Genomic DNA, 95,657 nt, shown 5'->3' on the forward strand with positions numbered 1-95,657 from the left:
GCCGGATTCCACCACGCCCCAGGGCGTCACCGCCTTCCTCACCATCCAGGAAGGCTGCGACAAGTTCTGTTCCTTCTGCGTCGTGCCCTATACGCGCGGTGCCGAATATTCGCGCAGCGCCAGCGCCGTGCTGGCGGAGGCGAAGCGCCTGGTGGCCCAGGGCGCGCGGGAAATCGCCCTCCTCGGGCAGAATGTGAATGCCTGGCATGGGGAGGGGCTTTCGGGCGGCATCTGGTCGCTCGACCGGCTGCTGCTGGAACTGGCGGAAATCCCGGGCCTCGCCCGGCTGCGCTACACCACCAGCCATCCGCGCGACATGGACGATGCGCTGATCGCCGCCCATGGCCGCATCCCGCAGCTGATGCCCTTCCTGCACCTGCCGGTGCAATCGGGCTCGGACCGCATGCTCGCCGCCATGAACCGCGGCCACAAGGCGGATCTCTACCGTCGCATCGCCGACAAGCTGCGCGAGGCGCGGCCCGACATCGCGCTCTCCTCCGACTTCATCGCCGGCCATCCCGGCGAGTCCGAGGCGGACCACCAGGCCACCCTGAAGCTGATCCAGGATGTCGGCTTCGCCCTGGCCTATTCCTTCAAATACTCCGCCCGCCCCGGCACCCCGGCGGCGACCGCCGGGCTGCAGGTGGCGGAGGCGGAGAAGGATCGCCGCCTGCAGGAAATCCAGGCCCTGCTGCGGGAACAGCAGGATGCCTTCAACCGTTCCTGCGTGGGGCGCGTCTGCGAGGTCCTGGTCACCGGCGCCGGCCGGCATGAAGGCCAGTTCGCCGGCCGCTCGCCCTGGCTGCAGCCGGTGCATGGGCTTGGTTCGGCGGCCCTGACGGGCCAGATGGTGAAGGCCACCGTCACCGCCGCCCTGCCCAATTCGCTATCCGTCCGCCTCGAGGGGAATGAGGCGCTCGGTCCTCCGTCGCAAACGCCCCGTCAGGAGAAGGCCGCCGCTTGAACACACCCCCCGCCGCGCTCAGCCTCCGCCCCCCGCCGCGCCCCGCGCCACCGCGCGACAACAACACGCAGCGTGTCGTCACCATGCAGTTCGACGACAACCAGCTGCTGCCGCTGCTCTATGGCGAGCACGACCGCAACCTGGCGCGGATGGAAATCCGCCTGGGCGTGCGGCTCGGCAGCCGGGGCAACCGCCTCACCATCACCGGCACGCCGGAGCGTGCCGATGTGGCGGAAGCGGCGCTGATGGCGCTGTGGCGAAGACTGCAGAAGGGGGAGCCGGTGGGCAGCGCGGAGGTGGAGGCGGCGATGCGCATGGCGGAGGGGGTGCAGGACAGCGACCCCCGCCTGCCCCTGCAGGACCTGCCGGCGATCCGCACCCGCAAGGGCGCCATCGCGCCCCGCACCCCGGCCCAGGCCGCCTATATCGACGCGCTGGCGCGCAGCGAGATGGTCTTCGGCGTCGGCCCCGCCGGCACCGGCAAGACCTATCTGGCCGTCGCCCAGGGCGTGGCCCTGCTGCAGGCCGGCCGTGTCGATCGCATCGTGCTGTCCCGCCCCGCGGTGGAAGCCGGCGAGAAGCTGGGCTACCTGCCCGGCGACCTGAAGGAGAAGGTCGATCCCTATCTCCGTCCCCTCTACGACGCGCTGCACGACATGATGCCCGCGGAACAACTGACCCGCCGCATGGCGGCCGGGGAGATCGAGGTGGCGCCGCTCGCCTTCATGCGCGGCCGCACCCTCGCCCATTGCTACGCCATCCTGGACGAGGCCCAGAACACCACCGCGGCGCAAATGAAGATGTTCCTGACCCGGATGGGCGAGGGCAGCCGCATGGTCATCACCGGCGACCCCACCCAGGTGGACCTGCCGCCCGGCCAGCGGTCGGGCCTCGCCGAGGCGCTCTCGATCCTGGGAGGGGTGGAGGGCATCACCGTGGCGAGATTTGCCGAGGAGGATGTGGTAAGGCATCCCCTCGTGGCGCGGATCGTCGCCGCCTATGGGCGCATGGACCAGGCGGCGCGCGCGCGTGGATGAGTTGTTCGGCGAAGGCGGCCCCCCCAAGGGCCGCCGGCGCCGGGGGCAGTTGGAGAGCGATGGAACCGTTAAGTAGACGTCCCGACCCGGGCGCAAATGCCGGGGCCGGGATGCCGGGCGGGATTGCGGGCATTACCGTGGTCCTTGCCACCCAGGGATGGCGCGCCGCCGTGCACCGGCCGGAGGCGCTGGCCCGCCGTGCCGTGGCCGCGGCGCTGCGGGAGGCCGGTGCCGAAGGCGCCGTCACCGTGCTGCTGACCGATGATGCGGAGGTCAAGCGCCTCAACACCGGTCACCGCGACAAGGCCAAGCCGACCAATGTGCTGTCCTTTCCAGGCGGCATGCCGGGGCATCTGGGCGATATCGCCCTCGCCCTCGGCGTGGTGCGGCGCGAGGCGCGGGAGGCGGGGCGCCGCCCGGCCGATCACCTCGCGCATCTGGTGGCGCATGGCGCGCTGCACCTCGTGGGGCACGACCATCTGGAAGCCGGCGAGGCACGCCGCATGGAACAGGCGGAGGCGCGCGTGATGCGCCGCCTCGGCCGCCCCAACCCCTGGAAGGAGGGCCGGGGACGGCCAGCGACATGAGCGGCAACGGAGACCACGGCAGCCAGGCTTCCCCGATCGAGCGGCGCAACAGCCTGCTCTGGCGGATCCAGGGCCTGCTGCGCCGCCGCACCGCGGATACCGTCCGCGACCAGGTGGAGGAGCTGCTGGAGGGCCGGCAGGAGGAAGGCGCGCCGGACGACCCGGACCGCATCGGCGGCGGGCTCGACCTGAACGAGCGCGCCCTGCTCGGCAATGTTCTGCGCCTGCGGGACAAGGCCGCCTATGACGTGATGGTGCCGCGCGCCGATATCCTGGCCATGCCGGAGGACCTGACGCTGGACCAGGCCATCCGCCTGATCCAGCGCGAGGGCCATAGCCGCTTCCCGGTCTATCGCGAGAACCTCGATGACATCGTCGGCATGGTCCATATCAAGGATGTCTTCGCCGCGGTGGGGCGCGACCCCGAGAGCTTCTCGCTGAAGGCGATCCTGCGCCGGCCCTTGTTCGTCGTGCCGACCATCCCGGTGCTGGACATGCTGCTGCAGATGCGCGCGGCGCGGATCCACATGGCGCTGGTGGTGGACGAGTACGGCGGCATCGACGGGCTGGTGACCATCGAGGACCTGGTCGAGACCATCGTCGGCGATATCTCCGACGAACACGACGAGGTGGCGCCGGCCACGATCCAGGACCGCCCGGACGGCACGGTGGAGCTGGACGCCCGCACCACCGTCGAGGCCTTTGAACAAAAGTTCGGCGCGGTGCTGACGGAGGAGGAGCGCAGCGCGGATATCGACACGGTGGGCGGCCTGATTTTTACGCTCGCCGGCCGGGTCCCCGCGCGGGGCGAGCTGATCTCGCATCCTTCGGGCCTGGAATTCCGCGTGCTGGATGCCGACCCGCGCCGCATCCGCCGCCTGCGCGTGCGGCGGCCCGGTGCCGCGGGAGAGCCCGCGCGCCAGGCGGCGGAGTAGCGGGGCCCGGTCCTTCCCTCAGATAAGCCCTCTCCCCCTGACAGGGGGAGAGGGCCTCCGCACTCAATCCCCCGCGGCGACGCGGGCGGCCATCAGGTCGTTGACCGCCATCGGCGGCACCACCTTCTGGATGCGCGCGAAGGTCGCCAGCGCCTGACCGACCACCTGGTCCATGTTGTAGTAGCGATAGGTCGCCAGCCGCCCGACGAACCACGTATCCCGCTCCGCATCCGCCAGCGCCTCGTAGCGCTTGTACAGCGCCTGGTTCTCCGGCCGGGGGATCGGATAGTAGGGGTCGCCCTCGGCCGCCGGGAATTCATAGGTCACGCTGGTCTTCGGATGCACCTGGCCGGTCAGGTACTTGTATTCGGAGACCCGGGTGAAGGGCGTGGACTCCGCCGGGTGGTTCACCGTGCCGGTCGGCAGCGCCTGCGCCTGGTCCAGCGTCTCATGCTGGAAGCGCAGGCTGCGATAGGGCAGGCGCCCGAAGCGATGGCCGAAATACTCATCCACCGGCCCGGTCCAGATCACGCGCCGGAAGCTGAAGCGCTTGCGCGCCTCCGCGAAATCCACCCCGGTGCGGACGGTGATGTTCGGGTGGTTCAGCATCTTCGCGAACATCGCGGTGTAGCCGTCCCGCGGCATCGCCTGGAACCTGTCGGTGAAATAGCGGTCGTCGCGGTTGGTGCGGGTCGGCACCCGCGCGGTGACGGACTTGTCCAGCTCGCTGGGGTCCAGCGCCCATTGCTTGCGCGTGTAGCCGCGGAAGAACAGCTCGTACAATTCCCGGCCGACCTTGCCGACCACGACATCCTCGCTCGAGCGCACCACGTCCACCTGCTCGGCGCGTTCCGCGAACCAGGCTTCCAGCTGGTCCTCGGTCAGGTTCAGCCCGTAGAGCGTATTGATGGTGTCGAGGTTGATCGGCATCGGCACCTGCACCGTCTCGCCGGTGGTGGGGCTCACCACCTCGGCCAGCACGCGGTGCTCATAGGGGCGCCACTCGGTGAACTTCGACAGATGCGCGAAGACCGCCTCGCTATTGGTGTGGAAGATATGCGGGCCGTAGCGGTGGATCATCACCCCGGCGGCATCCAGGTGGTCATAGGCATTGCCGGCGATATGCTCGCGCCGGTCGATCACCAGCACGCGGTCGCCCCGTTCCGCCGCGAGGCGCTCCGCCAGGATGGAACCGGCAAAGCCGGCGCCGACGACGAGCCAATCAAACATGAGCCACCCCCGTTGCCATCGCGGCGGCGGGCACAGTGCCGGCCGCCGGTCGTCCGGACCGGCGGGCGAAGGCCTGTGCCTCCTCGCCGATCAGCGCCTGCATGCGGGACCAGGTCAGGTCCCAGGAATTCTGGGCGAGCTGCGCATCGACCCGCGCCAGGAAGGGCGCGCGCTTCTGGCGCAGCAGCCGGTCCGCCTGTTCGGCCAGCTCCGCCGCGCTGGTGACGATCTCGACCAGCCCCGCCTCGCCATAGTCGCGCACCACATCGACCACGGGCGTGGACAGCACCGGCAGGCCGGCGGCCAGGAATTCGGGGGTCTTGGTCGGGCTGATGAAGCGCGTGCTCTCATTCAGCGCGAAGGGCATGAAGCCCAGGTCCCAATGCGCCAGATAGGCCGGCAGGTCGGCGTAGCTGCGGCCGCCGAGCCAATGCAGGTTGGGCCCCTGCGGCAGGCTGGCCGGGTCGATCTTCACCACCGGCCCCAGCATCACCAGCTGCCAGTCGCGCCGCAGCGCGGCGAAGGCGGCCACCAGCTCCAGGTCCATCCGCTCATCGATCACGCCGAAGAAGCCCATGCGCGGGCGCGCGATGCCGGCCATGGACTCCGGCTCCGGCAGCCCGGTGCGGGCCTGGCCGAAATGCGCGGTGTCGATGGAGGAGGGGAAGCAATGCACCTCCGGGTGGCGGTCCTGCTTCGCCTCATAAAGGCTGCGGCCGCCGGTGAAGACCAGGTCCGCCCGCTCCAGCAGCCGGCGCTCCATCTCCAGCATGGCGGGCGGCGCGCCGCGGAAGGCGGACAGCTCGTCCATGCAGTCATAGACGGTGACATCCGGCTTCAGCTGGTCCGCAAAGCCCAGCGCCATCGGCGTATAGAACCAGGCAATCAGGGGTCGGCCAGCCCGTTCCTTCAGCAGGCCCTCCATCAGGTGCCGCTGCGCGGCCAGCGATGCCGCGCCATCGCAGCCGTGCGGCAGCACCGGCACCGCGCGCAGCACGCCACCCGGCTGGGGCGTCAGGTCCAGCCGCGCGGCGGGCACAGCATCGAAATGCGGCTCCTCGAAGAAGATCACCTCATGGTCGCGCGCGGCGCGCGTCATCAGGTGCTGCGGGCGCTGGAACACGAAATCCCACCGCAGATGGGAAAGGCACAGCAGCACGGGCCGGGCCTCGCCGCCGGGGCCTGTCGCGGGAGCAGCCATCGTCATCCTGGTCTCCTGTGACCAGCCTCCGGGCACGCATTGACGGCGTCGCGCGGCGTGGTTCGGCCGCTGCCCCGGACCTGCTGGATGTCCTGATGGCGGATCAACGCCCATGCGGCGCCGCAGTTCCTGCCATGGCCGGAACGGCCCATGCGCGTCGCCGGCGAAGCGGCAGCCTCGCCCCGGTCAGGCCCCGAGGCGGCGGCCGAGCCAGCGGCGCCAGGCCGGCGCCTCACGCTGCTGCAGCCGCGCCAACAGCCCGTCATGCAGCCCGGCCAGCGCCAGCCGCATGCGCCGTTCCGCCGCATGGGCCGCCTGCAGGTCCCGGCAGCGCGCCTCCAGCCGCGCCGCCTCGGCCTGCGCGGCCTCGGCCGCCTGGGCCGCCTCCGTCACCCGCGCCAGGCGCCGCAGATCCTCCTGCCGCAGCCGCGGGCCGGGCGGGAAGGCGATGCCATGCAGCCGGAACTGCCGATCGAGGTAGCTGCCCTCGGGCGGCGCCAGCCACTTGGGCAGGCCACCGCAGCGGAAAATCTCGTTCCACAGGTGCTGGAAACAGGCCCCCGCCGCCGCCGCCGCCACCTCCTCCCTCCGGCCGGGGTCGAAGACGGCGAAGGCCTGGGTGAAGTGCCAGGGATAGGCGATGCCATGCGCGGCGGCCTCGCCCAGCCGCCCCGCCTCCCGCAGCGAGGCCGTCAGCAGCCGCGGGCCGGAAGTGCCCCAGGGCCGGCCCGGCGCGAAGGCACCGCGCGCCGCCAGCATCGCCGGCAGCAGCGCATCCCCCGGCGGCAGCCGCAGGATGGCATTGCCGACCAGCGCGCGGTCCGGCCCCTCCCAGGCGAAGAAGCCGGGCCCCTCGGGCGGATCGGGCGCCAGGCAGAGCACATCGGTATCCACCCACCAGCCAGGCTCGCGCGCCAGCAGCGTGTAGCGGAACAGATTGGCGAAGCCCGCGATGCTGCCGCGGCCCAGCCCGCTTTCGTAGAAGAAGATGCGCTCCGGCGGCAGGATCCCGGCCGCATCGCGCCGCACGACGCCCGCCGGCACCGCCAGCTCCGCATCATAGGTGAACAGCTCGATCCGATGACCCTGCCGGACGAAGCTGGCCAGGCACAGCGCCTCATAGGGGCTCAGCGCACCCCCGTGCCAGAAACTGCGGAATAACGCCAAGCGCCGGTCCCCGTCCGTATCGGTGGGACCATGGTTCAAGCCGGTGGCAAGCTGAACCTACCCCGCCTTCACGAAGCCGTTCGCTTCCGGCAGGCCGGCAATCTCCCGGATCAGCTTGCGCCGCACGGCCTGGCCGAAATCGTTGAAATCCTCCGCCGCGATCATGAAGGCGCCCGGCCCGCCGATCACGCTCTCCCGGAAATAGATATCCAGCGGAATGGGCGGGCGACGACCGAAGGTCGGACGATCATTCAGGATCGGCAGGCCATTGATGGTGATGCCCTCGGCCACCGCGCGGTCGCGCGCCTCCTCCGCCGGCGGGCCACTGTTGTTCACCCCATCGCCGGAGACATCGATGACCCGGCGCGTCGGCTCGAAAGGGCAATCCTCCAGCGTGCGGCGGGAGAAATCGATGGCACCCGAAACCGAAGTCCAGGACAGCGAAGCCCGCGGCGCCTCCGCCAAGGCACTGGCCCAGACCTCCGCCTGCATCTGGCTGCCGATCCGGGTCCAGGGCAGCACCAGGCGCTGATACTCCAACCCGGCCCACTCCACATAAGCGACCGCGATGCCACCCATCATGCCACCGCGGATCGCCTCCATCAGGCGGGGATCCGTCATCGCGGTCCGATACCCCTCCCGCTGCAGCCGCGCCTCATCCTCATCGATCGAACGACTGACATCGACCGCCAGGACCAAGGCAACATCGACAGGCTCATTGGCCCGCGCCTGGCGGGAAGCAGGCAGAGCAGCCGCGGCACCCGCCGCGGCAAGAAGGGACCTGCGGCGCATCCGCGACCTCCCGCTGCATGACAAGCCACCATGCAACCGCACCGTGCCGCGCCGACACAAGCACGAAGATGCCGGGCTGATGTGGCGCGTGGCGACAGCAGGGGGGACGCTGTCCCCCCTGCACCCCCCTGCCAAGGGGCAGTGGCCCCTTGGAACCCTTTGATTCATGAACGGAAAGGGTGAGGGGCCGGCGGTTCCGCATGTTCGGCGGTCCCTCCAGCCCCTCACCCTTTCCGTTCAAGGTCCTGAGGTCCAGGAGGCCACTGCCTCCTGGCGGGGAGGGTGCAGGGAGGGGCAGCGCCCCTCCTTGCAAATCACCCCGCGCCCGCCCCCTCGTTCAGTGCCGCCGCCACGGTCGGTGCGAGCCCGGCGAATTCCGCGGCGCGTGGGCTGCGGGGGCGCCAGGCGAGGGCGAGGATGCGGCCGGGGGTGGCGGTGCCTTCCAGGGGGCGGGTGATGACGGGGCTGTTGCCCAGGATGCCGCCGTCGAGGGCGAGTTGCGGCAGCAGGGTGATGCCGAGGTTGCCGGCGACCATTTGGACGAGGGTGTGCAGGCTGGTGGCGGCGAAGCCTTCGTCGTTGTTCGTGCCGATGCCGCGGGGCAGGCCGCAGGCGGCTTCGGCGTGGGCGCGCAGGCAGTGGCCGTCTTCCAGCAGCATCAGGCGTTCGCCGGCCAGGGCTGAGATGGGCACCGAGTCGCGGCTGGCCAGGTGGTGGCCGCGCGGCAGGGCCAGGCGGAAGGGGTCCTGGGCCAGAGGCAGGGTTTCCATGGTGCCGGCGGCCGGCAGTGCGAGGAGGAGGAGGTCGAGTCGGCCGGCTTCCAGTCCGGCGACCAGGCGGTCCGTCAGGTCTTCGCGCAGCCAGAGGCGGAGCCGCGGATAGGCTTCCCGAAGGGCCGGCATCAGGCGCGGCAGCAGGAAGGGGCCGATGGTCGGGATGACGCCGAGGCGGAGGGGGCCGGAGAGCGGGTCGCGGGAGGTGGCGGCGGTTTCTGCCACGGCTTCGAGGGCGGCGAGTGCGGTGCGGGCGCGGGCGACGAGTTCGAGGCCGAGCGGGGTGAAGACCGGACGTTTCACCGCCGTGCCGCGTTCCAGCAGGCCGGCGGCGAGTTGCCGCTCGAGGGCGATCAGCCCGGCGGAGAGGGTGGATTGCGTGACCGCGCAGGCCGCCGCCGCGCGGCCGAAATGGCCGTGGTCGGCGAGTGCGACCAGGTAGCGGAGCTGTTGCGGGCTGGGGAGGAGCATGATCGATGAAACCGATTGAAACCTGGAAAACTATTCATTGGCACGCTTTGCTGCACTGCGCCATAGAGGCGCCGTGACGGCGAAAGCCTTAACAAGACCTGCGAAAACCTCCCCAGGAGTGCCCTGCATGCTGACCGTTGGCGACAAGTTCCCGGCTTTCAAGCTCACCGCCGTCAAGGGCGGCAAGGAGGGTCTGCTGGGCCCGGGCAAGTCCTTCACCGAGATCACCGAGACGACGGATGCCGGCAAGTGGAAGGTCGTGTTCTTCTGGCCGAAGGACTTCACCTTCATCTGCCCGACCGAGATCGCGGCCTTTGGCAAGCTGAACGGCGAGTTCGCGGATCGTGACACCGTGCTCTACGGCGCCTCGACCGACAGCGAGTTCGTGCACCTGAACTGGCGCGTCTACAACGAGGATATCCGCAACCTCGAGATCCCGATGCTCGCCGATACCAAGCGCGAGCTGTCCGAGGCGCTCGGCATCCTCGACAAGGCCGAGGGCGTGCCACTGCGTGCGACCTTCATCGTGGACCCGGAGGGCACGATCCAGTGGGCCGCCGTGAACGGCCTGAATGTCGGCCGCAACCCGCAGGAAGTGCTGCGCGTGCTCGACGCGCTGCAGACGGACGAGCTGTGCCCCTGCAACTGGGAGAAGGGCAAGGACGTCCTGAACCCGCAGCAGCTGTTCGAGAAGGCCGCCTGATTTCAAAGCCCTCTCCCCCCTGCGGGTGGAGAGGGCTTCCTCCCGCGGCTCGATGCATGCCCCTGATCTCCCGTGCTCGCACGGGCGATTTTGGATGCGCCAGAAATCAAGGTTCCTCCCCATGTCCCTCGAAGCCATCCGCGCCCGCCTTCCCGAATACGCCAAGGACCTGAAGCTGAACCTCGGCTCCCTGGCCTCCGAGCCGGTGCTGAACCAGCAGCAGCGTGCCGGCACCTTCGTCGCCTCCGCCATCGCCAGCCGCAATGCGGAGCTGACCGCCGCGATGGTCGCAGAATTCGGCGCGCAGTTGTCGCCGGAGGCGCTGACCGCCGCCAAAGCCGCGGCCGCCATCATGGGCATGAACAACGTCTACTACCGCTTCACCCATCTGGTGGGCGGTGACTATGCCACCATGCCGGCCAAGCTGCGCATGAACGTCATGGCGAAGCCGGGCGTCGAGAAGGTGGATTTCGAGCTCTGGTCGCTCGCCGTCTCCGCCATCAACGGCTGCGGCATGTGCATGGAAAGCCATGAGAAGATCGTGCTGCATGGCGGGCTGAGCAAGGAGCAGGTGCAGGCCGCGGTGCGCATCGCCGCCGTGGTGCATGCGACGGCCGCGACGCTGGATGCCGAGGATGCGGTGGCCGGCGAGCTGCGCGCCGCCGCCTGAGCCCCTACCAGGCTTAACCCCGCGCTAACGCCCCCCTGGTAGCCTGGCCAAGTGACTTGGCCTCGGGGGTTTCGCTGTGACCAGGATGGGACAGCGCCACGGTCGATTCGGCAGGCGCGCGGCATTGGCGGGTGCCGCAGGACTCGGTGCGGCAGCCTGGCTGCTGCACCAGGGCCGCACCCCTGAACAGGTGGGGGAGGCCCATCCGCCACCGTCCCACCTGGAATTCGCGGCGCAACGCCTGACCCTGGCGCTCGATCTGCGGTGGCAGGCGCATCTGGACGTGGCACGCAGCATCTCCGGCATCCTGGCCCGGCCCGGGCAGGATCCGGTCAGCCAATCCGCCGCGATGCGTCAGGTGATGAATGCGATCCAGGAGGCATTCTCCCCGGTGGTCTGGATGGGCGTCGCCCAGGCCCGTAGCGGCGCGGTGGTCAGCGCCACGCAGGGCATCCTCGAAGGCGCCGATGTCAGCCACCGTCCCTGGTTCGCCGCCGGGCTGCAGGGCCCCTATGCCGGTGACGTGCACGAGGCGGTTCTGCTGCAAAACGTGCTGCACGGCCCGGCGCAGCAGGAGCCCTTGCGGCTGGTCGACTATGCCTGCCCGCTGCGCGATGCTCAGGATTCGGTTGTGGCCGTGCTGGCCTCGCATCTGGACTGGAACTGGATCAAGGGCCTGGTCCGGCAATCGCTGCTGCCCAGGGGAAGGCATCTGGTCCTGCTGAGCCGGACCGGCAGCGTGCTCTTCGCCCAGGATGGCGCGCCGCTCGACGATCTGGACGCCCTGCCGCGGGCGCCGCTCCGCCAGGCGGCGGACGGGCCCTCCTTCGGCTGGAGCGTGATCGTCACCGGCACCGAGGCCGCGGTTTAGCCCTCCGACCCCTACCCGCCGTAGCCCGCGACGCGCGGCAGCCAGAGCGCGATCTCCGGGAAGGCGATCAGCATGGCGGTGCCGCCGGCCAGCATCAGCATATAGGGCAGGATCGAGCGGTTCACCTCCGCCAGCGGCGCGCCGGTGATGGCCTTGATCACCACCAGGTTCAGCGCCACGGGCGGGGAGATCAGCGCCATCTCCAGGCTCAGCGTCAGCAGGATGCCGTACCAGACCTTGTCGATGTCGAGCGTCGCCAGCAGCGGCAGGATGGCCGGCATGGTCAGCAGGATGATGGAAAAACTCTCCAGCACCAGGCCGAGCAGGAACAGCAGCACCATCATCGCGATGAGGAAGCCGGTGCGCGACAGGCCGAAATCCGCCACCAGTTGCGTCAGCTCCTGCGGCACGCGCAGCTTGGTCAGCATATAGCCGTAGATGGCGGCCCCCGCGATGATCAGCAGCAGCATGGCGGAGGTGCGCGTCGCCTCCTGCACCCCATGCACCAGGTCGCGCCAGGACAGCGTGCGGTAGATCAGCGCCGCGATCACCAGGGCATAGAGCGTGCCGGTGCCGGCGGCTTCCGTCGCCGTGAAGACGCCGAGATAGATGCCGCCGAGCACGAAGATCGGCAGGGACAGCGACCAGCCGGCACGGGCCAGTGCCAGGTGCACCGCCTCCGGCACCGGCTCATCCGCCGGCACCACGGCGCGGCCCTCGGTGATGAAGCAATAGGCGGCGAAGACCAGGGCCATCAGCAGGCCGGGGATCAGCCCCGCCAGGAACAGCGCGGCGACGGAGGTATCCGTGACATAGGCATAGAGCACCATCGGCGCCGAGGGCGGGATCAGGATGCCCAGCGTGCCGCCGCCCGCCACCACGCCGAAGGCGCCCTTCCGGGACATGCCGTAGCGCAGCATCTGCGGGATCGCGATCTTGCCGATGGTGAGCGCGGTGGCCACCGAGCTGCCGCTGATTGCGGCGAAGATGGTGCAAGCCACCACGGTGGCGATGCCGACGCCGCCACGCACGCCGCGCAGCAGCGCGAAGGCGGCGTTGTAGAGGTCATCCACGACCTTCCCGCGCACCATGATATGGGCCATCAGCATGAAGAGCGGGATGGCCACCAGCAGGTAGCCGTCCAGCTTGCCGATCACCATTTCCCCAAGTGCCGGGACGGCGCCTTCGACATAGAAAAGAACGCCGAGCGGCAGCAGGAACAGCGCCGCGAACATCGGCATGCCGAGCCAGAGCAGGACGATCAGCGCGCCCAGAAGCAGCAGGAAGGTCACGCCTGTTCTACTCCGCCCGGGCGAGCGGATCGCGCGGCAAGGTTTCGCTGTCGCCGTCCGGCAGGTATTCGGGCTCGACGCCCAGCAGCAGCAGCAGGGACTGGCAGGCGGCCACCAGCAGCAGCAGCGCGGCGCCCACCGGCATCAGCGCCTGGATCCACCAGGCGGGCACGCCCTCCAGGTCGGTCATCATGCCGACCATGCGGCTGAACTCCACCATCTCGATCCCCGCCTGCAGCAGCAGCGCGGCGACCAGGGCCACGGAGAGGGTGCCGACCAGATGCACCAGGCGCACCAGTCGCGGGCCCAGCCGTTCCCGCGCGATATCGACGCCGATATGCTCGAAGCGGCGCTGCGCCTCGGGCGAGGCCAGCATGACCACGCCCACCACCAGCCAGCCGGCCACCTTGTCCGTCCAGGGCACCGGCTGGCCGAGCAGGTAGCGCATGCCGACCGCATAGGCGATCAGCGCGACGCAGGACAGGGTCAGCACGCCGCCCAGCGCGCCGGCGCCGCGCACCACCCAGCCGACCGCGCGCTCCAGCCCCCGCATCAGGCGGCGGGGATGGCGCGCAGCAGCTCGACGGCGCGCGGGCCGCCGTCCGGCGCCATGCGGTTGAAGGCGGCGATGACCGGGGGCTGCATCGCCGCCTGCCAGGTCACGGCCTCCGCCGCCGTCTGCTCATGCACCGTCATGCCGCGCTCGCGCAGCGTGGTCAGGGCGGCGGTGGCGGTATCCTCGGTGATCTGGATCTGGTCCTGCTCGGCCTTGCGGGCCGCGGCCTCGATCGCCGTGCGATGCGCGGCATTCAGCCCGTTCCACCAGCGCGGATTCACATAGACATGGCTGATGACGGAGAAATAGGGCGCCACGGTGCCGAACTTCTGGATCTCATAGTAGCGGCGCGACACGGCGGCGGAGATGTCGGTCAGCCCCGCATCCAGCACGCCCGATTGCAGCGCCTGCGATACCTCCGGCCCCGGCATGGCCGACGGCGCGGCGCCGACGGCGGACAGCGCATGGTCGGTCAGCGCGTTCAGCCCGCGGATCTTCATGCCCTGGAAGTCCGCCAGGTTGATGATCGGCTTGCGGTTGGAGGTGAAGATGCTCTGCCGCGTGGTATAGAGCCACATCAGGTTGCGCACCGCGCGGCGCTCCAGCAGCCCTTCCATGAACTTCGCGGCCTCGCTGCCGGGGAAGCGGCGGATGCGCTCGATATCGGTGAACAGATAGGGCAGCGTCGGCGCGTTCATCTCGGGGATGGTGGTGCCCCATTGGAAGTTCACCGCCGCTGCGGCCTCGAAGGCGCCCCGCGCCACGCCGGGGAAGTTCTCATTGGCCTTGGCGAGCTGCTCCGCCGGGAAGACCTGCACCTCCACCTGGCCATTGCTGCGCGCCTTCACATCCTCGGCGAAGGCCGCCATCACCCGCGCATTGTGGTGCGAGGGCGGGAACTGGTGCGACAGGCGCATGGTGACGGCCGCCTGCGCCGCGGCGAGGCGCGGCAGCGCGGGCGTGGCGACGGCGGCGGCGAGCAGGTGGCGGCGGCGCATGGCGTGGGGTCCTCCGATGATTGGGCCGGACCATGAGGGCAGAGCCTCGCGCCGGTCAACCTTCCGGGAGGCGCCGACTGGCACCGAACCCAGCTTCTTTCAAGGGAAGGCCGCAGATCGGCCGGAGCATCCCGGAGCGGACCGGGAAAGACTGGATGGTGGGCGCGACAGGGATTGAACCTGTGACCCCCGCCGTGTCAAGGCGATGCTCTACCGCTGAGCTACGCGCCCATCCAGGGATGCGGGGAATAGCCAAGCGCGCGCCGGGGCGCAACCCCACCCGGGTGGATGAGGGGCATGGAAACCGGATGCGGGGATGACAATGCCGCCCCCTCTGTGGCTTGATCCTGCCACAGATGGACATGCCACTCCCCGCCACCGCCCTGCCCGCCGGGCCGCCAGCCGAGCTGCCACCCTTCCTGGTGGCGCGGCCGGAGCGGCAGAGCGTGCCGCTGGTCTTCGCCTCGCCGCATAGCGGCGCGCATTACAGCGCGGAATTCCTGGCCGAGGCGCGGCTGGACCCCACGGCGCTGCGCCGCAGCGAGGACAGTTTCGTCGACGAGCTTTTCGCCGCCGCCCCCGCGCATGGCGCACCACTGCTGACGGCGACCTTCCCGCGCGTCTTCTGCGATGCGAATCGGGAGCCCTGGGAGCTGGACCCCGGCATGTTCGACGGCCCCCTTCCCGCCTGGGTGAACAGCGCCAGCCCCCGCGTTGGTGCGGGCCTCGGCACCATCGCGCGCATCGTCGCCTCCGGCGAGACGGTCTATCGCCACAAGCTGGCCTTCGCCGAGGCCGAGGCGCGGATCCGGCACTACTGGCAGCCCTATCACACGGCCCTGGCAAGCCTGATCGCGGAAACGCGGGAGGCCTTCGGCTGCTGCCTGCTGATCGATTGCCATTCCATGCCGGCGCATCCGGCGCATGGCGCCAATCCGGCGGATTTCGTCCTCGGCGATGCGCATGGCACCGCCTGCGCGCCGCGTGCGCCGCGGCTGGTGGAGGAGACGCTGGGCGGCATGGGCTATCGCACCCGGCGCAACGACCCCTATGCCGGCGGCTATGTCACCCGCCACTATGGCCGGCCGCGGGAGGGTGTGCATGCGTTGCAGATCGAGGTGGCGCGCAGCCTCTATATGAACGAGGCGCGGGTGGAGCGGGCGCCGGGCATGCAGCCCCTGACGCGCGACCTGTCCCGGCTGATCGGCGTGCTGGCCCGGGCGGATTGGAGCGCGCTGCGCCCCTGAGCCCGCGCCCTGCACCTCGCCCGCACCGCCTGATGCCCCTGATGTCCTGGACGAAAAAAAAGGCGGTCCCGTGAGGGACCGCCGAGTTTAGGGAGGAAACGTCCAAGAAAGACAGACAACCCGGCAACGCCGTGTTGCTGCGATGCACAATCTAGAGCGGAGGAAGGGTTCCCGCAAGGGGGATTTTGCAGTGCAGCATAACCGGAATGTTGCAATGCAGCTATGCGCTGGGCGCGCATGATTAACCAACAGTCGGTTAAGAAGCGGCGGGCGCCGTCTCCGGAGCACTTCGCAGCCGATAGATCTCGACCGGACCGCGCTGCTCCGCCACTGTCGCGGCCAGCTCATAGCCTTCAGCCACCGCCGCCAGAACCTGCGCCGCCGCCGCCGGGCGCATGGTCTGCATCCAGGCGCGATCCACCACAATCACCCGCGGCCGCGCCGCCAGCACCCGCTCCAGCTCCGCATGGGTGCTGGTATCGGAGAGATCCTCGAAATAGCCGGTCAGGTGCGGCGGGAAGGGAAAGCGGGTGGCGATCCGCACGCCGGCGATGACATAGACGCTGGTGTGGTAGTTCGCGATGAAGGCGTCGCCCCCCGGCCCGGCCGCCGCCGCCACCGCCGCCGCCACCTCCCGCACCGGGTCGCGATGCATCAGGCCCGGGCCGCGTTCCAGCCGGCCCTGCATCTCCGGCACCCAGCCCTGCAGCGCCAGCACCAGCACCAGCCCGGCCAGCACCGGCCGCGCCAGGCCTGGGCGGGCCACCAGCCGCGCCAGGTGCCAGGCGCCGATCGCCGCCAGCAGGGACAGGGAGGGCAGCCATAGAAGAAAGTAGTGCTCGAAGAAGAAGCCAGGCCCCGCGATGGCCAGGCTTGCGGTGCCGAACCAGGCCACGGCCACCGCCGCCAGCAGCGCCATCATCCGGCGCGGCCGCCACAGCGCCAGCGCCACCAGGGCGGCCAGGAACATCAGGGTGAGCTGCACCGCCGCCGCGCCGATGCGCCGCGCGGCCTCGGCAGGGTCGATCCGCTCCATCGAGTAGCGGAAGGGTGCCAGGATGGAGCCGTCGAGGTAATCCGCCAGCCAGCCCTGCGCCCAATAGACCAGCAGGAAGGCCAGGAAGGGCGTGGCGCAGAGCGCGGCATAGGCCGCCGCCATGGCCAGCGCCCGCCGCCAGGGCAGCAGCCGCCGCCACAGGGCCGGGCCCAGCAGCACCGCAAAGGCCAGGCAGCCGGTCGGCACCGCCACCTGCTTCACCACCAGCGCCCAGCCCACCAGCAGCCCCATGGCGACCAGCGCGCCCCAGCCCGGCGCGCGCGGGTCGGGCCCCAGCGACCGCACCGCGCCCTGGATGGCAAGGGCCATGGCCGTGGTGACGAAGGGCGCGATCAGCAATTCGGTATTGGTGCAGAGCCCGCTGAGCAGCAGCGTATGCCCGGCATAGATGATGGCCGCCGCGGTGCCGACGCTGCGTGGCGCACCCGCCGCCCGCGCCGCGCCGAACAGCGCGCAGCCGGTGGCGATGACGCAGATCAGGCCGAGCAGCCGAACCGCCTCCACGGAGACGCCGAAGGCCAGGAAGGCCAGCGCGAACATCGCCGGCGCGCCGATCGGGTGCATGTCCCAGGCGGCAACCAGCGGCCAGCCGCCGTTCAGCCATTCGCGGGCCTGCACCATGTACAGCCCCTCATCCGTATCGACCACGGCGGGGACGAAGCTGGTCAGCCGCAGCAGCACCGCCGCGGCGACAATCAGCAGGATGCAGGCCGCATCCGCCCAGCGGGGCGGTTCGGTGCGGGTGGTGACGTAAAGGCTCTGGCCGTCCGGCATGGCATCTCACGCGGGCGTGAGGGGCCCGCGCGCCACCCATCCCAAAGGTGGCGCGCGGATGCAACCCGCTTTCGGCACCGATCTACCGCCGATGCATGGCTTTCCCCGGGCGACGCCGGGGCAGCCTGCCTAATTCTCCGGCTTGAAGCCGCTTTCCTGCACGATGGTCGCGTATTCCGCCCGCTCCCGCCGGATCAGGTCGGCAAAGGCCTGCGGGCTGGCGGAGACGGTGGGCAGGTATTCCAGCCGATCCAGCGCCGCCACCATCTCCGGCGTCCGCGCCACCTGGCCGATGGCGGCATGCAGCCCGTTGACGATGGCCGCCGGGGTATTGGCCGGCAGCAGCACACCGAACCACTCGTCCTTGGTGAGTGCGGGATGGCCGAGCTCGGCGAAGGTCGGCAGGTCCGGGTAGCGCGCATTGCGCTGGGGCGAGGAGATGGCGAGCATCCGCGCCCCGGTGCCGTGCTGCGGGGAAATATCGTTCAGCACGCCGATGAACAGCGGCAGCCGCCCGCCGACCAGGTCCTGCACCGCCGGCGCCGCGCCGCGATAGGGCACATGGGTCATCCGCGCGCCCACCGCCTTGCCCAGCATCTCGCCCAGGAAGTGTGGCGCGGAACCGGCGGCCGGCGAGGCGAAGGGCACCTCCCCCGGCTGCGCCTTCAGCCAGGTCACCAGCTCCGCAAAGGTCCTTGCCGGATGCGAGGCCGGGACGGCGGCGGCGAAGGGGAAGGAACAGACGGTGGAGACCGGGGTCAGGTCCGTCAGCGCGTCGTAGCGCACCTCCCGCGGGAAGACGTGCGGCTGCAGGGTGAGCATGGAGGCGGGGGTCTGCAGGTAGATGCTGCCATCGGCCTCGCCGGCCTTCACCGCCTCCACCGCGATGCGCCCGGCGGCGCCGACGCGGCCCTCCACGATGATATTGGGCGCGAAGAGGCCGCGCAGCTTGTCGGCATAGAGCCGCGCCACGACGTCCGACGACCCGCCGGCCGGGAAGCCGACGATGGCGCGGACCGGGCGGTTGATGGTCTGGGCGATGGCGGGGGCGGCCAGGCCGGTGAGGGCGGCGGCGCCGAGGCCCAATACGCCTCGGCGGGGAATGGTCAGGCTCATCTTGGTCTCTCCTCCTGCGGCGTCGTTGCGCCTCTTGTTGCGAACAATGCCCGGCTGCTGGCCGGGCACCAACGGATATTCAGCCGAAGGCCGCAATGACCTCCGGCGGGATGGTCACGCCGCGGATGCGCGCCGGGTCGTCCGGATGGCGGCCGGCCCAGACCCGGGTCTCGAAGCCCTCGACGGCCAGCGTGCCGTCCTGCCGCAGCAGGCGATGCGTGACGTCGAAGGAGGAGCGGCGGAAGGCGGTGACCTGCGTCTCCACCACCACCTCATCCCCGAAGGTGCAGGGGGTGGAGAATTTCGCGCGGGTGTCGACCATCGGGATGCCGATGACGCCATGCGCGGCGGCCCAGTCGCGCTGCGTCATGCCGAGGGCCTGCTGGAACAGGAAGGCGGTGCAGGCGTCGAAATAGGCGAAATAGCGCGGGTAGAAGACGATGCCGGCGGCATCGCAGTCGCCCCATTCGATGGTCAGGGCGCGACGGTTGACCAGGCTGGGCATCAGGCGGCCTCGATCAGCAGCGCGATGCCCTGCCCGCCGCCGATGCAGGCGGAGGCGATGCCGTAGCGGCCGCCGCGCAGGCGCAGCGCGCGGGCGCAGGTGACGGCCAGGCGGATGCCGGTGGCGGCCAGCGGATGGCCCAGCGCGATGGCGCCGCCATGCACGTTCAGCCTGTCCTCATCCAGGCCGAGTTCCCGCGCACAGGCCATCACCTGCGCGCCGAAGGCCTCGTTGATCTCGACCAGGTCGATCCGGTCCAGCGTGAGGCCGGTGCGGTCCAGCAAAGCGCGGATTGCCGGCACGGGACCGATTCCCATGATCTCCGGCGGGCAGCCCACCGCCGCCGCCGCGACCAGTCTCGCGAGCGGTTTGCCGGCCCGCGCATGGGCACCGTCGCAGACCAAAGCGGCGGCGGCGCCATCGACCACGGCGGAGGAATTGCCGCCGGTCTGCACCCCCCCGAAGGCCGGCCTGATCTTTGCGAGCGCCTCCACCGGCGAGGGGCGCGGGTGGGTATCGGCAGACAGTTCCGCCACCTTGCGTGGCAGGGTGATGCCGCGATCCCGCAAACCCTCGCGGGCAAAGGTCGTGCTGGTGACGGTCAGCACTTCCTCGTCGAAGAAGCCGGCCTCGCGTGCCGCCAGCGCACGCTCAAAGGAGCGCGCCGCATAGGCATCGACTTCGGCGCGCGAGATGGAATGACGCTTCGCGAGCTCCTCCGCCGTGCCGCCCATCGACAGGCCGCAGGCCGGATCGTCCAGCGCCTCCCACAGAAAATCCTTGAACTCCACGGGCGCGCCGAGGTCGAAGCCGGTGCGATGGGTGAAGGCGGCGATCGGGTTGCGGCTCATGCTTTCGGCGCCGACACACAGCGAAATGCCGGCGCCCTGCCGTTCCACGGCGGTCGCGCCCTGCACCAGCGCCTCGATCCCCGTGCCACACACCCGCTGCACCAGCAGCGCCGGCACCTCCATCCGCACGCCCGCATAGAGCCCGATATGGCGCGGCAGCATATAGGCATCGAAGCTCGCCTGGGCGACGGAGCCGGCGGCGACATGGCCGATGGCGGCGGGATCGATCCCCGCCTTGGCAATGGCGCCCCGCGCCGCCGCGATGCCCAGGTCGATCGGCGAGACCTTGGCCAGCACGCCGCCCAGATCGGCGAAGGGCGTGCGCGCGCCGGCCAGAAGCCAGGCGTCGCGCCATTCGGTGTGCAGGGCCGTCATGCCGTGATCTCCGCGAGGCACAAGATATCCGGCCCGGGCGGGTCGGCGTAGAGGCGTTCCACCAATGCCGCGCGCTGCGACAGCACGGCGCGCTGGTTGATCGAGCCCTTGTCGGTGATCTCGCCGGCATCGAGCGAAAGCGGCGCATCCAGCAGCACGGCGCGGGTGATGCGGTTGGAGCTGCCGGTGGCGGTCGCCGCCAGCCGCGCCAGCCCCGCCTCCAGCCGCGCCGGCAGATCCGTGACGCCGGCGCAGGCCTCGCGCTCCGGCAGCAGGATGGCGGCGAGCGCGTCCCGGTCCTGCCCGGCGATCACGGCATCCTTCACGTAAGGCGCCAGCGCCGCCACCAGCTTCGCGCGCAGCGGCCCGACGCTGACCCAGGTGCCGGTCGCCATCTTGAAGTCCTCGGTGATCCGCCCGTCGAAGCGAAACCCCTTGTGCAGGTCAGCGGGATCGAGCGGCACCAGCGCATCGCCGAACTTGTAGAAGCCCTCGTCATCGAAGGCGGCGGCGGTGGCCTGGGGGTTGCGCCAATAGCCCGGCGTGATGGAGGGGCCCTTCACCCGCGCCTCCATCTTGCCGGCGACGGGCGCCAGCTTCAGCGCGATGCCCGGCGCCGGCAGCCCGACGGCGCCAGACTCGGAAAACTCCTCGCGCACGATCAGGCAGAAGGGCGCGGTCTCGGTCGCGCCGAGGCCGGTGAACATCGGGATGCGCCGGCCGCGCTCGGCCAGCGCCAGGGCATCGAGCGCATCCCAGATGTGCTGCGGCAGGCCGGCGGCGGAGTAGAACATCATGTGGAGCTTCGCGAAGAAGCGCCGGCGCAGCGCCGCATCCTGCGTCAGGTGATGCACCAGCTCCTCGAATCCGCGCGGCACGTTGAAATGGATGCTGGTGGAGATCTCGGCCAGGTTGCGCAGCGTCTCGGCATAGCCGCCCGGCACCGGGCGCCCGTCATCCATGTAGAAGCTGCCGCCATTGTAGAGCGCCAGGCCGAAATTGTGGTTGCCGCCAAAGGTGTGGTGCCAGGGCAGCCAGTCCAGCAGCACCGGCGGTTCTTCGGCGACGAAGGGGAAGGCCTCGCGCAGCATCTGCTGGTTTGCGCACAGCATCCGATGCGTATTGACCACGCCCTTGGGCTGCCCCGTGGAGCCCGAGGTGAACAGGATCTTTGCCACGTCATCCGGCTGCACGGCGGCGGCGGCCTGGGCCACGGCCGCGGTCGGCGTGGTCGCCAGCAGGGCGGGCATGTCGGCGGCGGTCAGCACCTCGATGCCCTCCGGCACCGCCGCCGCCACGGCCTCGGCAAAGCGGCCCTTGTCATTGGCGAAGACGAGCCCCGGCGTCAGCAGCGCCAGGCAGTGCCGCAGCTTGGCAAAATCCCGCGCCAGCAGGGAATAGGCCGGGGAAACCGGCGCCACCGGCACGCCGACATGCAGCGCCGCCAGCGTCAGCATCGCCTGGTCCAGGCAATTGCCGGAGAGGAAGACCAGCGGCCGCTCCGCCGAAAGGCCGCGATCCAGCAGCGCCTGGCCCAGCGCCTGCACGCGGCGCCAGGCCTCGCCATAGCTGATCCGCAACCAGTCGCCGCCGCCCTGCCGCTGCGCGATCAGCGTGCGCTCCGGCGCCGCGGCGGCGAAATGCGCCAGCCGCTCCGTCATGCTGCGCGGATAGGCGCCGAGCTGCGGCACGGGCGTGACCAGCACGGCCCCATCGGGACGCTTGACGATCTGCACCGGGGCGGCGCCCATGGGCGGGCGGGCTGCGGACATCTCTTCCTCCCACGCCGCGCGGCTGCGAAGCCGCGGCGCTCGATTGTTATGTACCATAATAGTATGCTGCGCGGGCTCTTCCAAGCACTACCTGCAATCCTGTAAGCGACATCCATGGCCCTGCCCCGTCGCCTGCCCGCCGAACCGCGTCCGGCGGTGGAGCAAACCGACCTCGCACCGCTGGACGACAAGCTCGGCTTCTGGCTGCGCCTGGCGCAACAGGCCGGCTTCGATGCGCTGCAGCGCGGCCTCGGCCCGCTGGGGCTGACGCCGGGGCGGCTCGGCGTGCTGCTGCTGATCGAGGCGAATCCCGATATCCGCCAGGCGCTGCTGGCCGAGGCGCTGCGCATCAAGCCTTCCAACCTCACGGTGCTGCTGGCGGCGCTCGAACAGGAAGGGCTGATCCGCCGCGACGAGGAGGAGGGCAATCGCCGCGCCAACCGCCTGCGCCTGACCGCGGCGGGGCTGCGCCTGCTGCGCCAGGGCGAGGAAGCGGAGGCCGCCGCCGAGCGCCAATTGGCCGAAGCGCTGAGCCCGGCGGAGCGCCGCGCCCTGCTCACCGCGCTGCGCCGCATCGTTGGCGGCTGATCGCTTGCCGGCCGCCGGGCCGGACTCTACTGTTATGACACATAACAAATGAGGAACGCCGATGACCGAGGCACTGGTCAGCCTGGAGATTCGCGACTCGGTCGCCTGGATCGGCCTGAACCGCCCGGCCAAGCGCAACGCCATCAACGACGCATTGCTGGCGGCCCTGGATGCGGCCGTCGGCACGGCGCAGGCCTCGGCGCGGGCCATGGTGATCTTCGGCCAGGGCCCCTGCTTCTGCGCCGGCCTCGACCTCTCCGAGCACGGGGCGCGCAGCGCTGAGGCGGTGTTCCACCATTCCCGTTCCTGGCAAGCCACCTTCCGCCGCATCCGGACGGGGCGCATCCCGGCCATCGCGGCGATCCACGGCGCCTGCGTCGGCGGCGGGCTGGAACTGGCCGGCGCCTGCCATATCCGCGTGGCGGATGAGACGGCGATCTTCGCCCTGCCGGAGGGCTCGCGCGGCATTTTTGTTGGTGGCGGCGCCAGCGTGCATGTGGCGCGGCTGATCGGCACGGCACGGATGGCGGATATGATGCTGACCGGCCGCGCCCTGGATGCCGCCGCCGCCGAGCGCGCCGGGCTGGCGACCTATGTGACGGAGGCCGGCGGCGCGCTGGCCCAGGCCGCGACGCTGGCGGCGAAGGTCGCGCAGATGGCGCCGCTCACGGTGATGGGCGTGCTGCAGGCCCTGCCCCGCATCCAGGACATGGCGGAGGAGGACGGGCTTTTCGTCGAAAGCATGATGGCCGCCTTGGCGCAGACCGGGCCGGAGGCGCAGGCTGGCCTCGCCGCCTTCCTGGAGAAGCGGGCGGCCAGGCTGGGGGAGGGCTGACCATGAACCTTGCGAATGCATCCGCCGTCGTCACAGGCGGTGGTTCCGGCCTCGGCGCGGCGACGGCGGAGGCGCTGGCCAAGGCGGGCGCCAAGGTGGTGGTGGTCGATATCAACCGTGAGGCGGCCGAGGCCGTGGCCGCGCGCATCGGCGGCCTGGCCATCGCGGGCGACGTGGCGGAGGAAGCGCCCCTGGCCCAGGCGGTGGAAGCCGCCGCCGGCCTCGCCCCGCTGCGCCTCGCGGTGGCCTGCGCCGGCATCGCCCCGGCCGGCCGCGTCGCCGGCCGCCAGGGCCCGCACGACCTGGCGCTGTTCGAGCGGGTGATCCGCGTGAACCTGGTCGGCACCTTCAACCTGCTGCGCCTGGCCGCGGCGCGCATGACCACCAACGAGCCGCTCGCCGATGGCCAGCGCGGCCTGGTCGTCGCCACCGCCTCCATCGCCGCCTATGAGGGCCAGATCGGCCAATGCGCCTATGCCGCCTCCAAGGGCGGCGTGGTGGCGCTGACGCTGCCGGCAGCGCGGGAGCTTGCCCGCTTCGGCGTGCGGGTGGTGACCCTGGCGCCGGGCCTGTTCCATACCCCGCTGATGGACACGCTCACGCCGGAGGCGCGCGAGAGCCTGGGCAGGATGCCGCTGTTTCCGCCGCGGCTGGGCCAGCCCGAGGAATATGCGCGCATGGTGCTGGCGATTGCCGCAAACCCGCTGCTGAACGGGGAGACGATCCGCCTCGATGGCGCGCTGCGGCTGCCCCCGGCCTGAGCACCGCCGCGGTTCCGATCACGCTCCGCGGCGCAGGCCGGCGCGTCACCTTGCCGCCTTGATCGGCCTCTACCCCTGCGAGGGCGCATGCGCGCACCGGAACAGGAGGCTTGCCCATGGAGCCCGATCAAGCCGCGGCGATCGCCGCCCGAAATGCGGATCAGGTGGAGCGCGCCCGAAAGGCCGCGGCGCCGGAGGGCACGCTCGGCGACACCATCGTCCAGCTGGACAATCTGGGCACGGGGCTCGAGCTCGCGGGACGGCTGGGCGGCCTGGTGCTGGACGGGGTGAGGGCCGCCGGCCACTGCGTCGGCGCCGCCTGCGACGTCCTCGGCGCGATCGGCGACTGACCGCAACTTCGGCGGCGCCGGCCTTCCCTCAGGACGCGCGGCCCTGCTGCTCCAGCAGCGCCAGTTCCCGGGTCAGCTCCTCGACCCCGACCGGCTTGTGCAGGATGCGCAGCAGCGGATCGGCCGCCATGCGTTCGGCGAAGACCTTGTCCAGCCCATGCTCCACCTTGCCGGTCAGCAGGATCGTGGGCAGGCGCGTGAAGGCCGGCACGGCGCGGGCGGCATCGAGCAGCGCCAGCCCATCCATTCCCGCCATCTCGCAATCCGTCACCAGGAAGTCCGGCTCCTCCCCTGCCGCCAGCAGGGCCAGGGCGCCGGCGCCGCTGCTGGCCCGCACCACCGGATAACCCTCCTCGCCCAGGCTTTCGGCCAGGAAGTCGCGCACCAGCGCATCGTCATCCACCAGCAGCACACGGCGCCGCCGCGGTGCCGGCAGCGGCAGGGGCTGAACCTCCTCGCCGAGCTGGTCCGGTGTGGCGGCGGGCAGGCGGATGGTGACCGCGGTGCCGACGCCGGGGGCGCTCTCGATCTCCAGCGCGCCGCCCGATTGCTCGACGAAGCCGCGCGCCATGGCCAGGCCGAGGCCGGTGCCGGAGCCGACCGCCTTGGTGGAGAAGAATGGCTCCCCGGCGCGGGCCAGCACCTCGGCACTCATCCCTTCCCCGGTATCGCGCACCGTGAAGGTCACGCAGGGACCGTCCGCCAGCCCCAGGGCGGCGGCACGGTCCGGCGACAGCGTCTCGCTGCGCGCGCCGATGGTCAGGATGCCGCCGCGCGGCATGGCGTCGCGGGCATTGGTCGCCAGGTTCACCAGCACCGTCTCGAGCTGCCCCGGATCGGTCAGCAGCACGGGCAGCTGCGGCGCGACGTCGATCCTGATCTCGATATGGGTGCCGAGCGTATGCCAGAAGATCTCGCGCAGCCCGCCGAGCAGCCGGGCGGGATCCACCGGCTCCAGCCGCATCTCACCGCGCTTGGCGAAGGCCAGCAGGCGGCGGGTGACGGAGGCGCCGCGGCGCGTGGCTTCCTCCACCATCTGCGCCAGGTGGCGCACGGCCTCGGGGCTTTCCGCCCGCCGGCGGATCAGGCTCGCCCCGCTCTGCACGGCCTGCATGACATTGTTGAAGTCATGCGCCACGCCGCCGGCGAGCTGTCCCAGCGCGCGCAGCCGCTGATCCTGCGCCAGCTTCACATGCGCCGCCTCCCGCGCCGCCACCTCCTGGCGCACCCGCTCCTCCAGCAGCGTGTTCAGGCGCCGCAACTCCTCCGCCAGCCGGGCGCTGCGCTGCTGCTCATCGGCCAGCCGGGCCACGGCCGCGTTCATGCGGTGGATCACCAGGATGTCGATCAGGATGATCGAGATGAAGAAGACCAGGGCGATCCGGTCGGCGGTGGTCTTGAGGGCGAAGGAGCCATAGGGCTCGATGAAGAAGAACCAGGCGGCCAGGATGCTCAGCAGCCCGGTGAGCAGCCCCGGCCCCAGCCCGGCGAAATAGGTGGCCAGGAGCACGGCCGGGAAGAAGGTGAGGAAGGGGAAGCCGAGCGGCGGCAGGACCGGGGCGAGGGCGAAACGTCCGGCCAGCGCGACGGCGAAGAGGCCGACAGCGAGCAGACAGCCGCGGAGCGTGCCAAGGCCCACGAGCCTCGGAGAGCGCCACCAGTCACTGAGCGGAGGGCGTGACAATGGGCGCCTCATTGCGGCAAGCGAATGATTTCGCGCGGTCGCGCTGCATCCGTCTTAACGAGGCGCAGGGGTCGAATCAACAGAGCGCGAGCCCGACGCCGGGCCGCTTCGACCTGCCCGGGCACTTGTCCGGGGAAATGGTAGCGGCGAGCGGACTTGAACCGCTGACCCCGGCATTATGAGTGCCGTGCTCTAACCAGCTGAGCTACGCCGCCCCTGGGCGAAAGAGGCATGCCCCTTGGGCGGGCCGCGATTACGCCGCGGCCACCCGGCTGTCAATCTCGGCGGCGCGCAGGAAGCCACCGCCCAGCACCCGGTCGCCGTCATAGACCACGCAGGCCTGGCCGGCGGCGACGATGTTCGGCTCCTGCAGCGTCACGCGCATCACCTGCGCGGCGGCATCCCAGGCCACCAACGCGCCGCGCGGCGCCTCCCGCCCCCGCAGCTTCACCTGGACGGGACGCGGCGCCTGCGGCGGGGTCACCAGCCAGTTCACCTCGCCGGCCACCGCCTCGGTCCGGGCGAGGGCCGCGCGGGGCGCCACGACGATCCGTCGCCGCCCCGGCTCGATGGCATGGACAAAAAGCCGCTCGCCGGACCCGCCGCCGAGGCCGAGGCCCCGCCCCTGCCCCACCGTGTAACGCCCGATGCCCTGGTGCTGGCCGATCACCTGGCCGGAGAGGTCGACGATCTCCCCCGGCTCCGCCGTTTCGGGGCGCAGCTTCGCCACCAGCCGGTCGTAGCTGCCTTCCGGCACGAAGCAGATGTCCTGGCTGTCCGGCTTGGCGGCCACGGCGAGGCCCAGCCGCTCCGCCACCGCGCGCACCGCCGCCTTGTCCGGCATGTCGCCCAGCGGGAAGCGGCAGAAATCGAGCTGCGCGCGGGTCGTCGCGAAGAGGAAGTAAGACTGGTCCCGCACGGGGTCCGCCGCGCGGTGCAGCTCCGCGCCCTCCGGCCCCTCGACGCGGCGGGCATAGTGGCCGGTGGCCAGGGCCTCGCAGCCGAGGTCCTGGGCCAGCTCCACCAGGTCCTGGAACTTCACCGTCTGGTTGCAGCGGATGCAGGGGATGGGCGTCTCGCCGCGGGCATAGGTGGCGGCGAAATCGTCGATCACGGCGGCGCGGAAACGGCTTTCGCGGTCCAGCACGTAGTGCGCGATGCCGAGCGTCTCCGCCACGCGGCGGGCATCGTGGATGTCCTGGCCGGCGCAGCAGGCGCCCTTCTTCTGGATGGCGGCGCCGTGGTCATAGAGCTGCAGGGTGGCGCCCACCACCTCATGCCCCTGCTCCACCAGCAGCGCGGCGACGACGCTGCTGTCCACGCCGCCGGACATGGCCACCAGCACTCTCATGAAGCGGCGGCGTCCAGCCCCTGCTGCCAGAAGCGCTGCTCCAGTCGCGCCGCCTCGCCGAAGGTGGCGGCCAGCATGGGGAAGCGGGCGGCGCCGCCATGGCTCACGCCCAGCGCATCGATCCGCGCCGCGGCGGCACGAGCGAGCGACTGGTAGCCGTCGGAGCCATAGGCCTCGATCCAGCTCTGGTAGGGATTGCCCTCAACCTTCCGCGCCGGGTCGGCCAGGATGCGCAGCGCGACCTCGGCATAGCCCACGGTGCAGGGTGCCAGCGCCACCTCAAGGTCCAGGATGTCGCCGGCCAGGCCGCGGTCGATGACGTAGCGGGTGTAGCTGACCGTCTCCGCCGATTCCGGCGTGGCGCGGACCTTGCTCTCCGGGATGCCCCATTCGGCACAATAGGTCAGGTGCATGGTCGTCTCGGCCAGGATCGCCTGGATGGAGGCGGTCTTCTCCCGCATCGCTTCCAGGCTTTCGGCCTTGAAGACGGCCAGGGCCTTGGCGCGGGCGAACTGGATCAGGAAGAGGTAGTCCTGGATCAAAAAATCCTGGAAGGCGGCCAGCGGCAGGGTGCCGGCCGAAAGCTGCCGGCAGAAGTCATGCCAGGTATAGGCCTGCCAATCCGCCGCGCAGTCGGCGCGCAGGCGGCGGAACAGCCCGCCCTCGGCGCCGAAATCCTCCCAGGCCGACATGCTCAGCCGCCGGCGTTGCGCGTGCCGGCCGGCAGCTTCACCACCAGCCCGTCCAGCGCATCCGTCATGATGATCTGGCAGCCGAGCCGCGAGGTCTCCTGCAGGTCGAAGGCGAGGTCGAGCATATCCTCCTCATCCTCCGTCGCATCGGCCAGCTTGCCGTACCAGCCGGCATCGACCACCACATGGCAGGTGGAGCAGGCGAGCGAGCCCTCGCAGGCGCCCTCGATATCCACGCCGTGCTTGTGGGCAATCTCGAGCACCGAAAGGCCGAGCGGCGCCTCGACTTCCTTCCGGTTCCCGTCCCGCTCGATGAAGGTCATCTTCGGCATGTCAGCCTCTACTCCGCCGCGCTGGCCCTGGGGGTCTGGCCCGGGGCATCCCTGTTGTCCGAGGACTCCATGGCCCGGCGCCAGGCGGCGGCCAGGGCCGCGGCTGCTCGATCCACATCCAGGGGCGAGGTAAAGCGGCCCATGCCGATGCGCAAGGTCGCGCGTGCCTGTTCGGGCGGCAGGCCCAGCGCCTGCAGGACATAGGAGGGCTCGACCTCGGCCGAGGAACAGGCCGAGCCGGTGGAGACACACACCTCCGGTGCCGCTTCCATGATGGCCTGGGCGGTGACGCCGCCCGGGAAGCTCAGCGAGAGATTGCCGGCGACGCGCGCCGCCTGGCTGCCATTGACGAGAAGGCCCGGCACCGCGGCTTCCAGAGCGGTGCGAAAACGGTCCCGCTGCCCTGCGATGCGGCCGGCATCCAGCATCCCCTCCAGCGCCGCGATCCGGCAGGCCTCGCCGAAACCCACGATCAGCGGCGCCGGCAGGGTGCCGGAGCGCAGGCCGCGTTCCTGCCCGCCGCCGGAGAACAAGGGTGCCAGCCGCACCCGCGGCCGCCGGCGGACATAGAGCGCGCCGATCCCCTTGGGCCCGTAGATCTTGTGCGCCGAGAGCGACATCAGGTCGGCCTGGATCTCCGCCACATCCAGCGGAATCCGCCCCGCCGCCTGCGCCGCATCGGTATGGAACAGCGCCCCATGCGCCTTCGCCAGGGCGCCGATGGCAGCAAGATCCTGCACCACGCCGATCTCGTTGTTCACCGCCATGACTGAGACCAGCAGGGTCGGTTCCGCGGCCAAGGCCGCTTCCAGTTCGGACAGGTCCAGCAGCCCGTCCGGCCGCACCGGCAGGACCAGCGGCGCGAAACCCTCGGCAGCCAGGTCCCGCACGCTCTCCAGCACGCATTTGTGCTCGGTGGCGAGGGTGATGACGCGTCGGCGTTCGCTGCCCTGGACGGCGGCGAAGCGGGCGGCGCCCTTGATGGCCAGGTTGTTGGATTCCGTGGCGCCGGAGGTGAACAGGATCTCGTTCGGCTCGGCGCCGATCAGCTCGGCCACATGGCCGCGCGCCTCGGCCACCGCCGCCTCCGCCTCCCGCCCCATGCCGTGCTCGACGGAGCCGGGATTGGCGAAATTCTCCTCCCACCAGGGGCGCATGGCCGCCAGCACCCTGGGGTCGGCCGGGGTGGTGGCGTGGTTGTCGAGATAGATGGGGCGGTTGGGACGGGTCATGGCAGGTGTCACTTGGCCCCGACCGGCGCGCGGCGGGAGAGACGATTGCGCATGGCGGACCAGGCGTCGAGGAAACGCTCCGCCGCATCGGCGGGCGCATTCCAGGGCAGGGAGACGCGGATGCCGCCCTCCGCCTCCCCCATCGCCGCCAGGACGTGGCTGCGCCCGACCTTGCCGGAGGAGCAGGCGGCGCCCGCCGAGACCTGCACCCCCGCGAGGTCCAGCGCGATCACCTGGGTCTCCGCCGGGGCACCGGGCAGGATGAGAAGGCTGGTATTGGCAAGCCGCGGCGCGCCCGCGCCGGCCAGGCGCGCGCCCTGCGCCAGGCAGCTGGCCTCGATCGCATCGCGCAGCGCCGCCAGCCGCGCGGCCTGGGCAGGGTCCGCGGCCGCCGCCGCCGCGCCCATGCCGGCGATGGCGGGCAGCGCCTCCGTCCCTCCGCGCCTTCCGCGTTCCTGGCCGCCGCCGGCGATCAGCGGGGCGAGGGCCAGGCCTGGCCGCAGCAGCAGCGCCCCCGCCCCCTTCGGCCCGCCCAGCTTGTGGCCGGAGATCGCCAGGCTATCGGCACCGAGCCCGGCCAGGGAGAGCGGCACGCGCCCCGCCGCCTGCACCGCATCCACATGCAGCAGCGCGCCGCGCGCGCGGCAGAGCGCCACGGCCTCGGCCAGCGGATGCAGCACGCCGGTCTCGTTATTGGCGGCCATCAGGCAGACCAGCGCCGGCGGTCCCTCCAGCGCCGCCGCCAGGGCCGCGAGGTCGAGCCTGCCATCGGCCAGCACCGGCAGGACCGTGGCACCCGGCGCCGCGGCCAGCACGGCCGGATGCTCCGTCGCCCCCACCAGCAGCCGCCGCCCGGCGCCCAGCCCCTGGATGGCCAGCGCATTGGCCTCGGTCCCGCCGCCGGTGAAGACCACCTCGGCCGGGGCCGTGCCGAAACGCGCCGCCAGCTGGTCCCGCGCGCGTTCCAGCAGCTGCCGCGCCGCACGCCCGGCGGCATGGACGGAGGACGGATTGCCCGGCAGGTCGAGTGCCGCCAGCGCCGCCGCCCGCGCCTCCGGCCGCAGCGGCTCGCTGGCATTGGCATCGAGGTAGAGCGGCGCCATGGGCGCTAGGCCTCGCCCAGCTCCGACCCGTGCCCGGACAGGTCGAGCCCCGCCATCGGCGCCCCACCGTGGAGCGGCGCCACTTGCCCGCCGCAGAGCGGCGCCACGGCCCGGCCGGCGATGCGGCCGCAGACCACATCCTCCAGCGAGACGCCCACCAGGAACAGGTGGATCTGGTTGCCGAGCTCGGCCCAGAGGTCATGCGTCAGGCAGCGTTCCCCGGCCAGGCAGCCGGGCCCGCCCTCCTCGCATCGGGTCGCCTGGATCGGCTCATCCACCGCATCCACGATCGCGGCGATGGAAATCGCCCGCGCCGGCCGGGCCAGGCGGTAGCCGCCGCCCGGGCCGCGGGTGGAGGCGACCAGGCCGGCGCGGCGCAGGGGCCCGAAAAGCTGTTCGAGATAGGCGAGCGACAGGCGCTGCGCCTGGGCGATCTCCGCCAGGCTGACCTGCTGGCGCCCCGGCCGGCAGTCCTCCTGCGAATCGCCGGCGCGCGCCGCCAGTTCCACCATCGCCATCACCGCGTATCGCCCGCGGGTGGAAAGCCTCATCGCAGTCTCCCGTCCTGCGTGTTTCCCGCGACAAGGCCTGTCCGGGATCGCGCTGCAAAGGCACGAAGGTCCGGACATTTGGCCCATATTTGGCTGTCCAGACGCAGGAACATGCGGGCCATGCCGTGATTCCAATATGAAATCCGACCCTGCCTCCCCTATATTGGGCGGACCCCAGGGCTCGGGAACCTGCCCCGGGGTGTCTAAGGGCGCGGGCTGCCGCACCCATCAGAACCACGACCGAGGCCGGATGCCAGCGACCCCCGTCGCCTGCCCAAGGCTATTGTTCCCGACCGGCGCCGTCAACAATCGGCGCCTCGGGGACCGACAAGACGTTTCCCCCGGAAAGGGGGTCGTGGAACTGGCCGTGCCCCTGACGCGCCGCCGCCGCGGTGCGCTGGTTCCCCAAACGGCCGGGAGAGTGGCGCCCTGCGCTCGCCCCTCCCCGGCCATGGCCCATGGTCTTCGGCGCCCCCCCGGGCCCGTGGCACCTTGGGCCCAACATGGACTGGATCGATAGAACGATGCCTGAAGTCATGTTCGCCGGGCCGGATGGCCGGCTCGAGGGTCGCTACCACCACGCGAAGCAGGCGCATGCGCCGGTCGCGCTGATCCTGCACCCGCATCCGCTGCACGGCGGCACCATGAACAACCGGGTCGTTCACGCGCTGTACCAGCGCTTCCAGACCATGGGCTTCTCCACGCTCCGCTTCAATTTCCGCGGCGTCGGGCGCAGCCAGGGGCGCTACGATGGCGGCATCGGCGAGATCTCTGACGCCGCGGCGGCGCTGGACTTCCTGCAGGCGGTGAATCCCAATGCCTCCTCCCTCTGGGTCGCCGGCTATTCCTTCGGCGCCTATGTCGGCATGCAGCTGCTGATGCGCCGGCCGGAGATGGGCGGCTTCGTCAGCGTCTCGGCGCCGGCCAGCCACTACGACTTCGGCTTCCTCGCCCCCTGCCCCTGCAACGGGCTGATCCTGCATGGCTCGGATGACGAGCTGGTGCCGGAAGGCTCCGTGCGGAAGCTGGTGGACAAGCTGAACACGCAGAAGGGCATCCGCATCGACTACCGGGTGATGCCCGGCGCCGGCCATATCTATACCCCGCCCCAGGCGGAGCAGGTGGCCGATGCCTGCGAGGATCATGTGATGGGCATGCTCAATCGCAACCGCATGGCACTTGCGGCCGATTAGGCTGCTTCGCGTAGGGTGCTGATGCGCACCCTACGTCCAGTCCGCCTCGATTGCTCTAGCATTGCACGAAGGTTTTAGTTGCTCTATTGCATCGAGACGGACGCAGATCAAGGAAATGCGTAGTGGCAAAGCCTGACCCGCCGAAGGTTAAAAAGCCTGGGTTTCCTGTAGAAGCTGGTCGGGCTGCTACTAAGGGAGATATGGCCCGCGATGGCGCAGCGTCGCCGCCGGCATATCGACCGGTCACACCGATGCAGACGAAGCCGACGAGACCACCCAAGAAAGCTTGAGCTGGTGGACACCGCTCTTTCCAGATGGGAGCAGTTACTGCTCATCAGCGAATGTGCACAACGCTACCACTCTGTTCGTCGATCTTTTTTGAACCGCGCCGCTAAATTAGAGCCAGTTCTATCTTTGGTATTTGGTAGTGTCGCGTTCGCATCAATATTTGCAGAGTACAAGTGGATAACTGCGCTAAGCGCGCTCATCATAACCGCATACAGCGCAGCAAATCTTTCGTTTAGTTTTAGCTCATGCGCTTTAAAGCATGATGAAATGTTCAGGAATTGGGGGCGTTTTCGAGAGGATCTCCAGTCCATAGATAAATCAGATAATGATGCTGTCTCAAAGCTTGAACAAAGAACTGAGGAGCTTCATAGAGAGAGCCCGGATCAACTGACGCTGTTATCCGCAGTAATTGAGGATGAAGTGCGACTTGCTAGAGGCGATGAGCCGTTGCTAGACGTCCCGCCTTATAAGAAATTTCTCGCTCAGTTTTTTTCACTCAGTTGGCAAAGCTACCGAAGGTCCGGATAGGTAGGCGCCAACTCTGACAAACCGGCCGCAGCGAGGCGCTACAGCAGCGGCCCCACCAGCTTCCCGCCCGGCGTCGGCCCCGGCGCCCCCGTGGTGCCCGGGAAGGTCAGCGGCAGGCCGCGCCAGACGCGGGCGGCGAGCACGCCGAAGGCCTGGGCCTCCAGCGCATCCCCGTTCCAGCCCGCCACCTCCACCGCCCGCACCGGCTCGGCCAGCGCGGCACCCAGCGCCCGCATGATCGCCGGATTGCGCCGCCCACCGCCGGCCACCAGCCATTGCACCGGCGGTTCCGGGAAGTGGCGCGCGGCGGCGGCGACGCAGATGGCGGCGAAGGCCACCAGCGTCGCGGCGCCATCGGCCGGCGAGAGCGACGGCGCCCCGGCCTCCTTCAGCGCCCGGTCGAAATCCAGCCGGTCCAGGGACTTGGGCGGCGGCGCGGCGAGCCAGGGATGCGCCATCAGCGGCGCCAGCACCCCGCCATCCGCCTGGCCGGCCAGCGCCAGCCTTCCGTCGCGGTCATAGGCCTCCCCGGTCGCATGCCGGGCCCAGTCGTCCAGCGGGCCATTGGCCGGGCCGGTATCGAAGGCCACCAATTCCCCCTCGCGGCCGATCCAGGTGACATTGCCCACGCCCCCGAGGTTCAGGATGGCCAGCGGCTTCGGCAGCGTGCGCGCCATGGCCGCATGCACCACCGGCACCAGCGGCGCCCCCTGCCCGCCGGCGGCGACATCGGCCGAGCGGAAGTCGTAGGCGACCGTCATCCCCGTCTCCCGCGCCAGCCGCGCCGCATCGCCCACCTGCCAGGTGAAGCCCGCGGCATTGCTGCCCGGGCGCTGCGGCCGGTGCAGGATGGTCTGGCCGTGGAAGCCGACGATATCCGCCTCCCAGCCCAGGGCGCGCACCGCCTCGATATGCCGCTCCGTCAGCCGGTCCACGCAGCTGGCCAGGAAGGGGTCGTCGGGCTGGATCTCGGCGGCGCGATCCAGCAATTCGCGCAGATCGCGGCGCAGCGCCGGCGCATAGGGCAGCGTCAGCACCGGGCCGAGCCGGCCGATCGCCTCCCCATCCGTTTCCACCCATGCGGCATCCACCCCGTCGAGGGAGGTCCCGCTCATCAGACCGATAGTTCGCAGCATCCCCCCAACGTGCTACGCCGCCGGCACTTCCGGAAGCCCCACAGGACCACCCGACATCGCCATGACCGCCACCCAGGATTTCCTGCACGCCGCCCGCGAGCGCGGTTTCATCCACCAGGTGACGGATGCGGAGGGACTGGCCGCCCAGGGGCGGGTGACCGCCTATGTCGGCTTCGACTGCACGGCGGACAGCCTGCATGTCGGCCACCTGCTGTCCATCATGCTGCTGCGCCTGCTGCAGAAGACCGGCAACCGCCCGGTGGCGCTGATGGGCGGCGGCACGACCAAGATCGGCGACCCCTCCGGCAAGGACGAGGCGCGCCAGCTTCTGACCGACGAGATCATCGAGGCGAACAAGGCCGGCATCCGCCGCAGCTTCGACAATTTCCTCGATTTCGGCCCGGACCGCGCCGTGATGCTGGACAATGCCGAATGGCTGGACGGGCTGAAATACATCCCCTTCCTGCGCGAGGTCGGGCGGCATTTCAGCGTCAACCGCATGCTGACCATGGACAGCGTGCGGCTGCGGCTGGACCGCGACCAGCCGCTCAGCTTCCTCGAATTCAACTACATGCTGCTGCAGTCCTACGACTTTCTCGAACTGCACAGGCGCCTCGGCGTGACGCTGCAGATGGGCGGGTCGGACCAGTGGGGCAATATCATCATGGGCGCCGACCTGGTGCGCCGGCTGGCTGGCGCCGAGGCCTTCGGCCTGACCACGCCGCTGCTGACCACCGCCTCCGGCGCCAAGATGGGCAAGACGGCCTCGGGCGCCGTCTGGCTGAACCCGGATCGCCTCGCGCCCTATGACTACTGGCAGTTCTGGCGCAATGCGGAGGATGCCGATGTCGGCCGCTTCCTGGCGCTGTTCACCGACCTGCCGATGGGCGAGGTGCAGCGCCTGGCCGCGCTCGCCGGCGCCGAGATCAACGAGGCGAAGAAGGTGCTGGCGACCGAGGCCACCGCGCTGCTGCATGGCCGCGAAGCCGCCGAGACCGCGGCCGAGACCGCCCGCCGCGCCTTCGAACAGGGCGAGGCGGCCGAGACCCTGCCGAGCCTGGCGGCCACCCTGCCCGCCAGCATCGTGGACCTGCTGACGGAGGCAAAATTCGTCGCCAGCAAGGGCGAGGCCCGGCGGCTGATGGCGCAGGGCGGCATCCGCCTGAACGACGTCGCCGTGGCCGATCCGCAACAGATGCTGACCGCGGCGGATCTGCGCGACGGCGCCGCGAAACTTTCCCTCGGCCGAAAGCGTCACCTGCTGGTGCGGCCGGCGCGCTGATCCGGCCTCAATTCGCCGCCGCACGGCCATGAACACGCCGTGCCGCGCGCAGATCCTCCTCCGGTCCGCGCCGGCTGCGCGTGCGGGAGGGGTTTTTGCGCCAGGCGAGGCTTCCGCTTCCCGTCCGAGTTCCCGCCATCCCGGCGGTGCCGGAGGCCGTCTGCGGCGCGCTCGCCGCCATCGCCATCGGCATCGCGGTGATCGCCAGCGTCTATGGCTGGCAGATCCTGCCGCCCCGGAACACGGGGTGGATGCTGGAAGGCACCATCGGGCCTGACCCGGTGCAATACTGGCTCGGCTGGACCTATTTTGCCCGCGCCCCCTGGATGTGGCCGCCGGGGGCCAATCCCGACTGGGGGCTCGAGGTCGGCTCCGCCATCTTCTACTCGGATTCCATCCCCCTGCTGGCCTTCGCCTTCAAGGCGCTGCGACCGCTGGTGGAGGTGCCGCAATACTGGGGGATGTGGATCTTCGCCTGCGGCGCGCTGCACGGGCTGCTGGCCTGGCGGCTGATCGGGCTGGTCACGCCGGACCCGCTGGCGCGGCTGGCCGGCGCGGCGCTCTTCGTGCTGCAGCCGATCCTGCTGAACCGGCTGGGCGGCCATTTCGCGCTAGGCGGGCAGTTTCTGCTGCTGGGGGCGCTGTATCTGTGCCTGACCTCGGCCGGACCCTGGCGGCGGTTGGCGGAATGGGCCGCGCTGCTGCTCGCCGCCTCCCTCATCCATAGCTACCTGCTGCCGATGGTTGCGGGCTTCTGGGCGACCGATTGGCTGTCCCGCGCCATCGCGCCGGATCGCCGCAGGCCCGTCCTGGCGCTGGAGGCGGTGGCGGTGCCGGGGGCGGGCCTCGCCGGGCTCTGGGCCGCGGGGTTCTTCCTGCTCGGCGGCGGCCTGGGCGGCACCTGGGGCGGCTTCGGCGAAATGCAGCTGGATCTGCTGGCGCCCTTCGATCCCGGCCAATGGGGCCGCTTCCTGCCCCAATTGCCGCGCGCCGACCATCTGGAGGGGCAGGACAGCTATCTCGGCCTCGGCACGCTCCTGCTGATCGCCGCCGGCGGGCTTGCCTATGCCTGGCGACCCCGGCCGGGGCTCGGCCGGCGCTGGCCGCTGCTGGCGGGGCTGCTGGGAATGCTCGCCCTGGCCCTCACCCACCGCCTCTCCATCGGTGGGCAGGTGGTGGCGGAGCTGGATCTGCCGGAGCGGGTGGTGGCCCTGGCGGATGCGCTGCGCGCCTCCGTCCGCTTCTTCTGGCCACTGGCCTATGCGCTGATCCTGGGCGCCATCGCGGCGCTGGCCCATGCGCTGGGTGGGCGGCGCGCCGGGCTGGCGCTGGCCGCGCTGCTCGCGGTGCAGCTGGCGGACCTGGGGCCCGGATTCGACCGGCTGGCGGGCTTCTTCCGCCCGGCCCCGGTCACCGCCCCGCTGCGCCTGGCCGATCCCTTCTGGCAGCGCGCCACCGCGCGCTACGACCGCATCCGCCTCGCACCCACCGGTCTGCAGGCCCGGCATTGGGAGGAGGTGGCGGTGCTGGCGGCCACGCGCGGCCGGCCTACCGATGCCGTCTACCTAGCCCGCCTCGACCCCGACCGCGTCGCCGCGCTGAACGCCGCCACGCGGAGCCGCCTGGCGCGCGGCGCGCCGGAGCCCGGCAGCCTCTATGTGCTGGGTGACGAGGCCATGCTGGCCGCCGCGCGCGCCGGCCTGGACCCGGCGCGGGACCTGCTGGCGCGCTTCGACGGACTCTGGGTGCTGGCCCCCGGCTGGCTCGCGCCAGAGCTTACGGCGTCCCCTGCTGGCCGATCCCGAACAGCCCCCGCAGAAAACCCGGGGTCAGCGCCGCCAGGGGGTTGACGCTCACCTGCGGGTCATCGGCCGGGCCATTGATGCGGAAGGTGGCGGCGAACAGCCCGCCGCCGGCCTCGGGCGAGAACAGCCGGCCGAAGATCGGGATATTCCCCAGCAGCGAGTTGAAGAAATAGGCCGGCACGATGGTGCCGGACATGGCCAGCCTTTGTCGCCGCCGGTCCAGAGTGCCCGTCACCGTCACGCCGAGCGAGGCCGAGAAGGCCCGCGCCTCCCCCAGCGTCAGCACCTCCGGGGTCAGGCTGAAGGGGGCGACGAGGCGGGAGAAGCCGAGGCCGGGGCCGGAGACCGCCTCCACCAGCCCATAGAGCGTCATCGCCTGCAGCAGCTTGGCCACGCTGGGCGCGTCGCGCACCGCGAAATCCGTCATCTCCGCGCTGCCGGACAGCGGCGCGCCCGGCCGGTTGCTGGCATAGCTGGCGGTCACGGACAGCCGCCCGCCCTGCAGCTTGCGCAGCACGTCGAAACTGCCGAGCAGGGCGCCCGCATCCTCCGCCTCCAGCCGCAGCGACCGGCCGGCACCGGCGGGGGCGATCTGCGCCTCGAAGCGCCCGCGCGGCCCGGCCTGGCCGGCCAGGCTGCCGGCGCGCACCACGCCGAAGGAATCGACGCGGACCTGCGCCACCACGGCGGCCAGCTGCCGCCCGGCGCCGAGCAGCACCCGCTCGAACCGCGCATCGGCGGCGAAGGCGGGGCCGCGCTCGGCATCGCCCGCATCGGCGGCCGGCGTCTCATCCGCCAGGGCCCGGCGCAGGTCGAGCACCGGCCCGCGCAGGGTCAGCGCCCAGGGGCTGCCGGGGGCGAGCGGCGGGCGGGCCTCGCCGGTGAAGCGGCTCTCCTCCACCGCTCCCTCCGTCACCACCACCCGTTCCAGCCGCGTGCCGCGCGCGAAGCTGGCACTGCCGCGCAGCCGCAGCGCGGGGCCCTCGACCCGAAAGCTCTCGATCGCCTCCAGGTTCTCGCCGGCCAGCCGCAGCACCATCTCGCCACCCGCGTTCTGGCCGGGCGGCTTCACATAGGCCAGCGGGTCGATCATCAGCCGCGCCTCGCGCAGCTCCGCGCGGATATTGGCCCGGCCCTGGCCGTTGCGGCGGCGCTCCGTGCGGATATCGAGGCCGACCGGCCCCTCGATCACCTCGGGGAAGGCGAGGCCCAGCGCCACCAGATTCCGGGAATCGGTCTCCGCCCGCACCGTCTCCCGCATCACCACCTGGCTGGCGGGACCGTCCCGGAAGTCCATCTCGACCGTCAGCCGCGCGGCGATCTCGGCCAGCGTCGCGGTGCCGGTGGCGCGCAGGCCGTTATTGTCGACGGTGAGGTCCACCGTGCCACGTTCCAGCGGCCGGCCGAGCAGCACATCGGCCATCCGCACCTCCCGCAACCTGGCCTGGACGCGCAGCTGCAGCCGTTCCACCGGCAGGTCGGCCAGCAGGGGGAAGCTGAGAGTGAGGCGCCCCTCCATGCTGCCGCGCGGGTCCTTGATCGGCAGGGGGCGGCGCTCGAAGAGCTTCAGCCGGGGGTGCTGCACCACGGCCAGGGCATCCGGCACGGGGCCGGCCAGGTTGAAGACCATCTCGGCGGTCTCCTGCCCGCCCGGGGGCAGCAGGAAGCGGATGCTGCCGTCGCGCACCGTCACCGCGCCGCCGGATTGCCGGCCGCCGGTGACGCGCATGGCAATCTCCTCCAGGCCGAAGGTGACGCGGCCGGTGGCGCGTTCGGCGGGCGGGATGGGCCGCAGCCAATGCACGGTCGCATCCGCCACATCCAGCGTGCCGGCCAGGCCGGTCAGGCGGAAGTCGCCGAAATCCGGCCCGGCCTCGGCCTCGATCCGCCATTGCCCGTCGCGCGCCGTGCCCGCGGTCAGGTTCTGCACGATCCAGCTGCGCACATGGCCGGCGAGGTTCGCCGGCCAGTGGCGGGCGAGATCGGCCACCGGCACGGCATCCAGCCCGAGCGTCGCGCCGCCGCGCCAGCCGCCCTCGCCACGCCGGGCCTCCGCCGCCAGGGTCAGGCTCGGCGGCGCCGGGCCCTCCAGGAGCAGGCTGCCGCGCGGCACCGCCAGCCGTCCCGGCGCTGCCTCCAGCGCCAGGTCGAGCCGCGCCATGCCGATCCGCCGTCCCTCGCCCAGGTCCAGCGCGCCGGCGCCGGCCGAAAGCTCCGCCTGCATCGCATGGAAGCCGCCGCGGGCGTCGAAGCGCGCGGTCGCCGCGATCCGTGCCGTGGCATCCAGCCGGGACAGGGGCGCCAGGCCCGGCGCGGCGGCCGCCAGCAGCATCGGGCGCAGCTCCGGCAGGCTCAGCCGCAGCGCGACCTCGGCCGGGGTGCCGGCGGCGGCGCCCGCGGGGGGCTCGTTCACCTCCGCGCCGATGCGGATCGGCACCCGCTCCGCGCCCAGCAGCAGCGTGGCCTCCGCCTCGCCCAGCAGGCCGCCGCCCAGCCGGCGACGGAGCGTCACATCGGCGCCGTCCAGCACCCAGGTGGCGCCCAGCGCCGCATCCTCCACCACGATCCGGCCATCCAGGATGCGCAGCGATTCGAGCGCCGCCAGCGGCCTCTCCTCCGAGGCCGGGCGCATCAGGTCGACCAGCAGCTTTTCCGGATCCACATCGCCGGGCGCGGTGGGGTCGGCCTCCGTCGCATTGCCCAGCCGCAGCGTCACCTGGCCATCGGCCGCGCGGCGCAGCAGCAGGGAGGGGCGCTGCAATTCCAGCCGGCGCGGCGCGAGTTCGCCGCGCAGCAGCCAGGCGAGGGAGAGGCTGACCGCCGCATCGGGCAGGTCCATCCGCAGCGCGCCATCCGGGTCGCGCAGCTGCACCGCGGCCAGGTGCAGCTCCACCGGCGTGGAATGGCCCTGCCGCCAGCCCTGCCAGCGGATGCTGGCGCTTCCCACCGCCAGCCGGGTCTCCGGCAGGCTGCCATCCGGCCCGGGCTGGTTCACGCGTTCGGCGATCGCCTGCGCCAGGAAGGGCAGTTCGATCGGACCCTGGGACAGGCGCCAGGCGCCGAGGCCGGCGGCCAGCAGCACCACCAGCACCAGGCCGAGCAGCAGGTGCAGGAGGCGATGCGCCTCCCGCGCCACTTGACCGGCGGCTTGCCTCATCGCCACCCTGCCCACCGATGCCCAAGACCCGCGCGCCGGCCATGCCGGCACAGGCTCCGCTGCCCCCGGGCGGCCAGGACCCCGTCCCGCCCCCCCGCGCGGCCATGCCGGCCCGCGCCGCGACCCCCCTGCCCCGGCCGAATGACACGGAGGCCGCCGCCGCGCTGGTGGCGCGCTTCGCCGAACGCGGCAGCGCCGAGCGCGGCTTCGCCGGCACGGCGGAGGGTGCCGCCCTGCTCTCCGCGCTCGGCGGCCACAGCCCCTATCTCGCGGATCTCGCGCTGCGCGAATCGGCCACCCTGCTGCGGCTGCTGGAGCGCGGGCCGGATGCCGCCTTCGCCCTGGCGCTGGACCCGCTGGGCCGCGCCGATCCGGCGGCGACGCGACCCGGCGTGGCCAGCCTGCTGCGCCAGGCCAAGCGCCAGGCCGCCCTGATCGCGGCGGTGGCCGATATCATGGGGCTCTGGGCGCTGGACCGGGTGACGGGGGCGCTGTCGGACCTCGCCGATGCCTGCACCGACTACGCCTGCGCCCATCTGCTGCGGGAGGCACAGGCGCGCGGCGACCTGAAGCTGGCCGGCGGCGCCGCGCGCCACGACCCGCGCGCCACCTGCAGGGGCTCGGGCCTCGTGGTGCTCGGCATGGGCAAGCTGGGCGGGCGGGAGTTGAACTACTCCTCGGATATCGACCTCATGGTGCTGTATGACCCGGAGGCTGCAACCTACGACGCCGACCGGGCGGGCGCCATCTATGTCCGGCTCTCCCGCGACCTCGTGCGGCTGCTGGATGAGCGGACGGAGGATGGCTACTGCTTCCGCACCGACCTGCGCCTGCGGCCGGATCCGGCGGCAACCCCGCTGGCGGTGAGCCTGCCGGCGGCCATCATCTACTACGAGAGCATGGGCCAGAACTGGGAACGCGCCGCCATGATCAAGGCGCGGCCGGTGGCCGGCGACCGCGCCCTCGGCGAGCATTTCCTGCGGGAGATCCGGCCTTTCGTCTGGCGCCGGCACCTGGATTTCGCGGCGGTGGCCGATATCCATTCCATCAAGCGGCAGATCCACGCGCACAAGGGGCACAAGGGCGCGCATGCCGAGGTGCAGGTGGCGGGCCACGACGTGAAGCTCGGCCGCGGCGGCATCCGCGAGATCGAGTTCACCGTGCAGGTGCTGCAGCTGATCTGGGGCGGCCGCGACCCCGCCCTGCGCGACCCCACCACGCTTGGCGCCCTGGCCGCGCTGGCGGCGGCCGGCAAGATCGACCGCCGCGCCGCGGCGGATCTCGCCGATGCCTATGGATTCCTGCGCCAGGTGGAACATCGGCTGCAGATGGTGGCGGACCGGCAGACGCACAGGCTGCCGGAGGATGCGGCAGGGCTGGCCAATATCGCCTCCTTCCTCGGCTTCGACACGCCCGAGGCTTTTGCCCATGCCCTCACCGGCCACCTGACCCGGGTGGAGCGGCGCTATGCGGGGCTGTTCGAGACGGCGCCGGACCTCTCGGCGGCAGATGGCGTGCAGGGCGACCTGGTCTTCACGGGGGTGGAGGACGACCCGGCGACGCTGGCGACACTGCGCGGCCTGGGCTTCCAGAACCCGAGCGCGGTGGCCGCCACCGTGCGCGGCTGGCACCACGGCCGGGCGCGGGCCACCCGCAGCGAAAGGGCGCGGGAGCTGCTGACGGCGCTGATGCCCAGCCTGCTGGCGGCCTTGGCAAAACAGCCGCAGCCGGATGCCGCGCTGATGCGCTTCGACGCGGCCCTGGCGCGGATGAGCACGGGCGTGCAGGTGCTGTCCCTGCTGACCCGCAACCCGGCGCTGCTGGACCGGCTGGCCTTCGTTCTCGGCGCCGCGCCGCAGCTCGCGGACCATTTTGCCCGCAATGCCGCGGCGCTGGACGGGCTGCTGGCCGGCCATGCCGCGCCTGGCACCGACCCCGCCGCCTCCCTGCCCGCCCTGGTCAAGGATGCGCGCTTCCTGGAGGAGGCGCTGGAAGCCGCCCGGCGCCTGGTGACCGAGGGCAAATTCGAGATCGACGCGGCAGCGCTGGAAGGGCGGCTGGAGACGGACGAGGCCGGCCTCGCCCGCAGCGCGTTGGCCGATGCCGCGATCGGCGCGCTGATGCCCCGCATCGCCCAGGATTTCGCCCGGCGCCACGGCAAGGTGGCGGGCGGCGCGCTCGGCGTGGTGGCGCTGGGAAAGCTCGGCGGGCGGGACATGCTGCCGGGCTCCGACCTCGACCTGATCCTGGTCTATGACCACGCGCCCGATGCGCCGGAGAGCGCGGGCGGGGCGAAATCCCTCGCCCCCTCGCAGTACTTCGCGCGCCTGGCCAACCAGGTGGTGGGCGCCCTGACCGCGCCGGGGGCGGAGGGGCGGCTCTATGAGGTGGATATGCGGCTGCGGCCCTCCGGCTCGAAGGGCCCGGTCGCCGTCTCGCTCTCCGCCTTCGCCCGCTACCACGCGGAATCGGCCTGGACCTGGGAACGCATGGCGCTGACCCGCGCCCGCTTCGTCGCCGGCGCCCCGGCGCTGAAGCGGAAGGTGGAGGCGGCAATCCGCCAGGCGCAGACGCGCACCGCGGATGCCGCCCAGGTGCTGGCCGATGCGCGGGCCATGCGGGCGCGCATGCTGCGCGACCTGCCGGCGGATGGGCCCTGGGATGTGAAGCACATGCCGGGCGGGCTGGTGGAGGTGGAGTTCATCTCCCAGGCGCTGCAGGTGGCCCATGCCCATCGGCTGCCGGCCGTGATCTCCCCCACCACCCGGCTGGCGCTGGCGGCACTGGCCAAGGCGCGCATCCTGCCGGCGGAGGAGGCGGAGGCGCTGGTCGCCGCCGATCGCCTCTGGCGCGCCATCACCGCCCATCTGCGCCTGACCGTCGGCCGCTGGCCGGAGGAGACGCTGCCCGAGCCGGTGGCGCTCGCGCTGTTCTCGGCGACCGCCCGGCTGCTGCCGGGACCCGCGGTTGACCAACCGGCCTATCGCGCACAGATGCGCGAGGTCGCCGCCCGGGTGCGCGCCAGCTTCACCCGCCATGTCGGCAACCCCGAAACCGCCTGAAGGAGCCCCGACATGACCACCGCCACCGAAGGCGCCCCCGCGCCGGATTTCAGCATGCCGGCCTCCGGCGGCCGCTCCGTCAGCCTGGCGGAGCTGAAGGGCAAGCCCTTCCTGCTGTATTTCTATCCGAAAGCGGATACCCCCGGCTGCACCAAGCAGGCCTGCGGCATCCAGGAGGCGCTGCCCGCGCTCGGCAAGCTGGACCTCACGGTGATCGGCGTCTCGCCGGATGCGATGAAGCCGATCGAGAAATTCGCCCAGAAGTTCAACCTGACCTTCCCGCTGGCCTCGGATGCCGACCACAAGGTGGCGGAGGCCTATGGTGTCTGGGTCGAGAAGTCGATGTATGGGAAGACCTATATGGGCATGGAGCGGTCCAGCTTCCTGGTGGGCGCCGATGGGCGCATCGCCCGGATCTGGCGCAAGGTGAAGCCCGAGGCCCATGCCGCCCAGGTGCTGGAAGCCGCGAAGGAGCTATGATGGAGCAGCAGGCGGGACAGGGAGCCTCGGGGGCCGGGACGGAGGCCGCGAAGCCGGAGCCGAGGCTGAGCGCCGAGGCGGTGACCTGGGCCTTCCGCCTGCTGATCAGCCGCGATCCCTTCACCCAGGAGGAGGTGGAATCGCACCGGCACTGGCCCGACCTCGACACGCTGCGCCGCGTCTGCGCCGATACCTGGGAATTCCACGACTTCTTCGATAGTGCGCGGGAGGGCGTGCCGAGCTACGGCATGCCGATCTTCCTGATGCGCCCCTCCGCCGACCCGGCCTTTCCCTTCCGCTTCGCCCCGCCCAGCCTGGAAGACCCGGTGGGCCAGATGTGCACCGCCGCCCAGTTCGACGACCCGGCCTTCGCCGAGATCGTCGGCGCCATGGGCATGGCGCCCGTCCGGGGGCGGCGGAGCTGGGAGCAGGCCTGGATCGTCTCCCTGCTCGCCACCCATGGGATGGTCGCGCAGGGGCGGCGCGGGCTCGGCTTCGGCGTGGGGCGGGAACGCATCCCCTCCCTCCTCGCCTCCCGCGGCGTGAAGGTGCTGGCGAGCGACCGGCCGGCGGCGGAGCCCTCCCTGCATCCGGGTTCGGAGCGGACGGCGCTGTTCCATCCTGAGATCCTGCATCTGGAGGATTTCGAACAGCTGGTGGACTACCGGCCGATCGACATGCGGGACCTGCCCGCGGATCTCGACGGGCAGTTCGACTTCTGCTGGTCGGCCTCGGCGCTCGACCGGCTGGGCTCGGTGGAGGCGGCGACCGCCTTCCTGGAGGAGAGCCTGCGGGTGCTGAAGCCGGGCGGGCTTTCGGTGCATTGCTTCACCTTGAACATCAGCTCCGACACCGCCCTGCTGCGCCACCCGGAGCTGGTGGCGCTGCGGCGGCAGGACCTGGAGACGCTGGCGGCACGGATCCGGGCGCAGGGGCATGAGATGCTGCCGGTGAACCTGCATCCGGGGCTGGATCCGGAGGATGCCGAGGTCTCCAGCCGGCCGGATGCCCCGCCCCGGCCGAAGCAGCGGCATGGCGTCTCGGTGGTCACCAGCTTCGGCCTGGCGCTGCGCAAGGCGGGCTGAGGCCCCGGGCTCCGCTTCTGTTTCGCCGGGGCTTCCGGTAAAGCAGCGGGGCGCCCTGGCGCCGCGGCGCGATCGTCGCGCCGAAATCCCCGCTTCGGGGGCAGAAGCCCGGCCCAGACCGGTCCCCCTTCCCCTGTTACGCCCGATCGGAGGCTGCTTGCCGGATGATGCGTGATCTGATCTCCCTGCCCCGCCACCTGCTGCGCCTGCAGAAGCGGCTGGAGGAAACGGTCGCCTATTTCGCCGCCCGCACCCACCCGCTTCATTACACGCCCAGCGTCTATCTCGGCGACCATACCGCGCTGACCCTGCTGCAGGGCCGGCTGAAGATGTTCGTCGATACCCGCGGCAACGACATCGCCCCGCATCTGCTGATCGATGGCACCTGGGAGACGAACTACACCAGCCTCTATGAGAAGATGATCCGGCCGGGCGATACGGTGCTCGACCTCGGCGCGCATCTCGGCGTCTATGCGCTGCTCGGCGCGCTGGCCACCGGCCCGACCGGGCGGGTGGAGGCCTTCGAGCCGAACCCCCGCTTCGCCGCCCTGCTGGCGCGTTCGCTGGCGGTGAACGGCCTGTCGGACCATGCCCGGGTGAACAACATGGCGGTGGGCGCCGAGGAAGGCACGGCGGAGCTGCTGTTCTCCTGGGCCTGGGGCGGCGGCGGGCACCTGACGGTGACCCCCGGCCATGTGCCCGAGGGCGGCCAGACCCGGGCCTGCCGCGTGGTGGCGCTGGACGATCTCTTCCCCGACCCGGCCTTCACCGTGGATGTGGTGAAGATGGATGTGGAAGGCACGGAAACGCGCGCCGTGCGCGGCATGCGCGCGCTGCTCGCCCGTTCGCCGCGCGCCAAGATCATGTTCGAATTCGCGCCCGGCATGCTGGCGGCGCAGGGCAGCAGTGCCGCGGAACTGGTGGAGCAGTTCAGCGAATTGGGCTTCCAATTCTGGAACATTGCGCCTCGGTCGAAGCTGGAGGCGGTGTCGCCCGCCACGCTGGGCGGGATGACCGATGGCGTGCGCAATATCCTGGCATCGAGGTCGCTGCCCGACCTCGCCTGACAGCTTCCCGGCATGAGGACACGGCGGCCATGACGACCCCTTTCCCCGGCCAGCTGCCGGACCGCCGCCTGGCCGTCACCGCCGCCGTGCTGATGACCTGCGGCGTGCTCTGCGCGGCGCTCGCCATGGGCCTGCGGAATTCCTTCGGCCTGTTCCTGGCGCCGATGACGGAGGCGAATGTCTGGACCGCCTCCGGCTTCTCCTTCGCCATCGCCTTGCAGGTGCTGCTGAACGGCGCCAGCCAGCCGATCTGCGGCCAGTTGGCGGACCGCTATGGCGGCCGCGCGGTGGTGATGGGCGGCGCGGCGCTCTATGCCATCGGCATCCTGGGGATGCTGCTGGCCTCGGCGCTGGGGGTCTTCACCTTCTTCGCCGGGGTCGTGATGGGCGTCGCGGTCTCCGCCGCCGGGATGCCGATCATCATCGCGACGCTGACCCGGCTGCTGCCGGAATCGAAGCGCGGCCTGGCGGTGGGGCTGGGCACGGCCGGATCCTCCTTCGGCCAGTTCCTCGTGGTGCCGCTGGCGGGGCTGGGAATCGCCGGGCTGGGCTGGGAGATCACGCTGGCGCTGATGGCGGCGACCGCGCTGCTGATGATCCCCCTCGCCTGGCCACTGGCCGAGCCGCCGCGCCCGAAGGTGGCGCCGAAGGATGAGGAGACGGCGCGCCAGGCCCTGTCCCGTGCGCTGCGCACGCCGAGCTTCTGGTACCTGTTCTTCGGCTTCTTCGTCTGCGGGCTGCACATCTCCTTCCTCACCACCCACCTGCCCGGCTTCGTGCACTATTGCGGCCTGCCGGTGGCGGTCGGCGCCGGCGCCATCGGGCTGATCGGCCTGTTCAACGTGGCGGGATCGCTGGCGGCGGGCGAGCTGACGCAGCGGTGGAAGCGGCGGGAGCTGCTGGTGATCATCTATGCCGCGCGCGGCGTGCTGATCACGGGCTTCATGCTGGTGCCGAAGACGACCACCACGGTGATGATCTTCTCCGCCATCATGGGGCTGCTCTACCTGTCCACCGTGCCGCCGACGGTGGCGCTGGTGGCCCGCAACTTCGGCACGCGCTGGCTGGCGACGATTTTTGGGCTGGTCTTCCTGGGGCACCAGCTGGGCGGCTTCACGGGCGCCTTCATGGGCGGCGTGGTGCTGGACCTGACGGGGTCCTACGACATGATGTGGTGGATCGGGGTGGGCGCCTCCGCCTTTGCGGCGCTGGTGCATCTGCCGGTGAAGGATCCGGGGGTGCCGCGGGTGGCGGGGGCGGCGGCGTAGGTTGATGTTTCAAGCGGTTCGGAAGGTCTTTAGAGGGCGGTGAACTGACTTACGCAGGTGCGGGTCCATTCCCTTGACAGCAAGGTTGGCGAAGCTGGGCGTGTGTTGTGCAAAGATGACCCGAGCTTAGCACCCGACGAATTTCAGTTATCTCCCGACGACTAGCGAGGACCAACGCGGATGAAGGGTCACGTAGAACGGCGGACGGTCCTCTCGGTGAGCGTCGCCACTCTGCTCGCTGGCTGCGAGTCGATGACAATGGACCGCGAGATGCGGCCTGGCTTCGCGTTTGGCGTTAATCCGGCGCTTGGCGCTATAGTGGGCTCGATCGAGACGTTTGGCCCATGGGCGTACGGCGGAGACATAGCGTACGTTCAGATGCTCGCCGCCGACGTCATGGAGGAGGATGGCAGGGCCCGACCCGGCGTTAACCTTGTCATTAGCGGACCTAACGACACGCCCGACGGACGCATCTTCCGGGCGCCCACCGCTTTGGGGGGATACGACTTTGAGACCCCGGAACGAACGCCGGTCCGGCTGTTTGCAGCGGTGCTCCCAGAGCGTGACTACCTGTTCACCGGGTTCGGCTACCAGCAGTTTGGGCTCCGCAATATCGGCTTTACACGCGTGCCCCAGCTTCGGGTCCGCCCGAAGGCGGGGACCGTGACCTACGTCGGCAACCTTGCCTTCGCACCGCATTTCGACACTCGCGTCCGCGCAATCGCGTTGCGTGACCAGTCGGAACGCGACGTGCCGCGGCTTCGCCAGCAGTTCGATTGGCTGCAGGGGCGCCGGATCGACGTCGTCATCCCGGACGCACCCGGCTGGCCCCGGCAGCCCGTCGTCCCTCCGGCCTGAGGCGACTGCCCGTGGCTTACCCTAAGCTTTCGAGGCGAGGCGCACTCGGTTCCATCGCACTGCTGTCAGTGCTGGGCGCCTGCGCGCATCGCCCTTCCTTCGAAGTTGTGCCGGGCCAGCCGCTCGCATTAGGTCCCAATGAAGGACTGCTTGGCCTAATCGTGCGCCGTCCGACAGAAGCCGGCTGCACCGACAGCTTCCGCCCGATCTACGCCATTGCCGCGGAGATGGAGAGCCGTCCGCGCTTGCTGCAGATCCCGGACGCAGACGATTCGTGGCAAGCCGATCCACAACGGCCAAACACGCTTATGAAGGCGGTTGCGCTTCGACTGCCCGCCGGACGGCACGCGTTCGTCGCCTACTCCTTCGTGTCTGGGAATACTGCGCTGAACGTCGCTGTCACGCCTTGGGTGTTCGAGATCACAGCTGGGCGACTGACGTATATCGGCGGCATCGGCATGCGGCCGCGATGGAGCCGTTTGCTCTACTGCGAGGCTCGGTCAGGCCGCCATTTCGTATTCTTCGAAAAAGAGACCGATATCCCTCTGCTTCGCACGACCTTCCCAGATCTTGATGTGGTTGAGCTGCTCGACCGAGCTCAGCTTCCATCCGGGTGGCCAACAAGGCCCTCGGAACTGCCGCAGTTTGCCGACGGTGGGTGAGTTCAGCGTGATAAGTCAGCGGGCCGACAAGAAGTCCGTTTTGGGTCGAATCGAGACATTGCCGACTCCCCCGGCCCAGACAGGCTAAGGGCCATGAACAACACCCCGCCACCACGCCCCCCGCCCCGATAGCCCCCGCCCCCCTCCCCGCGCTATGCTCCCGCCAAATGACGATGGAGCGCGGCATGCGACGGTGGATCCTGGTGGCGGCGGCAGCGATGGCTTTGGGGGGAAGCGCGGGCGCGCAGCAGGGGGGCGATCCGCCGCATGCCTGGGTCTTCGGCTCCTGGACCGGCGGCATCTATCCGCCCGGGGAGACCAGCGGGCCCCGCTGCACCGGCCAGCCGGCCGTGATCTTCACCAAGGATGTGGTTCTGCGCGCCTCGGTCTTCGACGTCGCCTATCGCCAGCGCATCATCGAGACGGTGGCCACCAGCCCCGATGTGCTGGAATTCCGCTTCGTCCCGGCCGCCGGCCCCACCGGCCCCATGGCCTCCCGCATGCCGGCCGATATCGGCTTCGGCTGCGCCACCGGGCCCAATACGCTGCGGGTGGAACGGCGCGGGCCGAATGAGATCGCCTTCCCGAACTGCACCGAATTCCCCTCCCCGCTGCAGCGCTGCGTCGGCAACTAGCCGGCCCATGCGCATCGCGCTGATCCACGCCCTGCGACATTCCCCGCCGCCGATCGAGGCCGCCTTCGCCGAAGCCTGGCCCGGGGCGCGGCTGATGAACCTGCTGGATGACAGTCTCTCGGCCGACCTGGCGCGCGATGGTGCGCTGACGCCGGCGATGACGGAGCGCTTCCTCACCCTCGGCCGCTACGCCCGCGGCACCGGGGCGGATGGCGTGCTCTTCTCCTGCTCCGCCTTCGGCCCCTGCATCGAGGCGGTGGCGGCGGACCTCGCCCCCATCCCCGTGCTCAAGCCGAACGAGGCCGCGATCGAGGAGGCGGTGGCAATCGGCCGCCGCATCGGCCTGCTGGCCACCTTCCCCGGCACGCTTTCCTCCATGCCGCCGGAATTTCCACCCGGCGTGCAGGTGGTGCCCTGCCTGGCGGAGGGCGCGCTGGCGGCGCTGGATGCCGGCGACACCGCAGCGCATGACCGGCTGGCGGCGGAGGCGGCGCGCCAGCTTTCCGGCTGCGACGTGATCCTGCTCGGCCAGTTCAGCCTGGCGCGGGCGGCCCAGGCGGTGGCCGCCGCCACGGGACGTCCGGTGGTGACGACGCCGGGGAGTGCGGTGCGGCGGCTGCGGTCGCTTCTGGGGGCATAACCGCCGCGCCTGCGTAGCGCTCCAGCGCCTCGATCCGCTTCTCGATCGGCGGGTGGGTGGCGAACCAGGCGGGGCCGAGGCTGTTCGCGCCGTCATGCAGCAGCAGGGCGCGCACCTGGCTGGGCAGCCCCTCCATCGCCTCCTGCCCCGCCAGTTTTCGCAGCGCGCTCGCCATGGCGTCCGGGTCCGCCGTCATCTCCACCGCGCCGGCATCCGCCAGGTATTCGCGGTTGCGCGACAGCGCCATGCGCAGCGCGATGGACAGCAGCCAGGCCAGCGCCGCGATGGCCAGCGCCAGCACCACCAGCAGCGCGGCACCGCCCCTGCCCTTGCCGTTGCCGCTGCCGCCGGTCGGCAGCCGCCGCATCCGGCCGAGCCGCAGGCCACGCCACATCAGCTCCCCCACCATGGAGATTACGCCGGCAAACACCGCCGCCACCACGCCGAGCCGCGCATCGCCGTTGCGGATATGGGTCAGCTCATGCGCCAGCACCGCGCGCAGCTCCCGCGGCCCCAGCGCCTGCAGCAGCCCGCGCGTCACCGTCACCGCGCCCTGGTCGCGCTTGAGGCCGGAGGCGAAGGCATTGCGCGCCGGCGTCTCGATCACGGCCAGCCGCGGCATCCGCATGCCGCGGCTGATGGCCAGTTCCTCGACCATGGCCCAGAGCGCCGGCTCCTGCACCCGCGTCACCGGCCGGGCGCCGGAGAGCAGGTCCAGGATCCACTGGTTGGAAAACCAGGCGATGGCGAACCAGATGGCCGAGATCAGCAGGGCGATGGGGATGGCGACCGGCAGCAGCGCCACCGAATCCCGCAGCCCCTGGCCGAAGTCATCGGTGCCGGTGGCCGCCAGCAGCAGCGCCACGGCCCAGGTGACCAGCGCCAGCAGCACGGGAAAGCCGGCCAGCAGCAGCAGCGACCGCAGGCCGGTGTTCCAGATATGCGTCCGCAGGCCATGCGTCGGCAGCATGGCGCCGCCCCCGGCTCAGAATTTCACCTGCGGCGCGTTCCGGGTGGCCGCCCGCTCCGCCTCATCCAGCTCGAAGAAGCCGCGCGGGCCGAAGCCCAGGGAGCCGGCGAAGAACACCGCCGGGATCGACTGGATCGAGGCGTTGTATTCCGCGACGCTGTTGTTGAAGAAGCGCCGTGCGGCCGCCAGCGTATTCTCCACGTTCGCAAGCTCGCTCTGCAGCGCCAGGAAATTGGTATTGGCCTTCAGCTCCGGATAGGCCTCGGACAGCGCGAAAAGCCGGCCGAGCGCCGCGCCAAGCTGGCCTTCCGCCGCGCTCGCCTGTTCCGGCCCCTGGGCGCGCACCGCGGAATTGCGCGCGGCGATCACCGCCTCCAGCGTGCCGCTTTCATGCGCGGCATAGCCCTTCACCGTCTCCACCAGGTTGGGGATCAGGTCGTGGCGCTGCTTCAGCTGCACCTCGATATCCGCCCAGGCCTGGCCCACCGCCTGCCGCAGCGAGACCAGCCGGTTGTAGATGACGACCAGCCACAGCAGCAGCAGGACGACGAGGCCAAGCAGCAGCCATTCCATGCGGTCGATTCCCTTGAACGGCCGGGATGCTACGCGGCCGAGGCGCGCTCCGAAAGGATGGCATCGGCCCGCTTGAAGGCATCCGCCATGCGGCTCGCCGGCAGGGCGCCGCTGAACAGCAGGTGGCCGTCCAGCAGGAAGGAGGGCACGCCCGAGATGCCGGCACTGCGCGCCGCCGCATCCTCCGCCAGCACCGCGTCCCGATAGGCATCGCCGGCCAGCATGGCGGCCACCGCGTCGCGGTCCAGGCCCGCCTCGCCGGCCAGTTCCACCAGGATGGCGTGGTCGCCCACGTCGCGGCCCTCCTGGAAATAGCCGCGGAACACCGCCTCGATCATCGCATCCTGCAGCCCCTGGGCATGCGCCATGCGCACCACCCGGTGGGAGGCGACGGAATTCGGCGTGCGCTGCATCAGGTCGTGCCGGAACAGCAGGCCGACATTGCGCCCGGCCTCCGCCAGATTGGCATCCAGCTCCTTGCCCCGCGCCTCGGATCCGAACTTCTGGGTCCGGTAGACGGAGCGCACCATGCCTTCCTCCGGCATGTCGGGATTCAGCTGGAAGGGGCGCCAGCGGACATTGAAACGCAGGCCCTCCCCGGCCAGGGTCGCCAGCGCCCGATCCAGGTTCCGCTTGCCGATCCAGCACCAGGGGCAGACCGAATCCGAGATCACATCCAGGTTTCGCATCGTGGTCATGGCCAGGCTCCTCCGGCGTCTCCCCGATCTGTTGCCCATCCGGGGCCCGGGGTGCAACCGGCCTGGCCGGGAATTCAGTCGGCGTTAATCACCGGCGGCGCAGACTTGCATCCCCAGGGATGCTCCCGGACCGCGAAAACCCGGACCCCGCGCGCCGCGCCGAGGACCCGCCGTGTCGATCGCCGCCACCTCCAGCACCGCCGGTTCCACCGCCGCGGGCGCGCGCCAGCTGGCGACGCTGCTGGCCAGCATGAGCACGGGCCAGATCGCCATGCTGCAGCCGGAGGTCTTCGGGCGGCTGCCGGGCCTCGCGCTCTCCGGCCTGGCCACGACCCAGGTCGAGACGCTGGCGACGACGCAATTGGCCGCGCTGAAGTCGGCGCAGCTGGCCGGGCTGGCCAGCACGCAGCTGGCGAGCCTGGCGGGCAGCCAAGTGGCGGCGCTGTCCACCACGGCCCTGGCCGGGCTGACCGGCACCCAGGCCGGCGGCCTTTCCGCCGGCTTCGCGCAAAGCCTGGCCGCAACCCAGATCGCCGCCTTCTCCGCCGCCGCCATCGCGGGCCTCGGCACGGACCGGCTGGCGGCACTGGCGACCACCCAGACCGCGGCGCTGACCCGCAACCAGATGCTGGCGCTGAAGGGCACGCAGGTGGCGGCGCTGTCCACGGCAACCATCGCCGCGCTGGCCAGCACGCAGCTCTCGGGCCTGTCCACCGCCGGCATCGCGGCGCTGGGCACGGCGCAGGTCGCGGCGCTGTCCGGCAGCCAGATCGGCTCGCTCAGCCGCGCCCAGGTGGCGGCCTTCGGTGCGGCGCAGATCGGCGCGCTGGCGCCGACGCAGCTCGCCGCGCTCGGCACGCAGCAGATCGCCAGCTTCTCGGGGGCGGAGGTGGCGGCGCTCTCCTCCACCGCGCTGGCCGCGCTGTCGACGGACCAGATCGGCGGCCTCGGCGCCGCCCAGGTCAAGGCGATCCAGCCGGACCGGCTGGCGGCGCTGAGCACCGGCCAGGTCGCCGCCATCTCCGCCGCCGCCGTGGCGGTGCTCACCCTCGGCCAGGTGCAGGCGCTGGCCACCACCCAGGCGGGCGCGCTGACGACGACGCAGATCCGCGCGCTCGGCAGCAGCCAAGCCAAGGCCTTGACCTCCATGCAGGTCGCCGCGCTCTCCACCACCCAGCTGGCGGCGCTGACGCCGGCGGCGCTGGCCGGCATCGACGGCGCCGATTTCGATGCCCTGGCGAGCAGCCAGATCGCCGCCCTCTCCACCACGCAGGTCGCCGCGTTGAAGCCGGCACAGGTGGCGGCCATGGGCACGGCGACGCTGGCGGCGCTGGATACGGCGCAATTCGCCGCCCTGTCGCGCAGCGCCGTCTCGGGGCTCACCACGGCGCAGCTCTCGGCCCTCGGCACGACGGGCCTTGCGGCGCTGAGCACGGCCCAGGTCTCCGGCCTCGGCACGGCCCAGGCGGCGGCGCTGACGGCGACCGACCTTGGTGCCCTGGCCAGCACGCAGCTGGCTGCCCTGGCGCGCACCGCGGTGGCGGCCCTGGCCACCACCGCGCTGGCGGCCCTGGGCACCGGCAGCCTGGCGGCGCTGGGCACCGGGCAGGTGGCGGCGCTGGGCAGCGGGCAATTGGCCGCCCTGTCGACGCAAAGCCTTGCCAGCCTCGCCACCACCCAGGTCGCGGCGCTGTCGCGCACCGCGGTGGCCGGGCTGGCGACGACGCAGCTGGCCGCGCTCGGCACGGCGCAGCTGGCCGCCATGGGCAGCGCGCAGCTCGGCGGGCTGACCAGCACGCAGCTGGCCGGGCTGGCGGCGACGCAGGTGGCGGCGCTGTCCAGCGCCCAGGTAGCGGGCCTTGCCCCCACCGCGCTGGCCGGGCTTTCGGGCGCGCCGATGCAGGGGCTGAATGTCGCCGGGCTCAGCGTGCTGCAGATCATGGGCCTGGGCAGCGCCCAGCTCAGTGCGATGAGCACCAGCCAGGTGGCGGCCTTGTCCAGCACCCAGGTGGCGGGGCTGGATCGCTACCAGGTGCAGGCGCTGCCGGATGGCATGATGGCCGCCCTCGGCACCGCCCAGGTCGGCGCGCTGAGTGCCGGCGGCATGCTGGGGCTGGAGGCCACGGACCTCACGGCGCTTTCCACCGGCCAGGCGGCGGCGCTGAAGCGGAACCAGGTGGCGGCGCTGTCCAGCACCCAGGCGGGGCTGCTGGCGGCGACGCAGCTGGCGGCGCTGACCACGACCGGCATCGCCGGACTCAGTTCGGTCCAGGCCGCGGCACTCGGCAGCACGGCCCTTTCGGCGCTGGGCACGACAAGCTGGGCGGCGCTGTCCAGCGCGGCGATCGGCGGGCTGGCGGCCACGGCGATCCAGGGCATCGGCAGCGGCGGGCTGGCGGCGCTGGGCACGGCGCAGGTGGCGGCACTCGGCACCGCGCAGCTGATGGCGGCGACCAGCAGCCAGCTTTCGGCGCTGAGCACGACGCAGCTCGGCGCCCTCTCCGCCAGCCAGATCGGGCCGCTGGACGGCGCGCAACTGGCGGGGCTGGCAACAACGCAACTGGCCGCCCTGGCGCCCGCATCGCTGTCCAGCCTGGGCACCACGGCGGCCGCGAGCCTGGCGACGACACAGGTGGCGGCGCTGGGCAGCGCGCAGATCGCCGCGCTGTCCTCCACCGCGCTGGGGGCGCTGGCCAGCACGCAGCTGGCGGCCCTCGGCAGCAGCCAGGCGGCGGCGCTGGGTTCGGCGCAGATCGCGGCACTGGGCAGCAGCCAGGTGGCGGCGCTGGCGACCACGCAGCTGGCGGCGCTGAGCACGGCCGGCATCGCGGGCCTCCGGGTCGGCGCGCTGGACGGGACGCAATGGGGCGCGCTGGCCACCGGGCAGGTCGCGGCGCTGGGCTCGGCGCAGATCGCCGCCGTCTCCTCCGCGCAGGTGGCGGCGCTGGCCAGCACGCAGTTGCAGGCGCTGTCCGCCGCCGGCATGGCGGGACTTGCGCCGCAGGGACTTTCGACCGCGCAGATCGGGCTGTTCGGCACGGCGCAGGCGGCGGCGCTGGGCTCAGCCCAGGTCGCGGCGCTGGCCAGTACGCAGCTGGCGGCGCTGGCCTCCACGCAATTCGCCGCCCTGGCGCCGGCGGCGATCGCCGGGCTGGACCTGGCGCAGGCGGCGGACCGGCTGCCGGCGCTGACCGCCACCCAGGCGGGCGGGTTGACCGCGAACCAGGTGGCGGGGCTTTCCTCCACCAGCCTGGCCGGGCTGGCGGATACGCAGATCGCGGGCCTCTCCGCCGCGGCGCTCGGCGGGATGACCACGGCGCAGATGGATGCGCTCGGCACGCGCATCGGGCTGCTCGGCACGGCGCAGGTTTCGGGGCTGGGCGCGGCGCAGGTGGCGGCGCTGTCCACCACCACCATCGCGGCGCTCAGCGCGGGCCAGGTCGGCAACCTGTCCTTCGCCGGCACCAGCGGCCTCGCCACGACGCAGATCGCCGCGCTGGGCACGGCGCAGGTGGCGGCGCTGCGCGGGCAGCAGTTCCTCGCACTCGGCACCAGCCAGGTGGCGGCACTGGCCACGACGCAGCTGGCGGCGCTGACCGGCACGCAGGTGCGGGCCATGTCGCCCGCCCAGCTCGGCGCGCTGGACAGCGCCCAGGTGCAGGCGCTGGGTCCCGCCGCCATCGGCGCGCTGGATGCCGAGCAGATCGAGGCCTTCGCCCCGGCCGATGTGGCCGCCATCGAGCCGGACGAGTTCCTGGGGCTGGCGACGGAGGCCGTGCAGGCCCTGTCCTCGGACCAGATCGCGGCGGTGACCACGGCGCAGCTCGCCGCCATGCGGGCGCGGCAGATCGAGGCCTTCAGCCGCAGCCAGCTCTATGAGATGACGCCGAGCCAGCTCACCGCGCTCTACGGCTGACCCCAGGCCAGGGCCGCACGGCGCAGCCGGGCCGGCACCTCGGCCAGCACCTCCGCCCCCGCATTGGCGAAGGCGAGGCGCAGGTGGCGCTGCTGGCCGGGGCCGAAGAAGGGGCCGGGCAGGCTCATCAGCCCCAGCTCCGCGGCCAGCCAGGCGGCGGCTTCCTCCGCATCCGGTGCGCCTTCCGGCAGCCGCAGATAGGCGAAATAGGTGCCGAGGGCGTCCAGCCGCCAGCCGGGCAGCTGGCCGACGCCGACGCGGAACAGCGCGGCGCGATCGGCCATCAGCGCCCGGTTGCCCGCGCGCCAGCCGGCCAGCGCCGGCACCGCCCAGGCCAGCGCCGCCTGGGCCGGGCGCGCCGGGCAGATCTGCCAGGTGTCCAGCGCCTTGGCCAATTCCGTCCGGAACGCCGGGCCGGCGGCCACCGCGCCGAGCCGATGCCCCGGCACGCAATAGGCCTTGGAAAACGAATAGAGATGCACCAGCCCGTCGCGCCAGGCCGCGTCGGTGAAAAGCCGGTGCGGCGGGGACTGCGCCTCGGTGAGAAAGTCCCGGTAGGTCTCGTCCAGCACCAGGGCCACGCCACGGGCGCGGCAGATGCGAAAAAATTCGGCGATGAGCTCGGGCGGGTAGACGGCGCCGGTCGGGTTGTTCGGCGTGACCAGGACCAGGGCGCGCACGGGAGTCGCATCCATCAGCGCGGCGGCCTCGGCGGGGTCCGGCACGAAGCCGGCCTCGGCGCGCGTCGGCAGCGGCACGGGGTGCACCCCGCGCATGGTCAGCGCCATCTGGTGGTTGAAATACCAGGGGGTGGGCAGCATCACCGCCTCCCCGGGCGCGGCCAGCACCGCCATGGTCATGGCGAAGGCCAGGTTGCAGCCGGCGGTGATGGCGATGTCGGAGGTGGCGATCTCCGCGCCGTAGAAGCCGGCCATGTCGGCGGCCAGGGCCGCGCGCAGCGGAGCATCGCCCTCGATCGGGCCATAGCCGGCGCAGGCGGTGCTGCCCGCAGCCTCCGCCAGCCGGGCCAGCAATTCGGGCGGCGGCGGATAGCCCGGCACCGCCTGGGTCAGGTCCAGCGCCGGCCCGGCGGCGCCCTGGTAGCGCGCGGCCCAGGCGCGGGCGGCGGGGATCGGGGGATGGGCGGTGGCGCGCAGGGTGGCGGAGAGCATCATTGTCCCAAACTGCCGCCCAGCGCCGCCTCCGGCAATGGATCCTCGATCAACGGCCGGCCCGTGACATGGCGCCAATGATGCCAGAAGAGCCGCGCCGCGAGGCCGCGCCAGGGCTGCCAGGCCAGGGCGATCTCGGCCAGCTGCTTCGGCTTCGGCCGCTCCGCCAGCCGCTTCAGATGCGCCACGCTGGCGGCCAGCGCGATATCGCCACTGGGGAAGATATCCGGCCGGTCATGGGCGAAAAGCAGATGCACCTCCGCCGTCCAGCGGCCGAGGCCGCGGATGGCGGAGAGATGCGCCACCGCTTCCTCATCCCCCATCGCATCCAGCGCATCCAGCCGCAGCGCGCCATCGAGGCAGGCAGCGGCCAGGGCGCGCGCATGCGCCGCCTTGGGCCGGGACAGGCCGCCGGTGCCACACAGCGTCGCATCGTCCATCGCGACCAGGGTCGCGGGCTCCAGCGCGCCGGGAATCGCCGAAAGCCGCCGCCAGATGGCGCCGGCGGCCTGGTTCGAGATCTGCTGGCCGCAGATGGTCCGCAGCAGGCCGGCGAGGCCGGGGGGCCGCGACCGCCATGGCAGCGGGCCGGCGGCAGACTCGATCGCCGCCAGGTCTGGATCCGCCGCCACCAGGGCGCCGATCGCCGGGCGCACCCAGGCCGGCGGTTCGGGAAAATTCGGCGGCGGGGACGCAGGAGAAAGGGCCATCCCCGCCGCCAGTACAATACGCCAGCCCGGGCTGGGAGGGGGGAAGTCCCATGGCGGAGTGCGGCCATGGCCGGGATGGCGCCTTGCCCTTCGCCAGATGTGCCCTGGCCGTTACCTGGTAAGGGTCCGAAGCGTCAGGAAATGCAACGCTCGGTAACCGCCACCCCCGCCGTCACTTGCCGCAACACGGGGGCGGCTTTGGCCCTAGGGGCTTGCCGGGGGCGCGCTATGTTACCGCCATGGACGCCACAGCCCCCCACATCCTCGTCGTCGACGACGACCGCGAAATCCGCGAGCTCCTGGGAAAATTCCTGGAGAAGCAGTCCTTCCGCGTGACCGCGGCGCGGGATGCGCGGGAGGCGCGGAAACTCTGGCCGCTCGGCCGCTACCACCTGGTGGTGCTGGACCTGATGATGCCGGGCGAATCGGGCCTCGACCTCGCGCGCTGGCTGCGCACCCAGTCCGAGGTGCCGATCGTCATGCTGACCGCGATGGGGGAGGAGACGGACCGCATCGTCGGCCTCGAACTCGGCGCCGATGACTACGTCGCAAAACCCTTCAACCCGCGGGAGCTGCTGGCCCGCATCCGCGCCGTGCTGCGCCGGGCGACCGCCGATAGCAGCACTGGCCCTTCGCAGGAGCCGCCGGCCAAGGTGCTGCGCTTTGCCGGCTGGGTGCTGGAGCCGACGCGGCGCCGCCTGCTGAACCCGCAGGGCGCCGAAGTGCCGCTGACGGGCGGCGAATACGAATTGCTGATGGTGCTGGTGGAGCGGCCGAACCGCGTGCTGACGCGGGACATGCTGATGGACCTGCTGCGCGGCCGCCAGGCCGGGCCCTTCGACCGCGCCATCGATGTCGCCGTCTCCCGCCTCCGCCGCAAGCTGGAGGATGACGGGCGCAATCCGCAGGTGATCAAGACCGTGCGCGGCGGCGGCTATGTGCTCTCGGCCACGGTCGAGCGCGGTTGAGGATGCGCGACTGGAAGGTGTGGCGGGCGCTGCGGTGGCTATGGCCCTGCAGCCTGGCCGGGCGCACGGCGCTGGTGCTGATCACCGGCCTGATCCTGGTGCAGGTGGCGGGGCTGACCATCCATGCGCTGGACCGCGTGGACCTGCAGCGCTTCCAGCATGCGCGGGAGATCTCCCAGCGCGCCGCCGGCGCCTGGCGCAGCCTGCTGCCGCTGCCGCCGGAGCGCCGGCGCGCGGTGCTGGAGGATCTGGACATGCCGCCGGGCCTGCGGATCACGCTGGACGAGGTGGCGCTGGCCCAGCCGGGCTTCCCGCCGCCGCCGCCAGGGTTGATCAGCCTGCTGCGCCTGGACCAGATGCGCTTCGCCCCGCCCCGCCTGCGGCCGCGGGAGGTGGTGATCGCCAGCCATGGCCATCCCGGGCGGCTGATGGTCAGCCTGCGCTTTCCCGACCAGGGCTGGCTGAACCTGCGGCTGGAAATGCCGCCGCCGCGGCCCTGGCATTCCTTCACCTTCCTGATCGCCTTCGTGCTGATGACCCTGGCCGCCGTGGCGCTCACCCTCTGGGCGGTGCGTCGGCTGACCCGGCCGGTCGGCGCGCTGGCGCAGGCGGCGGACCGGCTGGGCCGCGACGTGAACGCGCCGCCCCTGCCCGAGACCGGCCCGGCCGAGGTCGCGACCGCCGCCCGCGCCTTCAACACCATGGCCGAGCGCATCCGCCGCTTCGTCGGCGACCGCACCCAGATGCTGGCCGCCATCGGCCATGACCTGAAGACGCCGATCACCCGGCTGAAGCTGCGCGCCGAATTCCTGGAGGATGACGAGCAGCGCCGGAAGATGCTGGCGGACCTGGATGAGATGGAGGCGATGATCGCCGCCACGCTCGCCTTCGCGCGGGATGATTCGACGCGCGAACCCTCGGTGCCGGTCGATCTCGCGGCACTCTGCCGCACCGTGACGGATGAGGCGGCGGATGCCAGCCCGGACTATGCCGAACTCATCACCTATATCGGGCCGGAACACCTGACGGTGGCGGCGCGGCCGGGGTCGCTGAAGCGGGCGCTGGCCAATCTGGTGGGCAATGCCGTGGCCTATGGCGGCTCCGCCACCCTGCGGCTGCAATCGCCGCTGGGCGGGGTGGTGCGGATCGCGGTGGAGGATGACGGGCCGGGCGTGCCGGAGCGGGAGCTGGAGAATGTCTTCCAGCCCTTCCACCGGCTGGAGGAAAGCCGCAACCGGGAGACCGGCGGCACCGGCCTCGGCCTGCCGATCGCGCGCAATATCTTCCGCGCGCATGGCGGCGACGTGGTGCTGCGCAACCGCCCGACCGGCGGGCTGTCCGCCCTGGCGACGCTGCCGGTGTGAGGCCTACGGCCCGAACAGGGCCAGCGCCACCTCGCCCGCCGCCAGGCTGGCGCTGAGCGCGATCAGCGACCAGCGCATCGCCTCCCGCCAGGCCGGCTCCCGCAGCGCGGGCCGGGCGAGCACGCGGGGGCGCGGCGGGATGCAGAGCTCGGCGGGGATATCGCGGGCGATACCGGCCGGGTGGCGGAAGTCGAGGGCGATGCTGCTCATGGGCCCATGGGAACATAAACAGAACATGCACACAAGCGGAATCATTCATGTTCTGTTCAGGGTCCTGCCCCGGCTTCGCCACGCCAGGGCCGCAGGCGCGCCGCCAGCCCCTCCCCTTGTCGAAGCGCCGCCATGCCGTGAACATGGCGGCAGCAAGGGAGCGCCATATGTCCGCATCTGATGGATCCCCGCTCGGCCGCCGCCTTCTGGTGCTGCGCCTGGCCGCGGCGAGTGGCGGCGCGGCGGTGCCGGGGGCGGCCGCGCGGGCGCAGGGCGCGAAGTCCGGCGGCGGCGGCGTGCCCGACAGCAAGAGCGGCAGCGCCCCGCCCGGGCGCAGCGGGCTGACCGATAGCGACCCGTCCGATCCCCCCGGCCAGGGCCGGGGCGGCAGCCGACCGCGCAGCGGCACGAGCGACAGCGATCCGACCGATCCGCCGGGCCAGGGCCGGGGCGGCAGCCGGCCGCGCAGCGGCGTGACGGATAGCGACCCGACCGATCCGCCCGGCGCCGGCCGCGGCGGCAGAGGAACACCCTCCGCGCCCAGCGACAGCGATCCCTCCGACCCGCCCGGCCAGGGCCGTGGCGGCAGCCGGCCGCGCACCGGCGTGACGGACAGCGACCCGAACGACCCGCCCGGCGCGGGGCGCGGTGGCAATCCTTCGCCCCGCAAGGGCGCGGATGGCCCGACGGACAGCGACCCCTCCGACCCGCCCGGCCGCGGCCGCGGCAATGCGCCCGAGACCAAGCGGACCTGAGACGGGCCTCAGCCGATCCGGATGCCGCGCCCGGCGAAGAAGCGGTCGAAATCCTCGGGCGCCAGGCGCACATCCTCCTGGCTGGCGGGGCTGTCGCCGGAGGGGTTGTGGAAGCGCAGCCGGCCCGCCGCATCCGTGCCGAAGACCAGCACCAGATGCCCGCCCCTGCCGGGTGCCGGCCCTTCGGGCCAGCGGATGGCGGGATGGACGGAGGCGATGGTCAGCCCCTGCCCCGCCAGATCCCTCGCCTGCTGGTCCAGCAGGATGCGGGACGCGATGCCCTGACCGGCCAGCCAGGCCACGGCGCCGGCATAGATCAGGCCGCGGATGGTGCCATCCGCCGCCTCCACATAGCCGCCCGCCGCCTGCACTTCGCGGCGAATGGCATGGATGGGCGGCACCGGCCGGCCAAGCGCGCCCAGCACCATCTGCAGGCAGGCGCAGCCGCAGAGATGGCCGGCCCAGCGGGCATAATCCGCGGGGTCGGCCGCCCCGCTGCCGGCCCAGGCGGGGTCCGTCGCCGGATCACGGCCGGCGAGGAAGGCCGCGACCAGGTCGCGGCTTTCCCACTGGGCGCGATAGGGGATCAGGCGGCGTCGTTCAGGTGGCAGGCGCTGCGCTGGCCGGGCGCGACCTCCCGCAGCTTCGGCACCTCGACCCGGCAGCGATCGAAGGCATGCGGGCAGCGCGGATGGAAGTGGCAGCCCGGCGGCGGGTTCAGCGGCGAGGGGATCTCCCCCTTCACCGTCGCGAAGGCGCGCTTGCGGTTGCCGATGCGCGGCACGCTGGCCAGCAGCGACTGGGTATAGGGGTGGTTGGCGCTGGCGAAGACGCGCTCCGTCGGTGCTTCCTCCACCACGCGGCCGAGATACATGATGACCACGCGGTCGCTGAGATGCTCCACCACGCCCAGGTCGTGGCTGATGAAGAGGTAGGTGAGATCGAGATCCCGCCGCAGTTTCATGAAGAGATTCAGGATCTGCGCCTGGATCGAGACATCGAGCGCCGCCACCGCCTCGTCGCAGACGATGAATTCGGGCGCCACGGCCAGGGCGCGGGCAATGCCGATGCGCTGCCGCTGGCCGCCGGAGAACTGGTGCGGGTAGCGGCGCTTGAAGGCGGGGTCGAGGCCGGCGCGGCGCATCTGCTCATCGACATAGGTGTCGAAGTTCGCGCGGGTGGTCAGGCCGTGGACCAGCGGCGCCTCGCCGACGATGTCCGCCACCCGCATGCGCGGATTGAGGCTGGCATAGGGATCCTGGAAGATCATCTGCCGGCGCAACTTGCCGATCTTGGCCGCCTCGCCCTGCATGGCGGAGACGTCCTGGCCGTTCCACAGCACCTGGCCCTCGGATTGCGGCAGGATGCCGGCCACGATGCGGCCGAGCGTCGACTTGCCGCAGCCGGATTCGCCGACCAGCCCCACCACCTCGCCCTTGCGGACGCGGAGGTCGACATGGTCGACGGCATGCACCACTTCCTCCCGCACATCGGCGCCGAGCTTGCGGGCGAGCTTGGCCGCGATGTCGAGCTTCTTGGCGAAGCGGCGCGAGACCTGCCGCAGCTCGACCATCGGCGTTTCGGTCTCGGTGAAGACGCGCGGCGCCTCCGCCTGCGTCTGGCTCTGCATCTGGGACTGGCTCATGCCGCTTCCACCTCCTCGAGATGCGGGTGGTGGCAACGGGCGAGGCGTTCGGGCAGCCAGGGGTGCAGTTCGGGCATCACGATGCAATCGGCGGCCGCGCGCGGGCAGCGGGCGCGGAAGGAACAGCCTTCCGGCAGGTTGAGGAGGGAGGGCGTCATGCCCGGGATCTGCCGCAGCGGCTCACCGCGCTTGTTGCGGGACGGCACGCTGCCGATCAGCCCATGGGTATAGGGGTGCAGCGGCTTGTCCAGCACCTCCCCCACATCGCCGAATTCGACGACGCGGCCGGCATACATGACGGCGATATCGTCGGCGAGGCCGGCGACCACGGAGAGGTCATGCGTGATCCAGAGCATCGCCGTGCCGGTCGTGGCGCACAGCTTCTGCACCTCGGCCAGGATCTGGCCCTGGATCGTCACGTCGAGCGCGGTGGTGGGCTCGTCGGCCACGATCAGGTCGGGGCGGTGCAGCAGGGCGATGGCAATCGCCACGCGCTGGCGCATGCCGCCGGAGAACTGGTGCGGATAGGACTTCAGCCGCTCCTCCGGCGAAGGGATGCCGACCATGCCCAGCGCATCGCGCGCCCGGGCGCGGGCCTCGGCTTCCGACACCTTCTCATGCGCCTGCACCGTCTCGATCATCTGCGTGTCGATGCGGAGCACCGGGTTCAGCGTCATCATCGGGTCCTGGAAGATCATGGCGATGCGGTTGCCCCGCAGATGCCGCATCTCCTCCTCCGACAGCTGCGCCAGGTCCCTGCCCTGGAACAGGATGGACCCGCCGACGATGCGGCCCGGCGCATCCACCAGCTTCATGATGGAGAAGCCGGTGACGGTCTTGCCGGAGCCGCTCTCGCCCACCAGCCCCAGCACCTTGCCGCGGCCGATGGTGAAGGAGACGTCGTCCACCGCGCGCACGACGCCGGCGCGGGTGAAGAAGTGGGTCTGGAGGTTTCGCACCTCCAGCGTGGGCGCAGCGTTGTTCATCAAGTCGGACGCCTTACTTCTGCAGCCGCGGGTTCAGCACGTCGCGCAGCTGGTCGCCGACCAGGTTGATGGCGACGATGGTCACCAGCAGCGCGATGCCGGGGTAGAAGGAAATCCAGTATTTCCCCGACAGCATGTATTCGTAGCCATTGGCGATCAGCAGCCCGAGCGAAGGCTCGGTGATCGGCACGCCGAGGCCGAGGAAGGACAGCGTCGCCTCCAGCGCGATGGCGCGCGCCACCTGCATGGTGCCGATGACGATCAGCGGCGGCAGGCAGTTCGGCAGCAGGTGCCGGAACAGGATGCGGTATTTTGGGAGTGCCAGGCACTCGGCGGCCTCGATGTATTCGCGCCTACGCTCCACCAGCGCGGTGCCGCGCACGGTGCGGGCGTAATAGGCCCATTCCACCACCACGATGGCGATGACGACGTTGGTGACCGACTTGCCAAGGAACGCCAGAATCATCAGCGCGACGAGGATCGACGGGAAGGACAGCTGCAGGTCGACGATGCGCATGATCAGGCTGTCGGTCTTGCCGCCGGCATAGGCCGCGGCGAGGCCGAGCGAGGCGCCGACCATGCAGGCGATGAAGGCGGAGCCGGCGCCGACGGTCAGCGAGATGCGCAGCCCGTACATGATGCCGGACAGCATGTCCCGCCCCTGGTCGTCGGTGCCGAGCCAGTAGGTGGTGGCGCCGTCGCCGGACTGCGAACCGGGCTCCAGCCGCCCATCCATGATGTCCAGCACCGCCAGGTCGTAGGGATTCTGCGGCGAGATGAAGGGTGCGAGGATCGCCACCAGGATGATGGCGGTGATCACGATCAGCCCGCCCACCGCGAGCTTCGATTCGAAGAATTCCGAGACGAAGCGCTGGAAGGGCGTCTCGACCTTCGCTTCCTTGGGGGCAGCCCCCTGGCCGACAACGGCGCTCATGGCGTGGCCCCCTTCACTTGCTGTCCAACCGCACACGCGGGTCGAGCACCGAATACATCAGGTCGACGACGAGATTGATGGTGATGAACATCAGCACGATGATCATGAGATAGGCGACGATCACCGGGCGATCGAGCACGTTGATGCTGTCAATGATCAGCTTGCCCATGCCGGGCCAGGCGAAGATGCTTTCGGTGACGACCGAGAAGGCGATGGTGCTGCCGAATTCCAGGCCGGTGACGGTGACGACCGGGATGAGGATGTTCTTGAAGACATGCACGAAGGTCACGCGGAAGGGGCTGAGTCCCTTGGCGCGCGCGAACTTCACGTAGTCCATCAGCATCGTCTCCCGCACCCCGGCGCGGGTCAGGCGGATGACCAGGCTGATCTTGAACAGCGCGAGGTTGAGCGCCGGCATCACCAGATGCGCCAGGCCATCCGCGGTCAGGAAGGACCAGCGCAGGCCGAGCAATTCCCGCGTCTCGCCGCGCCCGGTGGAGGGCAGCCAGCCAAGCTGCACGGCGAAGACCATGATCAGCATCAGCCCGACCCAGAAAGTGGGCAGGGAGAAGCCGAGGATGGAGCCGGCCATGATGGTCTTGGAGCCCAGGCTGTTCGGCTTCAGCCCGGCATAGAGGCCGAGCGGCAGGCCGATGAGGATGGCGCCGAAGGTCGCCGCCAGGGCCAGTTCCAGCGTCGCCGGCATGCGCTGCAGGATCAGCTGCAGCGCCGGCTCGTTGAAGACGAAGGACCGGCCGAGGTCGCCCTGCACCGCCTTGCCGAGGAAGACCAGGTATTGCTGCCAGAGCGGCAGGTCGAGGCCGAGCGCCGCCACCGCGCGTTCCCGCTCGAACTGGTCGGCATCCGGGCTGATCAGGATCTCGACCGGGTCGCCGATGGCGAAGACGCCGATGAAGACGATGATCGACATCGCCAGCACGACGCCGGCGGCCTGGATCAGCCGCCGCAGCAGATAGACACTCATGCCTCAGTCCTTCCGGGCCCTCGCGGCCGCGTCAGCGCGCCGCCGGGCGCACATCCTGCGCCCGGGTCAGTTCATCGACCCGCGGCGAATGGGTCAGGCCGCGACGCATCGCCCAGATATTCGTCTGGATATGCAGCGGGATCACCGCCACCTGCTCCGCCGCGATGCGCTGGGCGCGGATCAGCATCTGCTCCCGCTTCGACTCGTCCAGCTCCACCAGCGCCTGGGTCAGGATGCCATCGACCTCCGCATTGGAATAGCGGCCGCGGTTCGAAGCGCCCCAGCCCCGCTCGCGCGAGACGGTGGCCAGGATATTGCGCAGCGGGTGGCTGCCATCCGGGTTGGAGCCCCAGCCGATCAGATGCGCGGAATATTCGGCCCGGCCGGCGCGGCCGACGAAGGTGGCCCAGGTCTGCGCCTCCACCGCCGTGCGCACGCCGATGCGCGTCCACATCTGGCCGACTGCCTGGGCGATGCGGCTGTCATTGATGTAGCGGTCGTTCGGGCTGTTCAGCGTGATGCGGAAGCCGTTCGGATAGCCGGCCTCGGCCAGCAGGCGGCGCGCCTGGTCCGGATCGTATTCCGGCGCGGCCACATCCGGCACATGGCTGAAGGTGCCCGGCGGCAGGAACTGCCCGGAGGGGGTGGCCGCCCCTTCCATCACCCGCTCCGCGATCGCCTTGCGGTCGATGGCGATGGAGAGCGCGCGGCGCACGCGCACATCCTGCAGCGGGTTGCGGCCCAGCGGGCGGCCGTCATTGTCCGTGATGAAGGGCGAATTCTCATTCGCCTGGCGCAGGTGATCGAGGCCCAGGAAGACCAGCCGCAGGCCCACCGTCTCCGACAGCGCCATGTTCTGGTCGCGCCGCAGCCGCGCCAGGTCGCTGGTCGGCACCTGGTCGATGAAGTCGAGGTCGCCGGAGAGCAGCGAGGCGGTGCGCGTCGCGTCATTGGTGATCATGCGGTAGTTCACCCGCGCGAAGGCCGGGCGGTCGCCCCAATAGGCGTCGTTGCGCTCGAACTCGATGCGGTCGCCGCTGCGATGCGCCACCACGCGCCAGGGGCCGGTGCCGATCGCGGCGCGGCCGGCGTTGAAATCCTCCGTCGTCGCATTGGCATGCGTCTCCGCATCCAGGATGCGGACATTGGTCATGTCGAGCGGCAGCAGCGGATAGGGCTCGGCGGTGTGGAAGCGGAGGGTCAGCGGGTCCACCACCTCCATCCGCACGATCGGCCGCGCATAGGCGGCGTAGGAGGAGGGGCTGTTCGGCACATTCGGCAGGCGCTGGATGGTGAAGACCACATCCTCCGCCGTGAAGGCATTGCCGTTGTGGAAGCGCACATTCGGCCGCAGCTTGAATTCCCAGGTGGTGGGACCCACGGCGCGCCAGCTTTCGGCCAGGCCCGGGATATTGCGCGCGGCCGCGTCCGTATTCACCAGCTTGTCGAAGATCATGTCGCTGACGGCGTTGTTCGGCGACAACTGGTGGTAGTGCGGATCCAGCGAGGTGACCGGCGAGCCGACGCCCATGTTCAGCGTCTGCGTCTGTCCCTGGGCCAGCACCTGCCCCACCGGCAGGCCCGCGGCCATCAGCGACACAGCCGCAACGGCGGCACCCCGGATGCTGTTGCGCATCACTCTCTCCTCAATGAAGACTTCCCCGAAGCGCGTTGTGTAGCAGCCTGCCCCTCATGCGGCTAGGCTAACGTCCCGTTCATGTCTTCCGGGAGACCATTCGCATGATTTTCGTTCGCCTCCCCCTCGCCCAGGCCCTCCTTGCCACCACACTGCTGGCCGCACCCGCCTTCGCCCCCGTGGCCTTCGCCCAGGACCGCAACCTCACCATCGGCATCGGCGGCTCGCCCACCTCGCTCGACCCGCATTTCTACAACGCCTCGCCCAATATCAGCCTGACCATGCACCTGTTCGACCGGCTGACGGAGCAGGACGCGCAGGCGCGCATCCAGCCGGCGCTGGCCGAAAGCTGGCGCGCCGTGTCCGAGACCATGTGGGAATTCAAGCTGCGCGCGGGCGTGAAGTGGCATGACGGGCGGGACTTCACCGCCGATGACGTGGCCTTCACCATCAGCCGCGCACCGAACGTGCCGAACAGCCCGGGCGGCTTCGGTGGCTTCGTCCGCGCCATCACCCGCGTCGAGGTGGTGGATCCGCTGACCATCCGCTTGCACACGGCAGCCGCCCATCCGCTGCTGCCGACGGAACTCGCCTCGATCCAGATCATCTCCCGCCATGTCGGCGAGGGTGCGGGGACGGAGGACTACAATGCCGGCCGCGCCGCCATCGGCACCGGCCCCTATCGCCTGGTCTCCTACCGCCCCGGCGACCGCACCGAATTCGCCCGCAACGAGGCCTATTGGCGCGGTGCGGAACCCTGGTCGCGCGTCTCCTACCGCTTCGTCGCCAATGACGCGGCGCGCACCGCCGGCATCCTGGCCGGCGATCTCGACGTGATCGACCAGGTGCCCTCCACCGACATCGCCCGGCTGAAGCGCGACAGCCGGCTGACGGTCTCGGAGATCCCGAGCCTGCGGCTGATCTACCTGATGACCGACTTCTCCCGCCCCGACAGCGCGCCGGTAATGGTCAGCGACAGCGAGGGCCGGCCGCTGGAGCGCAACCCGATGCTGGATGCGCGGGTGCGCCGGGCGCTGTCCATCGCCATCGACCGCCAGGCGCTGGCCGACCGCGTGATGGAGGGCACGGCGACGCCCACCGGCCAGTGGCTGCCGCCCGGCTCATATTCCTACAACCCGGCGGTGGAAGTGCCGCGCCACGACCCGGACGGCGCCCGCCGCCTGCTGGCCGAGGCCGGCTTCCCGAACGGCTTCCGGCTGACGCTCGCCACGCCGAACGACCGCTACCCGAATGATTCGCGCACCGCCCAGGCGGTGGCGCAGATGTGGAGCCGGATCGGCGTGCGCACCCAGGTCGAGGCGCTGCCCTGGACCACCTATGCCTCGCGCAATTCGCGCCAGGAATTCAACGCCCGCCTGGCCGGCTGGGGCAGCGTGACCGGGGAGGCCAGCTACATGCTGGTGAATATCTTCGGCACCTATAACCGCGAACGCCGCACCGGCGCCTCCAACAACTCCCGCTACTCCAACCCGACGCTGGATGCGCTGACGGCGCGCGCCGCCGGCACGCTGGACGATGCGGAACGCGAGAAGCTGCTGCAGGAGGCGGTGGCCATGGTGGACCGCGAGACGGCGATGATCCCGCTGTTCCAGCTGGTGAATTTCTGGGCCACCCGCCGCGGCATCACCTACGAGCCGCGGATGGACGAGCGGACGGTCGCGATGGGCGCGCGGCCGCAGTAAGGCGACCTCGCCGACGCTGAACGGCCTAGGCAAGGCGCGCCGCGGCGGCGCAGCCTTGCCGGGCCGGGTGACCCCGGCAGCCCCGCAAAAGGGGCCCAGCAAACGGAGGGAACCCGAGATGAAATCCGAACGCCGTCAGCTGCTGCGCGGCCTCGGCAGCGCCGCCCTGCTCGCCGCCAGCCCCGCCCTCGCCCAGGCGCCGCAGGGTCGCTACCCCGATCCCGCCGTCGAGGTGCTCGACCCGTCCTTCAACCGCTACCGCCTGGTGCTGGCCGCCGTGGAACGCCTGGCGACGGGCTTCCGCTGGAGCGAGGGGCCGGTCTGGTTCGGCGACCAGCGCTGCCTGATCTGGTCCGATATCCCGAACAACCGGCTGATGCGCTGGCATGAGGTGGATGGCCGCGTCGATGTTTTTCGCGAGCCGGCCAACAACCCCAATGGCAATACCCGCGACCGCCAGGGCCGCCTGATCACCTGCGAGCACCTGACCCGCCGCGTGACCCGCACCGAGCTGGACGGCCGCATCACCGTGCTGGCGGACCGCTTCGACGGCAAGCCGCTGAACAGCCCGAACGACGTGGTGGTGAAGTCGGATGGCAGCATCTGGTTCACCGACCCGCCCTTCGGCGTGCTGGGCTTCTACGAGGGCGAGATGGCGCGGCCGGAACTGCCGACGAATATCTACCGGATCGACGGGACCAGCGGGCAGATCACGCTCGCCAGCGGCGATGTCGGCCGCCCCAATGGCCTCGCCTTCTCCCCGGATGAGCGCATCCTCTATGTGGTGGAGGCCGCAGCCAGCCCGCGCGTGATCCGCGCCTTCGACGTGGGCGAGGGCGGCCGCCTGTCCAACAACCGCATCTTCTTCCAGTGCAAGGACGGCGAGACGCCGGATGGCTTCCGCCTGGATGTGGATGGCAACCTGTGGTGCGGCTGGGGCATGGGCACGCCGGAGCTGGATGGCGTGCGCGTCATCAGCAAGGAGGGCGTGCCGATCGGCCATATCCACCTGCCGGAGCGCTGCGCCAACCTGACCTTCGGCGGGCGGCACCGGAACCGGCTGTTCATGCCGGCCAGCCGGTCGCTCTACAGCCTCTACGTCAATACCCAGGGCATCGCCTACGGCTGAGCATCCTGGCGGAGGGGGCCTACTCCTCCTCCGCCTCGGCCACCGGCAGGATCGCGGTCTCCTTGGGCGAGGCGAGCGCCAGGATGGTCTCGGTGCGCGCCACGCCGGGCTGGCCGCGCACGGCCTGGGAGACGAAGGTCTCGAGCCCCGCGATATCGGCGAGCCGCAGCTTCAGCAGGTAGCACCAGGCGCCGGTAACGGTATGGCATTCCAGCACCGCCTCATGCTGCTTCATGGCGGCGACGAAGCCGGCATCGCCATCGCCCGGATGCATGGCGACGAAGACGAAGGCCAGCAGCGGGCAGCCGGCGGCGACGGGGTCGAGGTCGATCCGCCAGCCGCGGATCACCTCCCGCTCCTCCAGCCGCTTCACCCGCTCCGCGGTGGCAGAGACGGAGAGGCCGGCGACCTTGGAGAGCTCGGCGAGGCCGGCCGCGCCATTCTCCTGCAGCGCGACGACGAGGTTCCGGTCGATTTCATCCATGACGGCAATCTAGCGCAGTCACACCAAAAAACGAAACGGCGGGCTCGCGCCCGCCGCATTTTTTCCGGCCGATCGAATGGATCGCCTTAGATGTAGTGCTCGGCCAGCGGGCGGAAGCCGTTGAAGGCCTGGCTCGCATAGGTCGTCACATAGGCGCCGGTCGAGAGCAGCTGCACCTGGTCGCCGGCGTCGAGCGCCATGGGCAGGCGGTAGTTCGACTTCTCGTAGAGCGTGTCGGTGCTGTCGCAGGTCGGGCCGGCGATGGTCACCGGGCCTTCCTCGCTGCCGTCATGCGGCGTCTGGAAGGCGTAGCGGATGGACTCACCCTCGGTCTCCGCCAGGCCACCGAAGCGGCCGATGTCGAGATAGACCCAGCGCACGGGGTCGTCCTCCGACTTGCGGGAGACCAGTACGACCTCGGAGGAGACCACGCCGGCATCGCCCACCATGAAGCGGCCCGGCTCGATCACCATCTCCGGCAGCGCATTGCCGAAATGCTCGGTCATGGCGCCCATGATGGCGTCGCCGAAGGCATCGATCTCCGGCACCTCGGCCCGGTAGCGCACCGGGTAGCCGCCGCCCAGGTTGACCATGCGCAGGTTGATGCCGGCATCCTTCAGGTCGGTGAAGATCATCGCCACACGGGCGATCGCCGCCTCATAGGCGCCGGTCTGGGTCTGCTGGCTGCCGACATGGAAGGAGATGCCATAGGGGTCCAGGCCCCATTCGGCCGCCTTCACCATCAGCTCCTTCGCCATCGCGGCCTCGCAGCCGAACTTGCGCGAGAGCGGCCATTCGGCGCCCTTGTTCTCCACCAGGATGCGGCAATAGACCCGCGCGCCGGGGGCGGAGCGGGCGAGCTTGCGCAGCTCCGGCTCGCTGTCGAAGGCGAACATGGTCACGCCCGCGGCGAAGGCGGCCTTGATGGCGCTCTCCTTCTTCACCGTATTGCCGAAGGAGATGTCGGCCGGGCGCGCGCCGGCCTCCAGGCAGGCCTGGATCTCTTCCCAGGAGGCCGCGTCGAAGGAGGAGCCGAGCGCGGAAAGCCGGTCGAGGATAGGCGCGGCCGGATTGGCCTTCACCGCGTAGTAGACGCGCGCCAGCGGCAGGGCGGCCTTCAGCCGGCTGTAGTTCTGCGCAACGCGATCCACATCCAGCACCAGGCACGGCGTGGCGGGCGCGTGGTCGCGCAGATACGAAGCGATTTTCGGGTTCATCGCGCCCGTACTCCCCTGCAGACAGTGGAGACTGCCCCTGCGGGGCTGCCCCTAGATTGACGAAACGGTCGAACGAACCAGCGACCAAGTGAAACCGGCGGATCGCTCCGCCGGGGTTGCCAGAACGCCTGACGTCGTTGCGTTAACCTTGCGCCGCGGTGGCAACCCCGATCATGCGGGCTGCTCCGTGGGCCTGGGGCCTTCGGCACGTGCGTACTTGCGTCTGCGGCGCATATAGGCGCGGCGGCCCCGGGGGGAAAGCGGAAATTCGCCCCCTGGCCGTTTTTTTTCCGCGGGCGGCGTTAAAGCGCCGGAAACCGCCATGGTGCCCCCCGGGGAGGGCCGGGATGGCTCCGGAAAAACCCTCAAGGTCCAGGCGAATCCGCCTGAATCGTGTTCTGCCGCCGCCGGACCGCGGCTTGTGGCGCGGTAGCGGGCCGCTTTAGGATTCGTAAACAATCCTCCGAGGTCGCCTCCATGCCGGTCCCTTCTTCGCCCACCCTTGCCGGCGGGTCGCGTACCGCCCGGGCCGGGGGCACACTTCTGCTTGCGCTGCTGCTGGGGCTCGGCGGCTGCGCGCAGATGGAACAGGCGCAGCGGGACAGGCTGAAGGTCGACGCCGCCAGCATGAGGACCAGCGGGCCGCCCAAGGATGTGCGGGAGGTGGTGCAGGGCGCGCTCCGCCGGCATCTGTCCCGGCCTGACAGCTTCGTCGATGGCCTGATCGGCCCGCCGATGCGGGGCAGCCAGAACATGGTCCTGGTCCGGAACGGCCAGGTGGTCGAGTCCACGCGGCGCACCACCGCGGTCGGCTGGGTGGTCTGCACCCGCTACGGCGCGCGATCCCTCTTCGGGAGTGAGTTCCGCGAGAGCACGGCCGTGCTCATCAGCGCCCAGGGCGAGGTCACCGCCATCGAGCCCAATGCCGCGCAATGCGTCCGGATGCCGGCCGAGATGATGGAGCCGCTGACCCTATAGGCGGCCTGGTCGCCGCCTCAGCGGATCAGCCCCGTGACCGGGCTGGAGGGATCTGCCGCCGGCGAGCGCGGCATGCGCCCGGCCAGGAAGGCGTCCCGCCCCGCCTCCACCGCCGCCTTCATGGCGCGTGCCATGCGCACCGGGTCCCGCGCATGGGCGATGGCGGAATTCAGCAGAACCGCGTCGCAGCCCAGCTCCATGGCCAGCGCGGCGTCAGACGCCGTGCCAATGCCGGCATCGACCAGCACCGGGACCTTCGCCTGGGCGATGATCGCCTTGATCATGAAGGGATTGGCCACGCCGAGCCCGCTGCCGATCGGCGCGCCGAGGGGCATGATGGCGACGCAGCCCATCTCCTCCAGCCGCTTCGCCGCCACAGGGTCGTCGGCGCAATAGACCATCACCTCGAAACCATCGGCGATCAGCGCGGCGGCGGCCTCGAAGGTGGCCTGCATGTCCGGGTAGAGGAAGGGTGGCGGGCCCAGCACCTCCAGCTTCACCAGGTTCCAGCCCCCCGCCTCCCGCGCCAGGCGCAGGGTGCGCACCGCATCCATGGCGGTGAAGCAGCCGGCGGTATTGGGCAGGTAGGTGTAGCGGTCGGGCGGGACGAAGTCCTGCAGCATGGGCTGCGAGGCATCGGACAGGTTCACCCGCCGCACCGCGACGGTGACCATCTCGGCGCCCGAGGCCTCGATCGCCGCCTTGGTCTCCGGCAGGTCCTTGTAGCGGCCGGTGCCGACCACGAGGCGGGAGCGGAAGCGGCGGCCGGCGACGGTCCAGCCCTCATCGGCCAGCCGGTCCTCGGCCTGCATCACCTGGTCCATCTCAGCCACCCCCGATGAAGTGCACGATCTCCAGCCGGTCGCCGGCGGCGAGCGGCGTGCTGGCCCAGGCGGAACGCGGCACGATCTCCAGGTTGCGCTCGACCGCCACCTTGGGCGCGGCCAGGCCGATCAGCGCCAGCAGCTCCGCCACGGAAGCGCCCTGCGGCACCTGCCGGCTTTCCCCATTCACCTCGATTGCGATCTGCGCCGTCATCATCTGCCCCGCCATGGCTCGAAGATGGCGGCCGGCGGGCCCGTGAACAAGACGCGGCCGGCGCAAGGCTGCCATCGCGGCCGGTGCTGCGGCTTGCCCCTGCGGAGCGGAGCGTGCTAGCCCGGCCCGCCTGCGAAACCCAGGGACTCTTTCGTGAACCCCCCGCTGATCGTCGTCCTGAACGGCCCCAACCTGAACCTGCTCGGCACCCGCCAGCCGGAGATCTATGGCGCGGCGACGCTCGACGATGTCGAGGCGCTCTGCGCCGAGACGGCGGAGCAGCTGGGGCTGGCGATCGATTTCCGCCAGACCAATGGCGAGGGTGAGCTCATCACCTGGGTCCAGGAATGCCGCGGCCGCGCCGCCGGCATCATCATCAACCCGGCCGGCTACAGCCATACCTCCATCGCCCTGATGGATGCGCTGAAGGCGACGGACCTGCCGATCGTCGAGGTCCATATCTCGAACATCCATCGCCGGGAGGAATTCCGGCATCTCAGCTATGTGTCCAAGGCGGCCACGGGCGTCATCGCAGGCCTCGGCATCGGCGGCTATGCGCTGGCGCTGCAGGCGATTGCCGACCTGGTGGCCGAAGAAGGAGAGCCCTGATGTCGGGCGTGCAATTCGACGCGGCGGCGATTCGCGAACTCGCCAAGATCCTGCGGGAGACCGATCTCACCGAGATCGAGCTGGTGGAGAAGGACAGCCGCATCCGCGTGGCGCGGCAGATCACCGTGACCCAGGTGGCGCATCTGCCGGCCGCCGGGGCGGCCCCCGCCGCCGCACCCGTGGCCGCCGCGGTGGCGGCGGCGCCGGAGGCGGTCTCGGATGCGGCGCATCCGGGCCTCGTCACCTCCCCCATGGTGGGTGTGGCCTATCTCTCGCCGGAACCCGGCGCGGCCGCCTTCGTCACGGTCGGCGCCAAGGTCAGCCAGGGCCAGACCCTGATGCTGATCGAGGCCATGAAGACCTTCAACCAGATCCGTGCCCCGCGCGCCGGCACCGTCACCCGCATCCTGGTCGAGGGCGGATCGCCGGTGGAATACGGCGAGCCGCTGATGATCATCGAATGACGGCGCCAGCCGTCAGCCGCCTGATGACCGGCGGGCCGCAGGCCCAGAGGTCGTTCAACGCATGCGTTGAACCAGCCGGCGTCCGCAAGCCGCGCAGCGGCGGAAGGACACTGTAATGTTCAAGAAGGTTCTCATCGCGAACCGCGGCGAGATCGCGCTGCGGGTGCATCGCGCCTGCCAGGAAATGGGCATCCGCACCGTCGCCGTGCATTCCACCGCGGACAATACCGCGATGCATGTGCGGCTGGCGGATGAGAGCGTCTGCATCGGCCCGCCCTCGGCCCGCGACAGCTACCTGAACATGGCGGCGATCCTCTCCGCGGCCGCGATCACCGGCGCGGAGGCGATCCACCCGGGCTACGGCTTCCTGTCCGAGAACGCGAATTTCGCCGAGATGGTGGAAGCGCATGGCCTGGCCTTCATCGGCCCGACCGCCGCGCATATCCGCATGATGGGCGACAAGATCGCGGCCAAGGACGCGATGCGCTCCCTCGGCGTGCCGCTGGTGCCCGGCTCCGCCGGCGCGCTGGAGAGCCTGGAGGAGGCGCGCGCGGTCGCCGAGGAGATCAAGTACCCGGTGCTGATCAAGGCCGCCGCCGGCGGTGGCGGGCGCGGCATGAAGGTGGCGCGCAGCGCCGATGAGCTGGAGGAAGCCTGGCGCGTCGCGCGCACGGAATCCAAGGCCGCCTTCGGCGATGACAGCGTCTATATGGAGAAGTACCTGGACCGCCCGCGGCATATCGAGCTGCAGGTCCTGGCCGATACCCACGGCAATGTCGTGCATTTCGGCGAGCGTGACTGTTCGCTGCAGCGCCGCCACCAGAAGCTGGTGGAGGAGGCCGGCAGCCCGGTGCTGACGGCGGATGAGCGCGATGCACTCGGCGCGCAGGTCACCAAGGGCCTGCGCCAGCTCGGCTACCGCAATGCCGGCACGCTGGAATTCCTCTGGCAGGATGGCCAGTTCGCCTTCATCGAGATGAACACCCGCCTGCAGGTGGAACATCCGGTGACGGAAATGGTCTGCGGCGTGGACCTGGTGAAGGAGCAGCTGCGCGTCGCGGCCGGGGAGAAGCTGGGCTATGCCCAGGAGGATATCCGCTTCTCCGGCCATGCCATCGAATGCCGCATCACCGCGGAGGATCCCGAGACCTTCGTGCCCAATCCGGGCAAGGTGGAGATGTACCACGCGCCGGGCGGCCTCGGGGTGCGCGTCGATAGCGCGCTCTATTCCGGCTATACCGTGCCGCCCAACTACGACAGCCTGGTGGCCAAGCTGGTGGTGCATGGCCAGACCCGGGCCGAGGCGATCGCCCGACTGAAGCGGGCACTGGCCGAGATGGTGATCTCCGGCATCCGCACCACGCTGCCGCTGCACCAGCGGATCGTGGCCGATCCGGAATTCCAGGCCGGCGACTATACGATCCACTGGCTCGAGAAGTTCGTCGCCCGGCAGGGATGACCTGCGGCCGCCCTCTCCCCCATGGGGGAGAGGGCCCTTCCACGCGAAGCGTCGCGAAACAGGCCGCCCTCGCGAAGCCGCATTGCATGGCCCATACTGCCCGCGTGAGCCGGCGCCAGTTCGAGATCACCCCTGACCTGATGCTCCGCGCCTATCGCGCGGGGCTGTTCCCCATGGCCGAGACCCGGCGCGGGGACCGGCTCTATTGGCTGGATCCCGAATTGCGCGGCGTGCTGCCGCTGGACCGGTTCCACCTGCCGCGCCGGCTGCGCCGCACCGTCCTCTCCGGCCCCTATACCATCACCACCAACCGGGATTTCCAGGGCGTCATCGCCGCCTGCGCCGCCCCCGGCGAGGGGCGGGAGGACACCTGGATCAATCCGGAGATCGAGCGCCTGTTCGGCACGCTGCACCGCATGGGCCATGCCCATTCGGTGGAGGCCTGGATGCCCGGCGAGGGCGGGCCGGTGCTGGCGGGCGGCCTCTATGGCGTGGCGCTCGGCGGCGCCTTCTTCGGCGAGAGCATGTTTTCGCGCGCGCGGGATGCGTCCAAGGTGGCGCTGGTGCATCTGGTGGCACGGCTGCGCCTGTTCGGCTTCACCCTGCTGGATGCGCAGTTCCAGACCGCCCACCTGGCGCAATTCGGCTGCCACGAGGTGCCGCGCCAGGCCTATAAGCGCCTGCTCTCGGAGGCGGTGGAGGAGCCGGCGCGCTGGCGCGACGCGCCAGACCCCGCCGCGCTGCAGGCCGAAATCCTCAGGCTGGGGTCCTGAGGCGCGGCCCGGCTACTGCGCCCGGCACTCCAGGATGCGGATGTCATAGACCGGGTGCTGCAGCATGTTCACGCCCGGCGCCTCGGCGAACATCCAGCCGCGGAAGACGGGGTTGGCCCCCTCCGCCGCCCGGCTGTCGCTGATCTCCATCCAGGCCGCGGCATCCGGCACCTCATCCGCCGGGCGCGCATGGCAGGCGCGCACATTGATGGTCAGGCTGCCGAAGCGTTCCGGCTGGTTCAGCGTGGCGCGCAGCACGGTGATCCGCGCCGTCACCTTGTCCAGCGCCTGCAGCACCGCGACGCGGCGCGGCACCCATTCCTGCGCCGAGGCGGGGGTCGCGAGCGGCGCGGCCAGCAGGGCCAGCGCCAGGGCCAGGGCCAGGCGCCTCATGGCCGCTTCGGGCTCGGCAGGGCGGCGACCAGCTCGGCCAGCACCTGGCGCATCGCCGTCTCATCCACACCCATCAGGACGGCATCCTCGAAGGCATCGCGCAGCACCTGCGCGGCCTCCCGGTGGTTCTCGGCCAGCACCCGCAACTTCTCGCGGCAGGACAGCGGCGCGCCATCCGCGCCGGGCCAGCTGGCCGGCGGGTCGAGGCTCATGGCCGGGCCGGGGCCTGGCCGCCCGCGGGCGCTGCCGGGGCCTGCTCGCCGCGGTTCGGCTGGCCCTCGGTCATCGAGAAGATGAAGCGCCCCAGCAGGCTTTCCAGGCTGATGGCGGATTGGGTGATGGTGATCTCCCCGCCCTCGGCCAGGATGCGGTCGGACCCGCCCGGCACCAGGGAGACGAAGCGCCCACCCAGCAGGCCTTCGCTCGCGATCTCGGCGGAGCTGTCGGAGGGCATGCGCAGCCCCGAATCGATGCGCAGCGTGAGGACGGCAAGGAAGGTCTGCGGATCGATCCGCTGGTCCACGACGCTGCCCACCTTCACCCCGGCGACGCGCACATCGGCGCCCGGCGCCAGCCCGTCGATGCGGTCGAACTTCGCCGTCAGCGTCAGCGCCGGGCCGGAGAAGCTGCTGCGGCCGCTATTGGTGACGGCATAGGCCAGGAAGCTGCAGGCCACCAGCAGCACCACCGCGCCGGCCAGGACCTCGGTAATCGAGCGACCCTTCATCGAGACTGTTCCTGATCCTGCTGCGGAAGGCCGGCCGCCGGAGGCCTCAAGAACCGGGGGTCCAGGCCTCGTAGTCGCCGGTGGTCACCGGGCGGCGGCCGCCGGAATAGTCGTGGCCCGCCGGGTGCCAGGCCAGCGCGGTGCCGGTCGGGTTCGGACGGTGCTCCACCATCCAGGGATGGCGCTTGTCCTCGGGCAGCGGGGCCGGGGTGGTGTGGTGCAGCCAGCCATGCCATTCCGGCGGCACCTTGGTGGCATCCGCCGCGCCGGCGAAGAGCACCCAGCGCCGCTTCCGGCCATAGGCCAGGAAGTCCTTGCGGGACTCGTGATAGGTATTGCCGAAGCGGTCCGTCCCGATCTTGCGACCGGACAGGGCGGTGGTCAGGCGCATCATCAGCGACATCTGCGGTCCTTGGTCACGGCCACGGGAAGAGGCCGCCCCGATGATCTGTGGGAAGGCCCAGTTTCGCACAACCGGCCGCTGCGCGCAAAATCCTGTGTTGTCCACAGGATGTTGCGTCGGCGGGCAGATTCACCCACCAGATGCGCTTCCCCGCGGGCCGCGCGGCCTCTAGGCTTCCGGCATGACGACATTCGCCGGAACGCTGTGGGACCAGGTCGGGCTGTGGCGGCTGCGCGCCGCGCCGGAGCCCGATGCGACGCCCCGACCCGTCGCCCTGCCCGTTTCCTGGGACGAATCCGCGGCGGAAGCGCTGGCGGCGCTGGCCCCCGGCGCCGGCCCGGTGGTCTTCCCCAAGCTGGCCGAGGCCTGGATCAGCCGCCTGGCGCTGCGTGGGCGGGAGCTCGGGCTGCTCGCCGATGCCGCGGCGCAGGATGGTTTTTCCGAAGCCCTGCGGGCGCTGCTGCTGGCCCGGCGCGGCGCCCCCGGCGCCAGCATCTGGCGCAATGAGGCGCGCGGCGCCGCCCGCTTCGTGCTGAACCTGCCCGCCTTCCTGGAGGCCGATGGCAGCTTCGACACCCAGGGCTATGCCGCTTCCGTGGCGCTGGCGGTGCGCGCGCTGGATATCGCGACGGGCGCCAAGGCGCCAAGGCTTTCGGTCGGCTTCGCCGATCTCGCCGGCCTGCTGGCCGGGCTCGGCCTGCGCTATGGCAGTGCGGAGGGGCGCGCCGTGGGGGCTGCCATCGCCGCCCTGACCCGCGGCGCGGCGGAGGCCGAGTCGGGCCGGATCGGGGAGCGGCTGGGGGCGCGGGAGCCGCTGGCGCTTTTCGCCCCCGCCCCGCCCGGCGCCACCGTGGTGCCCGGCCTGGCGGAGGCCGCGCGGGCCGCACTGGATGCCGCCGCCGGCAGCCTCGGCCTGCGCCACCAGTCGCTGGTCGCGCTTTCGGCGCCCGATTGCGTGGAGGCGCTGCTGGGCGCGGAGACGGGCGGCCTGGCGCCGGCCGCCGGCGCCACGCGCCTGTCGCTGGATCGCCAGGGCTGGGTGGCGGAGGTGCCGACCCATGCCGCGCTGCGCATCGGACGCGCGGCGGCGGAGGCCTTGCTGGCCCCGGTGCCGGATGCCGAATGGATCGGCATGGCCCAGGCGCTCGCCCCCTTCCTGCATATGCCGCCGCCGATGCCGGTGGCGGAGGCCGCCCCGGCCCGTGCCGCGCCGCCGCTGCCCGAGCGCCCCGCCGCCCTGCCGCTGCGGCCGGCCGGCGCCGTCTGGCGGGTTTCGGTGGGCGGCCACAAGGTGGTGCTGCGCACGGCGGAGGACCAGCAGGGGCGCCTGTCCGAGGTGACCATCGCCCTGACGAAGGAATCGGCGGCCTATCGCAGTCTGATGGATGCCATGCTGCAGGCGGTCTCGATCGGGCTGGCCGCCGGCGTGCCGCTGGACAGTTTTGTCGAGGCCTATGCCTATACCCGCTTCGGCCCCTCCGGGACCGTGGAGGGCGACCCGGCCATTCGCCGCGCCACCTCGGTGCTCGACTGGGCCTTCCGGCGGCTGGCGCTGGACTATATCGGGCGGCGCGACCTGGCCGATCCCTCCGAGGAGGATTGCGCGCCGGATGCCACGGGGCATGCGGGGGAACAGCTGCCGCTGCTGCCGATGGACCTGCCCTCCACCCCGGCGCCGCGGGTGCGGCGGCGGCAGTTGAAGCTGGTGGGGTAGAGGGGGCGCGGCGGAAGCCCCCACCCCGACCCTCCCCCGCTGCGCAGGGGAGGGAGAATCTCGTGCTTCCATCCCCCGCCTGCGGGGGCGGGTCAGGGTGGGGGCACCAACCCGCGACCACCCAATTCCCATCCGAAGGACCCAACCATGCCCGGCACCGTCGAAGCCAACCTGCAAAAACTCGGCATCGCCCTGCCGCAGGCGCCCGCCCCGGTGGCCAACTACATCGGCTTCAACCAGGTCGGGAACCTTCTGCTCGTCTCCGGCCAGATCCCGCTGGTCGAGGGCAGGATCAGCACCACGGGCAAGCTCGGCGCCGGCGTCTCCATCGAGGAAGGCCAGGCCGCCGCGCGGATCTGCTTCATCAACCTGGTGGCGCAGGTGAAGGCGGCGGTGGGCGACCTGGACCGGGTGAAGCGCGTGGTGCGCCTCGGCGGCTTCATCGCCTGCGAGCCCTCCTTCACGCAGCATGCGCTGGTGATGAACGGCGCCTCCGACATGGCGGTGGCGGTCTTCGGGGAGGCCGGGCGGCATGCGCGCAGCACCATCGGCGTCCCCTCCCTTCCCGGCGATGCCGCGGTCGAGGTCGAGGGCATGTTCGAGATCGGCTGAGGCATTGTGGCCGGCCGGGCGCGCCCAATTTTGAACGGCATGCCCGAGCTCAGCCTGACCCTGCACCGCGCCATCGCGGAGATCCCGCCGCTGGACTGGGATGCCTGCGCGGGGCCGCAGAATCCCTTCGTCAGCCATGCCTTCCTCCTCGCCTTGGAGGAATCGGGCAGCACCGGCGGGCGCAGCGGCTGGCTGCCGCAGCATGCGGCGCTGCGCGACGGATCGGGCCGCCTGCTGGCCTGCGCGCCCTGCTATGCCAAGGCGCATAGCCAGGGCGAATATGTCTTCGACCATGGCTGGGCCGATGCCTTCGAGCGTGCCGGCGGCCGCTACTATCCGAAGCTGCAGGTGGCCGCGCCCTTCAGCCCCGTCCCCGGCCCGCGGCTGCTGGTGCGGCCCGATTCCGGCATCGGGGTGGAGGCACTGGCGCAGGGGCTGGTGCAGGCCTGCGGGCAGCTCGATCTTTCGTCGGTTCACTGCACCTTCTGCACGCCGGCGGAGTGGGAAGCGCTGGGCGAGGCCGGCTGGCTTCAGCGCATCGGCACCCAGTTCCATTGGTCCAATGCCGGCTATGCGAGCTTCGATGATTTCCTGGCCGCGCTCTCCAGCCGCAAGCGCAAGCAGATCCGGCGCGAGCGACGCGATGCGGAGCAGTCAGGCTTCGTGCTGAAGACGCTGCGGGGTCACGAGATCACGCCGCGGCACTGGGAGGCCTTTCATCGGTTCTACCTCTCCACCGCCGACAAGAAGTGGGGCCGCAGCGCCTATTTGAAAAAAGCCTTCTGGCCGCTGCTGGGGGAGCGACTCGGCGACAAGGTCGTGCTGATGGTGGCGGAGCAGGAGGGCGAGCCGGTGGCCGGCGCGCTGAACCTGCTGGGCAGCGATGCGCTCTATGGCCGCAACTGGGGCTGCCTGGTGGAGGCGCCCTTCCTGCATTTCGAGCTCTGCTACTACCGCGCCATCGACTTCGCCATCGCGCACAAGCTGCCCCGAGTCGAGGCCGGCGCCCAGGGCGAGCACAAGATCCAGCGCGGCTACCTGCCCGTGCCGACCTATTCCGCGCATTGGATCCAGCATCCCGGTCTGCGCGCCGCGGTGGCGGATTTTCTGGATCGCGAACGCCCGGCCATGCTGGGGGAGATCGAGGCGCTGCACGAGCTTTCGCCCTTCAAGCGGGAGGGCGAGGCCTAGCGTGCTGGCCGCCTATGCGCAGCTTGCGGCGTCCATGGCGCTGGTCGGCGCCAATGTCGGCGTGGCGAAGCTGCTTGCGGCGTCCCTGCCGATTCCGATGATCGCGGGGCTGCGCTGCGCCCTCGCCGTGGCGGTGCTGTTTCCGTTGGCGCGCGCCCTAGAAGGCCGCGTGCGGCTGGATCGCCGCAGCCTTTGGTACCTGGCCTGGCAGGCGGCCTTCGGCACGGTGATCTACAATGCCGGGCTGCTCGCCGGGCTGCGGCTGACCACGGCGCTGGAGGCCGGGATGGTGCTGGCCACCCTGCCCGCGGTGATCGCCATCGGCAGCGCGGTCTGGCTGCGCGAGACGCTGCCGCCCCGGCAATGGGCGGCGGTCGCGCTGGCCGCCTTCGGCATGGGCGCCATCACCCTGGCCCGCACGGCGGCCGATGGCCATGGCAGCCTGTTGGGCAATCTGCTGGTCTTCGGCGGCGTCTGCGGGGAGGCGATGTATGTGCTGCTGGCCAAGCGCATCGCCGGCCGCGTGCCGGTGGTGACAGCCAGCCTGTATATGCAGGGATTTTCCGTGCTGCTGCTGCTGCCCTTCTGCCTGCCGGTGCTGGGCAGCGCCATGGCGCTGGCGGACCCGGCGGTGGCGGGGCTGCTGGTCTTCCACAGCCTGACCACCAGCGTCATCTGCCTGCTGCTGTGGTATGCGGGCATGAAGCGCGCGCCCGCCGGCATCGCGGGCATTTTCACGGCGTTTCTGCCCGCGACGGCGGCGCTGGTGGCGGTGGGATTCTTGGGCGAGTCCTTCTCGGCCGTGCATGCGGCAGGATTCGTGCTCCTGACGGGCAGCATGCTGCTCGCCACCTGGCCATCGCGGAGGCGAAACGTCTAGGCTGCCCGGATGCGCGCTTGGTTCGCCTGCACCGGTTCTGAATTGCTGGCCCTGGCGCCAGAGGCTGTGGCGGCTTCGCTGGCCGCCAGCCAGATGTCGCGCCGCCTGTCCGGCGAGCCGGCGCAGCTGCGCGCCTGGAGTGAGCAAGTGCGCCTGCTGCAGCATTGCTTGCAGGAGGTCCGTGGCGAGGCCTGGACCATCGCACTGGAATTCGACCTGCTGCGCCTGGAAAAACGCATCGACGCCGTGCTGCTGACCGGCAGCGCCATTCTGGTGCTGGAATTCAAGGTCGGCGCCACCGCTGTCGCCAATGCCGACCGCGCCCAGGTTTCCGACTACGCGCAGGACCTTTTCGATTTTCACGCGGCCAGCCGGCGGCATCCGATCCAACCGATCGTCGTGGCCACCCACTGCGCCAGCCCCGCACCCTTCCAGATGCCGCTGCCCGTCGCCGGCGTGCTGCCGGTGGCGGAGGCGAATGCCACCACCCTGCCCGGCCTGCTCGCCGCGCTGCGCGATGCGCTGCCGGTGACCACGCCGCTGGATGGCCTGGCCTGGCTGACCGCGCCCTATCGTCCGGTGCCCAGCATCATCGAGGCCGCGGCCACCCTCTTCGCCCGCAACAGCGTGGCGGAGATCGCGGCGGCCCGCGCCGATGCCGCGAATCTCACACGCACCACCGCCGCCATCGGATCCGCGCTGGATGCGGCGAAGGCGGCCGGAGAACGCGTGGTGGTTTTCGTCACCGGCATCCCCGGCGCGGGCAAGACGCTCTGCGGGCTGAACGTCGTCTTCGGCGAACAGCGCCGCGCCGGCAGCGCCTTCCTCACCGGCAATAGCCCGCTGGTGGCGGTATTACGGGAGGCGTTGGCCTGCAACCGCGCCGGCATCGACCTGGCACGCGGCCCAAGCGCCGATCCCGAACGCCGCCGCCTGGCCCCACGCCTGCGCCAGGCGCGGCACGAGGCGATGCAGGCGCTGCAGAACGTGCATCGCTTCCTGGCCGACAATGCCGCGCGAACCGTGCCGCCGGCCGAACGCATGATCGTCTTCGACGAGGCGCAGCGCGCCTGGGACGCGGCGCAGGCCATGCGCGACACGCAGCGCCGCATCAGCACGCTCAGCATGAGCGAGCCCGCCCATGCGCTGGAGATCATGGGGCGCCACGAGGGTTTCGCCGCCATCGTCGCGCTGATCGGCAATGGGCAGGAGATCAATACCGGCGAGGCCGGTCTGCGCGAATGGGGCGCGGTGATCGCGGCGACGCCCGGCTGGCGCGCTGTCGCCGCGCCGCGGGTGCTGGATGCCATGGAGCCGGCGCAGCGCCTGGCGGAAGGAAACCCGCCCTGGCTGAGGCTGGATCCGGCGCTCGATCTCACCGTCTCCCTGCGCAGCGTGCGGTCGGAGGCGGCGGCGCTCTGGGTGGATGCCCTTCTGCGCGGCGATGCGGCCGCGGCAGCCGCGGTGGCGCGCGCGGCGCCGGAGGGGCTGCCCTTCCTGCTGACCCGCTCCCTCGCTGAAGCGCGCCGCGCGCTGCGGCAGCTGACGCCCGGCCTGCGCCGCGCCGGTTTCGTGCGCTCCTCCGGTGCCAGGCGGCTGCGGGCAGAGGGGTTCGATGCGCAGCTGATGGGCACGGAGGAGCCGGTCGCCTGGTTCCTGGAACGCTGGCCGGATATCCGCGCCTCGGATGCGCTGGAGGTGGCCGCGACTGAATATGCCTGCCAGGGGCTGGAGTTGGACACGGTGGGCCTGGCCTGGGGCGGTGATTTCCTGCGGCAGGGCAATGCCTGGGTGGCGCGCAGTTTTGCCGGAAGCGCCTGGCAGCGCGCGGCAAAGGACCAGGATTTTGTCCGCAACACCTATCGCGTGCTGCTGACCCGGGCGCGCTACGAGACGGTGATCTGGGTGCCGCCAGGCAGCCGGCGCGACGACGCCTTCTACGATGCCACGCGCGATGCGGCGGAGATGGATGCGGTGGCGGATTTTCTCGAAGCCTGCGGCGCCCGTCCCTTGCCCGAGGCCGGCCCGGCGCCGCAGGACACCGCTGCATCCCTGCTGCTATAGCGCGTGCCATGCGCCGCATCCTGCCCCTGCTCTTCCTGCTGCTCGCCACGCCGCTGGCCGCGGCCGAGCTGAAACTCGCCACCTGGAACATCGCCTGGCTGACGCTGCGGCCGGCCAGCGACCCGGCCCTGCCGCGCAACCTCGAGGCCCGGACGCCCGAGGATTTTCGGCTGCTGCGCGGCTATGCCAACCGCCTGGCGGCCGATGTCGTGGCGCTGCAGGAAATCGATGGCGAGGCCGCCGCCGCGCGCGTCTTCGACCCCGCCCAGTGGACCATCCACCTGACCGATGAGGAGGATGTGCAGCGTCCCGGCTTCGCCATCCGCCGCGGCCTGCGCGTGACGCCGCAGCCCGATCTGCGCGCGCTGGACCTGATCCCGCGCGCCCGCTTCAGCCTGCGCCGCGGTGCCGATATCCTGGTGGAGGCGCCGGGCGGCGCCCGGCTGCGGCTGCTCTCGGTGCATCTGGATGCCGGCTGCCGCGAGGAGTCCTTCGGCCGCGACTCCAGCCGGGACTGCCAGCAGCTGGAACGCCAGGCACGCATCCTGGCCGAATGGGCCGAGGCGCGGCAGCGGGAGGGGGTGGCCTTCGCCATCCTCGGCGACTTCAACCGCCGCATGGGCGAGCAGGACGACTTCCTGGCGATCCTGGAGGAGGCCGCGCCGCTGACCCGCGCGACGCAGGGCCTCTCCTCCCCCTGCTGGGCGGATAGCCGCGGCGGGCGGCCCTTCATCAGCCACATCCTGCTGGGCAGCGCGGCGCGGGATTGGCTGGTGCCGCGCAGCCTGGCGGTGATGGTCTATGCGGAGCGGGAGCGGCGCTATCGCCAGGCGCTGTCGGACCATTGCCCGGTCAGTGTCCGCCTGCGGCTCCCCTGATCCGCGCCGCCGTGCCAGGATGGCCGGCATGCGAAAATTTGCCCGGATCACGCTTCCCCTCGCCGGGCTGAACTTCGTCAACCAGGCGTCGCGCACCATGATCGCGACGCTGGGGCCCCTGCTGGCACTGGAATTCGCGCTTTCGGCCAGCGAGCTCGGGCTGCTCGCCGCCATGTTCTTCGCGGCCTATGCGGCGGCGCAGCTGCCGGTGGGGCTGGCGATCGACTTGTGGGGGTCGCGCCGGGTGCAGACGGTGCTGGGGCTGGTGGCGGCCAGCGGCTTCCTGATCTGCGCCCTGGCCGCCGGGCCCTGGTGGCTCGCCTTCGGGCGGGTGGTGACGGGCATCGGCATCTCGGCCGGGCTGATCGCCATGCTGAAGGTGAATACCCAGTGGTATCCGCGCGATCGAGTCGCCGGGATGACGGGGCTCGGCGTGCTGGTCGGCTCGCTCGGCAGCATCACGGCCACGGTGCCGGTGGCGCTGCTGGTGCCGGCCATCGGCTGGCGCGGCATCTTCGTGCTGCTGGCGCTGATGTCGCTGGCTGTTTCCGCCTGGATCTGGGCCTCGGTGCCGGAACGGGGGCCGGGTGCTGCGCCACCGCCGCGGCGCAGCCTGGCGGCCGAGGTGGCGGAATTCGGCCGCATCTTCCGCCACCCCGCCTTCCGGCGCTTCGGCCCCTCCGTCGCGCTGCTCTCCGCGCTGAACTTCACCTATCAGGGGCTCTGGGCCGGCCCCTGGCTGCGCGACGTGGCGGGGCTGGCGGAGGCGCCGCGCGCGCTGCTGCTGCTGTGCTATGCGGCGGGGCTGATGGCAGGCAGCGTCGGCACCGGCCAGGCGGCCTCCCTCCTGCAACGCCGCGGCGGGCATCCGATGCTGGTGCCCTGGCTGGCCATGGGCGGCATCGTCCTGATGCAGTTGCTGCTGATTCAGCAGCCGGTCGGCAACCTGGCGGTGCTTGGCGCGATCTGGTTCCTCTTCGCCCTGTTCAGCTCCGCGGGGCCCGCCGGCTATGCCGCCATCGGGCAGCGCTTCGGGGCGGAGCTGGCGGGGCGGGTGGCGACCGCCATCAACGTCACCATGTTGGTGCTGGTCTTCGGGCTGCAGAACGCCATCGGCTGGATCCTGGACCTCTGGCCCCGGACGGCGGCCGGCGGCTGGGATGCGGCGGGCTATGGCTGGGCGCTGGGCCTGACCGTGGCGCTGCAGCTTGTGGCAGCCCTCGGCATGCTGCGGCCCGAGAGGGGATGAGCGCGCAGGTATGGAAAAGCGGATCGAATCGGTGCTCTCCCGCTTCCGGGTGGAAAACGGCGAGCAATTCCGGCTGAAGGACCACAAGCCGGACGAGATGGCCGGCCTCGACATCAAGAAGTCGGAGGCGCCGGCCCTGCTGCAGCGGGGCGTGGACTACCTGGCCGCGCAGCAGGACATGCTCTACGCGCAGGATCGCTGGTCCGTGCTCTGCATCTTCCAGGCGATGGACGCCGCCGGGAAGGATGGCGCCATCAAGCATGTCTTCTCCGGCGTGAACCCGCAGGGCTGCCACGTGGTGTCCTTCAAGGCGCCCAACGCCACCGAGCTCGACCACGATTTTCTCTGGCGTCACACCACCGCCCTGCCCTCCCGCGGCCAGATCGGCATCCACAACCGGTCCTGGTACGAGGAGGTGCTGGTGGCGCGGGTGCATCCGGCGGTGCTGGAAGGCCAGAAGCTGCCACCCCGGCTGCGGACGGAGCGGATCTGGGAGGAACGGCTGGAGGATATCGCGGCCTATGAGCGCTATCTCGGCCGGCAGGGCACGGTCGTGCTGAAGTTCTTCCTCAACATCAGCCCGGAGGAACAGCGGCAGCGCTTTCTCAAGCGCATCGAGGAGCCGGAGAAGAACTGGAAGTTCAACGCGGGCGACGTCTCCGAACGCCGCCACTGGGACGACTACCAGGCGGCCTATGAGGCGGCGATCCGCGCCACCGCCACGCCGGAGGCGCCCTGGTACGTGGTGCCGGCGGATCGCAAGTGGTTCACCCGCCTGGTCGTCGTCGCCGCCATCGGCCGGGCCCTGGAGCAGCTGGACCTGCACTACCCGGTGGTGACGGCGGAGGAGTGCCGGGCGCTGATCCAGGCCGGCGAGGAGCTTTCCGGCTGATCCGCCGTCGCGCGCTTGCCGGCCTGGCGCTGGCCGGGCCGGCCCTGGCGGCCTGCTCGCCCCTCGATCTCGCCAATCTCGCAACGCCGCGGCGCGGCACCATGCTGCGGGAGGGGCTGCGCTATGGCCCCCTGCCCCGCCACCGCCTGGACCTGACCCTGCCGCCCATGCCCGTGGCCGAGACGCCGCTGGTGGTCTTCATCCATGGCGGCGGCTGGGAGGAGGGCAGCCGCGCGCAATACGCCTTCCTCGGGCGGCGCCTGGCTTCGCTCGGCATGGCGGTGGCGGTGCCGGACTACCGGCTGTGGCCGGAGGCGCGCTGGCCCGATTTCATCGAAGATGCGGCCCTGGCCGTGGCATGGCTGCGCAGCGCGCCGGATGTGCCGCGGGGGCCTCTTTTCGTCATGGGCCATTCCGCCGGCGGCTTCATCGCCGCCGCCCTGGCGCTGGACCCGCGCTGGCTGGAGGCGGCCGGCCTGCCCGGCGGGCGCGGCGCGCTGACCGGCGCCATGCTGCTGGCCGCGCCGATTTCCTGGCAGCCGAACTACGAGCCCGTCACCAGCATTTTTGCGAATGCCCCCGGCGGGCGGATCGAGGCGGCGCCCGACCCGGCCATGCTCGCCGGCGCGCCACCGATGCTGCTGCTGCACGGGGAGGCGGATGTGGTGGTGGGCGCGCTGCATGCGCGCCAGCTGGCGGCCGGGCTGGAAGCCGCCGGGCGGCCGGTGCGGCTGCGGCTGTATCCGGGCGTCGGCCATGTCGGCATCATGACCGACTTCGTGCCGGGCGCCGGACTGCTTGGGCTGAGCGATGCGCCGGTGGTGGCGGAGGTGCGGGATTTCGTGCGGGCGCGGGTGGTGGGCGGCTGAGGGGGCGGTTCAGCCTGGGCCGAGTGGTCCGAAGGCCTCTCCGTGGGCGATGCCATCGCGCCGGTCCTCCTGCCGAACCGGCTCCGCCACATCCTCCCTGGGCATCACATCGGCGGTGAGGCCCAAGGCAGCGCGGGCGGCACGGACGGCGTCCGGAAGCTGGGCCCCGCTGGCGCCGACAACCGCAATGTCCGCGTCGCTGCCGCGCCGGGCAGTGCCCCGCGCCATCGAACCGAAGACCAGGTCGTGCAAGGCCCACCCGCGCGGCGCCTTGAGCGCGCGCAGGCTGGTGAAGCTGGCGCGCCTGAAGCGCGCCCTACCCCTGCCCGGTCCCGTCCATCGCATCCAGCACATGCAGCGAATAGGTCAGCGCCGCGCCGGCGTTCAGCGCGATGGCGACGCCCAGCGCCTCGGCGATCTCCGCCTTGGTCGCGCCAGCGGCCTTGGCCTTGCGGACATGGGCATCGATGCAGCCCTGGCAGCGGGTGGTGACGGCCACGGCGAGGGCGATGAATTCGCGCGTCTTGGCGTCGATGTGCTGGGTGGTGGAGGCGCCGCGGTTCAGCGCCCCGAAACCCTTCATCAGCTCCGGATGCAGCGTGCCGAGTTCCTTGCCGCGCTCCCGCAGCCCGGCGCTGTAGCCATCCCAATCCTCGATCCGCGTATCCGTCGTCATCGCCTCATCCCCCTTCGCAAAAAGAAAGGTGCCCCCCTTTCCAGGAGACACCTTCCCAACCTTGACCGCGGCAGCGTCCCAAAAATTACTCGGCGGTTTCGGGTTCTTTTTCGGCCTCGCCGTCGCCGCTGTCCTCGGGCTTCGGCAGGGCGGGCGGGGCGGCTTCGAAATAGTCGAAGACCAGCGCGCCGTCCTTCAGCCCCACCTTGACCGATCCGCCCTTCACCAGCTTGCCGAAGAGCAGTTCCTCCGCCAGCGGCTTCTTCACCACTTCCTGGATCACGCGCCCCAGCGGCCGCGCGCCATAAAGCGGGTCGTAGCCGCGTTCGGAGAGCCATTCGCGTGCGGCGGAGGACAGTTCGATGGTCACGTTGCGGTCGGCGAGTTGCGCCTCCAGCTGCATGACGAACTTGTCCACCACCCGGGCGACGATTTCCGGCGTCAGGCCGGAGAAGGCGATGACCGCATCCAGCCGGTTGCGGAATTCCGGGGTGAAGAGCCGCTTGATGGCGTCCTCATCCTCCCCGGTGCGCTTGTCGCGCCCGAAGCCGATGGAGTTCTTCGCCATGTCGGAGGCACCGGCATTGGTCGTCATGATCAGGATGACGTTGCGGAAATCGACGGTCTTGCCGTTGTGGTCCGTCAGCTTCCCGTGGTCCATCACCTGCAGCAGGATGTTGTAGAGGTCCTGGTGCGCCTTCTCGATCTCATCGAGCAGCAGCACGCAATGCGGGTGCTGATCGATGCCATCGGTCAGCAGCCCGCCCTGGTCGAAGCCGACATAGCCGGGCGGCGCGCCGATGAGGCGGGAGACGCTGTGGCGCTCCATGTATTCGGACATGTCGAAGCGGATCAGCTCGATGCCGAGCGTCTTGGCCAACTGCTTCGCCACCTCAGTCTTGCCGACGCCGGTGGGGCCGCTGAACAGGTAGTTGCCGATCGGCTTCTCCGCATCGCGCAGGCCCGCGCGGGACAGCTTGATGGCGGCGGAGAGCGCGTCGATGGCCTTATCCTGGCCGAAGACCATGCCCTTCAGATCGCGCTCCAGGTTGCGGAGGGTTTCCTTGTCGTCGGAGCTGACGGATTTCGGGGGAATGCGGGCGATCTTCGCCACGATCTCCTCGACATCCTTCAGCGTGACCGTCTTCCGGCGCTTGTGCTCCGGCTGCAGCATCCGGGAGGCACCGACCTCGTCGATCACGTCGATCGCCTTGTCCGGCAGCTTCCGGTCATGGATGTACTTGGCGGAGAGCTCGACCGCGGCGCGGATGGCCTCGGGCGTGTAGCGCACCTTGTGGTGCTTCTCGTAGTTGGTCTTCAGGCCCTGGAGGATCTTCACCGCGTCTTCCAGGTTCGGCTCGTTCACGTCGATCTTCTGGAAGCGGCGGACCAGGGCGCGGTCCTTCTCGAAGTGCTGCCGGTATTCCTTGTAGGTGGTGGAGCCGATGCAGCGCAGCGTGCCCTGGGCGAGGGCCGGCTTCAGCAGGTTCGAGGCATCCATGGCACCGCCGGAGGTGGCGCCGGCGCCGATCACCGTATGGATCTCGTCGATGAAGAGGATGGAGCCGGGCTGCTGCTCCAGCTCATTCACCACGGCCTTCAGCCGCTCCTCGAAATCGCCGCGATAGCGGGTGCCGGCGAGGAGGCTGCCCATGTCCAGCGCGAAGATGGTGGATTTCGCCAGCACCTCTGGCACATCGCCCTCGATGATCCGCTTGGCCAGGCCCTCCGCGATCGCGGTCTTGCCGACGCCCGGATCACCCACATAGAGCGGATTGTTCTTGGTGCGGCGGCAGAGGATCTGGATGGTGCGCTCGATCTCCTGGTCGCGGCCGATCAGCGGGTCGATCTTGCCGGCCTGGGCCTTCTTGTTCAGGTTCACGCAGTAGTTGGTCAGCGCGTCCTGGCCGCGCGGCGCATTGCCGCGGGCGGGCTTCTCCTCCTTCTCCGCCGGCTCCTCCGGCGTCGGGGAGCTGCCCTGGACGGGTCGGGTGGTGCTGCGGCCGGGCGCCTTGGCGATGCCGTGGCTGATGAAGTTCACCGCATCCAGGCGCGTCATGTCCTGCAGCTGCAGGAAGTACACGGCATGGCTCTCGCGCTCGGAGAAGAGCGCGACCAGCACATTGGCGCCCGAGACCTCGTCGCGGCCGGAGGATTGCACATGGATGGCGGCGCGCTGCACCACGCGCTGGAAGCCGGCGGTGGGCTTGGCATCCCCGGCGCGGTCGGAGACCAGGCCGGCCAGGTCCTTGTCGAGGAATTCGGCGAGGTCGCGCTTCAGCTTCTCGCTGTCGACGCCGCAGGCGCGCAGCACGGTGGCGGCGTCCACGTCATCGGCGAGGGCCAGCAGCAGGTGTTCGAGCGTCGCATATTCGTGCCGGCGGTCATTGGCGAGGCCGAGGGCGCGGTGGAGCGTCTGCTCGAGGTTGCGGGACAGCATGGTCTGACGCTCCCTATCGGGTGGCCGGGATGCCGGGGGCGGCATCCTGGCACGGGTTGCCCTCAATGTGGTCGCTCCCCCACCCCGCGGCCAGTGGCACCGGGGATGAACCCTGCCCTTTCAAAGTGTAACCGCCGGGCAGCGGGGGTCGCGGTTCATTCTTTTTCGATGGTGCATTGCAGAGGGTGCTGGTTCTGGCGCGCCAGGTCCATGACCTGCGTCACCTTGGTCTCCGCCACTTCGTAGGTATAGACGCCGCAGACACCGACGCCGCGGCGATGGACGTGCAGCATGATCCGGGTGGCTTCCTCCCGGCTCTTCTGGAAGAAGCGTTCCAGCACATGCACGACGAACTCCATCGGCGTGTAGTCGTCGTTCAGCATCAATACCTTGTACATGGCGGGCTTGCGGGTGCGCGGCCGCGCCTTGACCACCACGCCGGTGGTCGGACCCTCCGCACCATTGTTGCCCTGGCCGGGGCGCTTGTCGCTGTCGCTCATGCCTGCCTTGGTTGCCTGTCCGGGATGCAGATCCCCGGCGCCTGATGAGTGAGGATATCGGAGCGCAGGGGCGCACGGGAAGGGCTTGACGCATTTCTCCGCGCAGAAGAGCCGATTTGGGTTACCGCTCCGCGAAGGCCAAGCCCGGGAAGGGTCGCAAAAGACAGAAAGGCCCGCCCCGGCCGCCATGCCGGCCCTTCCGGGCCGCAATGACAGCCCGGACGGGCCTTCCTGCAGGAAAGTCCCGGGCCGAGGCCCGGGGGGCGGGGAAAATCAGGCCGCGAGCGGCTTGGAGAACTTCTCCACCGCCAGCGTCATGCGGGCGGCCAGCGGGGCGCCGGCCTGCTCGGCCAGGCGGAAGGCGGCCTCCTGCAGCTTCGCCGTCTCGGAGAGGGTCCGCTCCAGGGAGGCCTTGGCGAAGGCGGCCTGGATATCGGCGGCCTCCTTCAGGCTCTTCACGCCGGACAGCGCCTTGGCGGATTCCATGGCGTGCTCGGAGATCGCCTGGGACATGGCGAAGTACTGCTTGCCCAGGTCCTGCATGCCGCTGGTCAGCATCTGCGTCGCCTTGGTCATCGCCTCCAGGTTCCCGCGGCCGAACTCGGCCGCCTCCTCGGCGGCCTTGTAGAAGCCCTCGGTGGTCTTGGTCATCTGCTGCATACCCTGCTCCATCGTCACACGGGCCTTCGCGGCGCCGTCATCCATTGCGGTCTTGGCGGTGGTCGCCGCCTGCGCGGCGGTCGCGGCGGCGGCGGCGGCCTGGTTGTTCGCCACCAGCGCAATGCCGCGCTTCGTCTCGGCCTTGGAATCTGCTGCCATGATCTCCGGATCCTTCAGGTTGCTCGCCGGCGCGCAGCGCCAGTGCGGGAGCCTTCTACCCGGCCCCGGGGCGGTCTTGCTGCGGTGCAGCACGACGCTTTTCTAGCCAAGACCGGACGCAAGGTGCAAGGATTTTTCGCACTGCAGCATAAATATTTTGTCACCCGGATCGACCACGCACCGTTTCCCGAAAATGCGGCCGCGCCTCATGCGCCGGGGCGATATTGCAAAATGCTGGAGAAGCGGCGCCCAAGTGCTTGCAGCGCCAGCCTGTTCTGCTTTCGCCCCCGTGGACATCGCCCCCCCTGACTCCGTAGCTTGCGGGCTCTGGCGGCGCACGGGGGGTGGGCCGCCCGGGGGGTGTTGTTGCATGTTCCTTCGGCTCAGGCCTGTGGTCGCCCTGGCGGCCAGCCTGTTTGCCGCCATCGCACCGGGCGCCATCGCCCCGGCGCAGGCGCAGATCGGCAGCGAGCGCTATTCCGCCATCGTGGTCGATCATCGCAGCGGCAATATCCTGGTCGCCGCCAATGCCGACGAGACCCGGCACCCGGCCTCGCTCACCAAGATGATGACCCTCTACATGGTCTTCGAGGCGCTGCGCGAGGGCCGGCTCTCGCTGGGCTCCGCCGTGCCGATCTCGGAGGAGGCGGCCTCCCGCCCCCCCTCCAAGCTCGGCATCCCGGCCGGCGGCAGCGTCACGGTGGAGCAGGGCATCCTCGCCTTGGTCACCAAGTCCGCCAATGACGTGGCCGCCGCCTTCGGCGAGCTGCTGGGCGGGGACGAGGAACGCTTCGGCCAGATGATGACCCAGCGCGCCCGCTCGCTCGGCATGACGCGCACCACCTTCCGCAATGCCTCCGGCCTGCCGGACTGGGACCAGGTGACCACGGCGCGCGACATGGCGACACTGGGCCGCCGGCTGATGCTCGATTTCCCCGACCGCTACCACTATTTCGGCCGCACGGAGGCCGCCTTCCGCGGCCTGCGCCTGCGCAGCCACAACCGCATGCTGACCAGCTATGAGGGCGTGGACGGCATCAAGACCGGCTATATCCGGGCCAGCGGCTTCAACATCGTCACCAGCGCCAGCCGCGACGGCCAGCGCGTGGTGGGCGCCGTCTTCGGCGGCAGCTCCTGGGTGGAGCGCGACCAGCACATGACGGCGCTGCTCGACCAGAGCTTTGCCCGTCTCGGCGTGACCCCGCGGGCGGAGACCATGGCCCAGGCCACTACGCCGGTGCTGATGCGCCAGGCGCAGGCCGCCACCGTTTCCCGCCGCACCGCGGCGCGCGCCACCCCGGCGGCCCGTGCGGCCACCCGAACCGCGGCACGTCCGGCAACCCGCACGGTCGCCGCACCGGCCCGGTCGGCGGCGCGCCCGGCCGCCCGCACCGCGGCCGCCGCG

The 95,657-nt window shown here is 70.9% G+C and carries 93 protein-coding genes and 2 tRNA genes (1 of these 95 only partly in view); 46 read left to right on the plus strand and 49 right to left on the minus strand.

Going from position 1 to position 95,657, the window contains the following annotated elements; genetic code table 11:
* The 4 genes from miaB to ACTIF1_RS14805 all read left to right on the plus strand — a co-directional run.
* Nucleotides 1-964, plus strand: the 3' portion of a protein-coding gene (gene miaB / locus ACTIF1_RS14790; RefSeq protein WP_439597207.1) for a tRNA (N6-isopentenyl adenosine(37)-C2)-methylthiotransferase MiaB. It extends 455 nt beyond the left edge of the window; only the last 964 of its 1,419 coding nucleotides appear in the window; its start codon lies off the left edge, out of view; the stop codon is at nucleotides 962-964.
* A gap of 83 nt (nucleotides 965-1,047) precedes the next feature.
* Nucleotides 1,048-2,001 (plus strand): PhoH family protein, encoded by a 954-nt coding sequence (locus ACTIF1_RS14795; protein WP_439597292.1) that lies wholly within the window; start codon nucleotides 1,048-1,050, stop codon nucleotides 1,999-2,001.
* A gap of 137 nt (nucleotides 2,002-2,138) precedes the next feature.
* Entirely contained in the window at nucleotides 2,139-2,588 is a 450-nt protein-coding gene (gene ybeY / locus ACTIF1_RS14800) for an rRNA maturation RNase YbeY (protein WP_439597208.1), read from the plus strand.
* Nucleotides 2,585-3,523 (plus strand): hemolysin family protein, encoded by a 939-nt coding sequence (locus ACTIF1_RS14805; protein ID WP_439597209.1) that lies wholly within the window; start codon nucleotides 2,585-2,587, stop codon nucleotides 3,521-3,523. The genes ybeY and ACTIF1_RS14805 overlap by 4 nt, the downstream gene beginning before the upstream one ends.
* A 63-nt stretch (nucleotides 3,524-3,586) precedes the next feature.
* Here ACTIF1_RS14805 and glf read toward each other — a convergent pair whose 3' ends face one another.
* The 5 genes from glf to ACTIF1_RS14830 form a co-directional block, all read right to left on the minus strand.
* Nucleotides 3,587-4,753: a UDP-galactopyranose mutase gene (gene glf / locus ACTIF1_RS14810; protein ID WP_439597210.1), complete on the minus strand. Its 1,167-nt coding sequence runs from the start codon at nucleotides 4,751-4,753 to the stop codon at nucleotides 3,587-3,589.
* Nucleotides 4,746-5,960 carry a glycosyltransferase family 1 protein gene (locus ACTIF1_RS14815; protein ID WP_439597211.1) on the minus strand — a complete coding sequence of 405 codons (1,215 nt, stop codon included), beginning with the start codon at nucleotides 5,958-5,960 and terminating at the stop codon, nucleotides 4,746-4,748. The genes glf and ACTIF1_RS14815 overlap by 8 nt, the downstream gene beginning before the upstream one ends.
* Before the next feature lie 180 nt (nucleotides 5,961-6,140).
* The gene (locus tag ACTIF1_RS14820) at nucleotides 6,141-7,121 is read right to left on the minus strand and encodes a hypothetical protein (RefSeq protein ID WP_439597212.1); all 981 of its coding nucleotides are present in this window, start codon (nucleotides 7,119-7,121) and stop codon (nucleotides 6,141-6,143) included.
* Nucleotides 7,122-7,178: 57 nt separating this feature from the next.
* Nucleotides 7,179-7,913 carry a DUF1194 domain-containing protein gene (locus ACTIF1_RS14825; RefSeq protein WP_439597213.1) on the minus strand — a complete coding sequence of 245 codons (735 nt, stop codon included), beginning with the start codon at nucleotides 7,911-7,913 and terminating at the stop codon, nucleotides 7,179-7,181.
* Nucleotides 7,914-8,227: 314 nt separating this feature from the next.
* A complete protein-coding gene (locus tag ACTIF1_RS14830; protein ID WP_439597293.1) occupies nucleotides 8,228-9,160 on the minus strand; it encodes a hydrogen peroxide-inducible genes activator in 933 nt (310 codons plus the stop codon).
* A gap of 124 nt (nucleotides 9,161-9,284) precedes the next feature.
* Between ACTIF1_RS14830 and ACTIF1_RS14835 the strand changes: the two genes are divergently transcribed.
* The 3 genes from ACTIF1_RS14835 to ACTIF1_RS14845 all read left to right on the plus strand — a co-directional run bounded on the left by ACTIF1_RS14835 (nucleotide 9,285) and on the right by ACTIF1_RS14845 (nucleotide 11,401).
* Nucleotides 9,285-9,860 (plus strand): peroxiredoxin, encoded by a 576-nt coding sequence (locus ACTIF1_RS14835; protein WP_439597214.1) that lies wholly within the window; start codon nucleotides 9,285-9,287, stop codon nucleotides 9,858-9,860.
* A gap of 121 nt (nucleotides 9,861-9,981) precedes the next feature.
* Complete coding sequence (locus ACTIF1_RS14840) at nucleotides 9,982-10,530, plus strand: carboxymuconolactone decarboxylase family protein (protein WP_439597215.1); 549 nt, start codon at nucleotides 9,982-9,984, stop codon at nucleotides 10,528-10,530.
* A gap of 124 nt (nucleotides 10,531-10,654) precedes the next feature.
* Nucleotides 10,655-11,401, plus strand: coding sequence for a cache domain-containing protein (locus ACTIF1_RS14845; RefSeq protein ID WP_439597216.1), 747 nt, complete (start codon nucleotides 10,655-10,657; stop codon nucleotides 11,399-11,401).
* A gap of 11 nt (nucleotides 11,402-11,412) precedes the next feature.
* Here the strand turns inward: ACTIF1_RS14845 and ACTIF1_RS14850 are convergent, their stop codons facing one another.
* The 4 genes from ACTIF1_RS14850 to ACTIF1_RS14865 all read right to left on the minus strand — a co-directional run bounded on the left by ACTIF1_RS14850 (nucleotide 11,413) and on the right by ACTIF1_RS14865 (nucleotide 14,478).
* Nucleotides 11,413-12,693: a TRAP transporter large permease gene (locus tag ACTIF1_RS14850; RefSeq protein WP_439597217.1), complete on the minus strand. Its 1,281-nt coding sequence runs from the start codon at nucleotides 12,691-12,693 to the stop codon at nucleotides 11,413-11,415.
* Between the two features lie 7 nt (nucleotides 12,694-12,700).
* A complete protein-coding gene (locus tag ACTIF1_RS14855; protein ID WP_439597218.1) occupies nucleotides 12,701-13,246 on the minus strand; it encodes a TRAP transporter small permease in 546 nt (181 codons plus the stop codon).
* Complete coding sequence (gene dctP, locus ACTIF1_RS14860; protein WP_439597219.1) at nucleotides 13,246-14,247, minus strand: TRAP transporter substrate-binding protein DctP; 1,002 nt, start codon at nucleotides 14,245-14,247, stop codon at nucleotides 13,246-13,248. Before dctP ends, ACTIF1_RS14855 begins: the two co-directional genes overlap by 1 nt.
* A gap of 156 nt (nucleotides 14,248-14,403) precedes the next feature.
* Nucleotides 14,404-14,478 (minus strand) — tRNA-Val (locus ACTIF1_RS14865).
* Between the two features lie 125 nt (nucleotides 14,479-14,603).
* Between ACTIF1_RS14865 and ACTIF1_RS14870 the strand changes: the two genes are divergently transcribed.
* Nucleotides 14,604-15,494 carry an N-formylglutamate amidohydrolase gene (locus tag ACTIF1_RS14870; protein ID WP_439597220.1) on the plus strand — a complete coding sequence of 297 codons (891 nt, stop codon included), beginning with the start codon at nucleotides 14,604-14,606 and terminating at the stop codon, nucleotides 15,492-15,494.
* Between the two features lie 256 nt (nucleotides 15,495-15,750).
* On the opposite strand, the gene ACTIF1_RS14875 is transcribed toward ACTIF1_RS14870, so the two are convergent.
* From ACTIF1_RS14875 to ACTIF1_RS14895, 5 genes are all read right to left on the minus strand, one after another.
* The gene (locus ACTIF1_RS14875; protein WP_439597221.1) at nucleotides 15,751-17,325 is read right to left on the minus strand and encodes an ArnT family glycosyltransferase; all 1,575 of its coding nucleotides are present in this window, start codon (nucleotides 17,323-17,325) and stop codon (nucleotides 15,751-15,753) included.
* A gap of 129 nt (nucleotides 17,326-17,454) precedes the next feature.
* The gene (locus ACTIF1_RS14880) at nucleotides 17,455-18,441 is read right to left on the minus strand and encodes a Bug family tripartite tricarboxylate transporter substrate binding protein (protein ID WP_439597222.1); all 987 of its coding nucleotides are present in this window, start codon (nucleotides 18,439-18,441) and stop codon (nucleotides 17,455-17,457) included.
* Nucleotides 18,442-18,520: 79 nt separating this feature from the next.
* Entirely contained in the window at nucleotides 18,521-18,946 is a 426-nt protein-coding gene (locus tag ACTIF1_RS14885) for an acyl-CoA thioesterase (RefSeq protein WP_439597223.1), read from the minus strand.
* On the minus strand, nucleotides 18,946-20,172 hold the full coding sequence (locus ACTIF1_RS14890; protein ID WP_439597224.1) for a thiolase family protein: 1,227 nt from the start codon (nucleotides 20,170-20,172) through the stop codon (nucleotides 18,946-18,948). Before ACTIF1_RS14890 ends, ACTIF1_RS14885 begins: the two co-directional genes overlap by 1 nt.
* Nucleotides 20,169-21,944, minus strand: a complete 1,776-nt coding sequence (locus ACTIF1_RS14895; protein ID WP_439597225.1) for a feruloyl-CoA synthase — start codon at nucleotides 21,942-21,944, stop codon at nucleotides 20,169-20,171. Before ACTIF1_RS14895 ends, ACTIF1_RS14890 begins: the two co-directional genes overlap by 4 nt.
* Nucleotides 21,945-22,058: 114 nt before the next feature.
* Between ACTIF1_RS14895 and ACTIF1_RS14900 the strand changes: the two genes are divergently transcribed.
* From ACTIF1_RS14900 to ACTIF1_RS14915, 4 genes are all read left to right on the plus strand, one after another.
* Entirely contained in the window at nucleotides 22,059-22,532 is a 474-nt protein-coding gene (locus ACTIF1_RS14900) for a MarR family winged helix-turn-helix transcriptional regulator (protein ID WP_439597226.1), read from the plus strand.
* A gap of 61 nt (nucleotides 22,533-22,593) precedes the next feature.
* Entirely contained in the window at nucleotides 22,594-23,367 is a 774-nt protein-coding gene (locus tag ACTIF1_RS14905; RefSeq protein WP_439597227.1) for a crotonase/enoyl-CoA hydratase family protein, read from the plus strand.
* 2 nt (nucleotides 23,368-23,369) lie between these two features.
* Nucleotides 23,370-24,128, plus strand: a complete 759-nt coding sequence (locus ACTIF1_RS14910; RefSeq protein WP_439597228.1) for an SDR family NAD(P)-dependent oxidoreductase — start codon at nucleotides 23,370-23,372, stop codon at nucleotides 24,126-24,128.
* A gap of 116 nt (nucleotides 24,129-24,244) precedes the next feature.
* Nucleotides 24,245-24,478 (plus strand): hypothetical protein, encoded by a 234-nt coding sequence (locus ACTIF1_RS14915; protein WP_439597229.1) that lies wholly within the window; start codon nucleotides 24,245-24,247, stop codon nucleotides 24,476-24,478.
* A gap of 28 nt (nucleotides 24,479-24,506) precedes the next feature.
* On the opposite strand, the gene ACTIF1_RS14920 is transcribed toward ACTIF1_RS14915, so the two are convergent.
* The 8 genes from ACTIF1_RS14920 to ACTIF1_RS14955 all read right to left on the minus strand — a co-directional run bounded on the left by ACTIF1_RS14920 (nucleotide 24,507) and on the right by ACTIF1_RS14955 (nucleotide 31,423).
* The gene (locus tag ACTIF1_RS14920; RefSeq protein ID WP_439597230.1) at nucleotides 24,507-26,117 is read right to left on the minus strand and encodes a hybrid sensor histidine kinase/response regulator; all 1,611 of its coding nucleotides are present in this window, start codon (nucleotides 26,115-26,117) and stop codon (nucleotides 24,507-24,509) included.
* A 183-nt stretch (nucleotides 26,118-26,300) separates the two neighbouring features.
* Nucleotides 26,301-26,377 (minus strand) — tRNA-Met (locus ACTIF1_RS14925).
* 38 nt (nucleotides 26,378-26,415) lie between these two features.
* Entirely contained in the window at nucleotides 26,416-27,513 is a 1,098-nt protein-coding gene (gene mnmA / locus ACTIF1_RS14930; RefSeq protein ID WP_439597231.1) for a tRNA 2-thiouridine(34) synthase MnmA, read from the minus strand.
* Entirely contained in the window at nucleotides 27,510-28,205 is a 696-nt protein-coding gene (locus ACTIF1_RS14935; protein ID WP_439597232.1) for a TenA family protein, read from the minus strand. Before ACTIF1_RS14935 ends, mnmA begins: the two co-directional genes overlap by 4 nt.
* A gap of 2 nt (nucleotides 28,206-28,207) precedes the next feature.
* On the minus strand, nucleotides 28,208-28,537 hold the full coding sequence (locus tag ACTIF1_RS14940; protein ID WP_439597233.1) for a ferredoxin family 2Fe-2S iron-sulfur cluster binding protein: 330 nt from the start codon (nucleotides 28,535-28,537) through the stop codon (nucleotides 28,208-28,210).
* An 8-nt stretch (nucleotides 28,538-28,545) separates the two neighbouring features.
* Complete coding sequence (locus tag ACTIF1_RS14945) at nucleotides 28,546-29,769, minus strand: cysteine desulfurase family protein (RefSeq protein ID WP_439597234.1); 1,224 nt, start codon at nucleotides 29,767-29,769, stop codon at nucleotides 28,546-28,548.
* Nucleotides 29,770-29,777: 8 nt separating this feature from the next.
* Nucleotides 29,778-30,872 carry a cysteine desulfurase family protein gene (locus tag ACTIF1_RS14950; protein ID WP_439597235.1) on the minus strand — a complete coding sequence of 365 codons (1,095 nt, stop codon included), beginning with the start codon at nucleotides 30,870-30,872 and terminating at the stop codon, nucleotides 29,778-29,780.
* A gap of 5 nt (nucleotides 30,873-30,877) precedes the next feature.
* Nucleotides 30,878-31,423 (minus strand): Rrf2 family transcriptional regulator, encoded by a 546-nt coding sequence (locus ACTIF1_RS14955; RefSeq protein WP_439597236.1) that lies wholly within the window; start codon nucleotides 31,421-31,423, stop codon nucleotides 30,878-30,880.
* A gap of 524 nt (nucleotides 31,424-31,947) precedes the next feature.
* Between ACTIF1_RS14955 and ACTIF1_RS14960 the strand changes: the two genes are divergently transcribed.
* A complete protein-coding gene (locus ACTIF1_RS14960; RefSeq protein WP_439597237.1) occupies nucleotides 31,948-32,616 on the plus strand; it encodes an alpha/beta hydrolase in 669 nt (222 codons plus the stop codon).
* Nucleotides 32,617-32,910: 294 nt separating this feature from the next.
* Nucleotides 32,911-33,432, plus strand: coding sequence for a hypothetical protein (locus tag ACTIF1_RS14965; RefSeq protein WP_439597238.1), 522 nt, complete (start codon nucleotides 32,911-32,913; stop codon nucleotides 33,430-33,432).
* Nucleotides 33,433-33,470: 38 nt separating this feature from the next.
* Here the strand turns inward: ACTIF1_RS14965 and ACTIF1_RS14970 are convergent, their stop codons facing one another.
* Complete coding sequence (locus tag ACTIF1_RS14970; RefSeq protein ID WP_439597294.1) at nucleotides 33,471-34,565, minus strand: anhydro-N-acetylmuramic acid kinase; 1,095 nt, start codon at nucleotides 34,563-34,565, stop codon at nucleotides 33,471-33,473.
* A gap of 64 nt (nucleotides 34,566-34,629) precedes the next feature.
* Here ACTIF1_RS14970 and tyrS point away from each other — a divergent pair, with 64 nt between their 5' ends.
* Both tyrS and ACTIF1_RS14980 read left to right on the plus strand, forming a co-directional pair.
* Nucleotides 34,630-35,850: a tyrosine--tRNA ligase gene (tyrS, locus tag ACTIF1_RS14975; RefSeq protein WP_439597239.1), complete on the plus strand. Its 1,221-nt coding sequence runs from the start codon at nucleotides 34,630-34,632 to the stop codon at nucleotides 35,848-35,850.
* A gap of 146 nt (nucleotides 35,851-35,996) precedes the next feature.
* Nucleotides 35,997-37,700, plus strand: a complete 1,704-nt coding sequence (locus ACTIF1_RS14980) for a DUF6311 domain-containing protein (RefSeq protein WP_439597240.1) — start codon at nucleotides 35,997-35,999, stop codon at nucleotides 37,698-37,700.
* Here the strand turns inward: ACTIF1_RS14980 and ACTIF1_RS14985 are convergent.
* The gene (locus ACTIF1_RS14985) at nucleotides 37,627-40,812 is read right to left on the minus strand and encodes a DUF3971 domain-containing protein (protein WP_439597241.1); all 3,186 of its coding nucleotides are present in this window, start codon (nucleotides 40,810-40,812) and stop codon (nucleotides 37,627-37,629) included. The two genes, ACTIF1_RS14980 and ACTIF1_RS14985, sit on opposite strands and share 74 nt — an antisense overlap.
* 17 nt (nucleotides 40,813-40,829) lie before the next feature.
* Here ACTIF1_RS14985 and ACTIF1_RS14990 point away from each other — a divergent pair, with 17 nt between their 5' ends.
* From ACTIF1_RS14990 to ACTIF1_RS15030, 9 genes are all read left to right on the plus strand, one after another.
* Nucleotides 40,830-43,874, plus strand: coding sequence for a bifunctional [glutamine synthetase] adenylyltransferase/[glutamine synthetase]-adenylyl-L-tyrosine phosphorylase (locus ACTIF1_RS14990; RefSeq protein ID WP_439597242.1), 3,045 nt, complete (start codon nucleotides 40,830-40,832; stop codon nucleotides 43,872-43,874).
* Nucleotides 43,875-43,886: 12 nt separating this feature from the next.
* On the plus strand, nucleotides 43,887-44,354 hold the full coding sequence (bcp, locus tag ACTIF1_RS14995) for a thioredoxin-dependent thiol peroxidase (RefSeq protein WP_439597243.1): 468 nt from the start codon (nucleotides 43,887-43,889) through the stop codon (nucleotides 44,352-44,354).
* Nucleotides 44,354-45,439 carry a methyltransferase domain-containing protein gene (locus tag ACTIF1_RS15000; RefSeq protein ID WP_439597244.1) on the plus strand — a complete coding sequence of 362 codons (1,086 nt, stop codon included), beginning with the start codon at nucleotides 44,354-44,356 and terminating at the stop codon, nucleotides 45,437-45,439. Before bcp ends, ACTIF1_RS15000 begins: the two co-directional genes overlap by 1 nt.
* Nucleotides 45,440-45,606: 167 nt before the next feature.
* The gene (locus tag ACTIF1_RS15005) at nucleotides 45,607-46,506 is read left to right on the plus strand and encodes an FkbM family methyltransferase (RefSeq protein ID WP_439597245.1); all 900 of its coding nucleotides are present in this window, start codon (nucleotides 45,607-45,609) and stop codon (nucleotides 46,504-46,506) included.
* A gap of 29 nt (nucleotides 46,507-46,535) precedes the next feature.
* Nucleotides 46,536-47,774, plus strand: a complete 1,239-nt coding sequence (locus ACTIF1_RS15010; protein WP_439597246.1) for an MFS transporter — start codon at nucleotides 46,536-46,538, stop codon at nucleotides 47,772-47,774.
* Between the two features lie 216 nt (nucleotides 47,775-47,990).
* On the plus strand, nucleotides 47,991-48,632 hold the full coding sequence (locus tag ACTIF1_RS15015; RefSeq protein ID WP_439597247.1) for a hypothetical protein: 642 nt from the start codon (nucleotides 47,991-47,993) through the stop codon (nucleotides 48,630-48,632).
* A gap of 68 nt (nucleotides 48,633-48,700) precedes the next feature.
* The gene (locus ACTIF1_RS15020) at nucleotides 48,701-49,294 is read left to right on the plus strand and encodes a hypothetical protein (protein WP_439597248.1); all 594 of its coding nucleotides are present in this window, start codon (nucleotides 48,701-48,703) and stop codon (nucleotides 49,292-49,294) included.
* 185 nt (nucleotides 49,295-49,479) lie between these two features.
* Nucleotides 49,480-49,929 carry a hypothetical protein gene (locus tag ACTIF1_RS15025; protein WP_439597249.1) on the plus strand — a complete coding sequence of 150 codons (450 nt, stop codon included), beginning with the start codon at nucleotides 49,480-49,482 and terminating at the stop codon, nucleotides 49,927-49,929.
* Between the two features lie 7 nt (nucleotides 49,930-49,936).
* Nucleotides 49,937-50,569, plus strand: coding sequence for an aspartate/glutamate racemase family protein (locus ACTIF1_RS15030; RefSeq protein WP_439597250.1), 633 nt, complete (start codon nucleotides 49,937-49,939; stop codon nucleotides 50,567-50,569).
* Here the strand turns inward: ACTIF1_RS15030 and ACTIF1_RS15035 are convergent.
* The 3 genes from ACTIF1_RS15035 to ACTIF1_RS15045 are packed head-to-tail and all read right to left on the minus strand — an operon-like array spanning nucleotide 50,463 to nucleotide 52,810.
* Nucleotides 50,463-51,539, minus strand: a complete 1,077-nt coding sequence (locus ACTIF1_RS15035) for a M48 family metalloprotease (protein WP_439597251.1) — start codon at nucleotides 51,537-51,539, stop codon at nucleotides 50,463-50,465. The two genes, ACTIF1_RS15030 and ACTIF1_RS15035, sit on opposite strands and share 107 nt — an antisense overlap.
* A 15-nt stretch (nucleotides 51,540-51,554) precedes the next feature.
* A complete protein-coding gene (locus ACTIF1_RS15040) occupies nucleotides 51,555-52,112 on the minus strand; it encodes a LemA family protein (RefSeq protein ID WP_439597252.1) in 558 nt (185 codons plus the stop codon).
* Between the two features lie 29 nt (nucleotides 52,113-52,141).
* Complete coding sequence (locus ACTIF1_RS15045; protein WP_439597253.1) at nucleotides 52,142-52,810, minus strand: DsbA family oxidoreductase; 669 nt, start codon at nucleotides 52,808-52,810, stop codon at nucleotides 52,142-52,144.
* Between the two features lie 172 nt (nucleotides 52,811-52,982).
* Here ACTIF1_RS15045 and ACTIF1_RS15050 point away from each other — a divergent pair, with 172 nt between their 5' ends.
* On the plus strand, nucleotides 52,983-56,726 hold the full coding sequence (locus ACTIF1_RS15050; RefSeq protein WP_439597254.1) for a beta strand repeat-containing protein: 3,744 nt from the start codon (nucleotides 52,983-52,985) through the stop codon (nucleotides 56,724-56,726).
* On the opposite strand, the gene ACTIF1_RS15055 is transcribed toward ACTIF1_RS15050, so the two are convergent.
* Entirely contained in the window at nucleotides 56,717-57,901 is a 1,185-nt protein-coding gene (locus ACTIF1_RS15055; RefSeq protein ID WP_439597255.1) for an aminotransferase, read from the minus strand. The genes ACTIF1_RS15050 and ACTIF1_RS15055 overlap by 10 nt on opposite strands.
* On the minus strand, nucleotides 57,898-58,608 hold the full coding sequence (locus ACTIF1_RS15060) for a DNA-3-methyladenine glycosylase family protein (protein WP_439597256.1): 711 nt from the start codon (nucleotides 58,606-58,608) through the stop codon (nucleotides 57,898-57,900). The genes ACTIF1_RS15055 and ACTIF1_RS15060 overlap by 4 nt, the downstream gene beginning before the upstream one ends.
* A 239-nt stretch (nucleotides 58,609-58,847) precedes the next feature.
* Here ACTIF1_RS15060 and ACTIF1_RS15065 point away from each other — a divergent pair, with 239 nt between their 5' ends.
* Nucleotides 58,848-59,576, plus strand: a complete 729-nt coding sequence (locus ACTIF1_RS15065) for a response regulator (protein WP_304811878.1) — start codon at nucleotides 58,848-58,850, stop codon at nucleotides 59,574-59,576.
* Nucleotides 59,577-59,578: 2 nt separating this feature from the next.
* Entirely contained in the window at nucleotides 59,579-60,940 is a 1,362-nt protein-coding gene (locus tag ACTIF1_RS15070) for an ATP-binding protein (RefSeq protein ID WP_439597257.1), read from the plus strand.
* A gap of 3 nt (nucleotides 60,941-60,943) precedes the next feature.
* Here ACTIF1_RS15070 and ACTIF1_RS15075 read toward each other — a convergent pair whose 3' ends face one another.
* A complete protein-coding gene (locus ACTIF1_RS15075) occupies nucleotides 60,944-61,150 on the minus strand; it encodes a hypothetical protein (protein WP_439597258.1) in 207 nt (68 codons plus the stop codon).
* A gap of 167 nt (nucleotides 61,151-61,317) precedes the next feature.
* On the opposite strand from ACTIF1_RS15075, the gene ACTIF1_RS15080 reads away from it, so the two are divergent.
* Nucleotides 61,318-61,905: a hypothetical protein gene (locus tag ACTIF1_RS15080; protein WP_439597259.1), complete on the plus strand. Its 588-nt coding sequence runs from the start codon at nucleotides 61,318-61,320 to the stop codon at nucleotides 61,903-61,905.
* Between the two features lie 8 nt (nucleotides 61,906-61,913).
* Here ACTIF1_RS15080 and ACTIF1_RS15085 read toward each other — a convergent pair whose 3' ends face one another.
* The 6 genes from ACTIF1_RS15085 to ACTIF1_RS15110 form a co-directional block, all read right to left on the minus strand.
* Complete coding sequence (locus tag ACTIF1_RS15085; protein ID WP_439597260.1) at nucleotides 61,914-62,333, minus strand: hypothetical protein; 420 nt, start codon at nucleotides 62,331-62,333, stop codon at nucleotides 61,914-61,916.
* A 158-nt stretch (nucleotides 62,334-62,491) separates the two neighbouring features.
* Entirely contained in the window at nucleotides 62,492-63,535 is a 1,044-nt protein-coding gene (locus ACTIF1_RS15090) for an ABC transporter ATP-binding protein (protein WP_439597295.1), read from the minus strand.
* 11 nt (nucleotides 63,536-63,546) lie between these two features.
* The gene (locus tag ACTIF1_RS15095) at nucleotides 63,547-64,536 is read right to left on the minus strand and encodes an ABC transporter ATP-binding protein (protein ID WP_439597261.1); all 990 of its coding nucleotides are present in this window, start codon (nucleotides 64,534-64,536) and stop codon (nucleotides 63,547-63,549) included.
* A gap of 13 nt (nucleotides 64,537-64,549) precedes the next feature.
* Nucleotides 64,550-65,470, minus strand: a complete 921-nt coding sequence (locus tag ACTIF1_RS15100; protein WP_439597262.1) for an ABC transporter permease — start codon at nucleotides 65,468-65,470, stop codon at nucleotides 64,550-64,552.
* A 13-nt stretch (nucleotides 65,471-65,483) separates the two neighbouring features.
* Complete coding sequence (locus ACTIF1_RS15105) at nucleotides 65,484-66,455, minus strand: ABC transporter permease (protein WP_439597263.1); 972 nt, start codon at nucleotides 66,453-66,455, stop codon at nucleotides 65,484-65,486.
* A gap of 31 nt (nucleotides 66,456-66,486) precedes the next feature.
* Nucleotides 66,487-68,091, minus strand: coding sequence for an ABC transporter substrate-binding protein (locus ACTIF1_RS15110; RefSeq protein ID WP_439597264.1), 1,605 nt, complete (start codon nucleotides 68,089-68,091; stop codon nucleotides 66,487-66,489).
* A 104-nt stretch (nucleotides 68,092-68,195) separates the two neighbouring features.
* On the opposite strand from ACTIF1_RS15110, the gene ACTIF1_RS15115 reads away from it, so the two are divergent.
* Both ACTIF1_RS15115 and ACTIF1_RS15120 read left to right on the plus strand, forming a co-directional pair.
* Entirely contained in the window at nucleotides 68,196-69,794 is a 1,599-nt protein-coding gene (locus ACTIF1_RS15115; RefSeq protein ID WP_439597265.1) for an ABC transporter substrate-binding protein, read from the plus strand.
* 118 nt (nucleotides 69,795-69,912) lie between these two features.
* Entirely contained in the window at nucleotides 69,913-70,923 is a 1,011-nt protein-coding gene (locus ACTIF1_RS15120) for an SMP-30/gluconolactonase/LRE family protein (protein WP_439597266.1), read from the plus strand.
* A gap of 19 nt (nucleotides 70,924-70,942) precedes the next feature.
* Here the strand turns inward: ACTIF1_RS15120 and ACTIF1_RS15125 are convergent, their stop codons facing one another.
* Entirely contained in the window at nucleotides 70,943-71,407 is a 465-nt protein-coding gene (locus tag ACTIF1_RS15125; protein WP_216836761.1) for an Lrp/AsnC family transcriptional regulator, read from the minus strand.
* A gap of 86 nt (nucleotides 71,408-71,493) precedes the next feature.
* Complete coding sequence (locus ACTIF1_RS15130) at nucleotides 71,494-72,624, minus strand: type III PLP-dependent enzyme (RefSeq protein ID WP_439597267.1); 1,131 nt, start codon at nucleotides 72,622-72,624, stop codon at nucleotides 71,494-71,496.
* 477 nt (nucleotides 72,625-73,101) lie between these two features.
* Between ACTIF1_RS15130 and ACTIF1_RS15135 the strand changes: the two genes are divergently transcribed.
* Entirely contained in the window at nucleotides 73,102-73,602 is a 501-nt protein-coding gene (locus tag ACTIF1_RS15135) for a hypothetical protein (protein WP_439597268.1), read from the plus strand.
* Nucleotides 73,603-73,619: 17 nt separating this feature from the next.
* On the opposite strand, the gene ACTIF1_RS15140 is transcribed toward ACTIF1_RS15135, so the two are convergent.
* The gene (locus ACTIF1_RS15140) at nucleotides 73,620-74,426 is read right to left on the minus strand and encodes a thiazole synthase (protein ID WP_439597296.1); all 807 of its coding nucleotides are present in this window, start codon (nucleotides 74,424-74,426) and stop codon (nucleotides 73,620-73,622) included.
* A 1-nt stretch (nucleotide 74,427) separates the two neighbouring features.
* Nucleotides 74,428-74,655 carry a sulfur carrier protein ThiS gene (gene thiS / locus ACTIF1_RS15145; RefSeq protein WP_439597269.1) on the minus strand — a complete coding sequence of 76 codons (228 nt, stop codon included), beginning with the start codon at nucleotides 74,653-74,655 and terminating at the stop codon, nucleotides 74,428-74,430.
* Between the two features lie 138 nt (nucleotides 74,656-74,793).
* Here thiS and aroQ point away from each other — a divergent pair, with 138 nt between their 5' ends.
* The 4 genes from aroQ (at nucleotide 74,794) to aat (ending at nucleotide 77,945) form a co-directional block, all read left to right on the plus strand.
* Complete coding sequence (aroQ, locus tag ACTIF1_RS15150; RefSeq protein WP_304816267.1) at nucleotides 74,794-75,249, plus strand: type II 3-dehydroquinate dehydratase; 456 nt, start codon at nucleotides 74,794-74,796, stop codon at nucleotides 75,247-75,249.
* Nucleotides 75,249-75,713, plus strand: a complete 465-nt coding sequence (gene accB, locus ACTIF1_RS15155; RefSeq protein ID WP_439597270.1) for an acetyl-CoA carboxylase biotin carboxyl carrier protein — start codon at nucleotides 75,249-75,251, stop codon at nucleotides 75,711-75,713. Before aroQ ends, accB begins: the two co-directional genes overlap by 1 nt.
* A 115-nt stretch (nucleotides 75,714-75,828) precedes the next feature.
* Nucleotides 75,829-77,172 (plus strand): acetyl-CoA carboxylase biotin carboxylase subunit, encoded by a 1,344-nt coding sequence (accC, locus tag ACTIF1_RS15160; RefSeq protein WP_439597271.1) that lies wholly within the window; start codon nucleotides 75,829-75,831, stop codon nucleotides 77,170-77,172.
* Nucleotides 77,173-77,312: 140 nt separating this feature from the next.
* A complete protein-coding gene (gene aat, locus ACTIF1_RS15165) occupies nucleotides 77,313-77,945 on the plus strand; it encodes a leucyl/phenylalanyl-tRNA--protein transferase (protein ID WP_439597297.1) in 633 nt (210 codons plus the stop codon).
* Nucleotides 77,946-77,957: 12 nt separating this feature from the next.
* Here the strand turns inward: aat and ACTIF1_RS15170 are convergent, their stop codons facing one another.
* Genes ACTIF1_RS15170 through ACTIF1_RS15185 form a run of 4 tightly spaced genes read right to left on the minus strand, consistent with a single transcriptional unit; the run spans nucleotide 77,958 to nucleotide 79,468 of the window.
* Nucleotides 77,958-78,338: a DUF2155 domain-containing protein gene (locus ACTIF1_RS15170; protein WP_439597272.1), complete on the minus strand. Its 381-nt coding sequence runs from the start codon at nucleotides 78,336-78,338 to the stop codon at nucleotides 77,958-77,960.
* Complete coding sequence (locus ACTIF1_RS15175) at nucleotides 78,335-78,550, minus strand: hypothetical protein (RefSeq protein ID WP_439597273.1); 216 nt, start codon at nucleotides 78,548-78,550, stop codon at nucleotides 78,335-78,337. Before ACTIF1_RS15175 ends, ACTIF1_RS15170 begins: the two co-directional genes overlap by 4 nt.
* Nucleotides 78,547-79,065, minus strand: coding sequence for an outer membrane lipid asymmetry maintenance protein MlaD (mlaD, locus tag ACTIF1_RS15180; protein WP_439597274.1), 519 nt, complete (start codon nucleotides 79,063-79,065; stop codon nucleotides 78,547-78,549). Before mlaD ends, ACTIF1_RS15175 begins: the two co-directional genes overlap by 4 nt.
* A gap of 46 nt (nucleotides 79,066-79,111) precedes the next feature.
* A complete protein-coding gene (locus ACTIF1_RS15185) occupies nucleotides 79,112-79,468 on the minus strand; it encodes an NADH:ubiquinone oxidoreductase subunit NDUFA12 (protein WP_439597275.1) in 357 nt (118 codons plus the stop codon).
* A 181-nt stretch (nucleotides 79,469-79,649) separates the two neighbouring features.
* Here ACTIF1_RS15185 and ACTIF1_RS15190 point away from each other — a divergent pair, with 181 nt between their 5' ends.
* The 9 genes from ACTIF1_RS15190 to ACTIF1_RS15230 all read left to right on the plus strand — a co-directional run bounded on the left by ACTIF1_RS15190 (nucleotide 79,650) and on the right by ACTIF1_RS15230 (nucleotide 89,817).
* Entirely contained in the window at nucleotides 79,650-81,182 is a 1,533-nt protein-coding gene (locus tag ACTIF1_RS15190; protein WP_439597276.1) for a TSCPD domain-containing protein, read from the plus strand.
* Nucleotides 81,183-81,329: 147 nt separating this feature from the next.
* Entirely contained in the window at nucleotides 81,330-81,794 is a 465-nt protein-coding gene (locus ACTIF1_RS15195) for a RidA family protein (RefSeq protein ID WP_439597277.1), read from the plus strand.
* Between the two features lie 39 nt (nucleotides 81,795-81,833).
* On the plus strand, nucleotides 81,834-82,985 hold the full coding sequence (locus ACTIF1_RS15200) for a GNAT family N-acetyltransferase (protein ID WP_439597278.1): 1,152 nt from the start codon (nucleotides 81,834-81,836) through the stop codon (nucleotides 82,983-82,985).
* 1 nt (nucleotide 82,986) lies between these two features.
* Complete coding sequence (locus tag ACTIF1_RS15205; RefSeq protein WP_439597279.1) at nucleotides 82,987-83,865, plus strand: DMT family transporter; 879 nt, start codon at nucleotides 82,987-82,989, stop codon at nucleotides 83,863-83,865.
* A gap of 9 nt (nucleotides 83,866-83,874) precedes the next feature.
* On the plus strand, nucleotides 83,875-85,929 hold the full coding sequence (locus ACTIF1_RS15210) for a DNA/RNA helicase domain-containing protein (RefSeq protein ID WP_439597280.1): 2,055 nt from the start codon (nucleotides 83,875-83,877) through the stop codon (nucleotides 85,927-85,929).
* Nucleotides 85,930-85,937: 8 nt separating this feature from the next.
* Nucleotides 85,938-86,807, plus strand: a complete 870-nt coding sequence (locus tag ACTIF1_RS15215; protein WP_439597281.1) for an endonuclease/exonuclease/phosphatase family protein — start codon at nucleotides 85,938-85,940, stop codon at nucleotides 86,805-86,807.
* A gap of 28 nt (nucleotides 86,808-86,835) precedes the next feature.
* Nucleotides 86,836-88,056: an MFS transporter gene (locus ACTIF1_RS15220; protein WP_439597282.1), complete on the plus strand. Its 1,221-nt coding sequence runs from the start codon at nucleotides 86,836-86,838 to the stop codon at nucleotides 88,054-88,056.
* Between the two features lie 10 nt (nucleotides 88,057-88,066).
* Entirely contained in the window at nucleotides 88,067-88,948 is an 882-nt protein-coding gene (locus ACTIF1_RS15225; protein ID WP_439597283.1) for a polyphosphate kinase 2 family protein, read from the plus strand.
* On the plus strand, nucleotides 88,906-89,817 hold the full coding sequence (locus ACTIF1_RS15230; RefSeq protein WP_439597284.1) for an alpha/beta hydrolase: 912 nt from the start codon (nucleotides 88,906-88,908) through the stop codon (nucleotides 89,815-89,817). The genes ACTIF1_RS15225 and ACTIF1_RS15230 overlap by 43 nt, the downstream gene beginning before the upstream one ends.
* A 9-nt stretch (nucleotides 89,818-89,826) precedes the next feature.
* Here ACTIF1_RS15230 and ACTIF1_RS15235 read toward each other — a convergent pair whose 3' ends face one another.
* From ACTIF1_RS15235 to ACTIF1_RS15255, 5 genes are all read right to left on the minus strand, one after another.
* Entirely contained in the window at nucleotides 89,827-90,171 is a 345-nt protein-coding gene (locus ACTIF1_RS15235) for a nucleotidyltransferase family protein (protein ID WP_439597285.1), read from the minus strand.
* Complete coding sequence (locus ACTIF1_RS15240; RefSeq protein WP_439597298.1) at nucleotides 90,134-90,475, minus strand: carboxymuconolactone decarboxylase family protein; 342 nt, start codon at nucleotides 90,473-90,475, stop codon at nucleotides 90,134-90,136. Before ACTIF1_RS15240 ends, ACTIF1_RS15235 begins: the two co-directional genes overlap by 38 nt.
* 103 nt (nucleotides 90,476-90,578) lie before the next feature.
* Nucleotides 90,579-92,933 carry an ATP-dependent Clp protease ATP-binding subunit ClpA gene (gene clpA, locus ACTIF1_RS15245; protein WP_439597286.1) on the minus strand — a complete coding sequence of 785 codons (2,355 nt, stop codon included), beginning with the start codon at nucleotides 92,931-92,933 and terminating at the stop codon, nucleotides 90,579-90,581.
* Between the two features lie 155 nt (nucleotides 92,934-93,088).
* Nucleotides 93,089-93,433, minus strand: a complete 345-nt coding sequence (gene clpS / locus ACTIF1_RS15250) for an ATP-dependent Clp protease adapter ClpS (protein ID WP_439597287.1) — start codon at nucleotides 93,431-93,433, stop codon at nucleotides 93,089-93,091.
* A 273-nt stretch (nucleotides 93,434-93,706) separates the two neighbouring features.
* On the minus strand, nucleotides 93,707-94,252 hold the full coding sequence (locus ACTIF1_RS15255) for a phasin family protein (RefSeq protein ID WP_439597288.1): 546 nt from the start codon (nucleotides 94,250-94,252) through the stop codon (nucleotides 93,707-93,709).
* Between the two features lie 370 nt (nucleotides 94,253-94,622).
* On the opposite strand from ACTIF1_RS15255, the gene ACTIF1_RS15260 reads away from it, so the two are divergent.
* Nucleotides 94,623-95,657 (plus strand): D-alanyl-D-alanine carboxypeptidase family protein (locus ACTIF1_RS15260; protein WP_439597289.1); only part of this gene is annotated, 1,035 nt, incomplete at its 3' end.

This window comes from Falsiroseomonas sp. (assembly GCF_051860665.1).
GTDB lineage: Bacteria > Pseudomonadota > Alphaproteobacteria > Acetobacterales > Acetobacteraceae > Falsiroseomonas.

What these genes read in the sequence shown, in the direction of transcription:
- ACTIF1_RS15005 (WP_439597245.1), top strand. Translation starts at nt 45,607, where the DNA reads ATGCGTGATCTGATCTCCCTGCCCCGCCACCTGCTGCGCCTGCAGAAG.
- ACTIF1_RS15085 (WP_439597260.1), bottom strand. Translation starts at nt 62,333, where the DNA reads ATGGTGCTGGGCGCGCTTGGCCGGCCGGTGCCGCCCATCCATGCCATT.
- ACTIF1_RS15210 (WP_439597280.1), top strand. Translation starts at nt 83,875, where the DNA reads ATGCGCGCTTGGTTCGCCTGCACCGGTTCTGAATTGCTGGCCCTGGCG.
- ACTIF1_RS15140 (WP_439597296.1), bottom strand. Translation starts at nt 74,426, where the DNA reads ATGGACCAGGTGATGCAGGCCGAGGACCGGCTGGCCGATGAGGGCTGG.
- ACTIF1_RS14905 (WP_439597227.1), top strand. Translation starts at nt 22,594, where the DNA reads ATGACCGAGGCACTGGTCAGCCTGGAGATTCGCGACTCGGTCGCCTGG.
- ACTIF1_RS15095 (WP_439597261.1), bottom strand. Translation starts at nt 64,536, where the DNA reads ATGAACAACGCTGCGCCCACGCTGGAGGTGCGAAACCTCCAGACCCAC.
- ACTIF1_RS15235 (WP_439597285.1), bottom strand. Translation starts at nt 90,171, where the DNA reads ATGTGCTGGATGCGATGGACGGGACCGGGCAGGGGTAGGGCGCGCTTC.
- ACTIF1_RS14900 (WP_439597226.1), top strand. Translation starts at nt 22,059, where the DNA reads ATGGCCCTGCCCCGTCGCCTGCCCGCCGAACCGCGTCCGGCGGTGGAG.
- aat (WP_439597297.1), top strand. Translation starts at nt 77,313, where the DNA reads ATGCTCCGCGCCTATCGCGCGGGGCTGTTCCCCATGGCCGAGACCCGG.
- ACTIF1_RS15080 (WP_439597259.1), top strand. Translation starts at nt 61,318, where the DNA reads ATGTCCGCATCTGATGGATCCCCGCTCGGCCGCCGCCTTCTGGTGCTG.
- ACTIF1_RS14815 (WP_439597211.1), bottom strand. Translation starts at nt 5,960, where the DNA reads ATGACGATGGCTGCTCCCGCGACAGGCCCCGGCGGCGAGGCCCGGCCC.
- ACTIF1_RS15025 (WP_439597249.1), top strand. Translation starts at nt 49,480, where the DNA reads ATGCGACGGTGGATCCTGGTGGCGGCGGCAGCGATGGCTTTGGGGGGA.
- ACTIF1_RS14840 (WP_439597215.1), top strand. Translation starts at nt 9,982, where the DNA reads ATGTCCCTCGAAGCCATCCGCGCCCGCCTTCCCGAATACGCCAAGGAC.
- ACTIF1_RS15130 (WP_439597267.1), bottom strand. Translation starts at nt 72,624, where the DNA reads ATGAACCCGAAAATCGCTTCGTATCTGCGCGACCACGCGCCCGCCACG.
- ACTIF1_RS15045 (WP_439597253.1), bottom strand. Translation starts at nt 52,810, where the DNA reads ATGACCACGATGCGAAACCTGGATGTGATCTCGGATTCGGTCTGCCCC.
- ACTIF1_RS14825 (WP_439597213.1), bottom strand. Translation starts at nt 7,913, where the DNA reads ATGCGCCGCAGGTCCCTTCTTGCCGCGGCGGGTGCCGCGGCTGCTCTG.
- ACTIF1_RS14950 (WP_439597235.1), bottom strand. Translation starts at nt 30,872, where the DNA reads ATGGCGCCGCTCTACCTCGATGCCAATGCCAGCGAGCCGCTGCGGCCG.
- ACTIF1_RS14955 (WP_439597236.1), bottom strand. Translation starts at nt 31,423, where the DNA reads ATGAGGCTTTCCACCCGCGGGCGATACGCGGTGATGGCGATGGTGGAA.
- ACTIF1_RS14985 (WP_439597241.1), bottom strand. Translation starts at nt 40,812, where the DNA reads ATGAGGCAAGCCGCCGGTCAAGTGGCGCGGGAGGCGCATCGCCTCCTG.
- ACTIF1_RS15075 (WP_439597258.1), bottom strand. Translation starts at nt 61,150, where the DNA reads ATGAGCAGCATCGCCCTCGACTTCCGCCACCCGGCCGGTATCGCCCGC.
- bcp (WP_439597243.1), top strand. Translation starts at nt 43,887, where the DNA reads ATGACCACCGCCACCGAAGGCGCCCCCGCGCCGGATTTCAGCATGCCG.
- ACTIF1_RS15215 (WP_439597281.1), top strand. Translation starts at nt 85,938, where the DNA reads ATGCGCCGCATCCTGCCCCTGCTCTTCCTGCTGCTCGCCACGCCGCTG.
- dctP (WP_439597219.1), bottom strand. Translation starts at nt 14,247, where the DNA reads ATGCGCCGCCGCCACCTGCTCGCCGCCGCCGTCGCCACGCCCGCGCTG.
- accC (WP_439597271.1), top strand. Translation starts at nt 75,829, where the DNA reads ATGTTCAAGAAGGTTCTCATCGCGAACCGCGGCGAGATCGCGCTGCGG.
- ACTIF1_RS14940 (WP_439597233.1), bottom strand. Translation starts at nt 28,537, where the DNA reads ATGCCGAAGATGACCTTCATCGAGCGGGACGGGAACCGGAAGGAAGTC.
- accB (WP_439597270.1), top strand. Translation starts at nt 75,249, where the DNA reads ATGTCGGGCGTGCAATTCGACGCGGCGGCGATTCGCGAACTCGCCAAG.
- ACTIF1_RS15060 (WP_439597256.1), bottom strand. Translation starts at nt 58,608, where the DNA reads ATGGCCCTTTCTCCTGCGTCCCCGCCGCCGAATTTTCCCGAACCGCCG.
- ACTIF1_RS15115 (WP_439597265.1), top strand. Translation starts at nt 68,196, where the DNA reads ATGATTTTCGTTCGCCTCCCCCTCGCCCAGGCCCTCCTTGCCACCACA.
- ACTIF1_RS15190 (WP_439597276.1), top strand. Translation starts at nt 79,650, where the DNA reads ATGACGACATTCGCCGGAACGCTGTGGGACCAGGTCGGGCTGTGGCGG.
- ACTIF1_RS14890 (WP_439597224.1), bottom strand. Translation starts at nt 20,172, where the DNA reads ATGACGGCCCTGCACACCGAATGGCGCGACGCCTGGCTTCTGGCCGGC.
- ACTIF1_RS15100 (WP_439597262.1), bottom strand. Translation starts at nt 65,470, where the DNA reads ATGAGCGCCGTTGTCGGCCAGGGGGCTGCCCCCAAGGAAGCGAAGGTC.
- ACTIF1_RS15185 (WP_439597275.1), bottom strand. Translation starts at nt 79,468, where the DNA reads ATGTCGCTGATGATGCGCCTGACCACCGCCCTGTCCGGTCGCAAGATC.
- ACTIF1_RS15200 (WP_439597278.1), top strand. Translation starts at nt 81,834, where the DNA reads ATGCCCGAGCTCAGCCTGACCCTGCACCGCGCCATCGCGGAGATCCCG.
- ACTIF1_RS15135 (WP_439597268.1), top strand. Translation starts at nt 73,102, where the DNA reads ATGCCGGTCCCTTCTTCGCCCACCCTTGCCGGCGGGTCGCGTACCGCC.
- ACTIF1_RS15090 (WP_439597295.1), bottom strand. Translation starts at nt 63,535, where the DNA reads ATGCAGAGCCAGACGCAGGCGGAGGCGCCGCGCGTCTTCACCGAGACC.
- ACTIF1_RS15170 (WP_439597272.1), bottom strand. Translation starts at nt 78,338, where the DNA reads ATGAGGCGCCTGGCCCTGGCCCTGGCGCTGGCCCTGCTGGCCGCGCCG.
- ACTIF1_RS15195 (WP_439597277.1), top strand. Translation starts at nt 81,330, where the DNA reads ATGCCCGGCACCGTCGAAGCCAACCTGCAAAAACTCGGCATCGCCCTG.
- ACTIF1_RS14935 (WP_439597232.1), bottom strand. Translation starts at nt 28,205, where the DNA reads ATGTCGGCCTGGGAGGATTTCGGCGCCGAGGGCGGGCTGTTCCGCCGC.
- clpS (WP_439597287.1), bottom strand. Translation starts at nt 93,433, where the DNA reads ATGAGCGACAGCGACAAGCGCCCCGGCCAGGGCAACAATGGTGCGGAG.
- ACTIF1_RS14880 (WP_439597222.1), bottom strand. Translation starts at nt 18,441, where the DNA reads ATGAGCCTGACCATTCCCCGCCGAGGCGTATTGGGCCTCGGCGCCGCC.
- mlaD (WP_439597274.1), bottom strand. Translation starts at nt 79,065, where the DNA reads ATGAAGGGTCGCTCGATTACCGAGGTCCTGGCCGGCGCGGTGGTGCTG.
- ACTIF1_RS15120 (WP_439597266.1), top strand. Translation starts at nt 69,913, where the DNA reads ATGAAATCCGAACGCCGTCAGCTGCTGCGCGGCCTCGGCAGCGCCGCC.
- ACTIF1_RS15065 (WP_304811878.1), top strand. Translation starts at nt 58,848, where the DNA reads ATGGACGCCACAGCCCCCCACATCCTCGTCGTCGACGACGACCGCGAA.
- ACTIF1_RS14895 (WP_439597225.1), bottom strand. Translation starts at nt 21,944, where the DNA reads ATGTCCGCAGCCCGCCCGCCCATGGGCGCCGCCCCGGTGCAGATCGTC.
- ACTIF1_RS14875 (WP_439597221.1), bottom strand. Translation starts at nt 17,325, where the DNA reads ATGCCGGACGGCCAGAGCCTTTACGTCACCACCCGCACCGAACCGCCC.
- ACTIF1_RS15040 (WP_439597252.1), bottom strand. Translation starts at nt 52,112, where the DNA reads ATGGAATGGCTGCTGCTTGGCCTCGTCGTCCTGCTGCTGCTGTGGCTG.
- ACTIF1_RS14885 (WP_439597223.1), bottom strand. Translation starts at nt 18,946, where the DNA reads ATGCCCAGCCTGGTCAACCGTCGCGCCCTGACCATCGAATGGGGCGAC.
- glf (WP_439597210.1), bottom strand. Translation starts at nt 4,753, where the DNA reads ATGTTTGATTGGCTCGTCGTCGGCGCCGGCTTTGCCGGTTCCATCCTG.
- ACTIF1_RS14855 (WP_439597218.1), bottom strand. Translation starts at nt 13,246, where the DNA reads ATGCGGGGGCTGGAGCGCGCGGTCGGCTGGGTGGTGCGCGGCGCCGGC.
- ACTIF1_RS15220 (WP_439597282.1), top strand. Translation starts at nt 86,836, where the DNA reads ATGCGAAAATTTGCCCGGATCACGCTTCCCCTCGCCGGGCTGAACTTC.
- clpA (WP_439597286.1), bottom strand. Translation starts at nt 92,933, where the DNA reads ATGCTGTCCCGCAACCTCGAGCAGACGCTCCACCGCGCCCTCGGCCTC.
- ACTIF1_RS15030 (WP_439597250.1), top strand. Translation starts at nt 49,937, where the DNA reads ATGCGCATCGCGCTGATCCACGCCCTGCGACATTCCCCGCCGCCGATC.
- ACTIF1_RS14960 (WP_439597237.1), top strand. Translation starts at nt 31,948, where the DNA reads ATGCCTGAAGTCATGTTCGCCGGGCCGGATGGCCGGCTCGAGGGTCGC.
- ACTIF1_RS15010 (WP_439597246.1), top strand. Translation starts at nt 46,536, where the DNA reads ATGACGACCCCTTTCCCCGGCCAGCTGCCGGACCGCCGCCTGGCCGTC.
- ACTIF1_RS14795 (WP_439597292.1), top strand. Translation starts at nt 1,048, where the DNA reads ATGCAGTTCGACGACAACCAGCTGCTGCCGCTGCTCTATGGCGAGCAC.
- ACTIF1_RS15105 (WP_439597263.1), bottom strand. Translation starts at nt 66,455, where the DNA reads ATGAGTGTCTATCTGCTGCGGCGGCTGATCCAGGCCGCCGGCGTCGTG.
- ACTIF1_RS15070 (WP_439597257.1), top strand. Translation starts at nt 59,579, where the DNA reads ATGCGCGACTGGAAGGTGTGGCGGGCGCTGCGGTGGCTATGGCCCTGC.
- ACTIF1_RS15000 (WP_439597244.1), top strand. Translation starts at nt 44,354, where the DNA reads ATGGAGCAGCAGGCGGGACAGGGAGCCTCGGGGGCCGGGACGGAGGCC.
- ACTIF1_RS14915 (WP_439597229.1), top strand. Translation starts at nt 24,245, where the DNA reads ATGGAGCCCGATCAAGCCGCGGCGATCGCCGCCCGAAATGCGGATCAG.
- ACTIF1_RS15225 (WP_439597283.1), top strand. Translation starts at nt 88,067, where the DNA reads ATGGAAAAGCGGATCGAATCGGTGCTCTCCCGCTTCCGGGTGGAAAAC.
- ACTIF1_RS14945 (WP_439597234.1), bottom strand. Translation starts at nt 29,769, where the DNA reads ATGACCCGTCCCAACCGCCCCATCTATCTCGACAACCACGCCACCACC.
- ACTIF1_RS14910 (WP_439597228.1), top strand. Translation starts at nt 23,370, where the DNA reads ATGAACCTTGCGAATGCATCCGCCGTCGTCACAGGCGGTGGTTCCGGC.
- ACTIF1_RS15055 (WP_439597255.1), bottom strand. Translation starts at nt 57,901, where the DNA reads ATGATGCTCTCCGCCACCCTGCGCGCCACCGCCCATCCCCCGATCCCC.
- ACTIF1_RS15035 (WP_439597251.1), bottom strand. Translation starts at nt 51,539, where the DNA reads ATGCTGCCGACGCATGGCCTGCGGACGCATATCTGGAACACCGGCCTG.
- ACTIF1_RS14835 (WP_439597214.1), top strand. Translation starts at nt 9,285, where the DNA reads ATGCTGACCGTTGGCGACAAGTTCCCGGCTTTCAAGCTCACCGCCGTC.
- ACTIF1_RS14805 (WP_439597209.1), top strand. Translation starts at nt 2,585, where the DNA reads ATGAGCGGCAACGGAGACCACGGCAGCCAGGCTTCCCCGATCGAGCGG.
- ACTIF1_RS14870 (WP_439597220.1), top strand. Translation starts at nt 14,604, where the DNA reads ATGGACATGCCACTCCCCGCCACCGCCCTGCCCGCCGGGCCGCCAGCC.
- thiS (WP_439597269.1), bottom strand. Translation starts at nt 74,655, where the DNA reads ATGGCGGGGCAGATGATGACGGCGCAGATCGCAATCGAGGTGAATGGG.
- ACTIF1_RS15255 (WP_439597288.1), bottom strand. Translation starts at nt 94,252, where the DNA reads ATGGCAGCAGATTCCAAGGCCGAGACGAAGCGCGGCATTGCGCTGGTG.
- ACTIF1_RS15110 (WP_439597264.1), bottom strand. Translation starts at nt 68,091, where the DNA reads ATGCGCAACAGCATCCGGGGTGCCGCCGTTGCGGCTGTGTCGCTGATG.
- ACTIF1_RS14990 (WP_439597242.1), top strand. Translation starts at nt 40,830, where the DNA reads ATGCCCAAGACCCGCGCGCCGGCCATGCCGGCACAGGCTCCGCTGCCC.
- ACTIF1_RS15125 (WP_216836761.1), bottom strand. Translation starts at nt 71,407, where the DNA reads ATGGATGAAATCGACCGGAACCTCGTCGTCGCGCTGCAGGAGAATGGC.
- ACTIF1_RS15175 (WP_439597273.1), bottom strand. Translation starts at nt 78,550, where the DNA reads ATGAGCCTCGACCCGCCGGCCAGCTGGCCCGGCGCGGATGGCGCGCCG.
- mnmA (WP_439597231.1), bottom strand. Translation starts at nt 27,513, where the DNA reads ATGAGAGTGCTGGTGGCCATGTCCGGCGGCGTGGACAGCAGCGTCGTC.
- tyrS (WP_439597239.1), top strand. Translation starts at nt 34,630, where the DNA reads ATGACCGCCACCCAGGATTTCCTGCACGCCGCCCGCGAGCGCGGTTTC.